Here is a 93,516-nt window from a genome sequence, read left to right on the forward strand (position 1 = left end):
GGGCGAAGGCGTCGACGGTGGTGCGGCTGGTCCAGCCACCACGGTCTTCCAGCGATTGCGGCAGGTCCCAGTGGAACAGCGTCACCCACGGCGTGATGCCGTGGCGTTCCATGCTGGCCAGCAGGCGCTGGTAGAAGGCGATGCCGGCCTGGTTGATCTCGCCGTCACCGTTCGGGTAGATGCGCGGCCAGGCGATGGACAGGCGGTAGTGCTTCACGCCCAGCGAGGCCATCAGGGCGAAGTCTTCGTCGAAGCGGTTGTAGTGGTCGCAGGCGATGTCGAGGTTGTCGCCGTGGGCCACCTTGCCCGGGGTGCGGGCGAAGCGGTCCCAGATGGACTCGCCCTTGCCGTCGGTGAAGGCGGCGCCCTCGATCTGTGCGGAAGCGGCGGCCACGCCAAACACGAAGTCTTGCGGGAAGGGGCTGGCGTAGGTGATGGTGCTCATGGCGGGTTCAGGGTCAGGGTTCAGGTTTTGTCAAAAAAGCAGGTCAGGGCTCAGCGGGCCAGCAGTTGCTCGATCACGGGTTCGATGGCTTGCGCCACCCGCTCGTAGCCTGCCGGACTGAGGTGCAGCCAGTCGGGCATCACGTCGGCGCTGAGCGAGCCATCGGCCTGCATCAGGTGCCGGTTGATGTTGAGGAAATGCACGCGTCGTCCGTCGGCCATCGGCGCGATCAGGGCATTCACCTGATCATTGATGGCGCGCAGCGGGCCGCCGGCCTGCTGCTCACGCGGGTAGATGGCGAGCAGCAGCACCTGGGTGGCCGGTTGCCGGGTCTGGATTTCCGTCAGCAGGCGGCGAATACCGGCGGCGGTGGTGCGCGGGTCTTCCTGGCGATCGCCGGTGTTGTTGGTGCCGATCATCAGCACGACGACCTTGGGCGTCATGCCGTCGAGCTCGCCGTTCTGCAGGCGCCACAGCACGTTCTCGGTGCGGTCGCCGCCATAGCCCAGGGCCATGGCGTTGTGCCGCGCGAAGTGGGCCTGCCAGGCGGCCTGGCCGGCGTTTTCCCAGCCTTCGGTGATGGAGTCGCCGATGAACACCAGCTTCACGTCGCGGCCGGCGTCGCGGTGCGCGCGGATCTCGGTGAGCTTTTTCTCGTGGCGCGGCATCCACCAGTTCATGGCCCACGATTCCTGCAGCGGAATGGGCGTGACCGACTGGGTGCGGTAGTCGGGGCAGGCGGCATTGGCCTGGCCGCGCGCCACGATGCGCACCTGGCGCAGCGCCACCTCGCCGGTGCCCATGCCTTCTAGGGTGAAGGGCACGGTGACGCGGCTGAAGTCGTCGCCCTCACGCATGAAGCAGCGCAGCGCCAGAGCCACATGGCGCCAGCCCTTGCCGGCCACCGCGCGGGCTTCTGGCAACCAGGGCACCTTGCGTTCGCAGTGCTCGCTGGCGCAGTTCATCTTGAACTTCAGGCCGCCGTCGGCCATTTCGCGCACGTCGATGTCCATCTCCAGCGTGCCTTCGGCCAGGTAGGGCCGCAGGTCCAGCGGCGGGCCGTCTTCCAGGCGCAACTGGGCGATCCAGCTGTCCTTGAATTGCAGGCCCACCGTGCCGTTGGCCTGGGTGGCCGTCACCCGGCTGGCGGGCACGCGCGGCTGGGCCGGCTTGGGCACCACCACCTGCGCGCCGGTCAGGGCGGCGCGGCCTTCGAAGTCGGTCACGGTCCAGGGGCCGGTGAGGTTGATGGCCGGGGGCTCGGCGGCGTGCACGGCGGCGCTGAGACCGAGGTTCAGGCCGAGGTTCAGGAGCACGGCAGCGGCCAGGGCTGGCCACTGCCGTGCGGGCAGGTGGCGGCGGTGTGCGGCCTTGGTCGAGCGTGGCGGGTGCGGGGTCGGCGTCATGGTGGTCAGGGCTGTCATCGCAGCACGGTCAAGGTGGCGTCCAGGCGGCGCGCCTGTCCTGGTTTCAACTGGAGGTTCACGGTGCGGCTGCCGTAGCGCACGCGCCCGCCGCCCGCGCCTTGCGCTGCGCGGATGGTGGCGCTGGCCAGGCGGCCCTGGGCCCAGCGCATGTCCACCTCGAAGCCGCCGCGTGCACGCAGGCCGCGCACCTCGCCGTCGGGCCAGGCCGCGGGCAGGGCGGGCAGCAGGTGCAGCTCGCCGTTGTGCGACTGCAGCAGCATCTCGGCCACGGCGGCGGTGGCGCCGAAATTGCCGTCGATCTGGAACGGCGGGTGGGCATCAAACAGGTTCGGGTAGGTGCCGCCGGCGTTGTTGGCTTCGCTGCCCTGGCCGTCTTGTTCGGCCGCCCGGGCGCCCGGCGTGGCCAGCAGGCCGCGCAGCATGCGGTGGGCGCGGTCGCCGTCCTGCAGGCGGGCCCAGAAGGCCATCTTCCAGGCCATGCCCCAGCCGGTGCCGGCGTCGCCACGGGCGTTCAGGGTGGTGCGTGCCGCTGCAGCCAGGGCGGGCGTGGCCGCCACAGAGATTTGCCGGCCCGGGTACAGGCCGAACAGGTGCGAGACATGCCGGTGCGTGTCTTTCGGGGTGTCGAGCACCGGGTCGTCCAGCTCGTCCAGCCATTCCAGCAACTGGCCCCAGCGGCCGACGCGCGGGCCGGCTAGGCGGTCACGGGCGGCGGCCAGGCGCTGGCGCAGCGCACGGTCCGTGCCCAGCACGTCGAGCGCTTCGACGCTGTTGTTGAACAGGTCCCAGACGATCTGCTGGTCGTAGCTCACGCCGTCGGCCACCGGGCCATGTTCGGGCGACCAGCCCATCGGCGCCACCAGCCGGCCGTCCGGCAGGGCCTTGAGGTGGCCGAGCCAGAACTCGCAGACCTCGCGCATCATCGGCCAGGCCACCTCGCGCAGGTAGCGGCGGTCTTGCGTGTAGGCGTAGTGCTCCCAGAAGTGGCGGGCGTACCAGGCGTTGCCGGTCTTGTTCCACAGGTAGCCGGTGGCGCCGAAGACATTCGATTCGGTGCGCACGGCCCAGCCACGCAGCGGGCGGCCGCGGGCATCGAGGAAGCTGTCCTCGGGCATCGGCGTGTTCATGTCCCACGGCGTGATGCCTGGGCGTTGCTGCCCCGGATGGGCCAGCGACCAGGCCGCCGCGTCGGCCACCGCCTGCCGGTAACGCGGCAGCTGGCTGAGGATGAAGCCATGCAGCGGCCGGGCCAGCTCGGCGAGGTTGCCGACCTCGGCCGGCCAGTAGTTCATCTGCAGGTTGATGTTGGTGTGGTAGTCGGCGTTCCACGGCGGCGTGGTGCTGTCGTTCCACAGGCCCTGCAGATTGGCCGGCAGCGCATCGCGTGAGCTGGCGATCAGCAGGTAGCGGCCGTACTGGGCGTGCAGGGCTTCGAGTTCGGGGTCGGCGCCGTCGCGGGTGTAGGCCGCAATGCGCTCATCGGTGGGCAGCTGGCGCCGCTGCGCCGCCGTGCTGCCCAGGTTCAGGCTGACGCGGCCGAACAGGGCCGTGTGATCGCGCTGGTGCTCGGCACGCAGCGCATCGACGCTGCGCGCAGCGGCGGTGCTCACCTGGGCCGTCACGCGGGGCAGCGGGTGGGCGCCGTTGTAGCCGGTGGCGGCATCGGGGCTGTAGCTGGTGCCGGCGCCGAGGATCAGCGTCAGCGCGTCACAGCCACTGAAGACGAGGCTGTCGCCGTCCACCTTGACGCTGCCGCCTTCGTGGCGCACCTCCACCTGGCTGGCATAGGCCATGACGTTGCCGGAGGGCGCCTCGCCGGTCGCCTGCGGCAGCACCCAGCCGGCGAGCGAGCCGGTGGCGTACAGGCGCTGGCCGGCTGCGCGGATGTGCGCGCCGTGCATGTCGGTCAGGCGCAGGCTGCCGGTGTACTGGCCCTTCGCGCTGGCGCTCAGGCGCAGCACGATGACCTGGGCCGGATGGCTGGCGAAGGCTTCGCGCTGGTACTGCACGCCGCCCAGCGTGTAGCGCAGCAGGTGGCGGCCGGCGGCCATGTCGAGCTCGCGGCGGTAATCGCTTGCGGTGCCGGTGTGGCCGTCCAGGTCGATGAACAGATCACCAAAGGGCTGGTAGGCGCCGATGGTGCGGCTGTCGCCAGTCCACAGCGTGATGTCGTTGAACTGCACGCGGTCGTGGGCGAGCTGGCTGAACAGCATCGCGCCCAGGCGGCCGTTGCCGATGGGCAGGGCCTCGCGCTCCCAGCCGTCGTAGCTCAGCGGTGCGGGCTGCCGGTAGTGCAGCGTCATCTCTGGGGCCGCGCTGGCCGGGCCTGCCAGCAAGGGCAGGGCGCAGGCCATGGCGACGGCGGCGAGCAGCTGCTTCATGCCGGGCGGCCCACCAGCACGCCGCGGCCATGCGGTGCGATGAAGACCGTGCCGTGTTCCAGCGGGTCGGCCGAGATGGACAGCAGGCGGCCGTAGCGGTGGCGCGGGTCATCCACACGCACGAAGGTGCTGCCGCCATCGTCCGAGCGGAACAGGCCGTCGCTGACCTGGCCGCCGAGGTTGGCCTTGCCCCACACGAACACGCTGTGGTGGGCCGAGCCGGGCGCACCCTTGCCCACGCTGACCAGCCAGGCCTCGGTGATGAGCCTGGCGGCCTTGGGTGCCTGCTCGGCGCCGGGCAGGTGCAGCAGGCCCTGGGGCAGGGCCAGCCACAAGTGGCGCGCGGCACCGGGGGCCGCCACCAGCTGCGCGGTCTGCCAGGCTTGCAGCTTGGCCAGGCCCTTGACCACGATCTGAAAACTCCGGCCGCCGTCCACGCTGCTCAGGATCGTGCCGTTGGCGCGGTCGAACACATGGAACACGCCTTCGACATGGCGATCGGCCACGGGCTCCAGCGTGCTCTCCCGGTCGGTGGGCCAGCCTTCGCACAGCTGCCAGCTGCGGCCGCGGTCACGCGACCACATCGCCGCTTGCCGCTCAGGCGCCCAGACCAGAAACCCGCCCTTGGCCGACACCGCCACGCGGCCGGCCGGTGCGGTCCAGCCCTGCGGGGTCTTGGTGGCGCGGGGCGACGGGCCGAAGGGCGACCAGCTGGCGCCGCCGTCGAGTGACAGATAACCGCCGGTGGCCGCCGCATCCGACGTGCGTGCCACCACGCCCGGGTTCAGCCAGGCGAAGTCGACTGAGCGGTTGGTTTCCGAGGTGGGGGCGAACAGGCCGGTGCGCGGCGTGTTGTCGAGGTCGTCCCAGGCGCCGCCGGCATGGTCGCCCATGGCCGCCAGCAAGGCCGCGCCGCCCGACGGGCTCTTGATCTCCAGCGCCGCGGTTTCCTCCAGGTTCTTCACCGTGAAGGCCCATTGCACCTGCGGCGCGCCGAGGTTGCCGGTCATCCACACGCCGTAGCCGGTGCCGTACACCGCGCGCTCGCCGTTGAACGGGTCGATCTGGACGTCGGCCATCCAGTGGCCCATGCGCCTGCGGCCCTGCTGGAAGTTGTCGAGCCAGGGCCAGCCGCTGCTGTCCATGCGGGAGCGGGCGGCCAGCGGCGTCCAGCTGGCGCCGTGGTCGGTGGACAGGAACAGCTCATCGCCGGCGCCCCAGCGCTCGAGGGTGGACACCACCAGGCGGCCGGGTGCGCGGGCATCGACCGCCACGCCGGAGTAGCCGAAGCCCAGCGGTTGCTCGCCGGCCTTGACCGGCGAGATCTCCGTCCATGCGCCGGCCGGGGGGCGGCGCCACACGCTGCCCGTGCGGGCGTAGCCTGGGTTGGGCACCTCGCCCGGGCCACCGGCCGTGAAGCTGATGTACAGGTCGCCCTGCGGGCCGAGGGCGGCGCGTTGCGGCACCTGGGCGGGCGTGGCGGTCTCGCGGCTGAAGCTGGCGCCGCCATCACGCGAGACAAACAGGCCTGGCTGGTCTGTGCAACCCACCCAGAGCACCGGCGCGTTGCCGCTGCCGGTGCTCGGGTCGATCAACACCAGCGAGACATGCTGGCCGGGGAAGGACACGCGCTTGAAGCTCAAGCCGCCGTCCGTGCTTTTCATCAGGCCGTCGCGGGTGGTGCCCAGCCACAGCACGCGGGGATCGGTCGGGTCCACCTGCAGGCGCTCACCGGTGCCACGGCCGGCTTCGTTGCCGCCGAGCTTGATGCCCAGCTCGGTGGTGCGCCAGGTGAGGCCGCGGTCGTTCGACGTCAGCAGCGCGGCCTTGCGGGCCCACTCGCCGGTGTAGGTGCCGCAGGCGGCGTAGACGCGGTCCGGGTTGCCCGGGTCGAGGGCGATGCTGAGCACGCCCATCAGGTCGGCGTCATCGCGGCCGAGGTGGTCCAAGAGCGGCAGCCAGCGCTGGCCGACGGCATCGAAGCGGTACAGACCGCCGATGTCCGTGCGGGCATACAGCAGGCCGGCCTCACGCGGATGAAAGACGAAGCCGTTGACGAAACCCGCGCCGCCAAACGGCACGCTGCGCCACTGGTAAGGGCCGGTGCCGGTGGCTGCTTGGCTTGATGAGGTTGCGGTGACCAAGGCGGCCGCACCGGCCGCGCCTGTCAGTGGCGCGAGCCGACCCAGGGCGCCGAGCGCATGGATCGAAGAGCCAGGCAGGCAGGCCAGTGCGCCGATCGAGGCGCGGTGGAAGTCGCGGCGGGTGGTCATGGTGGCGGGCGGTTGGTCGCTTGTTTACTGCTGGGCGCTGTGGCGGGTGTTGGTCAGTACCGGCCCATCCGCACTTTCAGCACCACCGGCTTGCCGGTGAGGTTCAGGCCGTAGTCGGTCTGGTCGCCGTTCCAGTTGCGCAGGCGCACCCAGCGGCCATCGGGCGTGTAGTGGCCCTCTTCGGCGCTCAGCATCACCACGCCCTTGCCCGGCGCGCTGGGCTCCAGCGTGTCGATGCGGACACGGGCGTACTGGCCCACCAGCACGAACTCGTCGGGGCCGATCTGGGCCACGGCCACACCGCCCACGGGCTTGTCGGCATGGGCCGGGCGATCGGTGGTGGGCGGGAAGAAGCTGCGCTCGCCGAACTGCCATTCACCGAAGCTCACCGTGGCCTTCCAGCCCTGCATCTGCAGGGTCTGCGGCGCGTGGTCGTCGCCCTCGGCCAGGCCGTGGGTGCGACCTTCAAAGGCCCATTGCGCCCACTGGCGTTGCAGGCCGCCGAACACCTTGTAGATGGGCGCGAAGGGCGCCACCATGCGTGCATCGGTCAGCTTGGCGCCGAGCGGGAAGTTCGAGTAGTCGGCGTAGTCGATGCCGAAGGGCACGGCGCCCAGGCTGCCGCGGCCGATGATGGCGTAGAGGTAGCGGGCATAGGCCGGCGCGTTGCCGATCTCCGGCACGAACAGCGGGTTGCCCGGGCGCTGGAACTCTTTCAACGTGCCTTCGACCTGGGCTGATTCCGGGCTGTAGATGTCAGGGCCGACCAGGTCGATGTGGGGTGCCGCGGCCTTGTAGATGTCGATCACGTCAAAGGTGGGGCCGCCGCTGGCGAAGTTGTTGTTCCATGGGGCCATCGGCGCCAGCGGATCACGCAGCGCGTTGTTCACATACATCGGCAGGTTGTGCACGGCACGGCCGGCCCGCGCGAGGTCTTCGATGTAGCTGGCGATGGCCCAGGCGTGGAAGTATTCGTCGGCATACGGGCCATACACCGCGCGCCATGAGCCCTGTGCGGCGCCGGCCACCGGCGACTTCTTCCGCTGCAGCACGGCGGCGGGCACGTCACGCTCGAAGGCAGCCTGCGCCTTGGCGCCGAAATCACGCACATGGCCGTAGGTGCCGACTTCGTTTTCCACCTGCACCATCAGCACGGTGCGTTGTTCGCGGTCAACCTTCGCGAGGTGGCTCATCAGTGCGACGAAGGCTCGCTTGTCGGCCTCGCGGGTGTTGTCGCCGAAGGGCGAGAGGCAGTAGGTGGGCTGGCCCTGGGCGTCCACCATGCGCGGGAAACGCTGGTTGTTGGTCTTGACCCAGCCCGGGGTGTACTGCGGGCTGGTGTTCTTCCAGGTGCCGAACCACAGCAGCACCACGCGCACCTTGTTCTGGCGGGCTTCGCGCAGCAAGGTGTCGACGAAGCTGAAGTCGAAGCGGCCTTCAACCGGTTCGACCTGTTCCCAGGCCACGGGCACCGACACGGTGTTGGCGCCGATGTCGCGCACGGCCGGCCAGACCTGCTTCAGGGCTTCGGGGTAGTTGCTGGAGTTGTGGACCTGGGCGCCCAGCATCAGGTAGGGCGCGCCATCAACGATCAAGGCATGGCGACCGTCACGCTCGGCCAGCGCCGGCAGGGCCGTGGCTGCGCCTGCGGCCGCGGCGATCGCCTGGCTGCCCAGCAGGGCAGCGCAGATCAGCAGGCGGGGCAGGGTGAGGCGGGTGAGGTGACGTGGGCGCATGGTGCTGCAACGCTGCCGCAACGGGCAACGAGGTGAATGAGGGGGATGTCGGGGAAAGGCCTGCGCCAGGCCTGGCGGCCTGGCGCAGGCGAACTCGTCAGAACGAGTAGCTGGCGCGCAGCGTGTAGCGCGGGCCGGATGCATACCAGGAGCGGCCCATCATGCCGACCGTCTGTTGCATCATCTGCTTGTACATCGCGTTGTTCAGGTTCTGGCCTTCCAGAGACACCGTCAGGCGATCATCAAACTTGTACGACACCCCAGCGTCGATCTGGCCGAAGGCGTCCGCCCACAGCGGCATGCCCCAGGCCAGGTTGTGCTGGCCGTAGTTCGCGCTCGCCGGGTTGGTGTCCAGACCATCCGAGCCTTGGGTGCCGCTCATGTTGGTGCCGTACAGGTACTTCGAGCGCCAGCTGTAGGCGATGCGGGCCGACAGCGGGCCGCGGTCATACAGCAGCGCCAGGTTGATGGTGTCCCGCGACACGTTGTTCAGCGGCAGGCCACTGAACGACTTGCCGTTGGTGTCACAGCCGTTGATGTTCAGGTTCAGGTTGTCGGCGCTGCCGCTGCCACCCGTGCAGTACTCGGAGAACACGCTGTTGTAACGCGTCTGCTTGCTGTTCACGTAGGTGTAGTTGGCCTGCACGCCGAAGCCCGCCAGCCAGCCCGGCAGCGTGTCGAAGTACTGCTGGTAGGCCACCTCGAAACCGCGGGCAAAACCCTTCGCGCCATTGACCGGGGAGGTCAGCGTGAAGTTGTAGTTCGTGCCCGTCGAGTCCGACATCGCGATGCTGGCCGTCTGGTTGACGATGATGTCCTTCAGCTGCTTGTTGAAGGCGGCGAAGGTCAGCGAGCCGTTCTTCGCGAAGTACCACTCGGCCGTCAGGTCCAGCTGGTTCGCGCGGATCGGCTTGAGCAGCGGGTTGCCTGATGCCGTGCCGGTGAAGTTCACGCTGTCGATCACCAGGGTGTTGCCCTCGGTGTGCTGCGTGGTGCTCACCTTCATCGTGGTGTAGTCCTGCAGCAGCGAGAAGTCAGGCCGCGAGATGGCCTGGGCCCAGGCCATGCGGAACTGCAGCTGCTCATCCGCCTTCATCTTCAGGTTCAGCGACGGCAGCACATTGGTGTAGCTGTTGTCGTGGCTGATGGCCGCTGCCGTGGTGCCGAAGGTCGGCACGCTGCCGCTGACCGAACCACCTGCCGGCGGGTTGATCGTGGCGTTGGACAGCAGGAAGTAGCCGTGCGCCTTGTTGGCCGTGTGCACCAGGCGCAGACCGACGTGACCATCGACCGGGAACTTCCAGTCGTCGAAGCCGAAGCGCAGCTGCGCATAGGCGGCCTGCGTGCGCTCACGCTGGTCGTTGTCGCCCGACGGGTCGGTGCCGAAGGTCGACGGCTTGTAGTGGTTGAAGCAGCCATAGCCCTGGTTGGCCACGGCCTGCGCGCACAGGGTCTCGTAGTAGCCGTGCAGCGTGTCGTAGCTGTTCGGGTAACCGGCGGCCACGGCGGTGTTCGGCACGATGACCGGCGCGACCGTGGCGTTGCCGTTCATGAAGTTGTCGAACGTGTGCAGGCGGACGAGGTCGGTGCCGAAGTTCGACAGGTAGGCCAGCTCGTTCACGTCCCAGCTCTTCTGCCACGGGTGGGTGATGGTCGCCCAGTTGTAGCTCGGGTTGGAGTTCTGGGTCTTGGCGTCGCGGTCGGTCAGGCGCAGGCCGAAGCGCAGATCCACCAGCACCGGATCGTCGAACTTGTACTGCACGTCGCCCTTCCAGGCCTTCTGGTTGGCCACGCTCTTGTCAGCGTGGTCCATGGTGAAGGCCCAGTAGTAGTTCGCCGGGTTGGCCAGCGCGGCCAGGTCGGCGGCGTCGAAGACGATGCGCGGGGTCGGGCCGCTCAGGTCCAGGGTTTCCTTGGCCATCTGCAGGCCGGTGGCCACGGTGGAGTCGAAGCCCTGGGTCTTGGCGCGGATGAACTGGAAGTCGGAGGTGAAGCGCCAGCGGTCGTTCGGCGTCCACACGGTGTTCCAGGCCAGCTCGCGGGTGCTGGAGTCACGCTTGGCGTAACGGGTGTCGGCGTCGAAGCTGATGCCGCCGTCCACCGCATCACGGATGGTGCCGGTCAGCAGCGCGCCGGTGGGGCCGTAGGTCGCGCCCGCATCCACCGTGGTGTTGTACGGGTTGGCCTGGCCGAACAGGGCGTTTTCGGCCCAGTTGAACTTGTACTTCGACTCGAACGCGGTCAGCGACGATTGCAGCGTGTCCTTCTTCCACTGCAAGGCACCGTAGATACCCTGGCGGTCACGCTCGTACTCCATCGTGCGCCAGCCCACGGCCTTCGGAATCCAGTTCGGGTCCGTCGGGGTGCGCTGGTAATAGGCGTCCACCTGGATGCCGTCGGTGCGGGTGGCGCTCTTCGAGCGGGCCACGTCAAACAGCGCGCCGAACTTGCCCAGGTCGGTGTCCCACACGTTCGACAGCAGCAGCGAGCCGGACGGCGAGTTCTTGCCGTTGAGCTTGTTGTAGGTGGAGTCCACCGACACCACGCCCTTGAACTCCTTGAAGTCGAACGGCATGGCGGTGCGCAGGTTCACCAGGCCGCCGATGGCGCCTTCGATCTGTTCAGCCGACGGGTTCTTGTACACGTCCACGCCCGACATCAATTCCGGCGGTACGTCTTCGAAGCTCAGCGAGCGGCCACCGTTGGCCGAGAACGAATCGCGGCCGTTCAGCTCGGAGCGCACATACGGCAAGCCGCGGATGCTGACGCCGGAGCCTTCCACCGAGTAGTGCTCGGGGTCGCCCTTGCTCATCGTGCGGTCGATGGTCACGCCCACCACGCGCTGCAGCACTTCGGTGACGGAGCGGTCCGGCAGCTTGCCGATGTCTTCGGCGACGATGGAGTCGACGACCTCCTCGGCGTTGCGCTTGATCTTCTGGGCCGATTGCAGGGCCGCACGCTGGCCGGTCACGACGACGGTGCTGCCATCAGCGGCAGCCGCAGACGCCGCCGGGGCAGGCGTGGGGGCTGACTGGGCCATGGCCACTGCGCTCCAGCACAGGGCCACATGGGCTGCCGCGATCGACACGGCGGTCTTCTGAAATTGTCTCATCTCGTTTTTCTCTTTGAACAGAAGGGTGGGAAGGCATGTCCGTGGGCGGACGTGGGCTTCTGGCCAGGCCGGCGCTTGTGGTGCGCCGTGCCCGGCGGGGTGGGTTTCGATCAGGCTCCTGTGAAGCGGTTGACCATGTTCTCGAGGTACTCCTGCCGGCCGGAGGCTGGGGCAACATCAACGTTGGTCGCCAGGGCAAGGTCTGCCAGCTGGTCGAGCGTGACGCGGCCTTCCAGGATGTCCTGGCCGGCAGGGGTCTTCCAGCCGGCGTAGCGGGCGTCAAGCGCCTGCTGCAACTGGCCGTCGAGAATCATTTGTTCGGCCACCAGCAGGGCGCGTGCGCACACGTCCATGCCGCCGATATGGCCGTGGAACAGGTCAGCCGGGTCGATCGACTGGCGGCGGACCTTGGAGTCGAAGTTCAGGCCACCCGAGCCCAGGCCACCGGCCTGCAGCACGTGGTAGAGCGCGATCGCGGTCTCTGGCACGTTGTTCGGGAACTGGTCGGTGTCCCAGCCCAGTTGCGGATCACCGCGGTTCATGTCGAGGCTGCCGAGCAGGCCGAGCGCGCCGGCGGTGGCGATCTCGTGCTCGAAGCTGTGGCCCGACAGCGTGGCGTGGTTGGCCTCGATGTTGACCTTCACTTCCTTCTCGAGGCCGTAGCGCACGAGGAAGCCGTAGACGGTGGCGGTGTCGAAGTCGTACTGGTGCTTGCTGGGCTCGCGCGGCTTCGGCTCGATCAGGATCGTGCCCTTGAAGCCGATCTTGTGCTTGTGCTCCACCGCCATGGTCAGGAAGCGGCCGAGCTGGTCGAGTTCCTGGCCGAGGTTCGTGTTCAGCAGGGTTTCGTAGCCTTCGCGGCCGCCCCACAGCACGTAGTTCTCGCCGCCCAGGGCCAGGGTGGCGTTCATCGCATCACGCACCTGCAGCGCGGCCAGGCCGAAGATGGCGGGGTCGGGGTTGCTGGCAGCGCCCGACATGAAGCGGCGGTGGCTGAACAGGTTGGCGGTGCCCCACAGCAGCTTCATGCCGGTGCGTTGCTGCTGGGCGCCCAGCACGTCGACCATGCGCAGGAAGTTCTCGCGGCTCTCGCGCGGGGTGCTGCCTTCGGGTGCCACGTCGCGGTCGTGGAAGCAGTAGTAGGGCACGCTCAGGCGCGAGAAGAAATCAAACGCGGCGTCGGCCTTCTGGTGAGCCAGCTCCATCGGCGAGCCGCCTTCGAACCACGGACGCAGGAAGGTGCCGCCGCCAAACGGATCGAGGCCGTTCCAGCAGAAGGTGTGCCAGTAGCAGGCGGCAAAACGCAGGTGGTCTTCCATGCGCTTGCCCAGCACCACGCGGTCCTTGTCGTAGTGGCGGAAACTCAGCGGGTCGGTGCTGCCGGCGCCTTTGTAGGTCACGGGCGCGATGTCTTCGAAGTAGCTCTTGGTCATGATGTGGGGTGTGCGTCAGCCGATGGCCGGACGTGGTTTCAGCCTTGATGGAGTTGGCGGTAGAGCGTGCGGAAGCGCTGCAGGCGTTCCGCCAGCGGTGCATGCACGGACTCATCCGGCTGGTGACGGGCCATGACGGGCGGGCGGGCGCAGACGAGGTCGGGGGCACCACCCGCAGCGAGCCAGCCGAGGCGGGCGGCGCCGAGGGCACCGCCGGCTTCGGAGCCGGTGTGCAGCACGATGTCCACGCCGAGCGCATCGGCGATCAACTGGGCCCAGAGCCCGCTGCGGGCGCCACCGCCCACCAGCGACAACTGGCTCACTTCGGTACCCGCGGCCTGCAGGGCGGCCAGGCCGTCGGCCAGGCCGAACGCCACGCCTTCCAGCACGGCGTAGCCCACATGGGCGCGGGTGGTTGCATGGCCCAGGCCAGCCAGGTGGCCTTGGGCGAACGGGTTGTTGTGCGGTGTGCGTTCACCGGCCAGGTAAGGCAGGAACAGCGGCGCCTGCAGGCGCTCGGCCATGCTCAGCTCGGCCACTTCGCTCAGCAGGTGGGCTTCGCTGCCAGCGCCGGTCAGGCCCACGGCCCACTTCAGGCAGCTGGCGGCCGAGAGCATCACGCTCATCTGGTGCCAGCGGCCGGGTTGGGCATGGCAGAAGGCATGCACGGCCGAGGCGGGGTTGGGGCGGTAGGTGTCGTTGACGACAAACAGCACGCCCGAGGTGCCGAGCGAGATGAAACCGTCACCCGGTTGCACGGCGCCGATGCCGATGGCGCTGGCGGCGTTGTCACCGGCGCCGCCGGCCACCACCACGCCCTCAGGCAGGCCCCAGGCGCGGGCCAGTGCGGGGCGCAGCACGCCGCTCACCTCGGTGCTCTCCACCAGCCGCGGCATGTGGGCGCGGCTCAGGTGGCAGGCGGCCAGCAGGGGCTCTGACCAATCACGCGCGGCCACGTCGAGCCACAGGGTGCCGGCGGCGTCTGAAGGCTCGCTCACCTTGTCGCCCGTCAGCAGCAGCCGCAGGTAGTCCTTGGGCAGCAGCACGCTGCGCACCTGCTCGAACACGGCCGGCTCATGGCGCCGCACCCACAGCAGTTTCGGCGCGGTGAAGCCGGGCATCGCCAGGTTGCCGGCGATGCTGTGCAGGCGCGGCTCACGAGCAGTGAGCTCGTCGCATTCGGCATGGCTGCGGCCGTCGTTCCACAGGATGGCCGGGCGCAGCACCTGGTCTTGCGCGTCCAGCAGCACGGCACCGTGCATCTGGCCTGACAGGCCGATGCCGCGCAGCTCAGCCCAAACGCGCGGGTGAGCCTCGCGCAGCTGGGCGACCGCCGCTTCGGTGGCTTGCCACCAGTCTTGCGGGGCCTGCTCGGACCACAGCGCCTGCGGTCGCGACACCGTCAGCGGCGCGCCGGCCTGGCCCACGGTGTGGCCGCTGCCGTCGAGCAGCAGCAGCTTGACTTCCGAGGTGCCGAGGTCGATGCCGAGAAAGCTCATGCCTGCCCCCGCGCCACGGCGTTCGGTGCGATCAAGGGGCGGGTCAGGCGGTAGCGGGCCAGCGCGGCGGCGCCCACGGCCACGGCGTCTGCACCGAAGCGCGAGATGCGCACGTTCGGCGGCGGCAGCTTCGCGGCTTCGGCATAGCCGGCCAGCGTCTGCAGGGCGGGCTCGGTGAAGTCGTCGCCCAGCGTGACGCCAGTGCCGCCGAGCACGATGCAGGCCGGGTCATATGCCGCGCACAGGTTGTGCAGCAGCACGCCCAGGTAGTTGCCGGCGCGGTGAACGGCGGCGATGGTGAGGGTGTCGCGCACCTGCAGGCGCTGCTTCAGCTCGGTCATCGTGCGCGTCTGCGAGCCTTCGGCGCGGGTGGGCGACATGGCTGAGAGGCCGATCAGCGCTTCGGCGCAACCCAGGCGGCCGCAGGAGCAGCGCGGGCCGTCGATCTGCAGCACGATGTGGCCGACTTCACCCGCGAAGCCGCGGTGCCCGGTCAGCAGGCGGTCATCGACGATGACGCCTGCGCCGACGCCTTCGTTGATGCTGACGTAGATCAGCGGGTCGCCACGCTCGGTGGCATTGAATTCCATCTCGCCCACGGCCGCCACATCCGCTTCGTTCTGCAGGTACAGCGGCACGGCGTTGAGGGCGGTGCTGGCCAGCTCGGCCGCCAGCAGGGGTCCGATGGCCAGATCACGCCAGCCCAGGTTGGGCGCGAAGCGCAGCACACCGGTGGCTTCATCCACACCCCCGGGCAGGCCCACACCGATGCCGATGACCTGGCGGCCTTCGCCCTGCAGCTGCTGGTGCAGCTGGCTCAGGCCCTGCGCCAGCTGGCGGATGGCTTCGGGCGCAGCGGGACGGGTGTCCATCTCGATCTGGTGCGTGGCCAGCACGTCGCCGGTGAGCGAGGTGGCCACGATGCGGATGACGCCTACACCCACCTCGGCGCCCAGCAGCAGCATGCGGGTGGGGTCGATGAACAGCGGGGTGGGGCGGCGGCCACGGTCGCCCGTCACCACCACTTCACGTTCCTGCAGCCAGCCTTCGTCGATCAGCTCGCGCACCAGCATGCTGACGGTGGACTTGGTCAGGCCCACCGCGGTGGCCAGGTCGGCACGCGACAACGCCGGGTTCACGCACAGGTGTCGAACCAGCGCCATCCGGTTGATGCGCTTGAGCAGTTGTTGGTGGCCAGTGGCGTCTGCTAGATCGATGAGCACGTTCGGTATCCCCGGAAGGGCGTTGATTCGGAATGACTGAAGAATAGTTTGTTCGACGAACGAAATAAATCCGGTGAAAACCCGGGTTGTTGCCAAACCAGCGCGTCAGGCTCCGGTTTCGTGGCCAGCGCGGGTCGTGGCCGTGTGCCGTTCACCTTGCTCCAGCGCCCGCCAACGCACGGTGCCGAGGCCCTGATGGCCGGGCGTGTTTTGCCAAGGCACCAGCACCGCGCTGCCGGGCGCCAGGTCGATGAAGTTGTCGTCGAACGCCACGCCCTCGGCTTCCATCCACAGGCCCTTCACCGGCACGTCGGACTGCACGCGCAACAGGCTCTCGCTCAACAGCTCGAAGCGCGGGCTGGCGGCGGGCAGGGTGTGGAACTTGAAGGGCTCGGGCCAGGCGCAGTCGCGGGCCAGGATGGGGGCGGTGTCGGTGTGGCTGTCGTTGTGTAGGTCAGCATCGCTCGCCAGCAGTTCGCCCATCACCGGCAGGTGTGACTCAGGCAGGGTCACCAGTCGCTCGGTGGTCGCATTGGCGTCGGCGTTCAACAGCACCTTGTCGCTCCACACGCGCACGCCGTCCAGCGTGTGCAGGTGCAGCGCCAGCTTCAGCGCGCGCGCCGGACCAGCGTTCATCACGGTGAGACGGGCCTGACCCGCCTGCAGCCGCAGGGCCACAGCCAGCGGCGCCAGCGCCCGCCGGATGCCGTGCCAGGCCGGCTTCAGGTGCCCGCCGCTGTCGATGATGGCCCAGCTGACGGCTGGCCAGCAGTCGTTCAATTGCCAGACCAGCGCACCGCCCACGGCCCGCGCGCCGGGTTTCTGCCAGCGTCGCCGGAAGGCCTGGTAGGCGCAGCGCATGGCTTCGGCCTGGATGAACTGCGTGGCGTACACATGCTCGGCCAGCGTGGTGACACTGCGCAGGTTGTCAGCCATGTAGACGGCCAGCCGGCGGTGGCCGTCGGGCTCGCCGGAGCCAGCCTTGTTGTGCCACATCAGCGTGCGGCTTTCCGGGTAGCGCTCGGCCTTTGGCAGCGCCTCATGCAGCACCGCCAGGCTGGCATGGGATTGCATGCCGAACTCGCTCACGAAACGCCCCTGCACCTCTTCATAGCGCTGGTAGGGCAGCATCTGCTGGTGCCACACCTCCCAGCTGTGGCGATCTCCCGCAGTGGGGTCTGACGACAGCGGCCCGCCGTCGCCACCGGGTGTCCACGGGCTGCCGGGCCAGTAGAGGCTGCCCGGGTGCAGCGCGGCGCACAGGGCCGGCAGGCGCTGCTCATACAGCAGGCGCGCATCGAACTGGCCCGGGGCGATGCCCGGCCCGTGGGCGCCGATCGATTCGGCCACCGCATAGTCTTCGTTGTTGCCGCACCAGATGGCGAGGCTGGCACGGTGCCGCAGGCGTTTGACGGCGGCGGCCGCTTCGGCCGTCACGGTGGCTTCAAAGGCCGGGTTGGCCGGGTACATGCCGCAGGCGAACAGGAAGTCTTGCCAGACGAGCAGGCCGAGTTCGTCGCAGGCGTCATAAAACGCCTCTGACTCATAGATGCCGCCACCCCACACGCGCAGCATGTTCATGTGGCCGGCAGCGGCCTGGGCCACGCGGGCGCGCACCCGCGCTGGCGTGACGCGCTCCAGCAGGTTGTCATCGGGAATCCAGTTCGCGCCGCCGATGAACACCTCCTGCCCGTTCACCTCGAAGCAGAAGCTGGTGCCGGCCTCGCCTTCAACCGGTGCCTGCACCAGCGCCACGGTGCGCAGGCCGATGCGGCGTGTGTCCTGGGCCACCACGCTGCCGGCCTGGTGTACGCAGGTGTGCAGCTCATACAAGGGCTGATCGCCCAGGCCGCGTGGCCACCAGAGCTGGGCCGCCTCAATCACCAGATGCGCATGGACCTGTGGGCTGGCATCGCAGTCGATGTGGGCCACCAGCGCGCCGTCCGGGCCGCGCAGCGTGTGGCTCAGGGTCAGGCCGGCCAGGTTGCCCAGCAGCTGCGTGCTCACGCGCACCTGCGCGCGCCGGGTTGTGAGGTTCACCTCGGTCTGCGGGTGCACCTCCGCCAGGCGCACATGCCAGCTTTCGCGGCGCACGGGCTGCCACGGCCCGCTGGTGAGCAGCACCGGGCCCCAGTCCCAGCCGAAGTGGTACTGCGCCTTGCGCAGGTGCAGCCGGGCACTGTCGCCGTTCCACAGGCGGCGTTGGCCCTGGGTGGCTTCGAGCGCGCGGGCGGCAGCCAGTGGCGGGTCGAACCGCAAGAGCAACTCATTGCCGCTTGGTTGGAGCAAGGCCCGGATGTCAGTCCGCAGCGGCACGAACATGTTGCTGCTGGTGAACAGCAGCTGGCCGTTGAGCCAGGCGCTGCACACGGTGTCCAGGCCATCAAACACCAGCTCTTCATGCGGTGCGAGGTTGTCGATGCCCGGCACGTCGAAACGCAGGCGCCAAGCCCAGGTGCGCTCACCCACCCATTGCACGTCGGTTTCCTGGGTGCCGCGCGCCACGTCGGGCAGCAGGCCGGCGGCCATCAGCGCACCGTGGGTGGTGCCGGGCACGGTGGCGGGCAGCCAGGCCGAGGTGGGCAGGGCACCGATGTGGGCGGGCTCAGCCGCGGCAGGCACCTCGGCCAGTTGCCAGCCGGTGTGCAGCGCCATGCTGCGTGTGGCGAGCGGGCTGTGTGGCTGCGGGACAAACGAATGCGTCATTTTTACTAAACAAATACGTGAGTGACGGCCGATTGGGTGCACGCAAGCCAGTGAAAGCCCGAACTTGTCAGCCGTGGTTTTCAAAATCATACTGTCTGTTTACTAAACTACACTCAGGGTGTTCACCAGCGCGCAGGCCGATGGCCGCTGCGCCCGCTGGCCTTGCACGAAGCCTCATGACCGATGCGTTGAACCCGCCCCTGATGCCCCGCCGCGCCCTGATGGGTGCGGCGATGAGCGTTGCGAACGCCGTGCTGGGTGCCAGCGCACTTGGTGCAGGCCCGGCTGTTGGCGGCTCGTTGGCCCAGCCCGGCGTGGCGCCTGAGCTGCCCTGGGCCGGCCCGGTGCGACATGCCGGTGGGTGGCTGGAGTGGTCGCGGCCCACGCCGTCGTCGGTGAGCCCGGCTGCGTGGTTCGACCCCGATCAGCACGATGTCTGGTGTGACTTTGAAGGGCCGGGTGGTGCGCACCTGCGGGCCACCGCCTTCTGGCACAACGACGCGCGCCAGGGTGGCCGCTGGTTGCTGCGGCTGTTCCCCACGGTGCCGGGCCGCTGGCAGGGCACTGTTCAGGGGAGCATCGGCGGCGGCGCACCGCAAGATTTGGGTCGGGTGCCTGCGGCGGATGTTGCCCGGGTGCCGCGCCACCACCACATCAGCCTGGACGCCAGCAATCCGCGCTACTTCGCCTTTGAAGACGGCACGCCCCATGTGCCGGTCGGTCTGAACATCTGCTGGGGCATGAGCGACGACACCCTGGCCGATTACCGCCGCTGGTTCACCCGGCTGGCAGCCCAGGGCGGCAACTTTGCCCGGCTCTGGATGGCCAGCTGGAGCTTCGGCATCGAGTGGGTGGACACGGGCCTGGGCAACTACGCGCGGCGCATGACGCAGGCGGAACTGCTGGACGAAGTGTTTGCGCTGGCAGAGTCACTCGGCATCAAGCTGATGCTGTGCCTGGTCAATCACGGCGCCTTCTCGGAAAACGCCGACAGCGAATGGGCCCGCAACCCGTACAACCAGCGGCTGGGCGGCCCGCTGGCCACGCCCGACACCTTCGTCACAGACGAGGTTGCGCAGCGGCTGTTCGAGAGGCGCGTGCGCTACATCGCGGCGCGCTGGTCACACAGCCCGGCGCTGCACAGCTGGGAGTGGTGGAACGAGGTCACCTGGACGCCGATCCGCGCGGCGGAGCTGCGCCCCTGGATCGCCCGCATGAGCCGGGTGCTGGACCGCCACGACCCTTACCGCCGCCTGCGCACCACCAGCTGGGCCGACCGTGGTGACGCCACCACCTGGCAGATGCAACAGCTGGATTTCGTGCAGCAGCATGACTACACGCTGAACGACCCGATCGACCACTACGCCGCATCGGCACGGGCCTGGGAGGCTGACGGCCTGGCACACAAGCCGTGGGTGCCCGGCGAGCTGGGTCTGGAAACCGAATACGACATCGCCACGCCGCGGCCGTTCGAAGCCGATGCCGTGCACCTGCACAACGGCCTGTGGGCGCCGCTGTTTCTGGGCTATGCCAGCACGGCCTGGTACTGGTGGTGGGACAAGATGGTCGACCCGCAACGCCGCTGGAGCGCCTATCGCGGGGTGTCACGATTCCTTGATCAGTTGCATGGCAGCGGCTTGCGGCTGTCTGCCCATCGCCCCCATCCGCCGCAACAGGCTCAGCTGATGAGCCCGCAGCTGCCCGCCGGTGGTGAGCCGGCTTCGGGTGTGCCACCGATGGCTGCGAGCCCTGACGCCCGCGCGCTGGCGATGGTGGGTGCGCGCAGCGCGCTGGTGTGGGTGCGTGCCCATCTGCACGATGCCTCGGCGCTGCGCCGGGCCTGGCGCCAGGAAACGGGCGGCAAGCACCCGGCCCAGCCCTGGACGCCGCGTTACCCCTTGCTGAAACAGCACCGCGTTGTGCTGGACGCTCTGGCGCTGCCGGACGGACCGGTGCGGGTGCGCTGGCTGGACCCGGCCACCGGCCATGCGATGGCGCCGCTGCCCACGCCCGCGGTGTGTCGCGGCGGCACGCTGGTGCTGGCCGTGCCTGCTTTCCAGCGTGATCTGGTGGCCATCGTCATGGCCGCACACGCCTGATCGGGCTGAGCCACATGCCCAGGCTGCCCGGTTTGTCCTCACACCGCTCCGTGCACCCATCACCACACCAACCACTACACCATTCACTGCTGTCGATGCCTGCTTCCGAGATCCAGACCGCCTGGGCCCAGCGCCTGCAACGCGAACTTGCGCAAAACGTGCTGCCCTGGTGGCAGGCGTCGATCTTTGATGCCGAAGGGCGCGTGCTGGGCGGGCGTGCCAACGACGGTGCCGTGCTGGACGCACCGCGCACCGCCGTGCTGGGCACCCGGCTGCTGTGGACCTTCACCACGGCCCAGCGCCGCCTGGGGCGCAACCCGGCGCTTGATCTGGCCGCCGAGCGCGCGCTGGCCTGGGTGCGCGGCACGCTGACCGACCCGGTGCATGGCGGCGTGTTCTGGTCAGTGGATGGGGACGGCCAGCCGGTGGCCGACCACAAGCAGACCTACGCGCAGGCCTTTGCCATCTACGCCTTGATGGCCCAGCACGCGGCCGACTGTGCGGCCCAAGGCCTGCCGCTGGCCGCCGTCACACCCGCCGCACAAGACGCGCTGCGTTTGTTCGACCTGCTCGACACCCATGCCCGCGACGGCCAGGCAGGCGGTTACATGGAGGCCTGCACCCGTGACTGGCAACCCTTGCCCGATGCGACGCTGTCGGCGGACGAGCCACCCGCCGCGCGGTCGATGAACACCCTGCTGCATGTGCTGGAAGCCTTCACCGAACTGTTGCGCTGCCACCGGCAACCCTTGGTGGCCACGCGCCTGCGTGAGCTGGTCGAGATCTTCCTCGACCGCCTCTGGCTGCCCGGGCAGCGCTGCTTCGGCCTGTTCTTCTCGATCGACTGGCGGCCGATGACCACGCAGGTGTCGTGGGGGCATGACATCGAGGCGGCCTGGCTGCTGCGGCGCGCCTGCGAGGTGCTGGCTGATGACGACCTGAGCCGCCGCGTTGATGCGCTGGTGCCGCAGGTGGCCGATGCCGTGCTGCAGGGCGGCGTGGCGGATGACGGCAGCGTGCTGGGGGCTGGCCTGTTTGATGGCCGCGTCACCGATGCGCGGCGCCACTGGTGGTGTCAGGCCGAGGCCATGGTCGGCTTCTGGGATGCCTGGCAGCTGACGGGCGACCCGCGCTTTCAGCGCGCGGCATGGCGGGTGTGGCAGCACATCGACAAGCATCATGTCGACCCGGTGGGTGGCGACTGGCTCAAGACCCTGGACGAGCAGCTGCACCCGGTCGACAGCATCCCGAGGGCGGGCCCTTGGGAATGCCCGTACCACCATGTGCGGGCCTGCGTTGAAATGATGGAGCGGCTGGCTCATGCGTAAGCTGCGCGGCGCGGATGAGAGGGCGAACACGGGGTGGCGAAAGGTGGTGGGCATGGTGACTGGGTTGTTGGTGGGGGTGGGCTTGGCGGTGGGCCTGGTGCCTGAGGCCGCGGCGGGGCAGGCGGCCACGGCGTCGGTATTGCCAGCGGCAGGTGGCCTGCAGCGCACGGCGCCGGTGGTCGATCAGCGCCTGAACGCCACGCTGCAGGCGCTGGCCGCGGGCCGGCCCATCAACGTGGTGGCCATCGGAGGCTCCATCACCACCGGCTACGCCGCCAACCCGCCGCGTGAGCGCGGCTGGGCGGCGCAGGTCGGCGCCTGGTTGAAGACGCGCGGCCAGGTGCGCTTCATCAACGCGGGCCTGAGTGGCACCGACTCTGCGGTGGCCGTGCAACGCGTGCAGGCACAGGTGCTGGCCGAATCGCCAGACCTGGTGCTGGTGGAGTTTGGTGTCAACGACGAGTGGCTGGATGCGCATGTGCGCGGCAGCAGTTATGAAGGCCTGTTGCGCCAGCTGCTGGCCGCACCAGGCCGCCCGGCGGTGCTGCCCGTGATGTTGACGCGCCAGCACAACCAGGGCCGTGATGCAGGCGATGTGCAGCGCACTTTGGCGGCGCGCTACGGCCTGAGCAGCATCGATGTGGGCGGTGCGGTGACGCAACTCGCCAGCATGGGTGGTGCCGATTGGCAGCAGCTGTACGACGAGCCCGTGCATCCGAACCAGCGCGGCCATGACCTGATCGCGCGGCTGGTGATCGAGCACCTGCAGGCGGCATCGGCCCGCGTGGTTGAGGCCAAAGACAAGGCGGATGACAAAGCCAACGACAGGGCTGTGCCGCTGCCCGAACCCCTTCACAGCCTGGCCCACCAGCATGTGCGCCTGTGGCAGGGAGAGGCCCTGCGCCCCTGGCGCCAGCAAGGTTTCGAGCGTGGCGGCCCGGTGCACCCTGAATGGCCCGCACAAACGCCGGGCTGGCAGACCACCGCCGAGGGTGCCAGCGCGTCGTTCCTGGTGTGGGGCACCGAGGTGGCCGTGTTCCATGCCGAGAGCGAACACTTCCGAAACCTCGAAGCCTGGGTCGACGACCGCCCGGTGGCGCTGCTGCGTGGCCATGTGCCTGAGCGCAAAGGCTACTTCGGCTGGCATTACAGCGTGGTAGCCCAGGGGCTGCCACCCGGCGCGCACCTGCTGCATGTGCGCATGCGTGCTGATGAATGGCAGGGCAGTGGCCGGCCCGCCAGCCTGCTGGCCGTGATGGGGGCCGGGGTGTACCCACCGGAGGTGCGTGCCCAGCTGCCTGAAGACTTGGTGGCCTTGCCTGCCAGACTCGACACCACAGCCGACACCACACCCGGCGCCGCGCGCTGGCGCTGGTGGCCGGCCAGCGATGCCCGCCTGCAGTGGACCGGGCGTGTGGAGGCAGCGCCGGCGGGCGATGCCTCCGCCCGCGGCCTGGCCTGGAGTGGATCCGAGCTGCGGGCCCGCTTCACCGGCTCGACGCTGGCCTTGCGGCTGACACCGCGCCACGGCGGCACCAGCCACTACACGCTGGAAGTCGACGGTGAGCGGCTGAGCTTTTCCGTGGGGGGTGCAGGCCGTGGCAACGAGGCCCGCCAGTGGCAATGGCCGCGGCCGTTGGGGCCGGGCTCGCATGAGCTTCGGCTGGTCAAGCGCACCGAGGGCGCGATGTCCGAATCGATCTTCAACGGCCTGTGGCTCGACGCCGCCGGCACCTTGTTGCCCGCGCCGCCGCAGCGTCCGCTCCGCCTGGTGTTCTACGGTGATTCGATCACCGCCGGGGCCTGCAATGGCGATATCGGCGATGACCAGTACGACGACCTGTCCACCCACGATGGCACCCGGGCCTACGGGGCCTTGACCGCGGCTGCGCTGGGCGCTGATTACCAGGGCCACGCCGTCAGCGGCATCGGCATCACCCGCACCTGGGGTGAGCTGCTGATGCCGCAGGTGTGGTCGCGTGTGGCGCCGCGGCTGGACGCGCCGGTGGCGCCGGCGGATGTGCCCAAACCCGAGGTGGTGCTGGTCAACCTGGGTCAGAATGACCATGGTCTGCCGGCCTCGCTGGGGCAGCCTTTTGCCAGTGATTTCGGGGTTCGTTACCTGTCGTTCGTGCGCAGCTTGCGGCAGCGCCATCCGCAGGCGAAGCTGGTCCTGATGATCGGCGGCATGTCGGCCTGGAAAGAGCAGCCTGCGCTGCTGAAAACCCTGGCGGACACGGCGTCCACCTTGCGGGCAGAAGGCGACACGCAGGTCTGGACCTATCGTTTCGAGGCCTTCGCCTGGGCACATCCGCGCATTGATGTGCACGCGCAGATGGCCGATGAGTTGTTGAATTTCCTGCGCACCGAGGTATTGCGATGAGCGCTTCCCCTGGCACCGTGCCGGCTTGCCCTGATTTCCGGCAACCGGCCGCGCTGCTGGCCCACATGCGTCAGACGCTGGCGTTTTATGAGCCGCGCGCCCGTGACGCCCAAGGTGGTTTCTTCCACTTCTTCAAGGACGACGGTACGGTCTACGACCGCCGTACCCGTCACCTCGTCAGCAGCACACGCTTCGTCTTCAACCAGGCCCTGGCCTGGCGCTGGTTTGACGAGCCGGCCGCCGACGTGGCGCATGCCCTTCACTTCGTGCAGCAGGCCCATGCCCAGCCGCAAGGGGGCTACGCCTGGCAGCTGGACTGGGACGGCAGCCATGCGAGCGTGCAGGACGGCACCAATCATTGCTACGGCCTGGCCTTTGTGCTGCTGGCCCATGCCCATGCGACTGAGGCCGGCGTGCCCGGTGCCCTGGCGGGTGTGGCGGCGACGTTCGACTTGATGGAACAGCGTTTCTGGGAGCCCGCGCACGGCCTGTATGCGGACGAAGCCACCGCCGACTGGCAAGTGGGCAGCTACCGCGGCCAGAACGCCAACATGCATGCCTGCGAAGCGATGCTGGCGGCCCATGCGGCCACCGGCGAAGCGCGTTACCTGGCCAGGGCGCTGGTGCTGGCAGAGTCGGTCACGCAGCGGCTGGCAGCGCAGGCTGACGGGCTGGTGTGGGAGCACTACCGCGCCGACTGGACTCCCGACTGGGACTACAACCGCGACGACAAGACCAACATCTTCCGGCCCTGGGGTTTCCAGACGGGCCACCTGACGGAGTGGGCCAAGCTGCTGCTGCAACTGGAGCGCAGGCTGGGTGATGCGGCGCCGGCCTGGTTGCTGCGGACGGCGCGCCATCTGTTTTCGGTGGCGATGGCACGGGGCTGGGACCCGGTGCACGGCGGGCTGGTGTACGGCTTCGCCCCCGGCGGCAGCGTGTGCGATTGCGACAAGTACTTCTGGGTACAGGCCGAAAGCCTGGCCGCGGCCGCCTGGCTGGCGGTGCGCACCGGTGACGACGCCTACTGGCGCTGGTACGACCGTCTCTGGGCCTATGCCTGGACGCACTTCGTGGACCATGAGCATGGCGCCTGGTTCCGCATCCTGGCACCCGACAACAGCAAGCTCACCGACGAGAAGAGCCCTGCCGGCAAGACCGACTATCACACCATGGGTGCGTGCCAGGACGTGCTGGCCGCCCTCGGCGTGAAGCCACCGCAGCGCTGAGCGTCAGCGGCCGGCGCGCGGCTTTTTCTGGCCCTGGTCTGGCGTCAGGCTGTGTGCGGGCGTGTGCTTTGGCGTGTCGGGTGGATGCGTGCTCTCACGCACCACCAGCTCCACCGGCTGCAAGGTGTCGCCGGGCTGGGTGTCGCCCTCCATCAGGGCCAGCACCGCGGCGCGCCCCAGCGCGCCCTTGTCCACCCGCACGGTGGTCAGGCCGGGCTGGCTGCGGGCGGCGGCGGCAATGTCGTCATAGCCGGCCACCTGCAGGTCCTGCGGCACGCGCAGGCCGGCGGCTTCACACACGCTGATGGCCGCCAGTGCCGTGGTGTCGTTGTAGGCAAACACGGCGTCCGGGCGCTGGGGCAGGGCCAGCAGCTGGCGCATGGCCTCACGGGCCGAGTCCTCGTACTGCAGCGATTCGTCCATCGTCACTTCGAGGTCCGGATCGGCAAGGCGGCCGGCCTCGAAGAGCGCATGCCGGAAGCCCTTGGCCCGCAGGCCGACCGAGTGGTGGGCGCGGGGTCCGATGATCATGGCGGGGCGCTGCGCACCACCGTCCAGCAGCAGCTGCGTGATGGCGCGTGCGCCGTGCAGGTTGTCGTCGTTGATGCAGCGCGCGCCTGGATGAAAGTGGTCCACCAGCACCATCGGCAGCTCGCAGGCGCGCATGGCCGACACGGTGTCGTGGTCGAAGTAGCCCATGCCGATCAGCGCGTCGGCCTCATGCCGGCGGATGCCTGTGGCCACGTCATCACCCGGGGCCACCGAGAGCAGGCTCAGCGACGCGTCGACATCGCGGCAGGCATCTTCGGCGCCTTGCAGCACCATCGAATAGAACTGGTTGTCGGCCAGCGGGAACAGGTGCCGGTGGTAGAGGAACACGATGCGACGCGGTTTGGCCGCGCGCAGCTTGGCAACGTCGTAGCCCAGTTGCTGGGCCACCTCCAGCACCGCGATGCGGGTGGCGTCTGACAGGCCGGGCTGGCCTTTCAGCGCCCGCGACACCGTGCCGATCGACACTTTGGCGGCCTGCGCGAGGTCGCGGATCGTCACACTTTTGCCCGTCATGAGTTCGAAATCGCCCGCTTGTTTATGAAACGCCATTGTGCTGGGAATTGACCGGTCGCCCCTGGCCGATCGTCTGCAGCCAAGGGTAATCGACGATGCCGCGTGGATTGACGGCGCGATTCCACTCAACGCACAATTTGTTCGTTTACTAAACAAATTGATCTGCGCTGGATTCTGGTCTGGCGCCATGGAGTGACAGCGTGAGTCTTGACGGGATGAAGCAGCGCCTCGGGCGCGAGTGGTTTGGCTGGCACCGGGCGATGTTGTCCTTGATGGCCGCGTTGATGACGACCATGGCGCTGCACGCGCCGGCGCACGCGCAGAAGGCCGAGGGCCTGGCCCTGACGCCCCAGATGGGCTGGAACAGCTGGAACAAGTTCGCGTGTGACGTGAACGAGCAGCTCATCCGCGAGACGGCGGACGCGATGGTGTCCAGCGGCCTGCGTGACGCGGGCTACCAGTACATCAACATCGACGACTGCTGGCAGGGCACGCGGGATGCGCAGGGGTTCATGCGACCGGACCCGGTGCGCTTCCCCGGCGGCATGAAGGCGCTGGCCGACTATGTGCATGCGCGCGGCTTGAAGTTCGGCCTGTACTCCGACGCGGGCTGGAAGACCTGTGGCGAGCGACCGGGCAGCCGAGGTTATGAGTTCCAGGACGCCCGCACCTACGCGGAATGGGGCGTGGATTACCTGAAATACGACTGGTGCTTCACCGACGGCCTGAAAGCCGAGGGCGCGTATCTGACGATGAGCGAGGCGTTGCGACAGAGTGGCCGGCCGATCCTGTTCAGTCTGTGCGAATGGGGCAACAGCAAGCCGTGGGAGTGGGCGTCCAAGGTTGGCCACAGCTGGCGCACCACCGGCGACATCTTCAACTGCTTCGACTGCATCGAGGACCACGGCGACTGGAAGGCCTTCGGCGTGCTGCAGATCATGGACATGCAGGCCCATCTGCGCGCGTACGCTGGGCCCGGCCGCTGGAATGACGCCGACATGCTGGAGGTGGGCAATGGCATGCCGGCCCACCAGGCGCGCGCGCACTTCTCGATCTGGGCGATGCTGGCCTCGCCGCTCATCGCCGGCAATGACCTGCGCCGCATGGACGCTGAAACCTTGTCCATCCTCGGCCACCGGCCCGTCATCGCCGTGAACCAGGATGCGCTGGGGGTGCCGGGCTGGCGCCACACGGCGGAAGACGGTGTGGAGCAGTGGTGGCGCCCGATGGCCAATGGCGACTGGGTGGTGATGCTGCTCAACCGCAACAAGCAGCCCCACGCGGCGCGCCTGGACTGGGCCAAGCTGGCCGTGACCGACAGCGTCAGCGGCCGCAGCGCTGACTTCACCGGTGCGGGCTACCGCTGGCAGAACCTGTGGCAGCCGGCGCAGCGCGGCACGACCGCTCAGCCACTGAGCGTGAACTTGCCGGCGCAGGACGTGCTGATGCTGCGCTTGGCGCGGGCGCCGCGATGACGGCGGCCGTGTCGCCCAGGGCCTTGCGCCGCGTCGTCATCGTCGGGGGCGGCACGGCAGGCTGGATGACGGCCGCGCCACTGGCGCAGCTCTTGTGCGGCCCCACAGGTGCGCCGGGCTGCGAGGTGGTGCTGGTCGAATCTGACCAGATCGGCACCATCGGGGTGGGTGAGGCCACCTTGCCGACACTGCGTCAGTTCAACCAGGCGCTGGGTGTGGACGAGGCGCATTTCCTGAGCCACACCAAGGCCACCTTCAAGCTCGGCATCGAGTTCAAGGACTGGGGCCACCTGGGCAACCGGTTTTTCCATGGCTTCGGCGATTTCGGCCCGCCGATCGAAGGCCGATCCGCCTACATCCAGTGGCTGCGGCTGCACCGGGCGGGCGGCATGCCGCCGCTCGAATCATGGTCGGTGGCCAGCGTGATGGCCCGGCAGCACCGCTTCGTGCCGCCCTCGGGCGATCGGCCGTCACCGAGCAACGCCTATGGCCATGCCTATCATTTCGATGCCGGGCTGTACGCCGCCTACCTGCGTGACGTGGCCACCCGCCACGGTGCGCAGCGCATGGAGGGCACGATCGTCGATGTGGAGGTGGACGGCACCACCGGCTTCGTGCAGGCAATTCGGCTGGCCGATGGCCGCCGCGTGGAAGGTGATCTCTTCATCGATTGCTCGGGCCTGCGTGCCTTGCTGATCGAGGGCGTGATGAAAGCCGGCTTCGACGACTGGAGCGCGATGCTGCCCTGCAACAGCGCGCAGGCAGTGCCGTCTGAGCGTGCGGGGCCGCTGCTGCCCTTCACCGTGTCGGCGGCCAAGTCGGCGGGCTGGACCTGGCGCATCCCCTTGCAGCACCGCACCGGCAACGGGCATGTCTACAGCAGCGGTTTCACCAGTGACGACGCGGCCGCCGCCGCCTTGCTGGACGGCCTCGACAGCGCCGCCATCGGGGAGCCCCGCACCATCCGCTTCACCACCGGCATGCGGCGCAAGAGCTGGGTGCGCAATGTGGTGGCCATCGGCTTGTCCGCCGGTTTTCTGGAGCCGCTGGAATCCACCAGCATCCACCTCATCCTCGATGCCGTCGGCCGCCTGATCCATCTGCTGCCGGACCGCGATTGCCAGCCCGCCCTGGCCGCTGAATTCAACCGCAAGACGGCCATCCAGTTCGAGGCGGTGCGCGACTTCATCATCCTGCACTACAAGCTGACCCAGCGTACCGACACCGAGTTCTGGCGCTATTGCGCCGCGATGCCGGTGCCACCGGCCCTGGCTGAGCAGATCGAGCTGTTCCGCGCCACAGGGCGTGTCAGCGTGCGTGACCCGGACGGTTTTCTGGAGCCGTCCTGGTTGTCGATCTACGAGGGCCATGGCGTGTGGCCGACCTCGTTCGACCCGCTGGCGCACCGGGTGCCCGAGGCGCCCTTGCGGCAACACTTTGCCCGGCTGCAGCAGGCGATCGCCCAGATGGTTGCCTCGATGCCGCAGCATGCGGACACGGTGGCGCACTGGGCGGCCGCAGGTGCGGCGCGCGGCCACAAAGTGGGCGGCTAACGCGCGTCGGGCCGGCTGGGTTGACGTGCGTTCAGGGGTCTGTGCGGCAGCGCGGGCGCACCGCAGAATGCGGGCACCTCTGTCATCAGCGAAGCACGCCCATGTTCCAGTTGTCTTGTTTGCCTGGTCTCCTGCCTCCGACTGCGGGCTCGCGCAGCAGAGGGGTGTTGAAGGTGGTTTCGGTGGCGAGCCTGCTGCTGGTCGCGCTGACCTGCCTGCACGCCGGGCCGGCGCAAGCCGGGCCCGTGAAAGACGCACTGGAGCGCCGCGCCGCTGAGCGCCAGGCCGCGGCGCAGGGGGGCGATGACATGGCCGGTGAAGCCACTGAGCGCACCGGCTTTCAGCGCGGCCTGCCGGCCGGTGTCACTCGGCTGTCGAACCTGGCCTGGGGCGATGGCCCCGACCGCAAGCTCGATGTCTATCGCCCGGCCAGCTTCCCCGCCGGCACCCCGGCTGCTGGCGCGCCACTGCTGTTCATGGTGCACGGCGGCGGCTGGAAGCACGGCGACAAGGCGGCGGGGTCCGTGGTCGACAACAAGGTGGCGCACTGGGTGACGCAGGGCGTGGTGCTGGTCTCGGTGAACTACCCGATGCTGCCGGCCACCGACCCCGTGCGCCAGGCCGCCGAGGTGGCCAAGGCCCTGGCCTGGACCCAGCGCCAGGCCGCCAGCTGGGGCGCTGACCCGGCCCGCGTGGTGTTGATGGGCCACTCGGCGGGCGCCCACCTCGTGGCACTCAATTCAGCAGACCCCGCCGTTGCCAAGGCCGAGGGCGCCCGGCCCTGGCTGGGCACGGTGGTGCTCGACACCGCCACGCACGATGTGGTGGAGACCATGTCGGCCAGCCATGCGCGTCTCTATGACGAAGCCTTTGGCACCGACCAGGCGTACTGGCGGCAGGCCTCGCCGCTGCACCGGCTGACTGGCGTGCCCGCGCCGATGTTGCTGGTGTGCTCCAGCCGACGCAGCTCATCCTGCCTGCAGGCACAGTCGTTCGATGGCCGGCTCAAGGCCGCTGGCGCGCGCAGCACCGTGCTGCCGCAGAACCTGTCGCACCGCAGCATCAATGCCGATCTCGGTGAGTCGGGGGCCTACACCGCCGCGGTGGACGCCTTCCTGCGCAGTGTGGGCTGGCCTTGAGCGGGTGCCGTCAAAGTCACCGCCGAGACAGCCAATTCGGGCGGCGCCGCCCACAATCCAGCGCATGGGAACCCTCACACTTGTGCGCCACGGGCAAGCCTCTTTCGGCGCGGCCGATTACGACCAGCTGAGCGAGCTGGGGCATCGCCAGAGCGAATTGCTGGGCGAGTATTTCAAGCGCCGTGGCCACCGGTTTGATGCGGTGATGACCGGCTCCCTGAAGCGCCATGCCCAGACCCGCGATGGCATTGCGCGCGGCCTGGGCGGCCTGCCCGAGTCCCAGGTGTTCGAGGGTCTGAACGAGTACGACAGCGAAGCCGTGGTGCGTGCCGTGCACCCGGGTGAATTGCCTCGCCCGGACAGCCCCGACATCATTCGCCAGCACTTCCGCTTGCTGCGTGAGGGGCTGCTGGCCTGGATGGCCGGATCGGTGCAGCCCGCGGGCATGCCGCCGTTCACCGAGTTTCAGGCCGGCATCGTGGCCGCACTGAGCCACGCGCAGCAACTGCCGGGCGACGTGCTGCTGGTGTCCAGCGGCGGCCCCATCTCAACCGCCATGGGCTGGGTGCTGGGCCTGGCGCCTGAAGCCATCGTGGCGCTGAACCTGCGCATCCGCAACAGCGCCGTCAGCGAGCTCATCGTGACGCCCCGGCAGTTCAACCTGCTCAGCTTCAACCACCTGCCGCATCTCGACACGCCGGAGCTGGCCAGCAGCATCACGTACGCATGACGCTGCTGCGGCCATAGCCGCCGGTTTCCAGCGCCCAGCCTTCGGTGGCTTGTGCGGCGCCGTGCAGTTGCACCATGCTCTCCTTGCCGGCCAGGCCCAGCTTGACGGCCCGGGTCACCAGTTGCTCGGCCTGTTCGGCGTTCAGCCGGCTGGCGAATCGCTGCCAGCGGCGAATCACCTGCGGTTGCGCCCACGCGTCTTCGAGGCGTTCGCGCAATGCGCGGGCATCGGCGGGGCGGCCGCCGTCCCAGGCGCGCGGCAGCAGGCTGTGGAAAAACAGATGGAAGTCGCTGCGCAGCTCGGTCTGGGTTTCGGGCAGCAGGGCGGCCAGTTGGGCTGCGCGCTCACTCCAGTCGGCGTGGGTGAGTTGCAGCGTGATCAAGGCCTGCAGGCCCTGGATCGGGTTCAGCAGGCGCAGCCGGTTGGTGGGCAGCACCCGCATCGGGATGCTGGCGGCCACGGCGTGCGGCAGCGGCGTCACATAAGACAGCAGCGCGGCCAGACGCGCCCATTGCGGGCTGGTCAGGCCTTCGGCTTCACCATCCGGGTGCGCCTCGGCCACCACGGCCATCAGGCGGGCTTCGTCCCAGCGGCGGTTGGCGCGCGCAGCCCAGGCGGCGGTGCTCAGCATCGCCAGATTGCCGGCCGCCACACCGGCGCTGCTGTTCACGGCATCCACCACGCCCACGGCCGCCGTGGGCGTCCCGTCGTTCACGGCCTGGCGCAGCACCGGGCAGCGGCCTTGCATCAGCTGCGACAGGTAATGCGGCGTGACCTGCACCGGCTCGAAGGCGCGGCCTTGCTGCCAGGTCGACAGGCGCAGGCTCAGCCAGGCGTGCACGGCGTGGTTGGCGGTGCGGGTGCGTTGCCTGAAGCACAGTCGGCCGGCGTCCCAGCCCTGGCGCACCGGGTGGCCGGGCAGCAGGTGCGCTGGCGGCGGCACCAGGCCGTGGCGGGCATGTTCCCAGCCGATCTGCCAGGCTTCATCAGGCTCGCTGTCGTCTGCCGCAGCCCAGGCGGTGGCGGCCAGTGGGTGACGACCGTGCCGGCCAGTGCCTTGTTGTGGCGTGCCGCTGGTGACGGGTGACGCCGCCACACCGGCGTCATCGAAGGCGAAAGAGGCTTGTGCCATGGCGAGCTCCTGAGCAATGAACGTCGGCGGAGGGCCCGCCTTGGTGGAGGCGGCCCCATGCCGCATCCGATGACCTCAGTGTCTGGCTCGGTGGGCTCATGGCGTGAGCCTGCTGGACGGATCCACAGTATTTTTGACTGGGGTTTGCGATATGCTGCTGGCTCACTTCATGAGCCCTTTCCATGAATCGCACAGAACGCTTCTATCGCATCGAGTTGCTGATCAAGAGCCGCGGCGGTGTCAGTTTCGACACCCTGCTCGACGAGCTGGAGGTGTCACGTGCCACCCTGAAGCGCGACCTCCAGTACCTGCGCGAGCGCATGGACGCCCCCATCGTCTATGACCGTTTCGACAACGTCTATCGCTTCGATGGCGAAGCGGGCAGCGGTGGCACCTCGCATGAATTGCCGGGTGTGTGGTTCAGTGAATCTGAGATCCACGCGCTGCTGACCATGCACCAGCTGATCGAAGGGCTGGACGCTGGCGGTGTGCTGGGCCGCCATCTGCAGCCGCTGCTCGACAAGCTCAACGGCATGCTCGGGGCCAGCCAGACCGAATCGCGTGAACTGATGCGCCGCGTGAAGATCAGCAGCCCGGCGCGTCGTCCGGTGGCGGGTCGCTGGTTCGAGGCGGTGGGCAGCGCGCTGCTCAAGCGCCGTCGCCTGGACATCGTCTACTTCACCCGCACCCGGCAGGCCGAGTCGCAGCGCACGCTGTCGCCGCAGCGCCTGGTGCACTACCGCAACACCTGGTACCTCGATGCCTGGTGTCACACCAGCGAGGGCCTGCGCCGCTTCGCCCTCGACGCCGTGCGCGAGGCGCATGTGCAGGAGCAACGCGCCAAGGACGTCGCGCTGAAGACCGTGGAGGCCGAACTGGATGGCGGCTACGGCATCTTCACCGGCAAGGCCCTGCAGACGGCCACGCTGCGTTTCACCGCAGCTGCCGCGCAATGGGTGGCGCAGGAAGAGTGGCATGCCAACCAGCAGCTCAAGACGCTGGCTGACGGTTCGCTGGAAATGAAGCTGCCGTTTGCCGATGCCACCGAGCTGGCGATGGACATCCTGCGCCACGGCGACCAGGTCAAGGTGGTGGCGCCGGTGGCGCTGGCCCGCCTGGTGGCCCAGCGCCTGCGCGAGGCAGCCGGGCAATACCCGTGAGGCTGGCGCCGTGAGCAAGGCCTTCACCAAGGAGTCGGATGGTGACGACGAGGATGAGCAGGGTGGCCTGCCGCCCATTCCCGCCGGCACCAAGAACTACCTCACGCCCAAGGGCTACCACGCCCTGCGGGCCGAGCTGTTGCAGCTGATTGATGAAGAGCGGCCGAAGATCGTCGAGATCGTGCACTGGGCAGCGTCGAACGGCGACCGCTCGGAAAACGGCGACTACATCTACGGCAAGAAGCGCTTGCGCGAGATCGACCGCCGCATCCGCTTCCTCACCAAGCGGCTGGACATCGCCGAGGTGGCGGATCCTTCACTGCACCACGGCAGCGACCAGATCTTCTTCGGTGCCACGGTGACCTACGCCACCTCGCAAGGCGTGGAGCGCACCATCACCATCATGGGCATCGACGAGGTGGATCACCTGGCGGGGGAGGTGAGCTGGATCTCGCCGATCGCCCGCGCCCTGCTCAAGTCCCGCGAGGGCGACGAGGTGACCTTGCGGACCCCCGGCGGCCTCGAGGTGCTGGAGGTCATCGAGGTGCGTTACCCCGCGCCCGCTGCACCCGAAGCACGGTGACGTTGCGCTTCAGGGTGCGCAGCACCTCCGCGAGGTGCAGGCGGTCGCGCACGCTGACCAGCAGCTTCAGCTCGGCGGTTTCGCCCGGCACGTCATCACCCATGTCGATGTGGGTGATGTCGGCCTCGGCGCTGCTCACTGATTGCGCCACCTGTGCCAGCACGCCCTTGCCGTTCTTCAACAGCACGGTGATGGCGGTCTCGAAGGCCCGCGTGGGTTCTTCCGACCACTCCACCTGCATCCAGCGTTCACGGTCGCGCTCATAGAGGCGCTTGCCGGTCGGGCACTCGCCGGTGTGCACCACCAGACCTTCGCCGCGGCCCAGGTAGCCCACGATGGCGTCGCCAGGGATCGGGCGGCAGCAGGTGGCCAGCGTGATGGAAGCGCCTTCAGCGCCGTCGATCACCACCAGACCTTGCGTGGGGGTGTCTTCGGGCGCGGCGTAGCGGCCCATGCTCAGCGTCACGGCATCGGGCTTCTGGCCCTGCTCGCGCAGCGACTGCGCCATGCGCTTGGCCACGATGGTGGCGATTTTCTTGCCCAGGCCGATGTCGATCAGCAGCTCACCCGGCGTGCGGTTGCCGCTCCAACGCAGCAGCGAGGTCCAGGGGTTGCCCGGAACCAGCGCTTCGTTGGTCAGGTCAGGCATGCGCATGCCTTCGGCGCGCAGCGCCTGGCGCAGCATCTTTTCGCCCAGTGCCTGGCTTTCTTCCAGCTCCAGGTTCTTGAGGTAATGACGGATCTTCGAGCGGGCGCGGCCGGTGCGAACGAAGTTCAGCCAGGCCGGATTCGGTCGGGCGTTTGGTGAGGTCAGCACCTCCACCACATCGCCGGAGCGCAGGGTGGCGCGCAGCGTGGCGGGCTCGCCGTTGATCTTCACCGCCACGCAGCGGTCGCCGACGTCAGAGTGGATGGCGTAGGCGAAGTCGACCGGCGTGGCGCCCCGGGGCAGGGCCAGGATCTTGCTGCGCGGGGTGAACACATACACCGCGTCAGGCACGAGGTCGATCTTGACGTGTTCCAGGAACTCGCTGGCATCGCGGGTTTCGTCCTGGATGTCGAGCAGTGACTTCAGCCACATGGCCCCCAGCCGTTGCGCCACCTCGTTCGGGTTCATGTCCTTGGCGCCGACCTTGTAGAGCCAGTGCGCCGCGATGCCGGCTTCGGCCACCGCATGCATGTCTTCGGTGCGGATCTGGAATTCGACCGAGGTGCCCAGCGGGCTCACCAGCGTCGTGTGCAGCGACTGGTAGCCGTTCGGCTTCGGGATGGCGATGTAATCCTTGAAGCGGCCCGGCACCGGTTTGTAGAGCTGGTGCAGCACGCCCAGTGCCAGGTAACAGTCCGACAGGGCGCTGACCTGGATGCGGAAGCCGAAGATGTCGTTGACCTGCGCGAAGCCGGAGTGCTTTTCGCGCATCTTCCGGTAGATCGAATAGACCGTCTTCTCGCGGCCGGAGACGTCGACCTTCATCTTCGACTGGCCAAAGGCCTTGACCACGTCCTCCTGCACCCGCGAGACGATGTCCCGGCGGTAGCCGCGTGCTCGTTGCACGGCCTTCTCCAGCGCGGCATGGCGCCAGGGGTGGATGTAGGAGAACGACAGCTCCTGCAGTTCGCGGTAGGTCTGGTTCAGGCCCAGCCGGTGGGCGATGGGCGCGTAGATTTCGAGGGTTTCGCGGGCGATGCGGGCCCGCTTGTTCATCGCCATGGCACTCATCGTGCGCATGTTGTGCAGCCGGTCAGCCAGCTTGACCAGGATGACGCGCACATCGCGCGACATCGCCAGCAGCATCTTGCGGAACGATTCAGCCTGGCCCTCTTCACGGGTCGAGAACTGCAGCTTGTCGAGCTTGGTCAGGCCGTCCACCAGCTCGGCGGTCGGGGCGCCGAAGCGCTCGATCAGCTCGCTTTTGGTGATGCCGCAGTCTTCCATCGCATCGTGCATCAGCGCGGCCATGATGGCCTGGGCGTCCAGGCGCCAGTCAGCCACCAGGCCCGCGACGGCGATGGGGTGGGTGATGTAGGGCTCGCCACTGGCGCGGAACTGGCCCAGATGGGCCTCATCGGCGAACTTGTAGGCGTCGCGGATGGTCTTGAGGTCGGCCTTCGACAGATAGCCGAGCTTGTCGGCCAACTCGGCAAATGTGGTGGCCTCGGGGCTGCTCAGGGTGGCGCCCGCAGCGGGCGCACGGGGCCGACTCTGCAACGCAGAAGGCATGAATTCGGCAGCAAACGATCGAATACCCATGACTCGAATTTAGCCGAAGAAGTGGAAGGGCAACGGGCAATGATGCCGATGGCCCTGCAAATACTCCGGGGTGCGGGCCACCAATGAAAACGGGCGCCACATGGGCGCCCGCTGCCGTGACTTGACCGCAGCGTGCTGCGGCCAGGTGCGCGATCAGGTCGTCGGGACCTTGCGCAGCATTTCGATGCCGACTTCGCCAGCGGCGATTTCGCGCAGGGCGGTCACGCCCGGCTTGTTCTTCGATTCCACCTTCGGGGTGTGGCCCTGGCTCAGCATGCGGGCGCGGTAGGTAGCGGCCAACACCAGCTGGAAGCGGTTGGGGATCTTGTTCAGGCAGTCTTCAACGGTGATGCGGGCCATGGGGCTATCCTTTAAAACGTTCGAAGTGGACGGGGCTGTCAGGCCAGATCCAACGCGTGGAAGACCGTGGATTTGACACGGCGCTGAGCGGCGTACTTGAGCCGCTGCGAGTGCACGACGGTTTTCAGATCAAACAGCGCCGTCTCGAACAAGCCGTTGATTATAACGTAGTCGAAGTGGCGGGCCTGTGCCACCTCCTCGCGGGCGTTCTGCATCCGCACGGCAATGACGTCTTCGCCGTCCTCGCCGCGGCGCCGCAGCCGCTGCTCCAGCTCCTGCCAGCTCGGCGGCAGGATGAAGATCAGCACGGCGTAGGGGAACAGCTGCTTGATCTGCAGTGCGCCTTGCCAGTCGATCTCCAGCACCACGTCTTCACCGGCCATCAGCCGGGCTTCGATGCCGATGCGGGAGGTGCCGTAGCGGTTGCCATGCACTTCCGCCCACTCGAAGAACTCGTTCGCCGCGACCATCGCGTCGAAGGCCGGGCGGTCGACAAAGTGGTATTCGCGGCCGTTTTGCTCCTGCCCGCGGGGTGCGCGGGTGGTGTGCGACACCGAGACGCGCAGGTGCGAGTCGAGCTCCAGCAGCGCCTTCACGAGGCTGGACTTGCCCGCGCCGCTCGGCGCGGCCACCACGAACAGATTGCCTGGGGTTTCCATCGTCAGCTCGCCTTATTCGAGGTTCTGCACTTGCTCGCGCATCTGCTCGATCAACACCTTCATGTCGACCGAGATGCCCGTCAGCTCCAGGGCTGCCGATTTCGAGCCCAGGGTGTTGGCTTCGCGGTGCAGTTCCTGGATCAGGAAATCCAGGCGCTTGCCCAGCTCGCCGCCGCTCTTGAGCAGGCGCTCGATCTCGTCGAGGTGAGCGCTGAGGCGCGACAGCTCCTCGGCCACATCGATGCGGATGGCAAACGCCGCGGCTTCGCCGAGGGCGCGGTCGCGGGCGGCCTCGGCCGAGACCGTGGCGCCTGCGCCGGCTTGCTCCAGCGCGTCGTTCCAGCGTTCCAGGAAGCGCTGCTGCTGTTTCTTCACGACGGCCGGCACCAGCGGCGCGGCCTGGCCGGCCAGCGCACGCAGGCCCACCACGCGCTCCATCAGGATCTGCACCAGACGGTCGCCTTCGCGAGCCCGGGCTTCCTTCAGGCCGTTGATGCCTTCGCGGGCGGCTTCCAGGGCCAGCTCGTCCATGCTGGTGGCGCCGGCGCCCTGGCCACCCTTGCACCAGTGCAGCACCTCGTTGACCGAGAGCGGCCGGGCCTTGGGCATCCAGCCGCTGATCGAGGCTTCGAGCCGGGCCAGGCGGTTGAGCTGCTCGGACGTCGGCTGGGGCACGGTGTCGTCCACCACACGGCTGAACGAGGCGCGCACCTCCACTTTGCCGCGCCGCAGGCCGGCCACCAGCAACTCGCGCACGGCGGGCTCCATGTGGCGCAGTTCGTCGGGCAGACGGAAGGCGATGTCAAGGAACCGGCTGTTGACCGAGCGGAACTCGAACGTGAGGCCGGGCTGAGCGGTTTCACCGAGGGCGACCGGGGCAGCGCTGGCGCTGGCGAACCCGGTCATGCTGTAAACTGGCATGAAGCTTTTGCAGGAAGCAAAAACCCGATTATGTCAAAGCCCAAACCAGCCCCGTTGCCCGCGGGCACCGTGGTCGGTGGTTACCAGATCATCAAGAAGCTGGCAGCCGGCGGATTCGGCGTTGTTTACCTCGCTGAAGACGAAACCCGACACTTGGTTGCCCTGAAGGAATACCTCCCCGCTTCGCTCGCCGAACGCGCCCCGGGAGAGTTGATTCCGCGGGTCAAGCCCGAGAAGCAGCCGCTGTACCGGCTCGGGCTGAAAAGTTTTTTCGAAGAAGGCCGCTCGCTGGCCCAGATCGCCCACCCGAGTGTGGTGTCGGTGCTGAATTTCTTCCGGGAAAATGAAACTGTTTACATGGTGATGAACTACCTGCAGGGCGACACGCTGCAGGACTTCATCGTCACGGCCCGCGATCTCAAGCGCGAAAAGGTCTTCCGCGAGTCCACCATCCGCAGCCTGTTCGACGAGATCCTGCGCGGCTTGCGCATCGTGCACCAGCACAAGATGCTGCACCTCGACATCAAGCCGGCCAACATCTTCATCACGAATGAAAACAAGGCCGTGATGCTCGACTTCGGTGCGGCGCGCGAAGTGCTGTCCAAGGAAGGCAACTTCATCCGGCCGATGTACACGCCGGGTTTTGCGGCCCCCGAGATGTACCGCCGCGACGGCTCGCTCGGGCCGTGGACCGACATCTACGCGATCGGCGCATGCATCTACGCCTGCATGCAGGGCTATCCGCCCACGGACGCGCCGCAGCGCATCGACAAGGACCGCCTGCCGCTGTCGCTCTCGCGCATGCGCAACACCTATTCCGACAACCTCATCGAGGTGACCGAGTGGTGCATGTCGCTGGATCCGCTGTCGCGTCCGCAGTCGGTGTTCGCCTTGCAGAAAGAGCTCTCGCGTGAAACCGAGCGCCGCTACACCTCCCTCAGCTTCACTGAACGCCTGAAGTTGCAGATCGAAAACCTGAAATCCGGGGCGCGCACCTGAGCGCCGACCCGAAGCAGCAGCAGCGACGCACATCATGAGGTTCTCTGTCTACCAAGTCAGCCGCAAGGGCGGCCGCGAAAAGAACGAAGACCGCATGGGCTATTGCTACACGCGGGATTCGGGCCTGTTTGCCCTGGCCGACGGCATGGGTGGCCACCCTGAGGGCGAAGTGGCCGCGCAGCTCGCGCTGCAGTGCCTGGCCGCGGCCTTCCAGCGTGAAGCCAAGCCGGCGCTGAAGAGCCCGCAGCGCTTCTTGCAGGACGCCATCCTGGCCGGCCACCATCAGCTGCTGCGCTACGCCACGGAAAAATCGCTGGTCGATACGCCGCGCACCACCATCGTGGCTTGCGTCATCCAGGGCCGCACGGCCTACTGGGCGCATTGCGGCGATTCCCGCCTGTACCTCGTGCGCGGTGGCAAGCTGGTTGCCCGCACCCGCGACCACTCGTACACCGAACTCCAGGAAACCCTGGCGCACGTGGTGCCCATCGACGCGCGCTTCAACCGCTCGGTGCTGTTCACCTGCCTAGGCAGCCCCGGAAAGCCGGTGGTCGATGCCGCTGGTCCGATCGCGCTGCAATCGGGCGACCGCATCGTGGTGTGCTCGGACGGTTTGTGGAGCACGGTGTCGGACGACGAAATCATCGAGATGCTGGCCGTGCGCCCGATCTCGGACGCCGTGCCCGAGCTGGTTGAGCAGGCCCTGCGCAACGGCGGCAGCCACGGTGACAACGTCACGGTGCTGGCGGTGGAATGGGAAGCCGCTGAAGACCGCGACAGCACCACGGGCATCTCCACCCGCACGCTGGGTGAGGACGTGTTTGCGTCCACCATCCAGGCCAGTCTGGCGGACGGCATGCCCGGCGACCTGGACGAAGCCGAGATCGAGCGATCGATCCGCGAAATCAACGAGGCGATCCAGCGCTCGTCCAAGAAGCGGCCCTGAACCTGAGGGCGCAGTGGGCGGTGCGGCGGCTTCGTCGTCCGGCGCTGCGGCCTTGCCGCGTACCGCACAGCCTGCCCGGGCACCGGTCGCCGAACCGCGCTTCAAGCGCAGCCATCTGTTTTGCCCGCCGGGCATCACCACGCGCCCATCTGCCAGCGCCGTGCACCCGGTCCATCAACTTTCAACGCCTTTTCCAAGAAACACCACCATGACGACTTTTGAACGCTCCAGCGGCCGCGCCGCCAATGCCCTGCGCCCTGTGCGCATCACCCGCGGCTACACGCGCCATGCTGAAGGCTCGGTCCTGATCGAGTTTGGCGAAACCCGCGTGCTGTGCACCGCCTCCGTGGAAGAGCGCGTGCCGCCGCACAAGAAGGGCAGCGGCGAAGGCTGGGTGACGGCCGAGTACGGCATGCTGCCGCGCGCCACCCACACCCGCAGCGGCCGTGAAGCCGCCAAGGGCAAGCAGACCGGCCGCACCCAGGAAATCCAGCGCCTGATCGGCCGCTCGCTGCGCGCGGTGTTTGACTTGGCTGCACTCGGCGAGCGCACCATCACCCTCGACTGCGACGTGCTGCAAGCTGACGGCGGCACCCGCACGGCGGCCATCACCGGCGCCTTCGTGGCGGCCCAGGACGCCGTCAACGTGCTGCTGTCGAAGAGCCTGCTGGCGGCCTCGCCGATTCGCGAGCATGTGGCTGCGGTGTCGGTGGGCATCGTCAACGGCACGCCGCTGCTGGACCTTGAATACATCGAAGACTCGGCTTGCGACACCGACATGAACGTCGTGATGACCGGCGCGGGTGGTTTCATCGAAATCCAGGGCACGGCCGAAGGCGCGACCTTCAGCCGCGAAGAGATGAACCAGCTGCTGCAACTGGCCACCGACGGCATCACCGATCTGGTGGCGCTGCAGAAGGCGGCGCTGTCGGCACCGCTGCCGGCCTGAGTACCCACGCTGCTGGAGACAAGTGATGAAGCTGGTGCTGGCGTCGAACAACGCGAAGAAGCTGAAGGAGCTGACGGCCTTGTTGTCGCCCCTTCACATCGAGCTGGTCAACCAGGGCGCGCTGGGCGTGGGTGAAGCGGAAGAGCCGCACATCACCTTCGTCGAGAACGCCCTGGCCAAGGCCCGGCACGCGGCGCAAGCCACCGGCCTGCCGGCCTTGTCTGATGACTCCGGCCTGTGCGTGTCAGCGCTGGGTGGCCGCCCGGGTGTGCAGAGTGCGGTGTACGCGCCTTACGCACCCGCCGCTGGCGCTGAGCGTGAAGCTGCACGCCAGGGCCAGGACGCTGCCAACAACGCCTTGCTGCTGGCGCGCCTGGGCGGCGCGATGGATCGCCGCGCCTGCTTTGTCAGCGCCCTGGTGGCCGTGCGCTCAGCCGATGACCCGGAACCCTTGATCGCCTTCGGTCGCTGGCACGGCGAGATCCTGACCGCACCGGACGGTGAGGGCGGTTTTGGCTATGACCCGCTGATGTTCATTCCCGCGCTGCAGAGCAGCGTGGCCCGTCTGTCGCCGGACGTGAAGAACGCACACAGCCACCGTGCGCTGGCCGCCGCGCAACTGCTGCAGTTGATGCGCAGCGCCTGGCACCTGGGTTGAGAGCCGCGGACACCTGCCGATGACGATGTCGCTGACCGACCGATACCTTCGCCCGGGCACCTTGCAACTGGGTGCGCCGCCACCGTTGTCGGTGTATGTGCACCTGCCCTGGTGCCTGAAGAAGTGCCCTTACTGCGACTTCAACTCGCACGAGTGGCGGCAGCCTGAAGCCGCCGACGCGCCGGCCCCTGGCCGCCTGCCGCCGCTGGTGGCCGAAGGTGCGGGCGCGATGCCCGAGCAGCGCTACCTGGACGCCCTCCGCGCCGACCTCGAAGCCAGCCTGCCCATGGTCTGGGGCCGCAGCGTGCATTCGGTGTTCATCGGTGGTGGCACGCCCAGCCTGTTTTCCCCCGAGTCGATCGGCCGGCTCATCAGCGATCTGCGTCAGTTGCTGCCGATGCAGCCGGGCTGCGAGATCACGATGGAGGCCAACCCCGGTACCTTCGAGAAAGACCGCTTCCGCGCCTACCGGGCTGCGGGCGTGACGCGCCTGTCCATCGGCGTGCAAAGCTTTGACGATGCCAAGCTGCAGGCACTGGGCCGCGTGCATGACCGCGAGCAGGCGCTGGCCGCCGTGCAGGAAGCCGCCGCCAGCTTCGACACCTTCAACCTCGATCTGATGTACGCCCTGCCGGGGCAGACCATCGACGAGCTGGCGCAAGACCTGCGCACCGCGCTGTCGTTTTCGCCGCCGCACCTGTCGCTCTATCACCTGACGATCGAGCCCAACACCGCGTTCGCGAACAACCCGCCTGAAGTGCCTGATGACGACACCGGCTCCGACATGCTCGATCTGGTGGCCGACATGACCGGGCAGGCCGGCTTGCAGCGCTACGAGGTGTCGGCCTATGCGCGGCCCGGGCACCGCTGCGCCCACAACCTGAACTACTGGCAGTTTGGCGATTACCTCGGCATTGGCGCCGGGGCACACGGCAAGCTGAGCTTCCCGCACCGGGTGGTGCGGCAGGTGCGCTGGCGCGAGCCGGCGGCCTACATGCGTGAGGCGCTGGCGGGCAAGGCCGTGTCGAACGAGCACGAGGTGACGCGCAAGGCGCTGCCCTTCGAGTTCATGCTCAACACGCTGCGGCTGCGCGACGGCATTGAAGCCGCGCTGTTTGCCGAGCGCACCGGCTTGCCGCCGTCAGCCGTGGCCCAGGGCCTGCAAGAGGCGCAGGACAAGGGCCTGCTGAAGATCGTGGAAGCGCCGATGGGCCGCGTCTGGCGGCCCACGGCGCGAGGCTTTGATTTCCTGAGCAATCTGCAGGAAATCTTCCTCTGAAGATCAGACGCGGTTGAGCGAGGCGCCGTGGGTCTGGCGCAGCTTGTCCATCAGGTGCGGCGCGATCTGCCCGAGCGGCAGCACTTCATTGGCCGCGCCATGGTTGATGGCCTCGCGCGGCATGCCGAATACCACGCAGCTGGCCTCGTCCTGGCAGTAGTTGTAGCTGCCGGCGTCGCGCATGATCTTCATGGCTTTCGCCCCATCGGCGCCCATGCCGGTGAGCATGATGCCGAAGGCATTCGGGCCGGCCACACGCGCCGCTGATTCGAACAGCACTTCCACCGACGGCTTGTGGCGGTTCACCGGTTCGCCGTCACGCACACGGGCTATGTAGTTGGCGCCCGAACGCTCGACGCTCAGGTGCAGGCCACCCGGTGCGATGTAGGCATGGCCGGGCAGGATGCGCTCACCGTCGGTGGCTTCCTTCACCCGGATCTTGCACAGGCCGTCCAGGCGGGCGGCATAGCTGCGCGTGAAGCCCGGCGGCATGTGCTGGGTGATGACCACGGCCGGCGCGTCCGGCGGCAGGTTGATCAGCACTTCCTTGGTGGCTTCGGTGCCGCCCGTGGAGGCGCCGATGAAGATGATCTTCTCGGTCGACAGTCGGCCCGCACTGGCCAGCATCGGCCGCGGCGCCACCGGCGCGGCACCGGGCGCTGCCGGGGCGGGCGCCTGCGTGCGCTTGATGTGGGCCTTCGATGCGATGCGCACCTTGTCGGTGATTTCTTCGGCCAGCTGTTTCAGGCCGTCCGCCACGCCGATCTTGGGCTTGGCGACAAAGTCCACCGCACCCAGCTCCAGCGCCTTCAGCGTGACTTCGGCACCGCGCTCGGTCAGCGTGGACACCATCACCACCGGCATCGGGCGCAGGCGCATCAGCTTGGCCAGGAAGTCCAGGCCGTCCATGCGCGGCATCTCCACGTCCAGCGTGATGACGTCCGGGTTCAGGTTGCGGATCATCTCGCGCGCAGCGTAGGGGTCTGCCGCCGAGCCGATGCATTCCATGTCGGTTTGTCGGTTGATGATTTCGGCCAGCAGGCTGCGCACCAGGGCCGAATCGTCGACCACGACCACACGGGTCTTGGGCATAAACGTCTCCTCGATTGTCTTGTGCGTCAGAACAGGTCCACCGAACCACCACCGGTCGAAGCCGGTGCAGCGCGTTGGGCTGCCACGCGGTCTTGTGCCACCAGGGCCTCGGCATTGGTCGGCGCCAAGCGCTTCACCATGGCCTTGCCGCTGAAGGGCAGGAAACAGACCTTGCGCGGGTAGATGTCCAGCACATCCTTGGAGACGATGGGAATGCGTTCCGTGGCCAGGAAGTCGGTGACGAACTTGGTGTTGCGTTCGCCGACGTTGATGGTGTTCATGCCGCTGATGACGGCGCCACCGCCGAAGATCTTGGCCTCCATCGTCAGACGCGAGGCGCCGCGCTTCATCATTTCGTTGATCAGCAATTCCATCGCATACGTGCCGTAGCGGCCGGATTCACCGGTGCCCTCGGGCAGCATGAAGTGGTTCATGCCTCCGACCTTGGCCTGGCGGTCCCACAGGCAGGCGGCGATGCACGAGCCCAGCGTGGTCATCACCAGCAGGTCTTCGTTGTCAACGAAGTACTCGCCCGGCAGGATCTTCACGGCTTCGTTCTTGAAGTGCGCGTCGTAGAAGAAGAACGACGCTTCGCCCGGCTTGCGGGGCTGGGCCTTCAATTTGTCGAGGCGGGCTGTCCGGTTGCCGGTGCCTGCCGCCAGGAGTCCGGGCGGGGGCAGGTTGCCGCGGGCGCCGGGGATCGGGGTCGAAGAGAGTGTGGCCATGAGCGGGTGTCCGTCAGTCGCAAACAGGAATGAGGTCGGTGTCGGTCAGGGGGGCGGTTGGGCAGAAGGCCTCAGACACGCTGGTAGATCGTCTTGCCGCGCAGGTGGAACAAATCGCGCGAATCGGTGAAGTTCTCGGAGTGACCGACAAACAGCAGGCTGCCGGGCTTCATCACGCCGTGAATGCGCTCCAGCACCTTGCGCTGGGTGTCGTGATCGAAATAGATCATCACGTTGCGGCAGAACACCATGTCGAAGGGCTCGCCCATCGACCAATGCGGCGTCATCAGGTTGAACGGCTTGAAGTCGACCATCTGGCCCAGTTCGGGCTTGACGCGGATGCTGCCCGAGTTCGGGCCGGTGCCGCGCAGGAAGTGCCGGCGCAGCCGCTCCGGCGACAGCCCGCGAGCGTCAGCCGAATACACGCCGCGCCGCGCCGTGGCCAGCACCTTGGTGTCGATGTCGCTGGCCATCAGCTTGGCGCCTGAGCGCTCCCCGAGCACCTCGGCCAGCACCATCACGATCGAATAGGGCTCTTCACCGGTCGAGGCGGCGTTGCACCAGATGCGGGGCGATTTGCTCATTCCCGGCGCCTTCAGGGCTTCGGCCAGAGCGTGGAAGTGGTGATCCTCGCGGAAGAAGGATGTGAGGTTGGTGGTCAGGCAGTTGATGAACTCCTGCCACTCCTGGTCGCCGTCGGCGCCGGAGGCGCGCTCCAGCCAGGCCAGGTAGTCCTTGAAGCTGCGGTGTCCGGTTTCCCGCAGGCGGCGCGACAGGCGGCTGTACACCATGGCGCGCTTGCCCTCGTGCAGGCTGATGCCCGCACGCTGGTAGATCAATTGGCGCACGCGCTCAAAGTCTGCCGAAGCGAACGTGAATTCGTGGTCGATGGTCTCCGCATCGGCGGAGGCGCCGCGCGAGGAGGGGTCGAGAAGTTGATTCATCGTTGAGTTTTTCGTGGCGGCAACGGGCACAGACAGCGGAAAGCGCATTCAGCGCCGTTGGTCCGCCATCTTCCTTTTCGGCCGTATTGATCACGACTGAAGTTGAGGGGCGTAACCTGGCCTTTTCCTGCCTATGGGTGGCGGGGGTGCACTGCTAGACTGCGTCGACACCCAAAAAAGTCGCAAAACGTGCCTCGTTCACTTGACATCCGCCCATCAGATCCAGCTTCGTTGAAGCTGGATCAGGCGTTGCAATTGCTGGTGCAATCCGGGCACAAACCGCCGCCGGGTGCGCCCGGCAGCGTGGCGTGGCTGCAGGGGCTGATCGATGCCCTGTGCGACCTCTCCAGCCGTGACGCCCTGACTGGCCTGGCGAACCGCCGCAGCTTCGAGGCCGCGCTGGCCCGGGAAATCGACCGTGTTGCGCGCTCCGGCGAGCCGGCGCTGCTGCTGATCCTCGACATCGACCACTTCAAGCGAGTGAACGACACCTACGGCCACGTCGTGGGTGACCAGGTCATCCGGATCGTTGCCGAGGGCCTGGCCGACTGCGTGCGTCCGATGGACTTGCCGGCCCGCGTCGGCGGTGAAGAATTTGCCGTGATCCTGCCGAATTGCCCGCCGGCGTTCGGGCAGACCGTGGCCGAGCGCATCCGCGCCAAGATTGAATCAAAGATTATTTCGCTGACGCCTACCCAGCATCTGGGTGTGACGGTCAGCGTGGGCGGTGCCTTTGCGCCGCAATGGGTTCGCTCCTCACCCAGCTTGTGGTGTGAGCGGGCCGACCTGCAGCTCTATCGCGCCAAATCCGAAGGCCGCAACCGCACTTGCCTGGAGCCCACGCCCGTCTCGTTGGTCAGCGCCGAAGAAAAGGGGCTGTTGTTTGGCAACACCCTGTCCGGGGACTCCGAATGAACGCCACCGCTACCAGCAAACAAGCCCGCATCACCGCCATCACCAGCGGCAAGGGCGGCGTTGGCAAGACCTTCATCTCGGCCAATCTGGCTGCCGCATTGGCTCGTCAAGGCGAGCGTGTGCTGGTGCTGGATGCCGACCTGGGCCTGGCCAACCTCGACGTGGTGCTGAACCTCTTTCCCAAGATCACCCTGCATGACGTCTTCACCGGCAAGAACAAGCTGGAAGAGGCCATCCTGCCGGCGCCCGGGGGCTTCTCGGTGCTGCTGGCTGGCTCCGGCATGGTCGAGTACTCGCGGCTGACGCCCGAGGTGCGCGACCAGCTGCTGGGCGTGATCGAACAGGTCCGGCCGCGGTTCGACCGCATCCTGCTGGACACCGGCGCCGGCATCTCAGACGTGGTGCTCTACACCGTGTCGCTGGCCGATGAAGTGCTGGTCGTGGCCACGCCTGAGCCGACTTCGCTGACCGACGCCTACGCCACCATCAAGGTGCTGGCCACGACGCAGGGCCGACGCGACCTGCGCCTGCTCGTCAATCAATCCAGTCGCACCGGCGAAGGCCGCACCATTCGTGGCCAGTTGCAGCAAGTGGTCGACCGCTACGTCAGCCCGGGGCTCGACAGCCCGGTCAAGCTGGAGTTCGTGGCCGAAGTGCCGGTGGACAGCGCGGTGCGCGATGCCGTGAAGCGGCGACAATTGCTGATCGACTGCTTCCCGGGCAGTGCGGCTGCCCAGGCTGTGGTGGCTGCGGCCGCCCGCCTGTGACCCGCTGATGACCGAACACACAACCCCTGACGCTGCCCCCGCCGAGCCCGTTGCCACCCCGTTCGAGCGCATGGGCGGTGAGCCCGGCGTGCGCGCGCTGGTGGACCGGTTCTACGACCTGATGGATCTGGAGCCTTCGCTGGCGGTGCTGCGCGAAGTGCACGGCAGCACGCTGGACGACGCCCGCGACAAGCTGTTCTGGTTCCTGTGCGGCTGGCTGGGTGGCCCGGACTACTTCGTGCAGCGTTTTGGCCATCCGCGCCTGCGCGCCCGCCACCTGCCGTTTTCCATCGGCCGGGTTGAGCGTGACCAGTGGCTGGCCTGCATGTACCAGGCGATGCGCGAGTGCGAGGTGGAACCCGCACTGGCTGAACGCCTGGAAAAGTCGTTCTTCGACACCGCCGACTGGATGCGCAACCGGGCCGATTGAGGCCCTGTTGCCGCGACCTTTTGTGGTGGTTACTGGCGCTGCTGCCAGGCCGCCAGCGCACCCCAACCTTCGTCCCACGCCGACGCCATGTCGGAAAACAGCGTGCCAGGATCAGCCGGACGGCTGCTGTTGACCATGCGCGCGCCCTTCAGGATGAAAGTCTTGGCCTGGGCCGACAACTGCTCAAACGCGGCGATGGCGCGGCTCAGTTCCTCGTCCCGCTGATCGCCCGACCACCAGGCAATCCAGCGGGCCGCCAGCTCGAAGGCCGAGCCCATCTGGCGGGTGCCTGCAAAGGCCCACGCGTGGTAGTGCGGCAGGCCTTGTTCGCGCAGGGCGGGCAGCTCTTGCAGGAAGCGCTCAGCAAAGCGCTGCACCGGGTTGTGCACCGGGCGGCGCGCCAGCAGGCCGGGCAACTCGGCACGCGCCAGCGCATGCAGCTCGGCCGATGGCCGCTGGCGCGTGCGGTCGAGGCGGATGAACTCGGCGAACAGCGGCAGGGCCACGGCATCGGCCGGCCGCGGCGTCAGGCCGAAGGTGCCGTCAAAATCCTCACCCGTCAGCTCAAAGCAGCCGGCGTTGTGGAAGTAAACCAGGCGCTTGGCGGCGGCATCGACGGACACCAGCACGATCGTGGTCTTGGTGTGGTTCTGCCGGTAGTCGGTGCCCGCCACGTCCGGCAGCCAGAAGGCGTCGGCTTCGACGCTCAGCAGCTTGCCGGCGGCCAGGTGTTCCAGGGCGTGGTCCAGCAGCGGACGCCAAATCGTCAGCTCCTGCACGTCGAGGCCATGACGCTCCCGCAGCAGGTCATGCGAGGGCTTGAAGAAGGTCCACTGGTCGCCTTCAAAATCCACCAGGGCACTGGCGCCCATCACGGCCAGCGGCTCCAGTGCCAGGCCGTGCAGCACACCGATCCACAGGTCGGTGTAGCAATTTTTCTCGGGCCAGATGGCGCCGCTCGCATGCAGGGCATGCGGCAGCTGGTGCAGTGGGCTGGGGCCGGGCCATGCGCTGGCCACCCCGGCCTGCGGGGTGGCTGGTGGCGCGCCGCTCATGACCAGAGTTGGGCACGCACCTCGGCGGGCCATTGGTTCACGTCGCAGCCGTGGGTCTTGAGCAGGGCCAGCACCACGCGCTCCAGGCCAAAGCCGAGGCAGGCGGTGTGGGCCGTGCTGCCGTCAGCGCGGCTGATGTCGAACTTGCTGGTGAAGTGCTCCTGGTGCCAGTTGAACGAGCACACGGCGGTGGGCTCAGTGGCTGACACCACGGGCACCACGATCTCGAACTTCAGGCGTTGCTCGCGCTGGCTGGTGGCCATCATCTTGCCGGCACGGCCAAAGAACGGGTCGTTCGCCACGTCGCTGTCGGCCGGCAGCCCCAGGCTGCGCAGCAGGGCCAGCCCGCGCTCCAGCCAGCTGTCGCGCCAGGCTTCCACGGCGTCCGGTGCGCCCACGCGAATGAACTCACGCATGCGGAAGGATTGCAGCCGTGTCGGCTCGTCAGACGGCTCATGCCGGAAGCACCAGTTGCGGGTGGTGACCAGGCGGCCACCCTCGGGCAGCAGGCCACTGAACATCGGGTAGACCGGATAGCAGGCCGCGGGCAGCAGCATCAGGTCGGTGATGTCGAGAAAGCTCTCCCAGCGCTCGCCAGCGCGTGCCTGGTCGGCCATCTCGCGTGCCTGCAGGCCCGTGCCGAAGAAGCTGTGGATGCTGCCGATGAGCTGCGGGAAGTTGTCGAGATAACCCATCTTCTCGATCATGGTGCGGGCCACCACGGGCGGGAAGGTCATCGCTTCGGCGCCGTCGTCTGCCGCGCTGTTCATGACCAGGGCATCAAAGCGTTCGAGGATGTCCTCGAACACCGGCCCGCGGCCGTAGGCGCCGCGGATGCCCGTGGGCAGGATCAGTCCGTGCGCTGCCAGCTCATCATGGAAGGCGTGCGGATCGTAGGCGTCAATGGTGTGGTTCGTCATGGTTCAGTCGGCCTTGTGGACCAGCAGCAGCGATGCGCTGCGGGCGGCGATGCGGCCGTTTGAAATCATCAGCGACGCCGACATGGCGTCTCGGTGCGCGCGGCCCATGCTGTAGGCCGAATCATTCTTGTAGCCCTGGATGCCGACGATCTGCAGGGCGCCCTGCACGATGCGCGGTGCAGCCTCGGAGCAGGCGGTCTTCAGGTTGTTCATCTTCAGGGCCCAGTCGACGCGGGTGAATGCTTCCGAATCGGTGCCTGCCACCACCTGGGCATCAAACTCCTGGGCCAGGCCCTGCCAGTGGTAACGCATGGTCTGCAGCTCCACATTCAGTTTGGCCAGGTCGGTGGCCACCGGCGGCACCACGCCGGGCGACTTGCGCGCCAGACTGCGCACATAGGCGGCGGCTTGCGCGTAGGCCCCGAAGGCCAGGCCCCACCACAGCGACGCCCAGAGGATGTGCGAATACGGCACCATCGTCAGCGCGGAGATGGCCGGGTAGCCTTCCGGCAGCACCTGCTGCACATGGGCCGAGGCCTTCAGATCGAAGCCCGGACTGCAGGTGCCGCGCATGCCCAGCGTGTCCCAGGTGGACATCTGCGTCAGCGTGCAATCTTCGCGGCGCACCAGCACCAGCAATTGATCGCCCGCGGCAGCGTCATCGGCGCGGCGGGTGGTGACCAGGATGCCGTCGGCCTGCGCGCAGTACGAGCCGGTCGTGGCGGCCTTCTGCAGCTCGAAGCGTTCATCCGCCTGCTTGAGCGCGCAGATGCTGCTGCGGGTGTCGCCCCAGGTGCCCACCTCCGAGGTCATCGAGCCCAGCAGCAGTTGCCGCTCGACCAGCTCGCGCATCACCTCCTGGAAATAGGGGTCGTCTTTGCCGTGGCGGGTGATGCAGCCGACCTGGATGTAGTGCATGGCCAGCACCATGGCGCTGGCGCCGCAATGCTGGGACAGCTGGCTGACGAGTTGCGTCAGCTCGGCCATCGTGCAGCCGGCCCCGCCGTACTGGCGCGGCACCGGGGCTGACAGCGCCCGCACGCGGCGGAGCGCGTCGACGGTTTCCTGCGGGAATCGGGCCTCGCGGTCCACGTCGGCGGCATGGGTGGCGGCCGTCTCCCGGGCGAGCTGGCGGACGCCGTCGAGCATGACGGGGAAGGGGGTGGCGGCGGTATCCATGGCGGTGTCCGTTGGCTGCATTTGCCCTGCCTGTGAGCCTTGTATCGGGCTGCTCGGACAGGGGCTTGCGCTATCGTGATGTTCAAACCTGAACAGGGACGGGCGTCTTGAAACGACGTCCGTCGTGTTACTTTCAGTTTCCCATATGGACGCAATAACCACCCTCAAAAGCCGCCTTGCCAATTGGGGGGGATGTGCGCTTGTAGAACCTGATGTAGCGCCAAAAGGCGCAGTGCTGTGGCTGCATGGCCGCGAAATGGCGCCGGAAGACGTGGTGCCGCTGTTGCAGGCCTTGCGCGCGCCGGTGTTGTGGTGCGTGCCTGCCGGACCGGTGCAGCACGGCCAGGGGCGGCATTCCTGGTGGCCGCCCTATGACGAGCTGGGCACGCCCGTTGATGACTTTGCAAGCCACCAGCCCGAGGGGCGTGCAGCTGCCTTGGCCAGCCTGCGGCTGTGGTGGGACATCTTCGGTGCCCCTGACCAGACCTTGCCCTGGATGGTGGCGGGCTTCTCGCAGGGGGGCATGTTGCTGGCGGAAGCGCTGGCGCACTGGCCTGAGGCGCCACGGCCCGATGCACTGGCCTGGATGTCCAGCTCTCGCGTGGGGGTGGCGGACTGGCCGACGCGTGTTCCCCTGCTGGCTGACATGCCCGTGCTGGTGGCGCACGGCAACCACGATGTCGCGCCGAGCCCGGCCGCCGGCGAGGCCTTGTGCGACTGGCTCGCGGCGCAAGGTGCGCGTTGTGACTGGCTTCCGTTTGATGGCGGCCATGAATTGCCGCTGGTGGTCTGGCGGCGTTTGCAGCGCATGGCCAACGCCTTGAAACGGCAAGACGTCAATTTTTCCTAGGGGCGTCGCCGGTGTGCCACTAATGTCAATTAGGGGCTGCCAAGGTGGGCGGGGCGTGCCTATCATTGACTCATTGAGAGCCAAATTGTAAGAAAATGTGCCAAGCCCGACGGGCCGCCGGTTGTACCAGCCGCGAAGGTCGACGCTTGAACACTGCCACCCTCAACGTGCTGAATCCTGATGACGTTTTTGTGGCGCCCACCCGGCGCCAGTCAGAAGGTGCCAGTCCTCCGGTCCAGGCCAGAGCCTGCGGGCGCCTCTTCCATCCACTGACCAAAACCTGCCGATGTTTGCCGGCAGGGTTGCTTTGACCATGACCAATTCACAAGACATCGCCCAACGTGTTCGCCAAGTGCTGGCCCAGCAGGCCCGCCTGTCGCACGACGCCCTGACGCTCGATGACGCCGCTGACCTCTACCAGGCCGGCATGACCTCCCACGCCAGCGTCAACGTGATGCTGGCGCTGGAGGCCGAGTTTGATGTCGAGTTTCCCGACCACATGCTGACGCGAGCCGTGTTCGCCAGCATCTCGGCCATCACGGCCGCCGTGGCGCGTTTGACGGACGCCTGACCGCGACGCCCCATGGTCGACTTCACGCCGCTGCCAGCACCCCGCTCACAAGGACGTCTCCTGACGGACGGGTGGTGTCTGGCGTCAGGTGAAGCGCCTGCTGCAGCCGACTGGCAGGCGCTGGATGCGCCGGCCACCGTGGCGCAGGCCTTGGCGCTGCCTGCCGATGACGCGGTGGCGGCTGACCTGGACGGCCGGACCTGGTGGTATCGCTGCCGTTTCGACCTGGCGCCTGCCGAACTCGACCGCGCCCTGCGCCTGGGTCTGGACGGTCTGGCCACCCAGGCCTCGGTCTGGCTGAACGGTGAGCTGCAGCTGAGCAGCAGCAGCATGTTCGTGCGCCACCAATGGGTGGTGGCCTCCACGCAGTGGCGCCCGTCGGGCAATGAACTGCTGATTCGTGTGGAGGCCTTGTCGCCGCTGCTGGCGCAGCAGCGCAAACCGCGGGCGCGCTGGCGTGCCCCGATGGTGGCGCACGCGGGCCTGCGCTGGTGGCGCACGAGCTTGCTCGGCCGCACGCCGGGCTGGTCACCGGCCTGGCCGCCGGTGGGCTTGACTGGTCCGGTGTGGCTGTCGCCTGCAGATGCCGACGCGCCCAGCGCATTGCAGCTCGATGCCGGTCTGTCTGAGGCGGGTGTGGGGCAGCTGTCGCTGGGTCTCCACTTGCCCGAGGGGGCCACTGAAGTGCACTTGTCGGTGACTGGCCGCGATGAGCAGTGGCAGTTCCCGCTGACGCTCAACCAGGGCCGGTGGCTGCTGCGCACCGAGGTGCCCGGCGCCCAAGCCTGGTGGCCCCACACCCACGGCGAGCCGGTGCGCTACGCACTGGCGCTTGCCTGGCGTTCAGCCGGTGGCGAGCTTCGGCATTCGCCGCTGGGGCACACCGGATTTCGGCGTGTGGCCTTGCTGACGCAGGAGGATGGCTTCGCCATTGAAGTCAACGGCGTGCCGGTGTTTGCCCGCGGTGCCTGCTGGACGCCGATGGATGCGCGCAGCCTGCAGGCCAGCCCCGCCCAGCTCGATGCCGAGTTGCAGCGCTTGCGTAAAGCTGGCATCAACATGCTGCGCCTGAGTGGCGCCACGCTGTACGAGGGTGAAGCCTTCTTTGACGCCTGTGATGCGCACGGCGTGATGGTCTGGCAAGACCTGATGTTCGCCAACATGGACTACCCCGCCACGGACGCGTCCTTCCAGGCGCAGGTGGCGGCAGAGCTCGATACGCAGTTGTCCATCTGGCGCGGCCGGCCTTGCCTGGCTGTTGTCTGCGGCAACTCCGAAGTGGCGCAGCAGGCCGCCATGTGGGGCGCTGATGCCAGCCTCTGGCAGCCGGCCTTGTTCCATGAACAACTGCGCGAGCGCATCACCCATGAATTGCCCGGCGTGCCGTATTGGCCCGGCAGTTCCATCGGCGGTGCCTACCCGTTCCAGCCGTCTGCCGGCACCACGTCGTATTACGGCGTGGGCGCCTACCGCCGTGGCACCCGCGACGCCACCCAGAGCGGGCTGCGCTTCGCGACCGAATGCCTGGCCCTGGCGCAGGTGCCGGGTGAGCGCGGCATGGCGCGGTTGCGTGCCGCAGCCGGCGGCACCACACCACCGGTGCACAGCCCGGCCTGGAAGGCGGGCGTGCCGCGTGACCTGGGCGCAGGATGGGATTTCGACGACATCCGCGACCACTATGTGGAGCGCCTGTACGGTGAATCAGTCGAGGCCCTGCGTCGCAGCCAGCCCGCGCGCCATCTGCAACTCGGCCGCGCTGTCGGTGCGGAACTCATCACCCGCTGCTATTCACAGTGGCGCCGGCCTGGCTCGGCCTGCAGCGGTGCGCTGGTGTGGTTCCTGCGCGATTTGCGGCCCGGTGCGGGCTGGGGCCTGCTCGACGATGCCGGTGATCCCAAGCAAGCCTTTCATGCGCTGGCCGATGTGTGCCAGCCGCAGCACCTGGGTGTGACGGACGAGGGCATGAACGGCCTTCACATCCACGCCGTGAACGACGGTGCCGAACCCCGCCACGGCAGCTTGCAATGGCGCCTCTGGCGCGATGCTGACGTGACGGTGGCGGAGGGGCGGCAGACCTTGTCCGTGCCTGCACGCGGCGGCATCAGCCTCGGTGTCAGCAGCCTGCTGCCCGGTTTTCTGGATGTGAACTGGGCCTTCCGGTTCGGCCCGCCACCGGCGCACGGTCTGCATCTGCGGTGGCTGGGCGAATCGGGCGAGCTGATCGCCGAGCGGGTGCACTTCATCGATCTGCCTGATGACGAGGCGCCGAGGCCGCTGGGCCATGCGGGCGATCCGGGCCTGCACGCGGTGGCTGCGGCACAAGACGACGGCAGCTGGCTGGTCACGGTGGGCAGTCGGGGAGCCGCACGCGCGGTGTATTTCGAGGCGGAGGGCTGGAGCCCGTCCGTCGAAGGTTTTCATCTGGCACCGGGCATGGCGCGCACTGTGCGCTTCACGCCCTGGCCTGGAACGTCCGCCCCCTGGCATGCCAGTGTCGGCGCCATCAATGCAATGACGACAGTGGTGGTGACCCATGCGCGATGAACAACGAAGTCAACACCGACCGTCCGACGGGCGTGCGGGCAGCGGACGCCGGCAGTTGTCGGTGCTGGGCATCCGCGGCATTCCGGCGGCGCACGGCGGCTTCGAGACCTTCGCGGCCCGGCTGGCGCCGTGGCTGGTGTCTCGCGGCTGGGACATCACCGTGTATTGCCAGGTCGACGAGATCGGCGAGCCGCACGTCACCTGGTGGCAGGGCGTGCGCCTGGTGCACATCGGCGTCGGCCCCGACACGGCGGTCAACAGCATGCGCTTCGACTGGGCCTGCATCCGCCATGTCATCAAGGAACGTGCGCCGCTGGTCTTGACCCTGGGCTACAACACCGCGCTGTTCGGTGCCCGCCTGCGCCTGGCGGGCGTCAAGCAGGTCATCAACATGGACGGCATCGAGTGGTCGCGGGCCAAGTGGGGCCGCCTCGCCCGCGCCTGGCTGTACCTCAACGATTGGGGCGGCTGCCTGCTGGCCGACCACTTGCTGGCCGACCATCCGCACATCGCCCGACACCTGTCGACGCGGGTGTCGATGTCGCGCATCAGCATGATTCCGTATGGCACCGACCGCATCGACGACGGTGATGTGGGCGTGCTGTCTGCCTACGGCCTGCAACCCGGCGGCTATGTCACCTTGATCGCTCGCCCCGAGCCTGAAAACTCGGTGCTGGACATCGTGCAGGCCTTCTCCGCGCGCCGCCGTGGAGTGAAGCTGGTGGTGCTGGGCAACTACCACCCGGACGTCATTCCCTTCCATGCCGAGGTGCTGGCTGCGGCGAGCGACGAGGTGCAGTTTGTCGGTGGCATCTATGAGCCCGAGCGCGTGGCGGCCCTGCGGCTGCACAGCCTGCTGTATGTGCACGGCCACCGCGTGGGCGGCACCAACCCGTCGTTGCTGGAAGCGATGGGTGCGGGCAACGCCGTGCTGGCCCACGACAATCGCTTCAACCGCTGGGTGGTGGGCGAGGGCGCTGCGTATTTCAACGGCCCTGAGCAGGCGGCCGAAGAACTCGATGATTTGTTGAACAATCCGGCCCGCCGTGCGCAATTGGCTGCGCACAACCGCCAGCGGGCGGCCACCACCTTCGCCTGGCCGCGGGTGCTGGAAAGTTACGAGCAGGTGCTGGCGGCCTGGCATGCGCGGGCGATCGGTCAGGCGCATGTATCTCTGCCGGCCTGGACTGGCCGGCCTGAAGGCAACCAAGGGGCAGATTCGTGAATCAAGCTGTTGTGCAAGACCGGGCTGCTGATGTGGTGGCAGCCGTGGGGGCTGCCCTGGAGGCCCGCACCCCGCGTGCCACCGGGCTGCAACGCTTGGCCCGTGGGCTGTGGACGGCCGCCTGGGCCGGCACCGTGGCCGGCGTGCTGGTGGCGTGCAGCCATGCACCGGCCCAGCCGCCCAGCCAGAGCGTGCCCTTGCTGAACCTGCCGCCGCAAGCGGTGGCAGCCAGTGCACCGGCCGCAGTGCCCAACCCGGCGCCTGAGCCCCTGCGCTACACCCTGTCGGTGGGCGACGAAATCGACATCCGCGTGCCCGATGCACCGCAGCTCGACCAGAGCCTGAAGGTGCGCCCCGACGGCAAGATCAGCCTGGCGCTGGTTGGCACGGTGCATGCGCAGGGCCGTACGCCCGATGACCTGCAGGCCGAGTTGCGTGAGCGGCTGCAGGCGCTGGACGGCGCACCGGGCCAGCGCGAATACCTGCTGCAGCCCAATGATGAAATCGAGCTGAAATTCCCCTGGTACCCGCAGCTCAATGAGGTGCTGAAGCTGCGGCCGGACGGTCGCATCCAGGTGCAGATGGTGGGCACCCTGCTGGCTCAGGGATTGAGCCCGGAAGAGTTGCAGGGGCAGTTGCGCCAGCGCTATGCCCGCTACCTCAAGCAGCCTGATCTGTCGGTCATCGTGCGCAGCGTCACCACCCAGAACGTGCGGGTGCCGGGCGGCACGGGCCGCGCCGGTCTGGCGCAGTTGCAACCGGTGGTGGTGGCGCGTGGCTTTGCGGTGCAGCAGGTGTTCGTGGGCGGTGAGGTGGGCAAGCCTGGCGTGCTGCCGTTCCGGCCCGGCATGTCGCTGCTGCAGGCGCTGGTGGAAGCCGGGGGCCAGCTGCCCACGGGCGACATGGGACAGCTGGTGCTGCTGCGCCGCGCGCCTGACAACACCGCCCAGGTGCTGCACCCGGCGCTGGCCGACGACTACCTGAAGTCGCCTGACCGCGACATCGTGCTGCAGCCCTTTGACGTGGTGCTGCTGCCCAAGAGTGAACCGGCATCGCTGGCGGACCGCCTGAACCTCTATGTGTTCAACCTGTTCCCGCCGCTGAAAAACAGCTCCGTCGGCTTTGGCTACAGCCTGCGCCCGAACGCCACCAACTGAGGTCGACCCGGCATGTCCGTTTCCTACCAACAGGCTGTCCAGGCAGCCCCCTTGTTCAGCGGCGAATCGGCCGCTGTGCCGCGCGACTGGCCGGCCGTGATCTGGCGCCAGGGCGTCTGGGTGCTGGCCTGCACCGGCCTGACCACCGTGCTGGCGCTGGCTTTCATCAAGGCCCAGGTGCCGCTCTACACGTCGGCCGCCCGGGTCTGGGTGCAAACCGAACAGCAAGGCACGCCGTCGTTCCTGTCGGGCATCACGGCTTATCGCGAATCGCCCTTGCAGGACCCGGTGAACCGCAAGATGGAGACCGAGATGGAGCTGATGCTGTCCCGCACCAGCATCGCGTCCGTCATCGAGCGTTTGAGCATCACCGAAGACCAGCTGGCACGCACGCCGATGAACCAGGTGCGCACCACGCTGAACCGCTGGCTCGGCCGGGCACCATTGCCCACCGACCCGGTGCGCATGAATGCCCTGGTCGACATCTTCCTCGAGAGCGTCAGCGTGGCGCCGCAGCGCTCCAAGACCGCCGAGACCGCGTCGAACGTGCTGGAGCTTCGCCTTGAATGCGCCGACCGTGAACTGGCCCCGCGCGCGCTCGCCGCGCTGCTCGAAAACTACCTGCGTGTGGGCGCCCAGCAGAACCGACGCCTCGGTGAATCCACCTCGCACCTGATCGAAACCAAGCTCACCGACGCCCGCTCCGAGCTGGCCCAGGTGGAGCAACGCATGGTCGATCTGGCGATGTCGGCCAGCGGGCAGGGCGCCTTGACGGCCGGTGCGCTGGACGGTGTGTCAGCCGCGCCGCGCGACATCACCCCGCCGATCGGCAATGCCAGCCTGCGCATTGACCTGGGCATGGAGGGCGGCACGGCCGGTCACAGCCAGGCGGTGTCGCTGCTGCGCTCGCAGACGCTGGAGATGCAGGCGCGCCTGGAAGAAATGCGCCAGCTCTACACCGACGATGCCGACAACGTGCGCAGCCTGCGCGAGCGGCTCAACCAGGCGCGGCAGCGCTTGAGCCAGGGCGTGCGCGAAGGCGTGCGCGTGGGGGCGCAGATGGCGCGCCTGGAGCGCGAGCGCGCACTGGCCCAGGACCGCTATGTGGAGCTGCAGAAGAAGTACGACCAGATCGACCTGTACCTGAAGCTGAACCCCACCGAGGCCGACAGCCGTGTGGTGGTTGATGCGCCGCAGCTGCCCCTGCCGGAAGAGGGCCGCAAGCGCGGCTCGCTCGCGATGCTCGCACCGCTGGCCGGCCTGCTGCTGGGCCTGCTGGTGGCCGGCTGGCGCGAGATGACCGACCGCCGCCTGCACGGTGCCATCGAGCTGGCGCGCCTGCCCGGCGGGCTGACCGTGCTGGGCAGTCTGCCCCGATTGAGTGATGCGGAACGCCAGCAGTTGCTGGGCGCGCGCAGCCGATAACCCGAATGGCCACCTCCATGTCCAAGCTTGACTCCTTGATGATCCAGCGCACCGCGCTCGCCCTGCGTGAGCGTGTGGGTTACGAGCCCTGCGTGGTGCTGGTCAGCAGCGCTGCAGACGGCGAAGGTAAGTCGCTGGTGGCCCGCGCGCTGGCCCGTGCCCTGGCCGTGCAGACGCCCGGACGCGTCGGCCTGGTGAGCCTGCAGCCAGAGATGAGCGCACCGGCCGGGCCGGGCTGGCGCGAGCTGCTGGAAAGCGGCCAGATGCCCGCCGGCACCGACACCGACGGCTTGTGGGAACTGGCAGCTGGAGGCGGTGCCTTGGCGGCGTCGTCAGACGTTGCGCTGTTCCGCATCGATGCGGTGGCCCAGGCGGTTCAGGCGCTGCGTGCCCACCGCGCGCTGGTGCTGGTGGATGGCCCGAGCTTGGCGGCGTGTGGCGCGCTGGTGCCGCAGGTTGATCAGATCTTGCTGGTGGTGAACAGCCAGCGCACCACCGACCGTGCGCTGTCGAAGGCCATGCAGGCGGCGAATGTGGCGCCCGAGCGCGTGGCCGGTGTGGTGCTCAACCGCCAGGCCAGCGTGCCCGGCTGGCTGCGCGGCACCTGATGCCCCTGCCTCTGCCGCTGCCCATAACCCCGCCACCTTCCATGAGCACGCCCGCGATGAGCGCCCGCACCGAGCACGACGCCCCCCGCGGCCTGCAGCCCGGTGCCATGCTGATCGGGGTAGCGATGCTGTGCATCGGTGCGCTGGCGGTGGCCATGGCGGTGGCCGGGGGCAGCACGCTGCAGCTCGGCGCCGCGTTGGTGGCGCTGGCCGGTGGTGCCTGGGTGCTGTGGACGCGCCAGGTGCAGCTCTGGCTGGTGGCCGGACTGTTCTTTCTGGCGCCGGTGGACATCAGCAAGGCCATCGTGGCGCCGGAGGGGCAGTACTACTCGCCCGGCCTTTACCTCACGCCTGCGCACGCCGTGTTGCTGCTGCTGGCGTTTTGGTGGGCGGCCAGTCGGCGCCTGGTGGCGGGCCGTTGGCCACCGTTGACCGGGCTGGACATGGCCGCTTTAAGCTGGGCCGGCTACCTGCTGCTGCGCTCGCTTGGCTCCGCCCAGGGTGAGCTGGCCGTGGCCAGCGGCGTGGCCTACGCGCTGGCCGTGCTGGGGTTCTACGTCGCTTCGCATGCCTTGCAAGCCCCGGGCGCCTTGCGCATCGCCTTGCAGGCCAGCGTGGCCGTGCTCTTGATCGAAGCGGTGTACGTGCTGGCGCAGTTGCTCACCCGCCAGGCCTTGCCCTTGCCGGGCGCCAAGGGCCTGACCGAAGTGGCGGCGCTTACCTTCGGCGGCGAGGGCCTGGCGTTCCGGCCAACCGGGTTTTTTGGCCACCCGAATTCGCTGGCACATCATTTGTCATTGCTGCTGCCGCCCTTGATGGCGCTGGCGCTGGTCGGCCGCACTTGGCTGCCTGTGCGGGTCTGGTGGGTCACGGTCGCAACACTGCTGGTGGCCGGGGTGATGCAGGTGCTGACCTTGTCGCGCAGCGGCTGGGTGGCGCTGGTGGTGGGCGGGCTGGTGGTGGTGGCGGGCCTGGTGCGCTGCCGGCTGATGCCGATGCGCGCCGTGTGGCGGCTGGTGGCCGCCGCGGTGGCGGCTGTGGTGATGGTGGTGATCCTGTATCCGCAAGCCGTGCTGCGGCTGACCGCGCCGGATGATCGCTCGCTGGAGTCGCGCGGGCTGCTCAACGGCCAGGCGATGACGATGATCACCGACCGCCCTTGGCTCGGCGTGGGCTTCGGTGAATACAACCGCGCGTCCAGCCAGGTTGTCGGGCCGCAATTTGCACAGGTGTCGGAGGACTACCAGAAGCAGCTGCGGACGCTGGTGGTGCACAACCATTACCTGCTGCTGGCCGCCGAGCTGGGTGTGCCGGCGATGTTCTTTTTCCTCGGTCTGCTGGCCTGCATGATTGCCTTGCCATGGCCACTGCGCCGCTGGCGTGGTGATCCGGCTTCGCTGGCCCTGGCCATCGGCCTGAGTGGCTCGCTGGTCGGGCAGCTGCTGTTCCTCACGGCCGACAACTTCTACGCCGAGACCCGTGTCTTCATGCTGTGGCTGACGGCGGGTGTGCTGCAGGCAGTGGTGCTTCGGCAGCGGCCTGTGCCGCGCGGGGGCGCCGCATGAAGCAGCAAAGCCTGATGGGCATGCTGGGCTCGGCGATGGGCTTGCGCCTGGCGATGGCCGCGCTGAACTTCGGTCTGTTCTGGGTCTTGTCGCACCGGCTCGACAGCAACAGCCTGGGCGGCTTCTCGCTGCTCATGAACATCTTCCTGCTGCTGCAGTTGCTGCCGCTGCTGGGGCTTGCGCCGGCCTTCATCCGCCGGGCTGCGGCCGAACATGAAAACATCCAGGTCGAGCTCAGCAACGGCGTGGCGTTTGCGCTGCCGGTGGCGGTGGTGCTGGGCTTGGGCATCGGCGTGATCGGCCAGACGACCTACGGTGAAGAGCTGCACGCGTCGTTCTGGCTGATTGCGCTGGCCATGCTGCCCACCGCGTGGATCCAGGTGGCCGAGGTGACGCTGCTTGGTCGCGAACGCATGGCCGACATCGCGCGGGTGCAGGGCGCCGAGGCCTTCCTGCGATTTGGCGGCGCCTTGCTGGTGCTGCAATTGGGCGGCGGTCTCACGGGCATCTTTGCGGTGATCACGCTGCTGCGGTTTGCCGTGGGGCTCGCCTATGCGCTGCTGCCCGAGCTGCCCCGACCGCGCTGGCGCGATTGCCAGCTCGCCATCTGGTACCGCCATTGGCACGAGGTGCCGATGTACCTGGGCATTGCCCTGCTCGCGGGCTTCACCTCTCGACTCGACGTGATCGTGTTGTCGCGCCTGCAAGGCCTGCATGAGGTGGCCATCTACGCTGCGGCCTCGCGCCTGTATGACGCGGCCTTGATGCTGCCCACGGTGGCGGCCCTGACGATGATGCCCGCACTCGCCCGCCTGTTTGCCAGCGACCGCGACCAGTTCGGCCGCCTGCTCACGGGCGCGCTGCGGGCCAGCCTGGGCGTGGGCATGCTGGTGGCGCTGGTGGTATCGGCCTGCTCCGAGCTGATCATCGGCGTGCTGTATGCGCCCGGCATGTCGGCGGCCAGTGACGTGCTGCGCTGGCTGATCTTCGGTGCCGTGTTCATGACGGCCGATCAGGTGCTGTCGTCCACCATGCTGGCAGCCCGTGCCCAGGCCCATGACTTCCGTGCACTGGCGCTGTCGCTGGTCTGGCTGGTGATCGGCCTGTTCTGGCTGGTGCCCTTGTGGGGCCCGCGCGGCGTGGCCATCGCCGTGACCTTGACGCCGATGATCCGCGTGGCGTACCGCTTGCGCTGGGCCGCTGCCACACTGGGCCTGGGAGGGCTGTGGCGTGACTACTTGCGCCAGCTGGCTGCGCTGGCTGCCGGCGTGTTCGCGATGGAACTGGTCTGGTCGACGGGCGTCGTGTGGCGGGCGTTGGCGGGCTGCGGTGCCTGGCTGCTGGCCGCCGCCGTGGTGGGGCTGGTGCACCGCGGACTGCTGCAGGACTGGCGCGCCGGCTGGACCACCCTTCGTCGTCGGCAGGCTTGAAAACCAACACCATGCGCATCCTGCACCTCGACCCCGACGACATGGACAACCCGATTTCCGGTGGTGGGCCCGTGCGCACCTGGGAAATCTGCCGCCGCCTGGCGCGCCGCCATGAAGTGACCGTGCTCACACCGACCTTTCCGGGCAGCACGCCGGAGCTCTGGCGCGACGGCATCCGCTATGTGCGCCTGGGCCGCAAGGTGCGCGACCACGGCTCCTCGCATCACCTGACGTTTCTGGCGTCACTGCCCTGGGCGGTGCGCCGCTACCCGCATGACCTGCTGGTCGAAGATTTCATGCCGCCGTGTTCCGCCACGCTGACACCGCTTTTCCGCCGCCGTGATCGGCCGATGGTGGGCTCTGTGCAGTGGTTCAGCGCCCGCGAATACACCCGCTGGCTGAAGCTGCCTTTCCACTGGGGCGAGGAATACGGCGTGCGGCTGTACCAGAACCTCGTGGTGCTGACGCCGTCGATGCAGGCCTTCATGGAAGAGCGGCACGCCAGCGTGAAGGCCCGTGTCATTCCGAACGGGGTGGACGATGCACTGTTCGAGCAACCGATACGCGCCGGCCGCGGCATCTTGTTCATGGGCCGCATCGAGGTGGGTGCGAAGGGCGTCGATTTGCTGCTGCAAGCCTGGGCGCGTTTGCCTGAAGCCGAACGTGAGCCCCTGACGCTGGCCGGCAAGGTGCAGGAGCCCGAGGCGCTGCAGCGCGAACTGGAGCGCACCGGCCTGGTGGGCAAGGTGCGCATTTACGGCATCTACAACGCCGAGCAACGGCTGGCGCTGCTGGATGAATGCCGCTGCCTGGCCATGCCGTCGCGCTACGAAACCTTCGGCATGACGATCTCTGAAGCCAACGCAGCCGGCAAGCCCGTGGTGCTGTGGAACAAGCAGCCGATGAGCGAAGTGGCCGCGCCCGGCTGCCCGCTGGTGCCGCCGTTCGACGTGGACGCCTATGCGGCCGCGCTGCGCGATGTGCAGCACTGGTCTGACGACGACCTGGTGGCGCGCGGCCATGCCATGCGTGAGCACGCCCGTCGATACAACTGGGATTCCGCCGCCGCGGCCCAGGAAGCGTTTTACGAGGAACTGCTGGCCGCCAGCCCCCACGGGCGCCACTTGGCCAGCAGATGAACACCCTGACCCTTGCCCCTACACCCAACCACCGGGAGACCACACGATGACCATCGATGTGTCCATCATCATCGTGAACTGGAACGTGCGCGAGCTGCTGCGGGGCTGCCTGCAATCGCTGCGTGATGCCAGCGGCATGCCTGCGGAACGCATGCAGGTCATCGTCGTCGACAACGCCTCGGCCGACGGCAGTGCCGCGATGGTCGCCGCCGAGTTCCCGGAGGTCACCTTGCTGGCCAATGCCGACAACCTGGGCTTTGGCCGCGCCAACAACCAGGCCTTGCCACTGTGCACCGGCCGCCATGTGCTGCTGCTCAACCCCGACACGCTGGTGCTGGACGGTGCCGTGGCCCGCATGCGCACGCTGATGGATGCGCAGCCCGGCGTGAGCGTGATGGGCTGCCGCCTGCTGAATGGCGACGGCACGCTGCAGCGCTGGACTGGCGGCGCCTACCCGCGCCTGGCCAACCTGGTGAACCACTACTTCTTTCTTGACCGCCTGCTGCCCGCCCGCTGGCGGCCGATGCCGCTCTACCTTGACCGTGACGTGGCCGACGACATGGCGGTCGACTGGGTCAGTGGCGCCTGCATGATGCTGCGGGCCAGCGCGCTGCAGGGCAAGCTCTTCAACCCCGATTACTTCATGTACGGCGAAGACATGGAGCTGTGCCACCGCCTGAAGATGGCCGGCGGCGCGGTGATCTACACACCGCGCGCCACCATCGTGCACTTCCAGGGCGAGAGCATGAAGCAGCAGCAGGGCGAGGTGCTGCTCTCGTCGCTGAAGGGGCCGCGACAGTTTTATCGCCAGATGCGCGGCGGACGCGGCCTGGCGCTCTACGACCTGGTCACCTGGGCCGGCTTCGGCCTGCGCTGGTGCCTGTTCGGCATCGGCGGCTGGCTGAAGCCCGGCCTGCGCACCAAGGCCGATTCGAGCCGCGACCTGATGCGTCGCGCCTGGCGCATCCTCACCACCTGACCACGGCCGGAGACTCATCCCATGACCACCTCCCATCCTGAAGCCTCACAGCCCGCTGCACCCCCGGCGGCCAAGACCGCTGCGTCATCGCTGGACCGCCACTACGACGAGCGCCGCTGGCGCGATACCCGCGCGCTGATCCGCACGGACCTCGACCGTCTCTGCCGCCACCTCCAGCGGCCGGACTCCTTCAGTCACCGCGTCTACTTCTCGCTGCTGCCCGGTTTCCAGGCGTTGCTCTGGCACCGCATTTCGCGCTGGTGCCTGTTGAACAACTGGCGCTGGGCCGCCCGGCTGATCGCCCTGTTCGCGATGTACCTGACGCGGGCTGAACTGCCGCCCACTTCGCAGATCGGCCACTCGGCCTTGATTGCGCACTCCACGGGCGTCTACATCTTCGGCAAGGTGGGCGCCCGCATGATCATCCAGGGCAGCGGTGGCTTTGGTGGTGGCTTCGGGCCTGAGGACATCGGCGGCGGCCCCGGTTATTCAGTGTCGGGCGACGACGTGAACCTGGCTTTTGGCGCGCGCGTGCTGGGCCCGGTGCGGGTGGGCAACGGCGTGAAGGTGGGGCCTGGCGCGCTGGTGACCTTCGATGTGCCGGACGGTGCGCTGGTGATGTGGGCGCGGCCACGCGTGATCCTGGATGGCGCCGGGCCGGTGACGCCATCGGCACGGCCGGAAGAGCCGCCATCGGGCGCGGCATGAACGCACCCGCTCGTTTTCGCCTCGGGGTAGATGCCCACACCGTCGACGGCCTGTTTCAGGGCAGTCGATCCCACCTGCTGGGCTTGTACCGGGAGGTGATTCCGCGCCTGCCCGAGGTGGATTTTGTCTTTCTGCTTGCCAACCCCGAAGCCCTGCGAAACGAAGCCGAGGCCTTCCGCGCGCCCAATGTGCAGTGCGAGGCCATGCCGCACCGCAACGGCCTGTGGCGCCTGGGCTGGCAGTTGGCGGCGGCCCAGCGCAGCCACCGGCTGGATTTGCTGCACGTGCAGTATCGTGGCCCGGTGTGGCCGGCCGGGCCGCTGGCCTGCACGATCCACGACACGCTCTACGAAACCCACCCGCAGTTCTTCACGCCCGGCTTCGTGCGCATGGCCCGCTGGACGGCGCGCCGCACCGTGCGGCAATCGCGCCTGATGTTCACGGTCAGCCAGTTCTCGCGCAGTGAAATTGCCCGCCACTACGACTGGCCCGCCGAGCGCGTGGCCGTGACCGGCAATGGCGTGAACCTGCAGCGCTTTCACCCGGCGCCCGGCGGCGAAGCTGAGCTGGCGGCCCTGGGCCTGGTGCCCGGCGGCTATCTGCTCACCGTGGGCCGCATCGAGCCGCGCAAGAACCACCTCGGCCTGCTGCGCGCCTATGCCTTGCTGCCGGCGGCCGAGCGCTTGCCGCTGGTGATCGTCGGCCAGCGCGACGCCGCTGTCTTCGAGCAAGTGCAAGCCGAGGTGCAGCGCCTTGGCCTGGACGGGCAGGTGCGCTTTCTCGACCGGGTGGGCGATCAGGCCTTGCCGGCGTTGTTGCGCCATGCCCGCGCCGTGGTGTACCCGAGCTTTGCTGAAGGCTTTGGCATGCCGGTGGCCGAGGCGATGGCCAGTGGTGTGCCGGTGGTCACCAGCACGGGCACCGCGCTTGCCGAAGTGGCGGGTGATGTGGCCCTGGTGGCCGACCCGAGCCGCCCGGCAGACATCGCCACGCAGATCCTGCGGCTCTTGCGTGAGCCCGACCTGGCGCGTGAATTGGCGGCCCGCGGGCCGGCCCAGGCTGCCCAGTTCAGCTGGCAGGCTTCGGCCGATGTGTTCGTGAATGCGCTGAAGGCCTACATTCAACGCCCATGTTGAAAGAACTGGATCCAACCACCGTGGGCGTGACGATCGGCCTGTCGCTGACCGTGGCGTTGGTGGTGCTGGCAGTGCGGCTCTGGGCCCTCAACCGCTTGCGCGGGGACCGGCAGGCCGAAGCCCGCCAGAAGCAGGAGCGTCTGCGCGCCTTGCTGGGCGCATGCCGCGCGCTGGCAGGCTCGTTCACGCCGGCTTCTGCGGCGGATGGCCGCCAGATGGAAGAAGCCCTGGCCGAGGTGCTGCTGTTTGGTGATCTGCCGCAGGTGGCGCTGGCTGCAGAGGCGGCACGGGCGCTGGCCGCTGGCCAAATTCCTGATGTTCAGCCGCTGGTGGGCTTGCTGCGCGCCGATGTGCGGAGCCTGCTGGGCTTGGCGCCGTGGCCGGACGACCTGGTGCTGCCACCGGCCGGGCCGGGCAAGGCGGGCCGTCAGGGCCGTGGCCGGGGGCTGGACGAGGGCTGAGGGCGCCTCAGCGCGTGCGCCCCGCCAGCAGCACGATCAGCGCGCCCGCGCCGCCTTGCGGCCCGGCCGCCTGGGCAAACGCCATCACTTCCTGCCGCTGCGCCAGCCAGCGCTGCACCTTGGCTTTTAGCACCGGCTCTTTGCCCGGCGAGCCGTGGCCCTTGCCGTGCACCACGCGCAGGCAACGCTGGCCTTGCTGGTGGGTCAGGCGGATGAACTCGGAGAGCGCCTCCCGCGCTTCATCGCGCCGCAGGCCGTGCAGGTCCAGCTGTTGCTGGATCGACCAATGACCCTTGCGCAGCTTGGCCACCACATCCAGGCTCACCTCGGGCCGGCGAAAACTCAGGCCGTCGTCGGTCAGCAGCAGCGATTCCACATCAACTTCGTCTGACAGCGCCTCGTGCAGTGCGGCCAGCTCATCAGCGATGCGCTGGCGCGGCTCGGGCGTGGGCTGCGGGCGCTGGATGTTGGCGATGGGCGCCACCTTGACGGGTCGCACTGCGCCGACGGTGAGGCTGAACAGCTGCTGCTCACGCGCCAGCCGGGCTGCTTCGGCCGCCGCCAGCGCACGGCGCTCGGCTTCCAGCGCCTGCTGACGGCGAATGTCGTCGCGCAGGGCGCCCAGATCGGCAAGGCTGTGGAGGGGAGGCTTTTTCACGGGCGGGCTCGGCAAGGCGCCGATTGTGCCGCTTCACATCAAGCCGCGCTCGGCCAGGCTCACCACGCAACCGGCGCCTACCACCAGGTGGTCAAGTACCCGCACATCGACCATGGCCAATGCGCCCTTCAGGGCCTGCGTCAGGTGCTCGTCGGCCCGGGAGGGCTCGGCCAGGCCGGATGGGTGGTTGTGGGCCAGGATGACCGCGCCCGCGTTCAGCGCCATGGCCTGCCGCACCACCTCACGCGGATACACGCTGGTTTGCGTCAGGGTGCCGTGGAACAGCTCGCACCACTCCAGCATGCGGTGCTGGCTGTCGAGGTAGATCACGCCGAACACCTCGCGCTGCTGACCGCCCAGGCGCAGCGCCACGAATTCCTTCACCCGCGCCGGGGAATCAAACACCGGACCGCGCTCAAGCTGCTGGGCCAGTGCGCGCCGGGCCATCTCGATCACGGCGGCCAGCTCGGCCCGCTTGGCCGGTCCCAGGCCCTTGATCTGCCGGAAGTCATCGGCCTGCCGGTGCAGCAGTCCGGCATAACCGTGGAACCGGGTCAGCAGCTCGTCGGCCAGGGCCAGCACGCCTTTGCCCTTCATGCCGGTCCGCAGCAGCAGGGCCAGCAATTCGGCGTCCGCCAGGGCGGCGGGGCCGTGCGTCAACAGCTTTTCCCGGGGCCGAAGGGCCGCCGGAAGGTCTTTGAGGCTCATGTTTCTCCCTGAATTTCGAGTGGCGCACCGGCTGGTGCTCCGGCCTGCGTGGGCCGACCCGTAAAATCAAGGTCAGAGTAGCAGCCTAGGCATCGTTCTGTGAACACCATTCAGACGGGGTCCTTCTTGACCCTGCACTACCGCCTTGCCGGTCCAGATGGGGCCGATGTGGTCACCACCTTCAACGACAAGCCCGCCACCTTGACCCTGGGTGCGGGCCAGCTCGCCCCTGCCATCGAGGCCCGTTTGCTGGGCCTGGAAGAGGGCGTGCGCACCAGCTTCGACCTGGCACCGGGCGAAGCGTTTGGTGACCGCAACCCGGACATGATCCAGCGCCTGAAGCGCAGCGTGCTCGACCAGATGGGCGACCGCGAGGCCGAATACAACGTCGGCGACGTGGTGGAGTTCCCCACGCCCGACGGCGCTGGCCGCTTTGCCGGTGTGGTGCGTGCGGTGGGCGATGGCTGGCTTGAGTTTGATTTCAACCACCCGTTGGCCGGCCAGCCGGTGACCTTCGAGGTTCAGGTGATCGGGGTGCTGTGATGAGTGACATTCAAGCCCAGGGTGAAATTCTGCTGGCCGAGCCGCGCGGCTTTTGCGCCGGCGTTGACCGCGCCATCGAGATCGTCGAGCGCGCGCTGGTCAAGTTCGGCCGGCCGATCTACGTGCGCCACGAGATCGTGCACAACACGTACGTCGTCAACGACCTGAAGTCCAAGGGCGCGATCTTCATCGAAGAGCTCTCCGACGTGCCGCCGGGCGCCACGCTGATCTTCTCGGCGCATGGCGTGTCGAAGGCCGTGCAGGCCGAGGCGGCAGAGCGTGGCTTCAATGTCTTTGATGCCACCTGTCCGCTGGTCACCAAGGTGCACGTGGAAGTGGCCAAGCTCTCGAAAGAGGGTTATGAGTTCATCATGATCGGCCACAAGGGCCACCCGGAAGTGGAGGGCACGATGGGCCAGCTCCACGAGGGCATCTTCCTGGTGGAAGACGTGGCCGATGTGGCCCACGCGCCGGTGACGCGCCCGGACCGGCTGGCGGTGGTCACGCAGACCACGCTCAGCGTGGACGACGCCGCGGAAATCCTGACGGCTGTGAAGGCCCGTTTCCCGCAGGTTCGTGAGCCGAAGAAGCAGGACATCTGCTACGCCACCCAGAACCGCCAGGACGCCATCAAGGTGCTGGCACCGCAGGTGGACGTGGTCATCGTGGTGGGCAGCCCCACCAGCTCGAACAGCAACCGTCTGCGCGAACTGGCGGAGCGCCTGGGCACGCCGTCGTGGATGGTCGATTCGGCCGACGATCTGAAGGCCGAATGGTTTGAAGGCCGCCCGCGCGTGGGCCTGACCGCCGGCGCCTCGGCCCCTGACGTGCTCGTGCAGCAGGTCATCGAGCGGCTGCGCGCGCTGGGTGCCGTGGGCATCCGCCGCATGCCGGGTGTGGAAGAGACCATCGAGTTCCCGCTGCCGATGGGCCTGGGTGACAAGTCGATGGCTGAATTCGCCGCCCGCCGATCCGGCAGCTGAGTGTCACGGCCCGCGGCAGGGCTGTGCAAGCCCTGCCGCTCTCTGAATGGCCCCTGGTCGCCGCTGGTGCGCGGGGCTGAATTCCTGAACTGATTTTTCGAAAGTTGAGCATGCTGGATCTGACCTTGCTGCGTCGCGACCTGGCCGCCGTGGTGGCACGCCTTGAAACCCGCAAGAACCCCCAACCATTCCTGGACGTGGACCGCTTCACGGCCCTGGAAGGCGAGCGCAAGGCGCTGCAGATGCGCACCGAAGAGCTGCAGGCCCGGCGCAATGCCCTGTCCAAGCAGATCGGCATGAAGAAGGGCAAGGGCGAAGACGCTTCGGCCGAGATGGCGGAAGTCGGCGGCATCGGTGACGCGCAGAAGGCCGGCGCTGAGCGCCTCGAAGCCATCCAGAGCGAACTCGCCGGCATGCTGATGAGCATCCCCAACCTGCCGCAGGAAGGTGTGCCCGTGGGCGCCGACGAAACTGGCAACGTGGAAGTGCGCCGCTGGGGCACGCCGCGCAGCTTCGACTTCACCGTGAAGGACCACGTTGATCTGGGCACTCCGCTGGGTCTCGATTTCGAGACCGGCGCGAAGCTCTCGGGCTCGCGCTTCACCTTCATGAAGGGCCCGGCGGCCCGCCTGCACCGTGCGCTCGCGCAGTTCATGCTTGACGTGCAGACCACCGAACACGGCTACACCGAGTGCTACACGCCGTACATCGTCAACCGCGAAGTGCTGGAAGGCACGGGCCAGCTGCCGAAGTTCAAGGAAGACATGTTCTGGGTGCTGCGCGGCGGTGACGATCAGCAAGCTGAGCAGTACCTGATCAGCACCTCGGAAATCTCGCTGACCAACAGCGTGCGTGAGCAGATCCTGGCTGCCGATCAGCTGCCGATCAAGCTCACCGCGCACAGCCCGTGCTTCCGCTCGGAAGCGGGCTCGGCCGGCCGCGACACCCGCGGTCTTATCCGCCAGCACCAGTTCGACAAGGTCGAGATGGTGCAGATCGTCGCGGCGGATCAAAGCGACGCCGCGCTGGAAGAGATGGTCGGTCACGCCGAGGCCATCCTGCAGAAGCTGGAGCTGCCTTACCGCGTCCTCACCCTGTGCACCGGCGACATGGGCTTTGGCGCTGCCAAGACCTATGACCTCGAAGTGTGGGTGCCCGCACAGAACACCTTCCGCGAGATCAGCTCGTGCTCGAACTGCGAGGCCTTCCAGGCCCGCCGCATGCTGACCCGCTACAAGAACGCCCAGGGCAAGACCGAGATGGTCCACACCCTCAACGGTTCGGGCCTGGCCGTGGGCCGCGCCCTGGTGGCCGTGCTCGAAAACCACCAGCAGCCTGACGGCTCGATCCGCATTCCGGCCGCTCTGCGGCCCTACCTGGGCGGCCTTGAGCTGCTGAAGGCCTGAACCCCATGCAATACCCTCAGTTCGACCGCCAATCCCCGAACACCCCGCTGAGCAACGACGAGCTGCAAGCGCTCGACGAGCTGCTGCTCAGTCTGCCGGTGGACGGCGCCATGTCGCTGGACGGCATGGACGGCTACCTCACCGCCTTGCTGATCGGCCCGTCCAAGGTGCTCGACACCCTGCCGACCGCCGACTGGCTGCCCGCCATCTGGGGTGGTGACCCGGAAGGCGACGGCCCGGCGCCGTTCGCCAGCAACCAGAAGCGCAAGCGCACGGTCGTGATGGTGCTGCGCCACCTGCAGGCGCTGGCCTGCACGCTGCGCGATTCGCCGGACGACTGGCAGCCGGTGTTCAGCGTGGCCGAGCAAGGCGACGAAGAACTGGCGGATGCATCCGACTGGTGCACCGGCTTCCTGCAGGCAACCGACCTCGACCCCGAGGCCTGGGCGCCGCTGTTCGACGACGCACAGATCGGCCCGGCGCTGGTGCCCATCGCCCTGCTGGGCGGTGAGGTGGATGCCGACGCGGGTGCTGACCTGTCTGACCCCACGGTGTGCAATGACCTCAGCCGTGCGGCTGCCGATGCCGTGATGCTGCTGCTGGAACGCGGCCAAGCGCCGGCATGAGCGGCCTGCCGCTGGCCGCGCTGCGCCCTGATGAGCGCATGCTGCTGGCGGCGCTGGCGCTGGGCGGCACCTACCGCACCACGCGCTGGCTGCATGACCTGCTGCTGCACCCGGCATTGCTGCCTGCGGGCCAGCAGCGCCCCAGCCATGACTTGCTGCGTGACGCTCTCGGCCGCCTGAACGCGGCCGGCTGGCTGGAAGAGGCCGAGCGCCGCCCCGGCTACTGGCGCATCGCCCCGCACGTGTTGCCCGCAGCCCTGCTGGACCTGCACGCGCGCCATCCCTTGCCCGCCTTGCGACAAGCCCTGGCGCAGGCCGACGGCTACCGCGAAGGCAGCCCGATGCCGCACCACGAAGCAGCGCTGGCGCGGCTGCGGCTGGACGCCCTCGGCGGCGCATCGCCCGAGCAGATCCAGCGGCTGGCCACCTGCCTGCCATGGCAATCGGCCCCCATTGACGAACTGCTTGATCTGGCCATCGGCGACGTGCTGGACGAGGCCTTGTTCGAGCGCCTGCACCCGGCCTTGCAGACCGTGCAACTGCAGCTGGGCCTGGCAGCGTTGTGTGCGGGCTGGCGCTTGCCGCCGGGCTTGCCCCTGCTGGCGCTGGTTGAACACCGCCTGCGCGCCGATGTGAGTGCCGCCTCCGCGCCGCTGCGTTGGCTGTGGGCCGAAGCGCTGCTGTTGATGGACCGTGTGGACGGCGTGGCCGCCACGCTGGAGCCGCTGCAACCCCTGTCGCAGCAGGCCGATGCGCCTGACGACGCGGTGGCCTGGCCGTCGCGCATTCAGGCCTTTCTGGCCGCGGCCAGCGCCCGGCGTGCCGATTGGGACGCCGCCGATGCCGGCTTTGACGCCGCCCTGCCAGCGCTGCGCAAGGCCACCGGCTTGCGCCGCCGGCTGCTGCCCGACAACATCGCCCTGTGGCATGCCTTGAGCAGCCTGGCGCGCCCCGAGCCGGGGCGCTGGCAGCAGGCGCTGAAGTACTGCCTGGCTGAAGGTGGCAAGCGTGAGCCGGTGCTCGACAGCCCGTGGGGCTTTGTGGCGCTGGCCGTGCAGCAGCGCCTGGGCGACAAGCCGCGTGATCCACAACCCTTTCTGCCTCCGGGCGGCTGGCGCCAGACGGTGTCGCCGCTGGACTTCTGGCGCTGGCTGATGCGGGCCTGGCTCAAGGAAGGCGTGTTGCCCGAGCCGATGGGCGCCCACGACGCCGACAACGCCCGCCGCCTGAAAGAAAGTCTGCAAGCTGCCGGCCTGGACGGCCTGGTTGCGCAGCTCGATGCCGCCATGCTGGTGATGGCCGGCGAAGGCGCACCGGCTGGTTTCTTTGTGCCGGCGCGGCAAGAGCGCTGGCAGGTGGCGCTGAGCGCGCTGCAAGCCGCCGTGGCGCAAGAAGCCCAACCCGCCACGACTGCGCAGAACCCGACCCGCCTGGTGTGGGTGCTGAGCCTGGACGACCGGGGTGGCGTGGACGAGATCGAAGCCACCGAACAAACGCAAGGCGCGCGCGGCTGGGGCAAGCCCAAGCCCGTGCCGCTGCAACGCTTGATGCGCACTGCCGAAGCACTGACCGCGGCCGATGCCGCAGTTGCGCGCTGCATCCGGCAAGACACCCTGGGCCGACAGCCCCGGCTGGATCTGGCAGCAGCCATTGGCGCGCTGGTGGCACACCCGTGTCTGGTGATGGCTGATGCGCCGGAGCAATTCATCGACTTGCAGGAAGCCGGTCCTGAGCTGGAAGTGCATGACGACGCCGGCCTGCTGCGCGTGCGCATGGTGCCCGCCATGCACGTGCCGGCCGAAGACGCGACGCCGCGCTGGGGCGCCAGCCCGGCGCAGCAGAAAGAGCTGGACGCGCTGCGTGCCATCACCGTGGTGCGCGAAGGCGCCGGCCGGGCCCGCTTGGTGCGCCTGAACGCGGCGCAGCGCAAGGTGGCCCAGCTGCTGGGCACCGAAGGCCTGACCGTGCCGCGCCATGGCGCAGAGCAGCTGCAACAGGTGCTGGCCGCATTGGGCAGCCAGTTCCGCATTCAGGCGGATGAAGCCGGTGCCGCAGGCGGCCAGGGCCATGCCCGTGAGGTGCCTGCAGAGCATCGCCTGAGGGCCGAGTTGGCGCCCGTGGGTGCCGGCCTGCAACTGCGGCTGGTGGCTGCACCCTACGGCGCTGAGCACGCCACCGACGGGCCACGTCTGGTGCCGGGCAACGGCCGCGCGCATCTGGTGATGACGCTGGGTGGTGAGCTGCTGTCGGTGCAGCGTGACCTGGCCCTGGAGCGGCGTCATGTGGACGACCTGCTGGCGCTGTGCCCGATGCTCGATCTGCGCGGCCCGGCGGCGCCCTGCGAATGGCTGGTGGACACGCCCGACGAGGCGCTGGCATTGCTGGAGGTACTGCACCAGCACCACGCCGTGGCCGCGCTCGATTGGCCGCAAGGCCGGCCCGTGCGGGTGGAGCGCGCCGCGCTGGGCGACCTCACGCTCAAGGTGCGCACCAAGCAAGACTGGCTGGGCCTGCAGGGCGAGTTGAAGGTGGATGAGTCGCTGGTGCTCAGCTTGCAGCAGCTGCTGGAATTTGCCGGCAAGGGCGGCAGCCGCTTCATGCCGCTGGGCGAAGGCCGGTTCGTCGCCCTGACCGAAGAGCTGCGCGAGCGGCTGGCTGAAATCTCGACGCTGGCCGCCACCCACGGCAAGGCCAACCAGACCTTGGACGAGTTGCGGCTGCCCGGTGTGGCCGCGCCGTGGCTGCAGCAGGTGGGTGAGGGCGCGCAGGTGGAGCACGACGCAGGCTTCGCCCTGCGGCTGGAGCGCCTGGACAGCGCGCGCCGCGTGGTGCCAGCCTTGCCGTCGACCTTGCAGGCCGAATTGCGGCCGTACCAGGAAGAAGGTTTCGAGTGGGCGATGCGCCTGGCCCACGCTGGCCTGGGCGCCTGCCTGGCCGACGACATGGGCCTGGGCAAAACCTTGCAGGCACTGGCCGTGATGCTGGCGCGTGCGGCCGGTGGCCCCACGCTGGTGGTGGCGCCCACTTCATTGCTGGGGAACTGGCAGGCCGAGGGCGGCCGCTTCGCGCCGTCCTTGCGCATGGCCCTGTATGCCGACGCGGGTGGCCCTGGTGACCGGGCCGCTGCGCTGGAACACCTCGGCCCCGGCGATGTGGTGCTGGTGTCGTACCCGATGCTGCAGATCGACGCGGCGGCGTTTGCCTCGCGCACCTGGCACACGCTGGTGCTCGACGAAGCGCAGGCCATCAAGAACGCCGCTGCCAAGCGCAGCCAGGCGGTGTTTGAGCTGCACGCAGATTTCCGGCTGGCGCTGTCGGGTACGCCGATCGAGAACCGCCTCGGCGAGCTCTGGTCGATCATGCAGGCCTGCAACCCCGGTCTGCTGGGCACCTTGCCGCGGTTCAATGAACGCTTTGCCGCGCTGATCGAGCGACAGGACGACCGCACGGCGCGGCGAACACTGCGCCGCCTGATCGCGCCGTTCATCCTGCGCCGCACCAAGGCGCAGGTGCTGCAAGACCTGCCGCCGCGAACCGAGCTGGTGCTGCAGGTGCAAAGCGATGAGTCCGAGCGCGCGCACTACGAAGCGCTGCGGCGCGAGGCGCTGATCGCCGCCGAGCGCTCGCTCAAGGGCGACGCACCGGGCCAGGCCCACCTCAACATCCTGGCCGGTCTGACCCGCTTGCGGCGGGCAGCATGTGATCCGCGTCTGGTCAGCCCGGCGCTGGGGCAGCGGGGCGCGAAGGTGCAGGCCTTTGGTGAACTGGCCGCCGAGCTGATGGCCAACGGCCACAAGGCGCTGGTATTCAGCCAGTTCGTCGACTTCCTTGGTTTGTTGCGTGAGCCGCTGGACGACGCCGGCATCACCTACCAGTACCTCGACGGCAGCACGCCGGCAGCCGAGCGCACGCGGCGCGTGCAAGCTTTCCAGAACGGTGAGGGCAGCCTGTTCCTGATCAGCTTGAAGGCGGGTGGTTTCGGCCTGAACTTGACCGTGGCCGACTATGTGGTGATTGCCGACCCGTGGTGGAACCCGGCGGCCGAAGACCAGGCCAGCGGCCGCGCCCACCGCATCGGCCAGCAGCGGCCAGTCACGGTATACCGGCTGGTGCACCAGGGCACGCTGGAAGAACGCATCCTGAGCCTGCACCAGAACAAGCGTGCTCTGGCTGACAGCATCCTGGATGATTCAGGCGTCAGCCCGGCCCCCGCCGCCGCCGAACTGCTGGCCTTGATGCGTGACGATCAAGAAGTTGCGCAGAGGTTTGACAAAACCCCGGAAACTTAAGCTAGAATGCAAGGCTTCACCCAGTGACCACACGGGTGCACCTTTTCAGGAGAGGTGGCAGAGTGGTCGAATGTACCTGACTCGAAATCAGGCGTACGGTATCCCCGTACCGAGGGTTCGAATCCCTCCCTCTCCGCCAGAAAAAAGCCCAAGCGAGCAATCGCTTGGGCTTTTTGTTTTGTCCGTTCAGATGTGGCTGCCGGGCTCAACGCCCAGCCACCACATCCTTCAATGCATCGACTGGTGCGCCAGTCAGCGCCCACGCGGCCGCTTGGCCACCGGTGCGCCGGCAGGGCCGCCTTCGGTGCGCTGTTTCCACAGCTTGAAGGCGTTGGGCGTGAGTTCGCGCTTGAGCAGCTGAACCAGTTGGCCGTGAGACACGCCGTGCTGCAGCATGACCTGGTAGAAGGGCGGGCGGTCATCCCAGGCGGTGGCAATGACCCGGGCGATTTGATCGGGGGTGAGACGGGGAGCAGGTTTGGCCATGGCCCGATTGTCCGTCACCCAGCGGTGCCGTTCACATAACTTTACGGGGCCGCCAAGCCCAGTTGACGCGCGACCCCGACGATGTCGCAACGCCTACCTGAAGGAACGTTACGATGACGATTTACTCGCAAGGGGCCCGCATGGGGCGCTGGGCCGTGGCCAGCGCCGCTGCCGCCGTTGAGATGCTGCCAGCCAAAGTCCTGCTGATTGACGACGATGCACGCCTGACCGGCATGGTGGGCGACTACCTGCGGGCTCACGGTTTTGATGTGGACACGGCAGGCTCACTGGCCAGCGGCCGTGAGCGCCTGCGCGCCGGGCAATACGACGCGCTGGTGCTCGACCTGATGCTGCCCGATGGCGACGGGCTCGACTTGACCCGTGAATTGCGCTCTGACGCGCGCACCCGCCGCCTGCCGCTGCTGATGCTGACGGCCCGGGGCGAGCCGATGGACCGCATCATCGGCCTTGAAATCGGTGCCGATGACTACCTGCCCAAGCCGTTTGAGCCCCGCGAATTGCTGGCCCGTGTGAAGGCCTTGCTGCGCCGCTCGGCGCCGGAGCCTGCCGGTGATGACGTGCTGCAGTTCGGCCGCCTGGAGATCGACATGGGCGCGCGTGAAGCCCGCCTGGATGGCCAGCGTTGCGACCTCACCGGACACCAGTTCGAATTGCTGGTGGTGCTGGCGCAAAGCCCCGGCCGGGTGCTGAGCCGCGATCAGATCATGGACGCGCTCAAGGGCCATCCGGTGGATGCTTTCGATCGCTCGATCGACGTGCATATCTCGCGCATCCGCTCGGTGATTGAAGACGATCCGAAGAACCCCAAGCGGGTGCTGACGGTGCGTGGCACGGGCTATGTGTTTGCCCGCAAGCAGGACGTGGAGTGAAATCACTTTACCTGCGCATCTGGCTCACGGTGGTGGTGGCCCTGGCCCTGTTCGCTTCGGTGACGGGGTGGGTGGTCGAGCGCCACATCAAGGAAGAGCGGGCGCAGGCCGAGGCACAGCTGCTGGAGCGGTTGTCGAGCTGGGGTGATCTGATCCAGAACTCGCTGCCGGAGGCCGAGGCGCCGGCAGACGTGCAGGCAAAGGCGATCCAGGATTGGTCGCGCCGGCTGCGCTTGCCGCTGGCGCTCGACAACAACATCGGCCAGCGCGTGGCCGCGTCCGACAGCTACCTGCGCCGTGAGCACACGGCCGACGAAGGCTCCACCGCCACTTCATTCAAGATGAGTGACGGCCGCGTGCTGTGGATGATGCGGCCGGTATTCGGCCGGGGCTTCAATGATGAATTTGGCCGCGGCGGGCCGGGCGGGCCTGGCGGGCCGAATGGCCGCCCAGGCCCGGACGCAGGACCTGGCCGAGGGCCGGTGGACCGTGGTGGGCCGATGGACCGCCCGCCCGGGGCCTCGGGCCGTCCGGAAGAGCTGCAGCGCTTCGACCGGATGGATCGTCCACCCCGGACCTTGATGGGGCCCATGATGTTCCCCCGCGAGTGGCCGGCCGGCCTGGGCCTGGCGGCCTTGCTGGTCTTGCTGTTTCTGGCCGTGGCTGGTGGCGCCTACCCGGTTGTGCGCGGCATCACCCGGCGGCTGGAGAAGCTGAAGCAAGGCGTCGAGCGATTTGGCTCGGGCGTGCTGGAGCACCGGGTGGATGCTACCGGGCGCGATGAGGTGGCAGCAGTGGCAGCCAGCTTCAACCGGGCCGCTGACCGCATTGCCGCACTGATCCAGTCCAACCAGGCCTTGTTGGCAAATGCCAGTCACGAGCTGCGTTCGCCGCTGGCCCGTCTGAAGATGGCCGTGGCCATGCTGGACGACGCACCGCCCGCGTTGGTGACCAAGTTGCAGCTGGAGATCAACACCAACATCGCCGAGCTCGATGCGCTGGTGGAAGAGGTGCTGTTGTCGAGCCGCCTGCAGGCGGATGCGCCGATGGAGTTGTCCGAGCCGGTGGATTTGCTGGGGTTGCTGGCCGAAGAAGCGTCGCGCGTCGGTGCCACCGCCCAGGGCGAAGCGCTGACGGTGCAGGGCAGTGACCGCCTGCTGCGCCGCGCGGTGCGCAACCTGCTGGAGAACGCCCGCCGCTATGCCGGCGAAGGCATCGAGGCCAGCGTGTCAACCGGTGCTGCCGGTGAGGTGCTGGTGCGCATCTGCGACCAAGGCCCCGGTGTGCCGGTGGACGAGCGTGAACGCATCTTCGAGCCGTTTTACCGGATGCCCGGCCATGCCGAGCGTGAAGGCGGCGTGGGCCTGGGCCTGGCGCTGGTGCGCCAGATTGCCGAGCGTCACGGCGGGCAGGTGCGCTGCGAAGAGCGGCCCGGTGGTGGCAGCTGCTTCGTGATCAGCTTGCCGACAACACGCCCGGCAGCCGCAGCACCCAGCGCTTGAAGCCGGCCAGGCCCACACCGGCCACCAGCAGGCCGGCCGTGGCCGCGGCCCAGAAACCGGGCGCCCCTTGCAGCGCAGCGGGCACCTGCCCACTCACGTTGAAGGCCAGCCAGTAGCCACCCCCCAGGCCAACGCCCCACAAGGCCCCCGCGTAAATCACCATGGGCACGGTGGCAATGCGCCAGGCGCGCAACACGAAGGCGCTGATGGTTTGCAGCGCATCGCTGACGTGGAAGATGCCCAGCCAGGCCAGCAGCGGCAGCGCTGCGGCGGCCGTGGCGGCGTCTCGGGTGTAGAGCCCGATGATGGGCGCGCGGGCGGCCACCACCACCGTGGCCACCAGCGTGGCCAGGCCGGTGCCGATCCACACACCGTGCCAGCCCAGCCGGCGCGCATCGGCCAGATCATTCGCGCCGATGCGCTGCGCCACCAGCGTGCTTGTGGCATTGGCCAAGGCCAGCGGCAGCATGAACATCATCGAGACCAGGTTCATGGCGATCTGGTGGCCGGCCACCGAGACCGTGCCGATGCGAGCGATGAACAGCGCCATGAAGCTGAACGCGCTGACCTCGATCAGGATGGCGGCACCCATCGGAATACCCAGACGAAGCAGGTCCATCAAGGCAGCGCGCCGTGGCGCCTGCAGACCCGCATGCCAGAGCCGGAACTTCTCGTAGAAGCTGTCCTTGCGCAGCACCACGATGGCGCACAGCCACTGCGCCCACATGGCGCAGGCCGTGGCCACGCCGCAGCCCGTGACGCCGAGCTCAGGAATGCCCCAAGCCGGCACACCCGACACCAGGGCCATCGACAACGGCACCTTCACGCACAGCCCACCCACTTGCAGCCACATCACCACCTTCGGGCGAGACACGGCGGTGTTGAAGGCCCGGAACGCCGTGAACAACAGCGATGCCGGCAGCGACACCGCCAGGGCCAGCAGGTAGCCACGCACACCGGCGGCCACGTCGGGGGTGCTGCGCGCCATCCACAAGAAGGGCTGCGGAAAGATCAGCAAGGTGCTGCCCAGCACCGACAGGCCGGCGGCCAGCCACAAGCCCTGGTGGAACTGCTCGCCCGCCGCCTCCAGGCGCTTGGCGCCGAAAAACTGCCCGACGCTGGGCGACACCGCCAGCACCACGCCCATCAGGCCGACGAACACGGTGATGTAAGCCGCTGCGCCCACGGCGAACGCGGCCAGATCGGCTTGAGAGTGGCGGGCGACCAGCACGGTATCAGCCGTGCCGAAGGCCAGCACCGCCAGCTGGCCGAACAGCACCGGCCAGGCCAGCGGCAAGATGCGCCGGGCGTCCTGAACCAGCGACTTCAACGGCCGGTCCCGGTGTCAGGCGTGTGGCCGTGGGCGGACCCGCGCACCCGTTCGGCGTAGCGGTTGAAGCGCCAGGCGGTGGCGTCCAGCGTGATGCGGCGCCAGACCAGCCGCTTCTCGGCGGGCGTGAACAACGGCCAGTCCTGCACTTCGTCTTCGGTGCGACCGCAGCCCTTGCAGATCGGGTCGCCCTGCGCGGTGGAGCAGATGGCGATGCAGGGCGCGTCGGGCGTGCTGTCGTACCAGCGCAGCCAGGCGTCGCGGGCGTCTGGCGGCATGCTGTCCAGGTCGGCTTCGGTTTCGCGGTAGTACACCATCAGCGCGTACACCTCTCCCAGCGCGCGCACCTCGGGGCAGGCGGTCAGCCCATCGGTGGACGGTTGGCGCTGGCGCCACCAGTTGATGGCGGATTCGATGTCGGTGATGTGGATGCCGGCCATGCCGTGATGCTGCTGGTTCTGGGTGAAAGGGAAGTGCCCGGCGCAGAAACGCCAAAAGGCCACCCGGAGGTGGCCTTCATGGGGCCCTTGATTCTGCCCGCAAGCAGCGCTTCAGGGAGATGCGGGGGCTTTGGCAGCGGTGGTGGACACGGCCGTTCGGGCTGCACCGGTGCCTGCCTCGGCTTTCGAGAAGTGTTTCTGCACGGCCAGGCCGCCAAGCACACCAATCAGCAGCAGGGAGAGCAGGGCCAGCGGGACCCAGATTCCTGCACGAGCACCTTCGTCGATTTCTTCGAACATGGGGTCCTCCGCGAACGGCAATTGCACGTCGGGCCGATCGTAGTCCCGTTGCCGGCTCGCAGGCAGCGGGGGAGAACCCTCAAAGCGGCTTGGTACAGAGCCGGAAATCTGGATCGTCCGTGTAGGGAGCCACGCTGAAGCCCAGGCTGCGCATCAGCCGCAGCATGCTGTCGTTGTTCGTCAGCACCAGGCCTTCCACGGTTTGCAGGCCCTTGCTGCGCGCCACGTCCATGATCGACAGCATCAGGCGCGAGCCCAGTCCCTGGCCGCCGAAGGCATCGGCCACCACCAGCGAGAACTCACAGGTCGTCTGGTCGGGGTTGGTGATGTAGCGCGAGACGCCGATGATCTGTTCGGTCTCGGTGAAGCTGCCGTCGTCCTGCACTTGCCGGGTGCGGTGCACCGCCACCAGGGCCATCTCGCGGTCGTAGTCGATCAGCGTGTAGCGCGCCAGCATGCGCGCCGGCATCTCCTGCATCGAGCTCACGAAGCGGAAGTAGCGGCTCTCGGGCGACAGGCCGCGCACCAGGCTCTGCAGCATCTGGGCGTCATCAGGTTGAACAGGGCGGATGGTGTAGAGGTCACCGCCCTTCATCGGCCATTCGCGCTCCAGGCCAGCCGGGTAGGGCAGGATGGCCAGGTGGCTGTACGCCTGGGTTTGTGGTCCGGCGTGTTCAATCACCACGCGGGCGTCCACGGCCACGGCACCGTCCTCGTCGACGATGATGGGGTTGATGTCCATCTCGCGCAGCTGCGGCAGGGCACACACCATCTCCGACACGCGTAGCAGCACCTGCTCCAGCGCTTCCATCTGCACCGGTGGTGCGCCGCGCCAGTGGTCAAGGGTTTCGGCCACGCGGGCGCGCTCGATCAGGCGACGGGCCAGGAACTGGTTCAGCGGCGGCAGCTCCATCGCACGGTCGGCGATCAGCTCGATCATCGTGCCGCCGGCGCCAAAGGTGATCACCGGGCCGAACGGGTCGTCAGTCGACAAGCCAATGTAGAGCTCACGGCCCCGGGCCTTGCCGCTCATCGGCTGGATGGTGACGCCGTTGATGCGCGCGCCCGGCTTGACCTTGCCCACCTTGGCCAGCATGTCGTTGTAGGTGTCGCGCACCTGCATGGCCGACATCACGTTCAGGGCCACGCCTTGCACGTCAGATTTGTGGCTGATGTCGGGCGAATCGATCTTCAGCGCCACCGGGTAACCCAGCTGGCTGGCAATCAGCATGGCTTCGTTCGGTGAGCGCGCCAGCATCGTGCGGGTCACCGGAATGTGGAAAGCGGCCAGCAGGGCCTTGGACTCCATCTCGGTCAGCACTCGGCGGCGTTCGGTCAGCACGCCTTCGATCAACAGGCGCGCGCCTTCGGTGTCGGGCGTGGCCAGGGCCGACAGCGGCGGCGGCGTTTGTTGCAGCAGCTGCTGGTTCTGATAGAAGCTGGCAATGTTGCCGAAGGCATCCACCGCCGCTTCCGGGGTGCGGAAGCTGGGCACCGGGCGGGCGGCCAGCACCTCGCGGGCGCCGCGCACGGTTTGATCGCCCATCCAGCAGGCCACGACGGGCTTGCCGAGTTTGGCGGTGCCGTCCACCACGGCCTGGGCGATGCTGACCGGGTCACCGCCCGGGTCGCTGCAGGGCTTGGGTGAATGGATGACCAGCACGCCGTCGACGTTGGCATCAGGCCCGCAGGCCTCCAGGGCCGCGCGGTATTGATCGGCGGTGGCGTCTTCGCCAAGGTCGATCACCTGGTGCAACTGGGCGTGGGCCGACAACTTTGGCGTCAGGCTGGCGCGGGTGGCGTCGGTCAAGCGTGCCACTTCCAGGCCGATTTCGTTCGCCCAGTCGGCAGCCAGCACACCCGGGCCGCCGCCATTGGTGACGATGGCCAGCCGCTCGCCCACCGGCTTGTAGCGCGAGGCCAGGCATTTGGCCGCGGAGAACAGCTGCGTGAACGAGCGCACGCGCACCACGCCGGCGCGGCGCAGGGCGGCCTCGAACACGTCGTCTGCCCCGACGATGGCGGCGGAGTGCGTCAGTGCCGCATGGCTGCCCGCCGGTTTGCGCCCGGCCTTCATCACCACCACCGGTTTGATGGAGGCGGCAGCCCGCAGGGCGCTCATGAAGCGCCGGGCGTGCGTGATGCCTTCCATGTAGACGAGGATGCTCTGGGTCGAACCATCGTTGGCGAGGAAATCAAGCACCTGGGCCAGGTCGACCGCCGTGTTGGCGCCGAGCGAAACCACCGCCGAGAAGCCGACGCCGTTGACTTTGGCCCAGTCGAGGATCGACGCCGTCAGCGCGCCAGACTGCGACACCAGCGCGAGCGGGCCTGGTGCTGCCAGCGGGCCGGCCGCGCTGGCGTTGAGCTTGAGTTGCGGACGCTGAAAGCCCAGGCTGTTGGGGCCCAGCAGCTGCACGCCGTATTGCCTGGCGATGGCGTGCAGGCGCGCGCAGGCGGTGGCCGGCAGGTTGGCCGACAGCACCAGGCCGGCTCGGCAACGAATGCGACCGGCGATTTCCAGCGCAGACTCGATCTGGTCGTGCGGCAAGGCGATGATGGCCAGATCAGCCCGGGTATGGGCCAGCTCCGACAAGGTGCCGGTCATGGCGGTGTCGAGCCAGGTGACCGGGCCTTCAAAGCCGTTGTGTGTCAACTCGCCGATCAGTGCCCGCGCCAGCGACGGCGCCTGCGCGGCGGCGTCGGGGTCGCCCGCAAAGACGACGATGGAGCGAGGCGAAAAAAGCGGCGTGAGGAAGTGCTGGTCCACGGCTGGAAATCTTCAGTGCTGAACGGATGACGGGCAGCATACGCCGGGCAGGCTTGCCCGATCGGTCGGATTGCGATGGACTTGCCCCGTGTCAATCTCACGTCGCACAGCACCTTGGGGTCTGCAATGTGGTTTGGCAGACGGCGGAAAGCGGTTGGGGCTCTTTAAAATCGGGCCCATGAAAAAGTCGTTGAAAGCCGGGCTGCTGGGCGCCGCACTGGCCTTGGGGGCCGTGACGGTCTGGGAGGCTGGCCATTACCTGGTCACCAGCCCTGCGGCCTCGCTGATGGCGGTTGAAAAGCCGCTCACCGCGTTTTCGGTGGACCCGGCCTGGGTGCGTGACGGACAACCCAACTTCCGCTCAACGGAAACCGTGCGCTCACCGGACGGCCGCACCATCACCGGCTTGTGGGCCTGCGACGGCCCGACGACTTTCGAGTGGCGCTTCGGCCTGGACGAAACCGTGCACCTGCTCGAAGGGCGTGTGGAAGTGACCTACCTGGGCCGGCAATTCGTGATCGAGCCCGGTGACACCGCCACGTTCCACGCAGGCACCACGGCCGTCTGGCACGTGCCCAAGTACGCACGCAAGGCCTACACCTTGCATCACCCGGGACGTCTGGTACTGCTGTGGCGGCGCCTGTTTCCCACCCAGACGGGCGGGCCTGCTGCTTGAGTGAAGCCCGACGCTGAGCTCAGCTCAGCGGTTCGAGCGGTCCATGCCCATGGTCTGGCGGTACCACTGGTGGAAGTGCTTCATGCCGTCTTCCATTGGGCTCTGATACGGGCCGGCTTCGTCGTCGCCGCGCTCGAACAGGGCCTTGCGGCCGGCGTCCATGCGCTCACCGATCTCGTCGTCCTCGATGCAGGTTTCCATGTAGGCCGCGCGCTGCGCCTCCACGAACTCACGCTCGAAGGCAGCGATCTCTTCCGGGTAGTAGAACTCCACCACGTTCAGCGTTTCCTGCGGCCCCTTCGGGTACAGCGTCGACACGGTCAGCACGTGCGGGTACCACTCGATCATGATGTTCGGGTAGTAGGTCAGCCACACCGCGCCCTGCTTGGGCGGCACGCCGCCGTTCACGCGCATCACCTGATCGCGCCAGCGCTCATAGACCGGCGAGCCGGCACGCTCCAGGTTGTTCAGCACGCCCACGGTCTGCACCGAGTGGTGCTTGCCGAATTCCCACTTCAGGTCGTCGCAGGTCACGAACTGGCCGAGGCCTGGGTGGAACGGGCCGACGTGGTAGTCCTCAAGGTAGACCTCGATGAAGGTCTTCCAGTTGTAGTTGCAGGTGTGGCGCTCGACGTGGTCCAGCACGTAGCCGGAGAAATCGAGGTCAGCCCGCGGGCCCAGGTTGGCCAGGTCGCCGGCAATGTCGCGGCCGTTGTCCTCGAACACCATCCCGTTCCATGTCTTCACCTTGTAGTTGTTCAGGTGCAGGCACGGGTCGTGGTCGAAGTGGGGCGCGCCGATGAGCTGGCCCTGCAGGTCGTAAGTCCAGCGGTGCAGCGGGCAGACGATGCTGCTCTTGGTGTTGCCGCGCCCGCGCAGCATCACGGCTTGGCGATGCCGGCAGACGTTGGACACCAGTTCCACGCCGTTGCGGGTACGCACGAGCATGCGACCCTCGCCCTCATGCGCGAGGGCGTGGTAGTCACCAAGTTCAGGAACGGACAACTCATGCGCCAGATAGCGCGGTCCGTGCTGAAAGATGAGTTCCTGCTCCCTTCGAAGCAAGTCCTCATCAAAATAGGTAGAAACGGATAGTTGAGAGCGCGCGCGCTCCAGAGCTTCCAGCGTGATGCTCAGGTCCGACATGATCCCCAGGATCTCCAAAAAACATGTCTGTTAACCCCCCACCCGGTGGCCCCGCGGGTGGGATCTTGACAATTGGTTGCCGCACACGGAGCGTCAACCTGACGTTGATACACCCTGACTTCGGCATGTGCTGCTGCGGGCAGATCACGCGCCGCCGTGTGAGGGCGAAGGGCGGGATTCTACCAGCATTGACTGCAGACGGTGGTTGCAGGCCGTGAATCATCCGCGAATGCGTCGACTGTGCCGAATTCCCATCTGATTCCTGCTCGACTAGGGGTGTGAGTCAGTGAGTCGGCCCACAGCCTGACTACAATTCCCGATCAACTTTCCATGATCTGAAATGCCCCGAGCGCCCTCACGGACCGACGTTGCCCAGGAACCTGCCAGCTACGAAGAAGCGCTGGCCGAACTGGATCGGCTTGTCCAGGAAATGGAAGCAGGGCAGTTGCCGCTGGATCAACTGCTCGGTGGTTATCGTCGAGGTGCCATGTTGCTGGAGTTTTGCCGTGGCCGTTTGCAGAGCGTGGAAGAACAAGTGAAGGTCCTGGAGGAAGGGCAGCTCAAGCCCTGGACGAACAACGCATGAATGCTGGTGAATTTGACAATTGGGTCGCAACACAACTGAAGGCCGTTGAAACAGCCCTGGAGGCCTTGGTGCCGGCCGATGCGCCGGCTGGCCTGGGCCTGGCGATGCGCTATGCCGTGCTCGACGGCGGCAAACGCCTGCGGCCTTTGCTGGTGATGGCGGCCTGTGAAGCGGTGGGTGGTGATGAGGCCGCTGCGATGCGCGCCGCGGTGGCGGTGGAGCTGATCCATGCCTACTCCCTGGTGCACGACGACATGCCTTGCATGGATGACGACGCGCTTCGCCGGGGCAAGCCCACGGTACATGTGAAGTTTGGCGAGGCGCAGGCCATGCTGGCCGGTGATGCCATGCAGGCGCTGGCCTTCGATGTGCTCACGCCCGATGAAGGCATGCCGGCGGCCCTGCAGGCCCGGCTGGTGTCTTTGCTGGCGCGCTCGGCGGGCCATGCCGGCATGGCAGGTGGCCAGGCCATCGACTTGGCCAGTGTCGGGCGTCCGCTCGATGAAGCCACGCTGCGCGACATGCATCGCCGCAAGACCGGCGCCCTGCTGGAAGCCAGCGTGCTGATGGGCGCCGCTTGTGGTGCCACCACGCCCGAGGTCTGGCAGCAGCTGTCCCGCTACGGCGCGGCCCTGGGGCTGGCCTTCCAGGTGGTGGATGACATCCTGGACGTGACTGAAGCTTCCGAGACGCTCGGCAAGACGGCCGGCAAAGACCAGGACAACAACAAGCCGACCTATGTCTCCATGCTGGGTCTGGAAGAATCACGTGCCTACGCCTGCCGTCTGCGCAGCGAGGCCCATGCCGCATTGGCAGCGGCACAACTGTCCCGGACGGCCTGTCTGACTTGGCTGGCTGACCGGGTGGTCGACCGCAACAGCTGAGAACACACCATGAGCCACCAAGCCAATCGGGGTGAGGAGACCGGCGCGCCTGTGCAGCGCGCCTTGCTCGAAAGCATCAACAGCCCGGCAGACCTGCGGCCGCTGAGCCGTGCGCAGCTGAAGGTGCTGGCCGACGAGCTGCGCAGTTTCCTGCTCGAATCGGTGAGCCGCACGGGCGGTCACCTGTCGTCGAACCTCGGCACGGTCGAGCTGACGATTGCCCTGCACCACGTGTTCAACACGCCATATGACCGGGTGGTCTGGGACGTGGGCCATCAGAGCTATCCGCACAAGATCCTGACGGGTCGTCGCGAGGCCATGGCGACGCTCAAGCAACTGGGTGGCATCAGCGGCTTTCCTCGTCGCGCCGAGAGCCAGTACGACACGTTTGGCACCGGTCACTCGTCGACGTCTATTTCCGCGGCGCTGGGCATGGCCCACGGCGCTCGCCTGAAGGGCGAAAACCGCAGGGCCGTGGCCGTGATCGGCGATGGCGCCTTGACCGGTGGTATGGCTTTTGAAGCCCTGAACCATGGTGGTTATGCGGGCGGCGCTGGCTTGCCCGACATGCTGGTGATCCTGAACGACAACGACATGTCGATCTCGCCACCCGTGGGCGCGCTCAACCGCTACCTTGCCCGCTTGATGAGCGGCAAGTTCTACGCGACCGCCCGCGAAGGCGCGAAGTCGGTGCTGCGCAATACGCCGCTGTACGAGTTCGCAAAGCGGTTTGAAGAGCACACCAAGGGCATGGTCGTGCCCGGCACGATCTTCGAGGAGTTCGGCTTCAACTACGTCGGCCCGATCGATGGCCACGATCTCGATTCCCTGGTGCCGACGCTCGAGAACCTGCGCAATGCCAAGGGGCCGCAGTTCCTGCACGTGGTGACCAAGAAGGGCTACGGCTATGAATTGGCCGAGGCTGACCCGATCAACTATCACGGCCCCGGCAAGTTCGACCCCGCCGTCGGCCTGAAGAAGCCCGCCAGTGCACCCAAGCAGACCTTCACGCAGGTCTTTGGCCAATGGTTGTGCGACATGGCTGAAGCTGACAACCGCCTGGTCGGCATCACGCCGGCCATGCGTGAAGGCTCAGGCATGGTGGAGTTCGAGCAGCGGTTCCCGACGCGTTATCACGACGTGGGCATTGCCGAGCAGCACGCGGTGACCTTCGCCGCGGGCCTGGCCTGCGAAGGCTTGAAGCCGGTGGTTGCGATCTACTCGACCTTCCTGCAGCGCGGCTATGACCAGCTGATCCACGACGTGGCCTTGCAGAACCTGCCGGTCGTGTTTGCGGTGGACCGCGCAGGCCTGGTGGGCGCTGACGGTGCCACGCACGCCGGTGCCTACGACATCGCCTACCTGCGCTGTGTACCGAACATGAGCGTGCTGGCGCCTGCTGATGAGCGCGAGTGCCGCCGGGCGCTGACGTCCGCCTATCGACAGCAGCATCCGGTGGCCGTGCGGTATCCGCGTGGCGCTGGCGTGGGTGTGCCAGTGGTGTCTGAACTGGATGAGCTGCCTTGGGGCAAGGGTGAGGTGCGGCGCCAGGGCCAGCGCATTGCCATCCTGGCCTTCGGCAGCTTGTTGTACCCGGCGCTGCAGGCGGCTGAAAAGCTCGATGCCACCGTGGCCAACATGCGCTTCGTGAAGCCGCTCGATGAAGCCTTGATGCTGGACCTGGCTCGTAGCCACGACGCCATCGTTACCGTCGAGGATGGTTGCCTGCCCGGCGGCGCCGGTGGTGCCGTGCTGGAGGCCCTGTCCCGGCATGGTCTCAATGTGCCGGTGCTCACGCTCGGCCTGCCCGATGAGTTCATCGAGCACGGCGATCATGGCAAGCTGATGGCGCTGTGCGGTCTCGACGCAGCGGGCATCGAGCAGTCGGTGCTCAAGCGCTTCGGCGTACCGCTGAGCGTGGTCAGCCCGGCTGCGGCTTGAAATTTGTTGATCGCCGTCATTTAACCTTTCCAACCACAGCGCATTCCATAGCTGCGATCCTGTCGGTCTGAGATGTATTGCCTTTGCCCATGAACCACCTGACCGACGCCCTGCACATTCCCGACACGCAAAACGAACGCGATGAGCGCCACGTGGCCATTCAGCGCGTCGGCGTCAAGGATGTTCGTTATCCGCTGACGCTCCGCGTGGCGGGTGTCGAGCAATCCACCGCTGCGCTGTGGAACCTTGACGTGGCGCTGCCTGCCGAGAAGAAGGGCACCCACATGTCGCGCTTCGTGGCGTGGCTGGATGCACAGTCCACCCCGATGGATGCTGCGCACCTGCGTGGCGAACTGGACGTGATGCTGGAAAAGCTGCACGCCGACGAAGGCCGCATCGAGGCGCGTTTCAACTTCTTCCTGCGCAAGCGCGCTCCGGTGTCAGGCCTGCAAAGCCTGCTCGACTACGGCGGTGCCTGGGTTGCCGAGCGCAAGGCTGGTCGCACGTCGATCTGGGCCGAGGTGGGTGTGCCGGTGAAGAGCCTGTGCCCGTGCTCCAAGGAGATTTCTGACTACGGTGCGCACAACCAACGCTCGCTCGTCACGATCCGCGTGGAATTGAAGGATCCGCTGGGTGCACCCATCGAGTGGCAGGAACTGGTGCGCTTCGCGGAAGAGTCGGCCTCCAGCGAAATCTGGCCGATGCTCAAGCGCGCCGACGAAAAGTGGATCACCGAACACGCCTACGAGAACCCGAAGTTCGTGGAAGACCTCGTGCGCGATGTGGCCCTGCGCCTGAATGCCGATGCGCGTATCGGCCGCTATGTGGTGGATGTCGAGAACTTCGAGTCCATCCACAACCACTCGGCCTGGGCGCGCATAGAGCGCAACTGATGGTCGTTGGACCTTGGCAGGTGGCCGCAAGGCACCTGTTTCAGGGTGAGCGATCTGCTCGAGGCGGCTCTGACCGCCTCTGCCTTGCCCGGCCGCAGAACGCCTCGGTCCGCCTTCAGACGGGCACGGTGTAGTTGAGGGCCATGCGGCCGCCGTCGACGTGGACGATTTCGCCTGTCATGTAGGCGGCAGCGTCGCTGAGCAGGAAGGCGACCACGTCGGCCACCTCCGCGGGTGTGCCCAGCCGCTTCATCGGCGTGCGGCCAAGAATGCGCTGGCGGGCTTCCGGGCTGGTCAGCACCGCCTTCTCAGCCAGTTCGGTGGCAATGGTGCCGGGCGCCACCGCATTCACGCGGATGCCGTGATCTGCCAGGCCCAGAGCCATTGCACGGGTCAACTGGTTGATGCCGCCCTTGCTGGCGTTGTAGCTGGCAATGCTGGCGATGGCCAAGGTGCCGTTCACCGACGACATGTTGACGATGGCGCCAGGCGTGTGCTGCGCCACCATGTGCCTGGCCACCGCTTGCCCGACCAGGAAACTACCCTTCAGGTTCACGTTCATCACCGCATCCCAATCGGCTTCGGTGATGTCGAGAAAGTCAGCCGCGCGGAAAATGCCGGCGTTGTTGAGCAGGCCGTGCACGGCACCCAGTTGCGCCACGGTCGCGGTCATCGCGGCGTTCACGTTGGCGGCGAGGCTGACATCACATGGCACGGCCACGGCTGTTGCGCCGTCTGCGTTCAACGCTGCTGCGAGCTGGGTAAGCTTGGTTGCATCGACGTCCCAGAGCGCCAGATGGCAGCCCTCTCGTGCCAGCCGCTTGGCGCACGCCTCGCCGATGCCTTGGGCGGCGCCGGTGATCACGAAGGTCCGTCCGGCCATGCCGAAGTGCGGTGCGGTTGCGGTTGCAGAGGCGGGTGCAGATGCGGTGGACATGTTCATGCTTGTTCGGGAAGGGGCTGGATCAAGTCCGGTCCAACCAGATGCCGAGCCCTTGGGCATTCAGCTCGATGTCCATGGCCAGCAGATGCAGCAGCGTGGCCTCGTCAGCGGTGTGCCCATGCTCACGCAGGCGGCGCAACCAGATGCGCGCCAGCATGTCGCGCAGGGCCTGATGCCGGTCTTCCTTGGCTGTGTTGTTGACGATGTGGGCTTGCGCCACCAGCTCATCGATCTGCCCCAGCAATGAGGCGCCCAGTCGGGCCACATCGCCGAGCTGGCCGTAGTGGGTCAGGCAGACATGATCTGGCTGAGCGGCCAGCAACCGGGTGATCGAGGCTTTCAACGCGTCGGGTTCGAACTGAACGGGCGTGGTTGTCGGAATGATCCAGGCCTGTCCGTTCAGATCAAATTCCCGGTACGACAGGCCGAAGGTGTCACCGGTGAACCAGCTGCGGGATACAGGGCACCAGATGCAGTGGTGATGCCGGGCGTGGCCGGGTGTGTCGATCAAACTGAGTTGACGCGCGCCTACGGGAATCTGAAGGCCGTCATGGCTGGACATCAAGCGGTCAGCCGGAACGGGTGTGATGCCGCCGTAAGACTGCTGCATCTCAGTCTCGCCGTACACCGCAAGAGCGCCTTGCCAGAGCATGGTCGGATCTTGCAGGTGACGGGCCCCGCGTGGGTGCACCAGCACCTTGGCATTGGGCAGGTGCGTCAGCAGATCACCGACGCCACCCGCATGGTCCAGGTGCACGTGGGTCGGGATGATCCAGTCCACTTGCTCGGCCGCAAGTTCAAGCGCCTGAAGGGTCGCCAACAGCCTCGGCACGGCCAGGCGCGTGCCGGTGTCTATGAAAGCACAGCGACCAGCGTCGACCACCAGATAGGCGGCGTCGAAGGCTGGTCGCTGAAAGCCGGTGTCGATGGCGTAGAGCCCGTGCTCCAACGCCGTGACGAAGGAGGGCAGGGCTGGGGTGCTCATCGACGGCTTGCGGGGGTCACTGGTTGACGAGCAGTGCGCTCAGGCGGCCGATGTCGGCAGCGCCGTCGTTGCCCTGAACGCTGCGCAGCACCTGCTGTGCCTTGGCCTTGGACTTGCCGGCATGTGCCAGAGCCTGGCCCAGGCGCAGCTTGGCGTCTTCCGGCCGCTTCAGGTTGCCCTTGGCGATGCCTTGTTCAATCAGGGCGATGCCCTTGTCAGCCTGGCCGATGGAAGCCAGAACCACGCCGGCTTGCACCAGCGCGTTGCCATCCTTGGCTTCGCCCACCATCTTGTCGACATTGGCGCGCACTTCTGCATCTTGCTTGGTGGCCAGGTCACGCAGGCGCTTGTGGCGATCGGCTTCAGCCGGTGCGCCGGTGCCGAGCACGCCCGCCGTGAAGCCCTTTTCCACGATCAACTTGCCTTCGCCAGCCAAGCCGGCCTGCAGTGCCAGCTGGGTCATCTCCATGTATTCCTCAGCCTTGGTCAGGTTGCCCGTGGCCAGCTTCAGACGCATGATGTCGAGAGCGAAACGGTCTGAAAAACCGGGCTTGCGCGGCAGGCGGCCCAGCGCGGCCGACCAGTATTCCTTCTTGCCGTAGTAGGCCAGCAGCTTTTCCAAGGTGGCACTTTGGCCGGCGCCGTTGTTGGTGCGCTGGTAGGCATCCGCCAAGCGCAGCAGGTCGCCTTCGTCCGGGCGCTTGCCGGCTTGCTCGGCGGCGCTCACGGCGGCAGCCGAGTCACGCGCGATGGCAGAGTAATCGCCGCTCTGGGATTGCAGATAGGCCTGCAGTTGCTTCAGCTGTGCGCTGTTGCTGCCAGCCGCGACGGCCTTCTGGGCCCATTGGCCGGACTTGGCGAAGTCCTTGGTCTGCGAATAGGCAAAAGCCAGCGACTCGGCGACTTGCGCCTGCTCGGCGCCAGACAGCTTGCCGGAGTTGAACACTGCCTCAAACGCCTGGATGGCGGTGCCGTTGTCGCCTGCGCGCTGTGCAGCTGCGCCGCGCATCCGGTCGATCATCAGCTGTTCCTGGGCAGACTTGCCACCCACGGCATCGGCTTCGCGAACCTTGGACAGGGCCTCCTTGGCCTTGCCGGCCTTGAGCAGTTCGCCGGCCTGTTGCAGCGGCTTGCCGATTTCGGGGCGAACGCTTTGTGCGTTGGCGGACATCAGGACACCGGCCATCAACAGGGCGGCGGAGAGGGTGCGCAGGGTGTTCATAGCTCGAATTCTGGGTAAGGGTGGCGCTGAAAACAATCGGGGATCGAACCCATGACGGTCGATCCCCGATTTATACCCGGGTAAACCGGTTGTAACCGCTGTGGGCGATCAGTTCATGAACTGCTCATTGCCCACGATGCCGATCTTGGTGACGCCCAGGCGCTGTGCCTCAGCCATCACCATGGCAACGTACTTGTACGTCACCAGCTTGTTCGGCCGCAGGTGCACTTCCGGCTGATCCGGCAGCTGCGCCGTGCGGTACAGCTTGGCTTGCAGCTCGGCGCGCGTCGGCACGATCTCGCCGTTCCAGCCGATGGTGCCGTCGAAGTCCACATCGATGCGGACGATCTC

General features: G+C 67.7%; 78 protein-coding genes and 1 tRNA gene (1 of these 79 only partly in view). 45 read left to right on the forward strand and 34 right to left on the reverse strand.

Features of this window, described 5'->3' with window-relative positions:
- The 10 genes from AACH00_RS02590 to AACH00_RS02635 all read right to left on the reverse strand — a co-directional run.
- Positions 1-445, reverse strand: the 5' end (the start) of a protein-coding gene (locus tag AACH00_RS02590) for a GH1 family beta-glucosidase (protein ID WP_341397375.1). It extends 920 nt beyond the left edge of the window; the window shows 445 of its 1,365 coding nt (coding positions 1-445); it begins with the start codon at positions 443-445; the stop codon falls past the left edge of the window.
- A gap of 50 nt (positions 446-495) precedes the next feature.
- Positions 496-1,869: a GDSL-type esterase/lipase family protein gene (locus AACH00_RS02595; RefSeq protein WP_341397376.1), complete on the reverse strand. Its 1,374-nt coding sequence runs from the start codon at positions 1,867-1,869 to the stop codon at positions 496-498.
- Positions 1,866-4,253 (reverse strand): glycoside hydrolase family 95 protein, encoded by a 2,388-nt coding sequence (locus AACH00_RS02600; RefSeq protein WP_341397377.1) that lies wholly within the window; start codon positions 4,251-4,253, stop codon positions 1,866-1,868. The genes AACH00_RS02595 and AACH00_RS02600 overlap by 4 nt, the downstream gene beginning before the upstream one ends.
- Complete coding sequence (locus tag AACH00_RS02605; RefSeq protein ID WP_341397378.1) at positions 4,250-6,526, reverse strand: WD40/YVTN/BNR-like repeat-containing protein; 2,277 nt, start codon at positions 6,524-6,526, stop codon at positions 4,250-4,252. Before AACH00_RS02605 ends, AACH00_RS02600 begins: the two co-directional genes overlap by 4 nt.
- A 53-nt stretch (positions 6,527-6,579) precedes the next feature.
- Positions 6,580-8,262, reverse strand: a complete 1,683-nt coding sequence (locus tag AACH00_RS02610; RefSeq protein WP_341397379.1) for a DUF5597 domain-containing protein — start codon at positions 8,260-8,262, stop codon at positions 6,580-6,582.
- Between the two features lie 97 nt (positions 8,263-8,359).
- Positions 8,360-11,374, reverse strand: coding sequence for a TonB-dependent receptor (locus AACH00_RS02615; RefSeq protein WP_341397380.1), 3,015 nt, complete (start codon positions 11,372-11,374; stop codon positions 8,360-8,362).
- A gap of 110 nt (positions 11,375-11,484) precedes the next feature.
- On the reverse strand, positions 11,485-12,807 hold the full coding sequence (gene xylA / locus AACH00_RS02620; protein WP_341397381.1) for a xylose isomerase: 1,323 nt from the start codon (positions 12,805-12,807) through the stop codon (positions 11,485-11,487).
- A gap of 38 nt (positions 12,808-12,845) precedes the next feature.
- Complete coding sequence (gene xylB, locus AACH00_RS02625; RefSeq protein ID WP_341397382.1) at positions 12,846-14,306, reverse strand: xylulokinase; 1,461 nt, start codon at positions 14,304-14,306, stop codon at positions 12,846-12,848.
- On the reverse strand, positions 14,303-15,529 hold the full coding sequence (locus AACH00_RS02630; RefSeq protein ID WP_341397383.1) for an ROK family protein: 1,227 nt from the start codon (positions 15,527-15,529) through the stop codon (positions 14,303-14,305). The genes xylB and AACH00_RS02630 overlap by 4 nt, the downstream gene beginning before the upstream one ends.
- Positions 15,530-15,634: 105 nt before the next feature.
- Positions 15,635-18,184: a glycoside hydrolase family 2 protein gene (locus AACH00_RS02635; RefSeq protein ID WP_341397384.1), complete on the reverse strand. Its 2,550-nt coding sequence runs from the start codon at positions 18,182-18,184 to the stop codon at positions 15,635-15,637.
- A 227-nt stretch (positions 18,185-18,411) separates the two neighbouring features.
- Between AACH00_RS02635 and AACH00_RS02640 the strand changes: the two genes are divergently transcribed.
- The 4 genes from AACH00_RS02640 (at position 18,412) to AACH00_RS02655 (ending at position 25,274) form a co-directional block, all read left to right on the forward strand.
- On the forward strand, positions 18,412-20,334 hold the full coding sequence (locus tag AACH00_RS02640) for a glycoside hydrolase 5 family protein (RefSeq protein WP_341397385.1): 1,923 nt from the start codon (positions 18,412-18,414) through the stop codon (positions 20,332-20,334).
- Between the two features lie 95 nt (positions 20,335-20,429).
- On the forward strand, positions 20,430-21,662 hold the full coding sequence (locus AACH00_RS02645; RefSeq protein ID WP_341397386.1) for an AGE family epimerase/isomerase: 1,233 nt from the start codon (positions 20,430-20,432) through the stop codon (positions 21,660-21,662).
- A 52-nt stretch (positions 21,663-21,714) separates the two neighbouring features.
- A complete protein-coding gene (locus AACH00_RS02650; RefSeq protein ID WP_341397387.1) occupies positions 21,715-24,045 on the forward strand; it encodes a GDSL-type esterase/lipase family protein in 2,331 nt (776 codons plus the stop codon).
- Positions 24,042-25,274, forward strand: a complete 1,233-nt coding sequence (locus tag AACH00_RS02655; RefSeq protein ID WP_341397388.1) for an AGE family epimerase/isomerase — start codon at positions 24,042-24,044, stop codon at positions 25,272-25,274. The genes AACH00_RS02650 and AACH00_RS02655 overlap by 4 nt, the downstream gene beginning before the upstream one ends.
- A gap of 3 nt (positions 25,275-25,277) precedes the next feature.
- Here the strand turns inward: AACH00_RS02655 and AACH00_RS02660 are convergent, their stop codons facing one another.
- Positions 25,278-26,339 carry a LacI family DNA-binding transcriptional regulator gene (locus AACH00_RS02660; protein ID WP_341397389.1) on the reverse strand — a complete coding sequence of 354 codons (1,062 nt, stop codon included), beginning with the start codon at positions 26,337-26,339 and terminating at the stop codon, positions 25,278-25,280.
- A gap of 200 nt (positions 26,340-26,539) precedes the next feature.
- Between AACH00_RS02660 and AACH00_RS02665 the strand changes: the two genes are divergently transcribed.
- The 4 genes from AACH00_RS02665 to AACH00_RS02680 all read left to right on the forward strand — a co-directional run bounded on the left by AACH00_RS02665 (position 26,540) and on the right by AACH00_RS02680 (position 31,236).
- Positions 26,540-27,814, forward strand: a complete 1,275-nt coding sequence (locus AACH00_RS02665) for a glycoside hydrolase family 27 protein (RefSeq protein ID WP_341397390.1) — start codon at positions 26,540-26,542, stop codon at positions 27,812-27,814.
- Positions 27,811-29,367, forward strand: coding sequence for a tryptophan halogenase family protein (locus tag AACH00_RS02670; RefSeq protein ID WP_341397391.1), 1,557 nt, complete (start codon positions 27,811-27,813; stop codon positions 29,365-29,367). Before AACH00_RS02665 ends, AACH00_RS02670 begins: the two co-directional genes overlap by 4 nt.
- 182 nt (positions 29,368-29,549) lie before the next feature.
- Positions 29,550-30,506, forward strand: a complete 957-nt coding sequence (locus tag AACH00_RS02675; RefSeq protein ID WP_341397392.1) for an alpha/beta hydrolase — start codon at positions 29,550-29,552, stop codon at positions 30,504-30,506.
- Between the two features lie 64 nt (positions 30,507-30,570).
- A complete protein-coding gene (locus tag AACH00_RS02680) occupies positions 30,571-31,236 on the forward strand; it encodes a histidine phosphatase family protein (protein WP_341397393.1) in 666 nt (221 codons plus the stop codon).
- On the opposite strand, the gene AACH00_RS02685 is transcribed toward AACH00_RS02680, so the two are convergent.
- Complete coding sequence (locus tag AACH00_RS02685; RefSeq protein ID WP_341397394.1) at positions 31,223-32,368, reverse strand: hypothetical protein; 1,146 nt, start codon at positions 32,366-32,368, stop codon at positions 31,223-31,225. The two genes, AACH00_RS02680 and AACH00_RS02685, sit on opposite strands and share 14 nt — an antisense overlap.
- 182 nt (positions 32,369-32,550) lie before the next feature.
- Between AACH00_RS02685 and AACH00_RS02690 the strand changes: the two genes are divergently transcribed.
- Positions 32,551-33,528, forward strand: coding sequence for a helix-turn-helix transcriptional regulator (locus AACH00_RS02690; protein ID WP_341397395.1), 978 nt, complete (start codon positions 32,551-32,553; stop codon positions 33,526-33,528).
- Between the two features lie 10 nt (positions 33,529-33,538).
- Entirely contained in the window at positions 33,539-34,111 is a 573-nt protein-coding gene (greB, locus tag AACH00_RS02695) for a transcription elongation factor GreB (protein WP_341397396.1), read from the forward strand.
- Here greB and AACH00_RS02700 read toward each other — a convergent pair.
- The 4 genes from AACH00_RS02700 to AACH00_RS02715 all read right to left on the reverse strand — a co-directional run bounded on the left by AACH00_RS02700 (position 34,065) and on the right by AACH00_RS02715 (position 38,302).
- Complete coding sequence (locus AACH00_RS02700) at positions 34,065-36,332, reverse strand: RelA/SpoT family protein (RefSeq protein WP_341397397.1); 2,268 nt, start codon at positions 36,330-36,332, stop codon at positions 34,065-34,067. The two genes, greB and AACH00_RS02700, sit on opposite strands and share 47 nt — an antisense overlap.
- 183 nt (positions 36,333-36,515) lie before the next feature.
- Positions 36,516-36,722, reverse strand: coding sequence for a DNA-directed RNA polymerase subunit omega (gene rpoZ / locus AACH00_RS02705; RefSeq protein ID WP_341397398.1), 207 nt, complete (start codon positions 36,720-36,722; stop codon positions 36,516-36,518).
- A 38-nt stretch (positions 36,723-36,760) separates the two neighbouring features.
- A complete protein-coding gene (gene gmk, locus AACH00_RS02710) occupies positions 36,761-37,381 on the reverse strand; it encodes a guanylate kinase (protein ID WP_341397399.1) in 621 nt (206 codons plus the stop codon).
- Between the two features lie 12 nt (positions 37,382-37,393).
- Positions 37,394-38,302 (reverse strand): YicC/YloC family endoribonuclease, encoded by a 909-nt coding sequence (locus AACH00_RS02715; RefSeq protein WP_341397400.1) that lies wholly within the window; start codon positions 38,300-38,302, stop codon positions 37,394-37,396.
- 30 nt (positions 38,303-38,332) lie between these two features.
- Between AACH00_RS02715 and AACH00_RS02720 the strand changes: the two genes are divergently transcribed.
- The 5 genes from AACH00_RS02720 (at position 38,333) to hemW (ending at position 43,133) form a co-directional block, all read left to right on the forward strand.
- Complete coding sequence (locus AACH00_RS02720) at positions 38,333-39,301, forward strand: serine/threonine protein kinase (protein ID WP_341397401.1); 969 nt, start codon at positions 38,333-38,335, stop codon at positions 39,299-39,301.
- Positions 39,302-39,335: 34 nt separating this feature from the next.
- Positions 39,336-40,247 carry a PP2C family protein-serine/threonine phosphatase gene (locus AACH00_RS02725; protein ID WP_341397402.1) on the forward strand — a complete coding sequence of 304 codons (912 nt, stop codon included), beginning with the start codon at positions 39,336-39,338 and terminating at the stop codon, positions 40,245-40,247.
- A 208-nt stretch (positions 40,248-40,455) separates the two neighbouring features.
- Positions 40,456-41,196 (forward strand): ribonuclease PH, encoded by a 741-nt coding sequence (rph, locus tag AACH00_RS02730; protein WP_341397403.1) that lies wholly within the window; start codon positions 40,456-40,458, stop codon positions 41,194-41,196.
- A gap of 25 nt (positions 41,197-41,221) precedes the next feature.
- Positions 41,222-41,854, forward strand: a complete 633-nt coding sequence (locus AACH00_RS02735) for a non-canonical purine NTP pyrophosphatase (protein WP_341397404.1) — start codon at positions 41,222-41,224, stop codon at positions 41,852-41,854.
- 19 nt (positions 41,855-41,873) lie between these two features.
- A complete protein-coding gene (gene hemW, locus AACH00_RS02740) occupies positions 41,874-43,133 on the forward strand; it encodes a radical SAM family heme chaperone HemW (protein WP_423221878.1) in 1,260 nt (419 codons plus the stop codon).
- 3 nt (positions 43,134-43,136) lie between these two features.
- Here hemW and AACH00_RS02745 read toward each other — a convergent pair whose 3' ends face one another.
- From AACH00_RS02745 to AACH00_RS02755, 3 genes are all read right to left on the reverse strand, one after another.
- Positions 43,137-44,225, reverse strand: a complete 1,089-nt coding sequence (locus AACH00_RS02745; protein WP_341397405.1) for a protein-glutamate methylesterase/protein-glutamine glutaminase — start codon at positions 44,223-44,225, stop codon at positions 43,137-43,139.
- 26 nt (positions 44,226-44,251) lie between these two features.
- Positions 44,252-44,950 (reverse strand): chemoreceptor glutamine deamidase CheD, encoded by a 699-nt coding sequence (cheD, locus tag AACH00_RS02750; RefSeq protein ID WP_341397406.1) that lies wholly within the window; start codon positions 44,948-44,950, stop codon positions 44,252-44,254.
- A gap of 71 nt (positions 44,951-45,021) precedes the next feature.
- Positions 45,022-45,894 (reverse strand): CheR family methyltransferase, encoded by an 873-nt coding sequence (locus tag AACH00_RS02755; protein ID WP_341397407.1) that lies wholly within the window; start codon positions 45,892-45,894, stop codon positions 45,022-45,024.
- A 231-nt stretch (positions 45,895-46,125) separates the two neighbouring features.
- Here AACH00_RS02755 and AACH00_RS02760 point away from each other — a divergent pair, with 231 nt between their 5' ends.
- The 3 genes from AACH00_RS02760 to AACH00_RS02770 are packed head-to-tail and all read left to right on the forward strand — an operon-like array spanning position 46,126 to position 48,006.
- Positions 46,126-46,809 (forward strand): GGDEF domain-containing protein, encoded by a 684-nt coding sequence (locus tag AACH00_RS02760; protein WP_341397408.1) that lies wholly within the window; start codon positions 46,126-46,128, stop codon positions 46,807-46,809.
- Positions 46,806-47,576, forward strand: coding sequence for a MinD/ParA family protein (locus tag AACH00_RS02765; RefSeq protein WP_341397409.1), 771 nt, complete (start codon positions 46,806-46,808; stop codon positions 47,574-47,576). Before AACH00_RS02760 ends, AACH00_RS02765 begins: the two co-directional genes overlap by 4 nt.
- 7 nt (positions 47,577-47,583) lie before the next feature.
- Entirely contained in the window at positions 47,584-48,006 is a 423-nt protein-coding gene (locus AACH00_RS02770; protein ID WP_341397410.1) for a group II truncated hemoglobin, read from the forward strand.
- 29 nt (positions 48,007-48,035) lie between these two features.
- Here the strand turns inward: AACH00_RS02770 and AACH00_RS02775 are convergent, their stop codons facing one another.
- From AACH00_RS02775 to AACH00_RS02785, 3 genes are read right to left on the reverse strand one after another with little or no spacing between them, the layout of a single operon-like run.
- Positions 48,036-49,061, reverse strand: a complete 1,026-nt coding sequence (locus AACH00_RS02775; protein WP_341397411.1) for a DUF1839 family protein — start codon at positions 49,059-49,061, stop codon at positions 48,036-48,038.
- Positions 49,058-49,981 (reverse strand): amino acid--[acyl-carrier-protein] ligase, encoded by a 924-nt coding sequence (locus AACH00_RS02780; RefSeq protein WP_341397412.1) that lies wholly within the window; start codon positions 49,979-49,981, stop codon positions 49,058-49,060. The genes AACH00_RS02775 and AACH00_RS02780 overlap by 4 nt, the downstream gene beginning before the upstream one ends.
- A 3-nt stretch (positions 49,982-49,984) precedes the next feature.
- Positions 49,985-51,160: an acyl-CoA dehydrogenase family protein gene (locus AACH00_RS02785; protein ID WP_341397413.1), complete on the reverse strand. Its 1,176-nt coding sequence runs from the start codon at positions 51,158-51,160 to the stop codon at positions 49,985-49,987.
- 232 nt (positions 51,161-51,392) lie between these two features.
- On the opposite strand from AACH00_RS02785, the gene AACH00_RS02790 reads away from it, so the two are divergent.
- The 14 genes from AACH00_RS02790 to AACH00_RS02855 all read left to right on the forward strand — a co-directional run bounded on the left by AACH00_RS02790 (position 51,393) and on the right by AACH00_RS02855 (position 66,958).
- The gene (locus AACH00_RS02790; protein ID WP_341397414.1) at positions 51,393-52,010 is read left to right on the forward strand and encodes an alpha/beta hydrolase; all 618 of its coding nucleotides are present in this window, start codon (positions 51,393-51,395) and stop codon (positions 52,008-52,010) included.
- A gap of 313 nt (positions 52,011-52,323) precedes the next feature.
- A complete protein-coding gene (locus tag AACH00_RS02795) occupies positions 52,324-52,581 on the forward strand; it encodes an acyl carrier protein (protein ID WP_341397415.1) in 258 nt (85 codons plus the stop codon).
- Between the two features lie 12 nt (positions 52,582-52,593).
- Positions 52,594-55,125 (forward strand): glycosyl hydrolase 2 galactose-binding domain-containing protein, encoded by a 2,532-nt coding sequence (locus AACH00_RS02800; protein WP_341397416.1) that lies wholly within the window; start codon positions 52,594-52,596, stop codon positions 55,123-55,125.
- The gene (locus AACH00_RS02805; RefSeq protein ID WP_341397417.1) at positions 55,115-56,350 is read left to right on the forward strand and encodes a DUF1972 domain-containing protein; all 1,236 of its coding nucleotides are present in this window, start codon (positions 55,115-55,117) and stop codon (positions 56,348-56,350) included. Before AACH00_RS02800 ends, AACH00_RS02805 begins: the two co-directional genes overlap by 11 nt.
- Positions 56,347-57,507: a polysaccharide biosynthesis/export family protein gene (locus AACH00_RS02810; RefSeq protein WP_341397418.1), complete on the forward strand. Its 1,161-nt coding sequence runs from the start codon at positions 56,347-56,349 to the stop codon at positions 57,505-57,507. The genes AACH00_RS02805 and AACH00_RS02810 overlap by 4 nt, the downstream gene beginning before the upstream one ends.
- Positions 57,508-57,519: 12 nt before the next feature.
- Positions 57,520-58,932, forward strand: coding sequence for a Wzz/FepE/Etk N-terminal domain-containing protein (locus tag AACH00_RS02815; RefSeq protein ID WP_341397419.1), 1,413 nt, complete (start codon positions 57,520-57,522; stop codon positions 58,930-58,932).
- A 17-nt stretch (positions 58,933-58,949) separates the two neighbouring features.
- On the forward strand, positions 58,950-59,540 hold the full coding sequence (locus AACH00_RS02820) for a P-loop NTPase family protein (RefSeq protein ID WP_341397420.1): 591 nt from the start codon (positions 58,950-58,952) through the stop codon (positions 59,538-59,540).
- 41 nt (positions 59,541-59,581) lie between these two features.
- On the forward strand, positions 59,582-61,105 hold the full coding sequence (locus AACH00_RS02825; RefSeq protein WP_341397421.1) for an O-antigen ligase family protein: 1,524 nt from the start codon (positions 59,582-59,584) through the stop codon (positions 61,103-61,105).
- Positions 61,102-62,535, forward strand: a complete 1,434-nt coding sequence (locus tag AACH00_RS02830; RefSeq protein WP_341397422.1) for an oligosaccharide flippase family protein — start codon at positions 61,102-61,104, stop codon at positions 62,533-62,535. Before AACH00_RS02825 ends, AACH00_RS02830 begins: the two co-directional genes overlap by 4 nt.
- An 11-nt stretch (positions 62,536-62,546) precedes the next feature.
- On the forward strand, positions 62,547-63,674 hold the full coding sequence (locus tag AACH00_RS02835; protein WP_341397423.1) for a glycosyltransferase family 4 protein: 1,128 nt from the start codon (positions 62,547-62,549) through the stop codon (positions 63,672-63,674).
- Positions 63,675-63,720: 46 nt separating this feature from the next.
- Positions 63,721-64,653 carry a glycosyltransferase family 2 protein gene (locus tag AACH00_RS02840; protein WP_341397424.1) on the forward strand — a complete coding sequence of 311 codons (933 nt, stop codon included), beginning with the start codon at positions 63,721-63,723 and terminating at the stop codon, positions 64,651-64,653.
- Positions 64,654-64,674: 21 nt separating this feature from the next.
- Positions 64,675-65,361 carry a serine O-acetyltransferase gene (locus AACH00_RS02845; RefSeq protein ID WP_341397425.1) on the forward strand — a complete coding sequence of 229 codons (687 nt, stop codon included), beginning with the start codon at positions 64,675-64,677 and terminating at the stop codon, positions 65,359-65,361.
- The gene (locus tag AACH00_RS02850) at positions 65,358-66,497 is read left to right on the forward strand and encodes a glycosyltransferase family 4 protein (protein ID WP_341397426.1); all 1,140 of its coding nucleotides are present in this window, start codon (positions 65,358-65,360) and stop codon (positions 66,495-66,497) included. The genes AACH00_RS02845 and AACH00_RS02850 overlap by 4 nt, the downstream gene beginning before the upstream one ends.
- Positions 66,491-66,958: a preprotein translocase subunit YajC gene (locus AACH00_RS02855; RefSeq protein ID WP_341397427.1), complete on the forward strand. Its 468-nt coding sequence runs from the start codon at positions 66,491-66,493 to the stop codon at positions 66,956-66,958. Before AACH00_RS02850 ends, AACH00_RS02855 begins: the two co-directional genes overlap by 7 nt.
- Positions 66,959-66,965: 7 nt before the next feature.
- Here AACH00_RS02855 and AACH00_RS02860 read toward each other — a convergent pair whose 3' ends face one another.
- Together AACH00_RS02860 and radC are read right to left on the reverse strand one after the other, a co-directional pair.
- Positions 66,966-67,616: a Smr/MutS family protein gene (locus AACH00_RS02860; protein WP_341397428.1), complete on the reverse strand. Its 651-nt coding sequence runs from the start codon at positions 67,614-67,616 to the stop codon at positions 66,966-66,968.
- A gap of 33 nt (positions 67,617-67,649) precedes the next feature.
- Positions 67,650-68,324 (reverse strand): RadC family protein, encoded by a 675-nt coding sequence (gene radC, locus AACH00_RS02865; protein ID WP_341397429.1) that lies wholly within the window; start codon positions 68,322-68,324, stop codon positions 67,650-67,652.
- Positions 68,325-68,423: 99 nt separating this feature from the next.
- On the opposite strand from radC, the gene AACH00_RS02870 reads away from it, so the two are divergent.
- From AACH00_RS02870 to AACH00_RS02895, 6 genes are all read left to right on the forward strand, one after another.
- On the forward strand, positions 68,424-68,867 hold the full coding sequence (locus AACH00_RS02870) for an FKBP-type peptidyl-prolyl cis-trans isomerase (protein ID WP_341397430.1): 444 nt from the start codon (positions 68,424-68,426) through the stop codon (positions 68,865-68,867).
- Positions 68,867-69,850 (forward strand): 4-hydroxy-3-methylbut-2-enyl diphosphate reductase, encoded by a 984-nt coding sequence (gene ispH / locus AACH00_RS02875; protein WP_341397431.1) that lies wholly within the window; start codon positions 68,867-68,869, stop codon positions 69,848-69,850. Before AACH00_RS02870 ends, ispH begins: the two co-directional genes overlap by 1 nt.
- A gap of 110 nt (positions 69,851-69,960) precedes the next feature.
- Complete coding sequence (serS, locus tag AACH00_RS02880; RefSeq protein WP_341397432.1) at positions 69,961-71,256, forward strand: serine--tRNA ligase; 1,296 nt, start codon at positions 69,961-69,963, stop codon at positions 71,254-71,256.
- A 5-nt stretch (positions 71,257-71,261) separates the two neighbouring features.
- A complete protein-coding gene (locus AACH00_RS02885; protein ID WP_341397433.1) occupies positions 71,262-71,882 on the forward strand; it encodes a UPF0149 family protein in 621 nt (206 codons plus the stop codon).
- Positions 71,879-76,171: an SNF2-related protein gene (locus AACH00_RS02890; protein WP_341397434.1), complete on the forward strand. Its 4,293-nt coding sequence runs from the start codon at positions 71,879-71,881 to the stop codon at positions 76,169-76,171. Before AACH00_RS02885 ends, AACH00_RS02890 begins: the two co-directional genes overlap by 4 nt.
- A 48-nt stretch (positions 76,172-76,219) precedes the next feature.
- Positions 76,220-76,310: transfer RNA gene (locus AACH00_RS02895), tRNA-Ser, on the forward strand.
- A gap of 113 nt (positions 76,311-76,423) precedes the next feature.
- Here the strand turns inward: AACH00_RS02895 and AACH00_RS02900 are convergent.
- Positions 76,424-76,657 (reverse strand): DUF2805 domain-containing protein, encoded by a 234-nt coding sequence (locus tag AACH00_RS02900; protein WP_341397435.1) that lies wholly within the window; start codon positions 76,655-76,657, stop codon positions 76,424-76,426.
- Between the two features lie 182 nt (positions 76,658-76,839).
- On the opposite strand from AACH00_RS02900, the gene AACH00_RS02905 reads away from it, so the two are divergent.
- Both AACH00_RS02905 and AACH00_RS02910 read left to right on the forward strand, forming a co-directional pair.
- Positions 76,840-77,547: a response regulator gene (locus AACH00_RS02905; RefSeq protein ID WP_423221883.1), complete on the forward strand. Its 708-nt coding sequence runs from the start codon at positions 76,840-76,842 to the stop codon at positions 77,545-77,547.
- Positions 77,544-79,049 (forward strand): sensor histidine kinase, encoded by a 1,506-nt coding sequence (locus AACH00_RS02910; protein ID WP_341397436.1) that lies wholly within the window; start codon positions 77,544-77,546, stop codon positions 79,047-79,049. Before AACH00_RS02905 ends, AACH00_RS02910 begins: the two co-directional genes overlap by 4 nt.
- On the opposite strand, the gene AACH00_RS02915 is transcribed toward AACH00_RS02910, so the two are convergent.
- From AACH00_RS02915 to AACH00_RS02930, 4 genes are all read right to left on the reverse strand, one after another.
- Positions 79,003-80,379 (reverse strand): MATE family efflux transporter, encoded by a 1,377-nt coding sequence (locus AACH00_RS02915; RefSeq protein WP_341397437.1) that lies wholly within the window; start codon positions 80,377-80,379, stop codon positions 79,003-79,005. The genes AACH00_RS02910 and AACH00_RS02915 overlap by 47 nt on opposite strands.
- Positions 80,376-80,819, reverse strand: a complete 444-nt coding sequence (locus tag AACH00_RS02920) for a DUF3717 domain-containing protein (protein ID WP_341397438.1) — start codon at positions 80,817-80,819, stop codon at positions 80,376-80,378. Before AACH00_RS02920 ends, AACH00_RS02915 begins: the two co-directional genes overlap by 4 nt.
- A gap of 111 nt (positions 80,820-80,930) precedes the next feature.
- Positions 80,931-81,119: a hypothetical protein gene (locus AACH00_RS02925; protein WP_341397439.1), complete on the reverse strand. Its 189-nt coding sequence runs from the start codon at positions 81,117-81,119 to the stop codon at positions 80,931-80,933.
- 79 nt (positions 81,120-81,198) lie between these two features.
- Positions 81,199-83,889, reverse strand: coding sequence for a bifunctional acetate--CoA ligase family protein/GNAT family N-acetyltransferase (locus tag AACH00_RS02930; protein WP_341397440.1), 2,691 nt, complete (start codon positions 83,887-83,889; stop codon positions 81,199-81,201).
- A gap of 178 nt (positions 83,890-84,067) precedes the next feature.
- Between AACH00_RS02930 and AACH00_RS02935 the strand changes: the two genes are divergently transcribed.
- Positions 84,068-84,565 carry a cupin domain-containing protein gene (locus AACH00_RS02935; protein ID WP_341397441.1) on the forward strand — a complete coding sequence of 166 codons (498 nt, stop codon included), beginning with the start codon at positions 84,068-84,070 and terminating at the stop codon, positions 84,563-84,565.
- Positions 84,566-84,589: 24 nt separating this feature from the next.
- On the opposite strand, the gene AACH00_RS02940 is transcribed toward AACH00_RS02935, so the two are convergent.
- The gene (locus AACH00_RS02940) at positions 84,590-85,711 is read right to left on the reverse strand and encodes an aromatic ring-hydroxylating oxygenase subunit alpha (protein ID WP_341397442.1); all 1,122 of its coding nucleotides are present in this window, start codon (positions 85,709-85,711) and stop codon (positions 84,590-84,592) included.
- A 340-nt stretch (positions 85,712-86,051) separates the two neighbouring features.
- On the opposite strand from AACH00_RS02940, the gene xseB reads away from it, so the two are divergent.
- The 4 genes from xseB to folE2 all read left to right on the forward strand — a co-directional run bounded on the left by xseB (position 86,052) and on the right by folE2 (position 90,015).
- Complete coding sequence (gene xseB / locus AACH00_RS02945) at positions 86,052-86,297, forward strand: exodeoxyribonuclease VII small subunit (RefSeq protein WP_341397443.1); 246 nt, start codon at positions 86,052-86,054, stop codon at positions 86,295-86,297.
- Positions 86,294-87,181, forward strand: a complete 888-nt coding sequence (locus AACH00_RS02950; protein ID WP_341397444.1) for a polyprenyl synthetase family protein — start codon at positions 86,294-86,296, stop codon at positions 87,179-87,181. The genes xseB and AACH00_RS02950 overlap by 4 nt, the downstream gene beginning before the upstream one ends.
- A gap of 9 nt (positions 87,182-87,190) precedes the next feature.
- A complete protein-coding gene (gene dxs / locus AACH00_RS02955) occupies positions 87,191-89,122 on the forward strand; it encodes a 1-deoxy-D-xylulose-5-phosphate synthase (protein ID WP_341397445.1) in 1,932 nt (643 codons plus the stop codon).
- Between the two features lie 89 nt (positions 89,123-89,211).
- Entirely contained in the window at positions 89,212-90,015 is an 804-nt protein-coding gene (gene folE2, locus AACH00_RS02960) for a GTP cyclohydrolase FolE2 (protein WP_341397446.1), read from the forward strand.
- Positions 90,016-90,130: 115 nt separating this feature from the next.
- Here the strand turns inward: folE2 and AACH00_RS02965 are convergent, their stop codons facing one another.
- The 4 genes from AACH00_RS02965 to AACH00_RS02980 form a co-directional block, all read right to left on the reverse strand.
- Positions 90,131-90,952, reverse strand: a complete 822-nt coding sequence (locus AACH00_RS02965) for an SDR family NAD(P)-dependent oxidoreductase (protein ID WP_341397447.1) — start codon at positions 90,950-90,952, stop codon at positions 90,131-90,133.
- Between the two features lie 28 nt (positions 90,953-90,980).
- Positions 90,981-91,943, reverse strand: a complete 963-nt coding sequence (locus tag AACH00_RS02970) for an MBL fold metallo-hydrolase (RefSeq protein ID WP_341397448.1) — start codon at positions 91,941-91,943, stop codon at positions 90,981-90,983.
- A gap of 16 nt (positions 91,944-91,959) precedes the next feature.
- On the reverse strand, positions 91,960-93,165 hold the full coding sequence (locus tag AACH00_RS02975) for a hypothetical protein (RefSeq protein WP_341397449.1): 1,206 nt from the start codon (positions 93,163-93,165) through the stop codon (positions 91,960-91,962).
- 108 nt (positions 93,166-93,273) lie between these two features.
- On the reverse strand, positions 93,274-93,516 hold a 243-nt coding region (locus AACH00_RS02980), incomplete at its 5' end, for an ExbD/TolR family protein (RefSeq protein ID WP_341397450.1).

The sequence above is a fragment of the Ideonella margarita genome (assembly GCF_038066635.1).
In the GTDB taxonomy this organism is placed as follows: Bacteria; Pseudomonadota; Gammaproteobacteria; order Burkholderiales; family Burkholderiaceae_C; genus Ideonella; species Ideonella margarita.

What these genes read in the sequence shown, in the direction of transcription:
- hemW (WP_423221878.1), top strand. Translation starts at nt 41,874, where the DNA reads ATGACGATGTCGCTGACCGACCGATACCTTCGCCCGGGCACCTTGCAA.
- AACH00_RS02745 (WP_341397405.1), bottom strand. Translation starts at nt 44,225, where the DNA reads ATGCCCAAGACCCGTGTGGTCGTGGTCGACGATTCGGCCCTGGTGCGC.
- AACH00_RS02805 (WP_341397417.1), top strand. Translation starts at nt 55,115, where the DNA reads ATGCGCGATGAACAACGAAGTCAACACCGACCGTCCGACGGGCGTGCG.
- serS (WP_341397432.1), top strand. Translation starts at nt 69,961, where the DNA reads ATGCTGGATCTGACCTTGCTGCGTCGCGACCTGGCCGCCGTGGTGGCA.
- AACH00_RS02655 (WP_341397388.1), top strand. Translation starts at nt 24,042, where the DNA reads ATGAGCGCTTCCCCTGGCACCGTGCCGGCTTGCCCTGATTTCCGGCAA.
- AACH00_RS02640 (WP_341397385.1), top strand. Translation starts at nt 18,412, where the DNA reads ATGACCGATGCGTTGAACCCGCCCCTGATGCCCCGCCGCGCCCTGATG.
- rpoZ (WP_341397398.1), bottom strand. Translation starts at nt 36,722, where the DNA reads ATGGCCCGCATCACCGTTGAAGACTGCCTGAACAAGATCCCCAACCGC.
- AACH00_RS02935 (WP_341397441.1), top strand. Translation starts at nt 84,068, where the DNA reads ATGAAAAAGTCGTTGAAAGCCGGGCTGCTGGGCGCCGCACTGGCCTTG.
- AACH00_RS02755 (WP_341397407.1), bottom strand. Translation starts at nt 45,894, where the DNA reads ATGAATCAACTTCTCGACCCCTCCTCGCGCGGCGCCTCCGCCGATGCG.
- AACH00_RS02950 (WP_341397444.1), top strand. Translation starts at nt 86,294, where the DNA reads ATGAATGCTGGTGAATTTGACAATTGGGTCGCAACACAACTGAAGGCC.
- AACH00_RS02735 (WP_341397404.1), top strand. Translation starts at nt 41,222, where the DNA reads ATGAAGCTGGTGCTGGCGTCGAACAACGCGAAGAAGCTGAAGGAGCTG.
- AACH00_RS02940 (WP_341397442.1), bottom strand. Translation starts at nt 85,711, where the DNA reads ATGTCGGACCTGAGCATCACGCTGGAAGCTCTGGAGCGCGCGCGCTCT.
- AACH00_RS02660 (WP_341397389.1), bottom strand. Translation starts at nt 26,339, where the DNA reads ATGACGGGCAAAAGTGTGACGATCCGCGACCTCGCGCAGGCCGCCAAA.
- AACH00_RS02650 (WP_341397387.1), top strand. Translation starts at nt 21,715, where the DNA reads ATGGTGACTGGGTTGTTGGTGGGGGTGGGCTTGGCGGTGGGCCTGGTG.
- AACH00_RS02925 (WP_341397439.1), bottom strand. Translation starts at nt 81,119, where the DNA reads ATGTTCGAAGAAATCGACGAAGGTGCTCGTGCAGGAATCTGGGTCCCG.
- cheD (WP_341397406.1), bottom strand. Translation starts at nt 44,950, where the DNA reads ATGGCCACACTCTCTTCGACCCCGATCCCCGGCGCCCGCGGCAACCTG.
- AACH00_RS02670 (WP_341397391.1), top strand. Translation starts at nt 27,811, where the DNA reads ATGACGGCGGCCGTGTCGCCCAGGGCCTTGCGCCGCGTCGTCATCGTC.
- AACH00_RS02900 (WP_341397435.1), bottom strand. Translation starts at nt 76,657, where the DNA reads ATGGCCAAACCTGCTCCCCGTCTCACCCCCGATCAAATCGCCCGGGTC.
- AACH00_RS02645 (WP_341397386.1), top strand. Translation starts at nt 20,430, where the DNA reads ATGCCTGCTTCCGAGATCCAGACCGCCTGGGCCCAGCGCCTGCAACGC.
- AACH00_RS02890 (WP_341397434.1), top strand. Translation starts at nt 71,879, where the DNA reads ATGAGCGGCCTGCCGCTGGCCGCGCTGCGCCCTGATGAGCGCATGCTG.
- AACH00_RS02850 (WP_341397426.1), top strand. Translation starts at nt 65,358, where the DNA reads ATGAACGCACCCGCTCGTTTTCGCCTCGGGGTAGATGCCCACACCGTC.
- AACH00_RS02605 (WP_341397378.1), bottom strand. Translation starts at nt 6,526, where the DNA reads ATGACCACCCGCCGCGACTTCCACCGCGCCTCGATCGGCGCACTGGCC.
- folE2 (WP_341397446.1), top strand. Translation starts at nt 89,212, where the DNA reads ATGAACCACCTGACCGACGCCCTGCACATTCCCGACACGCAAAACGAA.
- AACH00_RS02615 (WP_341397380.1), bottom strand. Translation starts at nt 11,374, where the DNA reads ATGAGACAATTTCAGAAGACCGCCGTGTCGATCGCGGCAGCCCATGTG.
- AACH00_RS02785 (WP_341397413.1), bottom strand. Translation starts at nt 51,160, where the DNA reads ATGGATACCGCCGCCACCCCCTTCCCCGTCATGCTCGACGGCGTCCGC.
- AACH00_RS02635 (WP_341397384.1), bottom strand. Translation starts at nt 18,184, where the DNA reads ATGGCGCTGCACACCGGCTGGCAACTGGCCGAGGTGCCTGCCGCGGCT.
- AACH00_RS02905 (WP_423221883.1), top strand. Translation starts at nt 76,840, where the DNA reads ATGCTGCCAGCCAAAGTCCTGCTGATTGACGACGATGCACGCCTGACC.
- radC (WP_341397429.1), bottom strand. Translation starts at nt 68,324, where the DNA reads ATGAGCCTCAAAGACCTTCCGGCGGCCCTTCGGCCCCGGGAAAAGCTG.
- dxs (WP_341397445.1), top strand. Translation starts at nt 87,191, where the DNA reads ATGAGCCACCAAGCCAATCGGGGTGAGGAGACCGGCGCGCCTGTGCAG.
- AACH00_RS02830 (WP_341397422.1), top strand. Translation starts at nt 61,102, where the DNA reads ATGAAGCAGCAAAGCCTGATGGGCATGCTGGGCTCGGCGATGGGCTTG.
- AACH00_RS02600 (WP_341397377.1), bottom strand. Translation starts at nt 4,253, where the DNA reads ATGAAGCAGCTGCTCGCCGCCGTCGCCATGGCCTGCGCCCTGCCCTTG.
- gmk (WP_341397399.1), bottom strand. Translation starts at nt 37,381, where the DNA reads ATGGAAACCCCAGGCAATCTGTTCGTGGTGGCCGCGCCGAGCGGCGCG.
- AACH00_RS02680 (WP_341397393.1), top strand. Translation starts at nt 30,571, where the DNA reads ATGGGAACCCTCACACTTGTGCGCCACGGGCAAGCCTCTTTCGGCGCG.
- AACH00_RS02765 (WP_341397409.1), top strand. Translation starts at nt 46,806, where the DNA reads ATGAACGCCACCGCTACCAGCAAACAAGCCCGCATCACCGCCATCACC.
- AACH00_RS02775 (WP_341397411.1), bottom strand. Translation starts at nt 49,061, where the DNA reads ATGAGCGGCGCGCCACCAGCCACCCCGCAGGCCGGGGTGGCCAGCGCA.
- AACH00_RS02820 (WP_341397420.1), top strand. Translation starts at nt 58,950, where the DNA reads ATGTCCAAGCTTGACTCCTTGATGATCCAGCGCACCGCGCTCGCCCTG.
- AACH00_RS02685 (WP_341397394.1), bottom strand. Translation starts at nt 32,368, where the DNA reads ATGGCACAAGCCTCTTTCGCCTTCGATGACGCCGGTGTGGCGGCGTCA.
- AACH00_RS02920 (WP_341397438.1), bottom strand. Translation starts at nt 80,819, where the DNA reads ATGGCCGGCATCCACATCACCGACATCGAATCCGCCATCAACTGGTGG.
- AACH00_RS02610 (WP_341397379.1), bottom strand. Translation starts at nt 8,262, where the DNA reads ATGCGCCCACGTCACCTCACCCGCCTCACCCTGCCCCGCCTGCTGATC.
- AACH00_RS02975 (WP_341397449.1), bottom strand. Translation starts at nt 93,165, where the DNA reads ATGAACACCCTGCGCACCCTCTCCGCCGCCCTGTTGATGGCCGGTGTC.
- AACH00_RS02715 (WP_341397400.1), bottom strand. Translation starts at nt 38,302, where the DNA reads ATGCCAGTTTACAGCATGACCGGGTTCGCCAGCGCCAGCGCTGCCCCG.
- AACH00_RS02825 (WP_341397421.1), top strand. Translation starts at nt 59,582, where the DNA reads ATGAGCACGCCCGCGATGAGCGCCCGCACCGAGCACGACGCCCCCCGC.
- AACH00_RS02965 (WP_341397447.1), bottom strand. Translation starts at nt 90,952, where the DNA reads ATGTCCACCGCATCTGCACCCGCCTCTGCAACCGCAACCGCACCGCAC.
- AACH00_RS02885 (WP_341397433.1), top strand. Translation starts at nt 71,262, where the DNA reads ATGCAATACCCTCAGTTCGACCGCCAATCCCCGAACACCCCGCTGAGC.
- xseB (WP_341397443.1), top strand. Translation starts at nt 86,052, where the DNA reads ATGCCCCGAGCGCCCTCACGGACCGACGTTGCCCAGGAACCTGCCAGC.
- AACH00_RS02780 (WP_341397412.1), bottom strand. Translation starts at nt 49,981, where the DNA reads ATGACGAACCACACCATTGACGCCTACGATCCGCACGCCTTCCATGAT.
- xylA (WP_341397381.1), bottom strand. Translation starts at nt 12,807, where the DNA reads ATGACCAAGAGCTACTTCGAAGACATCGCGCCCGTGACCTACAAAGGC.
- AACH00_RS02970 (WP_341397448.1), bottom strand. Translation starts at nt 91,943, where the DNA reads ATGAGCACCCCAGCCCTGCCCTCCTTCGTCACGGCGTTGGAGCACGGG.
- AACH00_RS02800 (WP_341397416.1), top strand. Translation starts at nt 52,594, where the DNA reads ATGGTCGACTTCACGCCGCTGCCAGCACCCCGCTCACAAGGACGTCTC.
- AACH00_RS02770 (WP_341397410.1), top strand. Translation starts at nt 47,584, where the DNA reads ATGACCGAACACACAACCCCTGACGCTGCCCCCGCCGAGCCCGTTGCC.
- xylB (WP_341397382.1), bottom strand. Translation starts at nt 14,306, where the DNA reads ATGAGCTTTCTCGGCATCGACCTCGGCACCTCGGAAGTCAAGCTGCTG.
- AACH00_RS02700 (WP_341397397.1), bottom strand. Translation starts at nt 36,332, where the DNA reads ATGCCTTCTGCGTTGCAGAGTCGGCCCCGTGCGCCCGCTGCGGGCGCC.
- rph (WP_341397403.1), top strand. Translation starts at nt 40,456, where the DNA reads ATGACGACTTTTGAACGCTCCAGCGGCCGCGCCGCCAATGCCCTGCGC.
- ispH (WP_341397431.1), top strand. Translation starts at nt 68,867, where the DNA reads ATGAGTGACATTCAAGCCCAGGGTGAAATTCTGCTGGCCGAGCCGCGC.
- AACH00_RS02690 (WP_341397395.1), top strand. Translation starts at nt 32,551, where the DNA reads ATGAATCGCACAGAACGCTTCTATCGCATCGAGTTGCTGATCAAGAGC.
- AACH00_RS02835 (WP_341397423.1), top strand. Translation starts at nt 62,547, where the DNA reads ATGCGCATCCTGCACCTCGACCCCGACGACATGGACAACCCGATTTCC.
- AACH00_RS02815 (WP_341397419.1), top strand. Translation starts at nt 57,520, where the DNA reads ATGTCCGTTTCCTACCAACAGGCTGTCCAGGCAGCCCCCTTGTTCAGC.
- AACH00_RS02720 (WP_341397401.1), top strand. Translation starts at nt 38,333, where the DNA reads ATGTCAAAGCCCAAACCAGCCCCGTTGCCCGCGGGCACCGTGGTCGGT.
- AACH00_RS02845 (WP_341397425.1), top strand. Translation starts at nt 64,675, where the DNA reads ATGACCACCTCCCATCCTGAAGCCTCACAGCCCGCTGCACCCCCGGCG.
- AACH00_RS02795 (WP_341397415.1), top strand. Translation starts at nt 52,324, where the DNA reads ATGACCAATTCACAAGACATCGCCCAACGTGTTCGCCAAGTGCTGGCC.
- AACH00_RS02840 (WP_341397424.1), top strand. Translation starts at nt 63,721, where the DNA reads ATGACCATCGATGTGTCCATCATCATCGTGAACTGGAACGTGCGCGAG.
- AACH00_RS02595 (WP_341397376.1), bottom strand. Translation starts at nt 1,869, where the DNA reads ATGACAGCCCTGACCACCATGACGCCGACCCCGCACCCGCCACGCTCG.
- AACH00_RS02855 (WP_341397427.1), top strand. Translation starts at nt 66,491, where the DNA reads ATGTTGAAAGAACTGGATCCAACCACCGTGGGCGTGACGATCGGCCTG.
- AACH00_RS02725 (WP_341397402.1), top strand. Translation starts at nt 39,336, where the DNA reads ATGAGGTTCTCTGTCTACCAAGTCAGCCGCAAGGGCGGCCGCGAAAAG.